The organism is Arthrobacter gyeryongensis (genome assembly GCF_039543785.1).
GTDB lineage: Bacteria > Actinomycetota > Actinomycetes > Actinomycetales > Micrococcaceae > Arthrobacter > Arthrobacter gyeryongensis.
The window spans coordinates 115,344-222,701 of sequence record NZ_BAABKK010000012.1 but is presented as its reverse complement, the minus strand read 5'-3'; the positions used below and the strand labels follow the sequence as shown (position 1 = coordinate 222,701).

Below are 107,358 nucleotides of genomic sequence, written 5' to 3'. Positions count from 1 at the left end.
TGCAGTAGCGAGCAATCAATGCAGTGTAAAGACGGCGCTCCGCAGCTCGCTGTTCGGTTGGGCTTTGAACAATAACATCGCAGCGAGCCATTGGGGTGCCGATAGGCCGTTTATTAAGGATCTAGCTAACCCGCGGATTGATCATTGGCGAGTTGTTGAAGCAAGAGACTGGCTTGAGTAGCTCCTTCATCCCGGGAAGCCCGTCGTCTCTGCCGGTCAGCAGGGCTTTCCACCTTCCGGCGACACTTAGAGGCCGACGACGAATCCTGGTGGCCTGTGGCCCGTCCGATTCTACGTGTCTAGGACGGTGAGGGGACCGTGCCGGGCTACTGAGTACTCTGTGAGTCCGGGAGGCTTCTGGGAACTATGGATTGGAAAAAGCTCCAAGGCTCGGGGAAAAGCTACCGGACATTGGAGAACGAGCTGAGTTGTTGCATCTTCAAGACTTGCAATTGTTCTGTGGTTTCCTCATAACTAAGGATGTAATGACTGAGCAGAGCCGCCATGAGATTCTTGATGAGCGTCAGCAGCGCCTGTTCGATGCGATTGCTGAGCGCAACCCCGCTCTGGCCGGCACATACAGGGTAGCGATTCGTGGGCTGAAGACACCTGCGGAACCTGGTGATGAGCGCGCACGCCTGGCGCTTATCGCGCATGCGATGCGGGAGGTGATGAACGCGCTTCCGTCGGTCATGGGGGAAAGCACGGGACGCCGAAAGGGTAAGTCTGCCTCTGACCTTACGCGCGAGCTTCCTGACTTCCTTGCCCAGTTCTCGGACCTCGATCTACAACAAGACCTCGACTACATCCCTGTACCGCGGGAGGTCACTGTCGCTATTGATCGGGTCGTTCGTACGGCGGCGCTCGAAACCAGAAAGGTCCGGGACGACGTCGCCGCGCTCCTGGCCGAGGGGAGCAGCAGCGATCACCCCGCTGTTCTGCAGTGGATTGACGCGCGTGCGTTCTTTGTTCGGTGCGCTCACCTTGAGCAACCACCGCGGGATAACAGCGCGGTGAAAAGTGACGAAGAGATCGAGGCGAACATCCGCGTGGTAGAGGACCTTATTGACGTGCGGACGGCTGGCTTCTTCGATACGCGTCATGGCCTCGAAGACTTGCTCGCAGAGATCAATCAAGTGAATGAGGGGAAGGAGGTACCGAGATGAACGGCTTCAAGACGCCAACGTCAGAGGAAGTCCGGCAGGCGCTACGCCGGATTCCGACCCTTCAGCTTCGTAGGGTCTTCTTCGAGGGCAACAACAACCCCATGTGGGTACGCCCACTTGCCGCTGCAGGCGCCTTCAATAGTCCCCCCGAACCTGTAGCGGGGGATGATGGCTACATTCGCGAGTCATACTGGCCAGAGATCGATTACCTAACGCGCATGGCCGAAATCGTTCCCGAGGACGTCGTTGAGGTGCTGCGGAGCCTTAGTGCGAGCGGCAACTCGTGGGTGCGACGAGCGATGTTTGAGATTGGGGCCAAGATTCCTGCTGTGCATGCGGCACTTCTAGTTCCGATGATCATCGAATGGGGGGCCGGCAGGCTTGGCTGGAGGACAGACCCGCGTTCGCAGGTCTCCATGGTCAAGAACTTGCTTGACGACGAGCAGGCAAAGGCCGGGGTTCGGCTGGCAAACCTCCTGTTTCGTCCGCGCCAGGGTGGTGAACATAAGGAGGTTGCCGTCGGACTGGAGGAGTACTGGTACACGGAGGAACTTCCGCGAGTTGTTGATTCTCTGGGTGCCGCAGCGCTCCGCACGGTCATGCCATGGCTTGTAGAGTATGAACAGCTGCGTGGAAGCGTAACCGATGAGTTTGACGCGAGCGGCCTGAGTAGAAGCGCCATTGGGACTCGAGACCATTCTTACCCGAGCATCGAGCACGCGCTCATAGACGCCGTCCGCGATGCTGCCATAGACGGGATAGCGGCCACTCCTGAGGCCTCCATCACACTCATTTCACGTCCGTCAATCCTGCTGCTACGTCGGATTACGTTGTTCGCCGCGGCCGAAGCCCTCAGTCGGATGTCTCAGGAAGGCCGCGAAACGGCCCCGATCGTTTCGCCAGCGAAGGCACTCCTCTTTGAACCGCTCTCTAGTGACGATTCGTGTCGTGTTGAGTTCGCTCAGCTGGTCAAAGCCATCGCCAGTGTTGCGCCAGACGAGCTAAAGGATTTGCCTGCGATCATTCGCGCGGGCCCGTTCGGTTCGTCCACGGCATTGCGTGAGCGTCTACGGCGCCAAGAGGACGACGAAGATTCGCTCGATGAACGTGTAAGAGAGCGAACGGCGACGTGGCAGCATCGACTCCTTGCCGCGATTGGATCTGAGTCGCTACCTCCTGAGCTTCAGCAGAAGCTGTCAGAGCTAGACAGCGAATTCGGTGTCATCGAATTGCCACTTGCGCCCGATATTGGCTCCTCGTCGTGGAGCGGACCGACGAGCCCGAGCACTCAGGACGAGCTGTCGGCGATGAACTCTGAAGAGCTCGCCGCACATCTCGAGTCTTGGCGGGCCGGTGATGGATGGCGGGGTCCAACTCATGAAGGTCAGGGACGGGAACTTACGACCCTTATCTCGACGAAGCCTCTTGCTCTTCGTGGGATTGCAAACCTAATTGACCGTCTGCGACCTACCTACCTTCGCGCGCTACTTTCCGGGTGGGAAGCAGCCATCAAGGCGGGCATTACACCCGACTGGGATCAACTCGTGATCGTTACCCTTGCTGTGCTTGAACGCACCGAACCATCACCGTTCCCCCCGGAAGGGAATGACTTTGATGATGATCGCGACTATCGCCATGCGAAACACGCAGGGATAGGCCTTCTGGAGGAAGCAGCGAAGAAGCGCGAGGACTTCGTCGTCCCAGAAAGGGTTATGGAACAGCTAGCAGAAATATTGATCAGTGCCACCGAAAACGATGAAGCATGGCGCGAGTACAGCGAGGCTGATTCCGGAAGCGGCATGGATCCACTGACGACATCGCTGAATTGGCGGTGGTCGATCTCTGTTCGGGGCTTGGCGAACCTGCTGACTCATGGTTCTGGATCCCCCTGGTACAGCGAAGCGTTAAGTGCGCTCGAGCGCGAACTCAAACGCCCGGATCAACGTGGCGCATCCCGTGCCGTTATGGGCGAAAGCCTCGCAAAACTCTACAACAATGCCCTCGAGTGGCTGAAGGCTAATCTCACGAAACTATTTGGTGGCAACGAGGGTATCTCCGTCGGTCAGCAGGTGGCACTGACTACGGCGCTCGCCACGCATCGATATCACAAGGACGTCTTTGAGCTCCTTCGCGAACCGCTGTCTGCAGCGCTCCGGCTCGATGAGCCGATCGCGGTTGGGTGGAAAGGCCAGTTCAAGCCGAATGATCAGATTGGCCAGTGGATCGTGGGTGCATTCCTCTCGGGCGACGTTGACCTCAATGACTCGTTGGTGCAGGACTTTTTCGCGCTGGTGTCACCTGAAACACGAGGTAAGACCCTCGGGCATATCGCCTGGCAGTTCATGCACATGAAGTCAGCAGATACGGACATCACGCAGCGCCTCGGCGAGCTATGGGATCATCGCGTGGCGCATGTTCGTGAACACCCCGAGGACACAGCCGAACTCGGCGACTTCTATTGGTTCGTGAAGTCTGGCAAGTACGCACCCGCTTGGTGGCTGCCGCGACTCATAGAAGCTGCCGAGCTTCATGGCGACTTGAACAGTCACGGAATGGTAGGCGAGATCCTTGCCGATGCGGCGCCTGCATATCCGCGAGAATCGCTCGACGCGCTCCAGCTCTTGTTGCGACAAGAGTACGACCCGGACGGAAGGAGGTATGACCTCACCGAACATGCTGCACCTGCTGTAATCGCGGCCGGCTTTTCATCCAAAGACGAGCAACTCAAGAAGGACGCTCGCGGCTTCATGAATGCTCTCGGTGCCAGAGGCTACCTAGAACTCGAGCAACGAGTACAGGCCATGCTCGAGCCGCCACGGAAGTCGGACGCTTGACGATCCGAGCGAAACACTTCACAGTGTCTACTGTGAAGCAGGTGCCCATACGAACTTCGCATCCTCGCCCCCACCTCGATCAACCGTGACCGCCGGTATGTACAGTCATCCTCATGCGCTTACAAATGGTCGCCAGTGAGTCGCCTTGTTCGTAGCGCCTGACTGCTTCCTCGCTCTGTGGTTTAGCCAGACTTGCCTCACCCTGCGGCCGGAGCTCAGCGCCGGACCGACTCACGCGCGGGCCTTCCTATGCGATCAAGGTGCCGGTGAGGTCGGCACAGAGCTGTTGCCGAACCGCTGGTCCAGCAGTCTGCGCCGGTGCAGCTGGTGGTCTGATGTAAGGACCGGGAGTCGGGTGGAGGAACCGCCCCGACTGAGGTTCCTAGTCGTTAGCGCCTGGATCGCCGCCCGATGCCAGTTGCTGACGCAGCTACTTGATGTAGTCGGTGCGGAGCACGTGCCGGGCACGCGGGCGCTTCCCGCTATCGATGTCCCGGACGTACTGCGCAAGCCGCTCCGGGTTCTTGCCGGCCACCCCTGAGCAAAGGGCCCAGCCCTGCATCGTGTCGGCGTCCATCGGGATCCTGGCGTCGCGCAGCGCCAGGAGTACGCCGACGACCTGATACTTCTCAAAATGGGCCGAAATCGTGTTGTTGTGGTTCACCGTAAGCGTCAGGCCCCTTAGAGGCTCTATGACGATTGGTTCGAGATCGGGGGAGAGGGTCTTCCAGTCCGAGCCGTCGCCAAGAACGTCCGGTTTCATCGCTGTGACCCACGGGCGAATCCGGTCGGCGTTCTACGTCGGGCGAGTCCCCAAATAACGACCCGACCGGCCTGTAGGGTCGGTCGTATGCTCGCTCTGGCAGCCGATGTCCACCCCGATTGGTTCGACTGGCTCACCCTGGTTGTCACGGTCCTGGCCGCCCTCGTGCCTGCACTGCTGGCGATTTCCCTTTGGCGGTCGGACCGGAAGGCCTCGGTCCAGGCGCGCCGCGAATCCGCCACACGCGAGTTCACACAGCTGCTCGCCACCGGCGATCGCGTTCTCGTCCGGTTCCGCGACTTCGGCCACTTCGCAGATGCCATGGGACCGGGCGCGGCCGCACTTCTGGCGCTGGTCAACCAGTTCATGGAGTGGGACCACGAGGATGAACTTCGCCTGGGAGGCGCCAGCGGCGTGCTGCCGGGACCCCGGCACGATCTCTCGGTCGATGTGAACGACGTGGTGGCCCGATGGAACGCAGACCCCGGATACCGCGCGGACCTGACCGAGGTCCTGCTCGCCAACGAATGCGTGTTCCCGGTACCGGAGGACAACCGGATCATCTCGCCGACCACGCGGCGCTCCGCGGAAGACAGGATCCTGGACGACCCGCGGAGGTACCGCGAATGGCTCGCATGCACCCGGCTTGCTCCGCGCCGCATCCGGTGGCGACGCCTGTCGGACTGGCTGCGCGTCCGACGGAGGTCGCTCGCCGAGCCGCTGAACCCGCTGGCGATGAGGAGCTATCTCGAGGAGGAGGATCTGGCCGGGGACGCATGGCTGCGCGCCCGGACGACTGCGCCGGTCAGCGTGGATGACGACGAATAAGTCTCACGGGTGCGCAATCCACGGCCGGGATCAGCCGGTGGCGCGCATGACGCGCAGAAGAGCGAGTGCGGCGTCCTGAACGCGATCGCCTAGCCTCCCTCGCCTGTTCACCCACGCACCACTACCATCGTCTTCGGAGCCATCAACACCGGTCTGTGACCAAGGCAAGTGTGATTGACCAATTCGGGCCGCCACGAGCCAGGCAGAGGATCGGAGACGTGGCGCTAGAGTTACCTGAGGTTTGACGCGACTAGGGGGAGCATGCCACTTCATCACTATCTGCCTGCGGCCTACGTCGGCGGCTTCTCGACTGAAGTCGATTGGCCACGCCGGCAGCGAGGGATCTGGTGCCTGCGCCGGGGGTCCGCTGAACCGTTCAGGACCACGCCAGCGAAAATCGGTGCGAAGAACGACCTCTATACACTCTTCGGAGATGTCTGGACGCCGCAGGCCATAGACGAGATCTGGACGTACTACGAGACGACGCTCCCCTCGGCGATCCAAGAGCTCACCGACGCAGAGCGGCCACTCGATGCAAATACCTGGGTCCGTACGCTCGTTCCTTTCGTGACATCCTTGTTCGTGAGAGGTCGGGAGTTCGAACAGAGGTACGGGGCGCGGGTTCCGCGAATGACAGCGGCCTTCAAAGAACGGAGCCCAGATCGCGTGAATTTTGCACGAGCGTTCGAATTCCAACGCCTGCTCGCGCAGGTTGCCACAGCCCATTGGGGAGTTGCTACCGCTCGGGACAGAAACTCCGAATTTGTCACCAATGACCTTGGCATCAGTGTGGCCGGGGCCCGCCAGTTCAAGGGAGGCCACGGCTGGCTCATCCCACTGGACAGAAGCAGCATACTGACCGTCACCCCGACTAAGGCCAGGGCAGTTGCCTTTCATTCTGGACTGGGAGGGAAGGCTCTCATAGCGCGGACATCGGTTACGCAAGCAGAAGTTGACAAGATCAACTACACCACGGCCTATACCGCTCAGGAGTTCGTCGTCAGCAACAGCCGGCAATGGCTTACGGAGCTACCGAAGCGTTGGTTGGACCCGCCTGATCCTGTTTGGTTAAGTGGCGGATGGGGCTGTGATCACAAGGAAAGAGTGGCGCATGAGTTCGATTGGCATCGGCTCGCCAGCGTCGCAGGGTCAACAAGCTCCACTCCGAGCACGCAGAGCCTACAGCGGATCAGCCCATGGATATACGGCCAGCCCTGGTGCCCGCCGCCGATCCTGCCGTCCAACCTGCCCGAATTCCGCACTGGACTGCATCTGAAGGGAAACAAACTTTGGATCGAGCTTGGTCCGAGGAAGGGATTTCCTGGTGATCCGGAATATCCAGCAACGCTGAAGGGGACACGGCCTCCCAAGTCTTAGATTATGTACCTAGCTCGGCCATGCTTGACGACGAACGCGCGCTGAGCAGCGAATGCGGGACATTCAATCCGGCTCTGGGGCAGGGACTCGATGGCGACGGAGCGCCCACCGGTGCTAGCGAAAATAGAAAAGCACCCCGCGATTCCCCGTCGCTCGGAGTGCCGACGGGGAACGACCACCGGCACTCGCCCGCGGCCAATTGATGGCCGAGAAGGTCTCAGTACAGCACTCTGTACGGGTTGTGTCAGTGGTGTCTTCTTGGCAGAAAGGGTTTCCGCCCGCTAAGCGGGCTCGGGCGACTGCTCGTCTCGATGTCTGTGATGGTGATCCAAACGCGGGGCTGGGTTGAGGCGCTTTCTGGAGGGCTGGTCTGGGAGATTATTCGATGGGTTCGAGGGTGGCGGCTGCGTCGAGGGCGTCGTCGACGACGATGAGGTAGTTGTCCCGGCCTGCGGCGAGGGGGATGGAGTGGTCGCCGTATTTGTTGTAGGCGAGGTCGACGGCGTCGTTGGCGTTGGTGATGTTGAGCTTGCGGAGGAGCCGGGCGATGTCGAGGGTGTCTTTGTCGCGTTCGGCGGCGATTTTCATGGCCAGGAGCGTTTCGGTGTCCGCGGCCTGGATGGTGAGTCCGTCGAGTTGTTCCAGGTTTACCCAGGTGGCGTTGTCCGGGACGAACGCTGCTGCGTTGGAGTTCAGCCAATCAGGCGCAAGATCGTAGTCTTCGGCCATCTCGGTGACCTGGCGTCGATGTCGGCGGTGGGGCGGTTGCCGATTCCCTGCAGTATGAGCGCGGCACCTCCGACGAGTTTGACGTCGCCGTGGACACCTCGGGCGTGCAGGCGCCGGCCGAGTTCGTGGAGCAGGGCGCGGATTTGATCAGTGGTGAGCTCTCCGCCGCTCATGCGGTGGCCAGGCTGCGTTCGCGGATGAAGACGTTCAGGGCGGCGAGTTCGGCGGGTGTTTCGGACATGGTGAGTTGTTTCATGGGTTCCCGGACGTGTCGGTAGGACTCGGCCGGCATCCACGCCTCGTTGAGGGGCTTGATGCGTCTGGTCCAGGACGGTGCGGGTTGCCCGAGCCGGTGTGCGGTGTAGTTGGTGATGCCGGCCAGGGCCGCCGCCCAGTGCGGATCCTTGAGCCGGGGGCTGCGCTGGAGCAGCGGCCTCCCGGCTTTGAGGGAGGCTGTGGCGTAGTCGGCGAGCATCTTGATGGCGAACTCGAAGTCGCGCGAGCCGATCAGCTGGGCGAAGGTTTCGGCGTAGTCCCGCCGTGCCGGGTCGTAGTCGCTGCCGCGGGGCATAGGGTCGGAGGCGGTCAGCGAGAGCCCGAGGGTGTGGAGGACGGCCATTGTTTTGCCGAGTTCGGCGCGTTCGTGGCCGGCTTCGAGGTCAACGATGAACTTCCGTGAAACACCACTCGCCTTTGCGAGCGACTGTTGTGAAAGCCCTCGTTCCTGGCGCCGGGCGCGGATGATCGAACCGGCCGCCGCGGGTGTGTCGATGCTGGTCATGTTCGTCAAACGTCCTCCTTCATCATTCCATTATGTCACCGAATGGTGTCAGCAATGGCCGATTGAACTTGTCCGTCAACGAACTGTGTTGTTTGATGCGTTGGTACTATCGGGCATGGATATGAACCGGCCTCTTCCAGAAGACAGCGTCCGTGGGGCGGGTCAGTCGGCGGACCAGGCGCACGCCCCCACACCGGACGGTGTCCGTCAAGGGCCCGAGTTGGACCCTCGTCACGGCCGCGGTCCCGATGTCAGTGCTGGCTTGGACTTCGTGCTGCGACACGATGCGGGGTTGTCGAAGCGCCTTGAGGGCGCCTGAGCTCGCGGCTCGGGCCCGACTCCGGTACGGGATACAGAAAGGAGGCATCGTGGTGGCGGAATCAGTAGAGGAACTCTTGACCAAGCGGCATGTTGACATTGTTGCTGTCGGCGCCCATAAGAAGCACCTGCTCGATGAGGTCCGGGCGTACCGGCTTCGGGAGCTCCGTGAGGCATCCGACCTGACGCAGGTCGAGTTGGCTGCGCGTCTGCACGTCAGTCAGAACAGGGTGTCCCGGATCGAGCACGGCGACATTGACCGCGCCCAGGACGACACGCTGCGGAAGTATGTTGAAGCGGTCGGTGGCCGGCTTCGTATCGAGGTTGAACTCGGCGACGAACGGATCCAGATCGCCTGAGGCGGCAACCCGTACCCGTATGTTTGAGTAACTCGATCGTGGCCGGGAAGCGGGTCCAAAGCCGGAAAATCGCGTGTGCATTATGTGCGCACTCTTGCCGTCGGACTCGGCTAGGTCGGTGCCGGTTCGGACCGTACTCAGAATATTTTCCGGACTTCTCAGTCTTTTTCGCGGGTTGGAAGCCGGGCTGGGTGGGCTATTTCCCACATGGCCGACACTCCGAATACATTCACGGATTTGGGTAAGTGGTGCCGGTGCAGGATTCGTCAGGTCCGGGGGAAGGAATGGAAGAAACTGTGCACCCGCGTGGCCAAGCTGCGCTTTGAGGCAAACATCCTGATCGCAGGCCCCGACTTCGGAACTGGTTCTTCCCGGGAACACGCCGTGTGGGCGCTCATGGACTACGGGTTCCGAGCGGTCATCTCACTACGCTTCGCCGACATCTTCCGAGGCAACGCAGCGAAGTCGGGTCTTTTGGCGGTTCAAGTGGACCCGCAACAGATTGAGCAGCTCTGGCAACGGGTGGAGTCCCACCCGGAGGTTCCACTGAGCATCGACCTAGACGCTCAAACAATAAACGCTAATCACTTTGAGAGAACCAGACCCGCCTGGCTACCAACCACCATCTCCAAGTAGGCGGACCAGGAAAGCCGCGCGGGCTCCCACAGATCCCGCGGTGTGTATAGCCCCACACCCTTGGGCCGGGAGGCGTGCAATCGGTCGCAACACGAAACCTGAAAGTCAGGCGCCGCCTCCCGGGCCAAATCACCTTCCAAGGACAGGTTGCAGGTCCACATGTCACTCGAGAAGGACTCATTGCTGGCGATCACGATGGAGTTCTTTTCCTCCTCTCGGTGAGGACCGGGAACGGCAGGTTCGGCGCCGCGGCGGTAGTGACTGCAGGGCAGCGGCAAGGCGTTCAAACCCACGCGCGCCAGGGGACTCTCTATTTCAGGCGCGTCCCCTGGCAGGCAAGCTGGGTCGCAGTCGTCCACCCGTTGCGTTGATTGGGTGGGTCTGAAACCATCCGGCGGTTGGGTAGCCATGGTCAGGCGAGGGTGGTGAGCCTGAGCGAAGTGACCTTTGCGGTTCCTCCGGTGGTGTACAGCGACACGCCGGTGCTGGAGGGGTCTGGGAAGATCAGTTCGGTGAGGGTGACTTCTCCGTCTTGGGCGAAGATCTCCACAGAGCAGTGATCAACGAAAATGCGCATGCTATACGCTCCATCCACGGCACGCAGGGGCGCGGTGTCGATCGATGAAAAGGCGCTGTGGAACGCGGTGTTGCCCGAGACCGTTCGATCCACGAGCAGTCTGCCGTCACCCGGACGGATGCCGATCCTTGTACCTTCGTTGCCGTTGCCGCGGATCACGAGGCCAAATTCATCTGCGGAACCGGGCACAAAGGTTACCTCGATGAGTTGCACGGCGCCCCCGCCTGCCACGGAACGGATGCCATCGACGTCGAGCTCTGTGTAGGCAACTGTGCGGGTAAGCGCTGTGGGGTCAATCACTGCCTGCTGGGTGAGGTGCGGTGTCCCTTCAGAGGTGACCAGCGAGACCTCGCGTACAAGCGACATGGGGCTTCGCCACGGGGAGGTTGGAATGTCGTTGCCGTACTGCCAGTTGTTCTTCCAGGCCATCATGAGCCGGCAGCCGTCCGGAACGTTGCTGAAGGAAACGGCAGCGTAGTAGTCCCGGCCCCAGTCGAGCCAGTGATACTCGGTCAGGCGCGCCGGATCCTGGTCGCCTTCAGTGACCGTGGTTTCGGACCTGAACGTCACGCCGTCGAAGTCGCCAACGAAGTACTGTCCCGCAGATCCTCCGTTCGGCCCGCCGGGATTGAGGTTAACGGTCAGCACCCATCTGATCAGGTCCTCGTTCCCGTCAAGTGGCAGAGGAAACAGGTCAGGACATTCCCAGACTCCGCCAGTGGCGTTGGCGGGCCCGAAACTGCTGAGGTAGTCCCAGCTCTTGAGGTCATCGGAGCGGTACATCACGACCGTGAAATCCAGTGCCTCGACAGCGACCATTACCCAATAGGCGCCAGCCGGGCCGTTGTAGCGGAACACCTTCGGGTCGCGGAAGTTCGCGGAATTGCGGTTCAGGACCGGGTTTCCGTGGTACTTGGACCAGGTGTAGCCGCCGTCCGTGCTCCACGCGAGTGACTGGGCCTGGATCCCGGCGTGCTGTGAGTTCTCCTTGTAGGCACTTGTGTAGATGGCGACCAGGGGTGCAGCAGTTCCGTCGCCGAGTCCGCTGGTGTTGTGCTGGTCGTAAACGACGCTGCCGGAGAAGATGTCCTCGTATTCGTCGCAGGCAATAGCGACGGGTTGCTCTGTCCACGTGATGAGGTTCGTGGAGGTGGCGTGCCCCCAGGACATGTTTCCCCAGACATTCCCAAAGGGGTTGTTCTGGTAGTAGAGGTGGTAATTGCCCTCGTAGTAGATGAGGCCGTTGGGGTCATTGAGCCAGGTGTCCTTGCTGGCGTAATGCATCGCCGGCCGGAAAGCCTCACGTGTGGGCGCGGTTACCGCGGTCATGAATCAAAGTCTCATTTCATTTCGTCTTCCTGAGGAAGGGTGGGTGCGGCCATCCAGCCGGCGAACGGCGCGGGGCGCTGTTCGGCGGCTGGACGGATGCTGGTGTTAGCAGTTGCTCGTGTATAGGTCGTGCGTCCGCTTCGCGGCGGGATGCCCCGGCCATGAGCTGGATGTCTTAGCTGATAGAGCGATGGGGAAATGACTCCAAAGGCGGGAGCGGTCGGATCCTGAGTTAGGGGAAGAGGTTCCGAGCTCCTCCAAAGATCTCAGCCATGGTCCAGGCATCGAAGGAGAGCAGCCTCACGGTACCCTCGGCGGTCAGGCTCACGTGCTGGCCGGCCAGGGTCGGGTAAACGCGGGCGGTGAGCGGCTTACCGTTGGCGAAAATTTCGACGGCGGATCGGTCCACCAGGACGCGCAGGTGCACCCGGCCGTCGGGCATCGGGAGCGGTCCGGACTTGTCGTCGACATCAACGGTTGGATCGAGGCTGCTCTGAGTCCGGTCGAGGCGGAGTGTGCCTTGGCCGTTGCCTTCAGTGCTCCGGCACAGCTCGATCACTGTTTCCTCCTTGGATTTACCGGAGACGCCACCGTCAGCCGATCCCAGCAAGCCCAGTCGCAGCACAGCACCAGGCTCGAGCTGCACATCCAGTTCGAGGTCCAGTTGGTTGCCGGACACACCGGTAGCCACAGGTGCCCCGGTACCCAGCAGCTCCTGTCCGGGCAGGCCCACATGGTCCCGGCGCAGCTTCTCGATTTCAGGCACGGGCGCGAACACCAGGGTTCCGTCGTCGGCCACGGTTGTGACGCGCGGCAAACTCATGACGCCCGACCACCCGGCCTCGATCATCGCGGCGTCGCTGCGGCCCTCCTGAAGCCAACCAAACATGATGCGTCGGCCGGACTGATCCTGGAATGACTGTGGCGCATAGAAGAACCGTCCGCCGTAGTCGAGCCGATGCAGCCCGGTGGGCTCGAAGGAGTTTTCCGAATAGCGGCCGGTCCAGTACAGCGGGTGGCGGGTGTCGCCGTTGTCCCATGCGGAAAAGACCAGCACGTCGGGCGCGTCGCCAGAAGTAGGAACCGTACCCAACGATCCCTCGCGTGCCCGGAACAGGTCCACGCATTCCCACATGGTCCCGGTCCAATCGGAATCGGCAGGATCGCCCTGTGAGGCGTCGCCGATGAACAGGGGCCCGACGTATTCCCAGGAGCGCAGATCGCGGGACTCGTACAGGAACGCCGTGCCGCCGCGCCCACGGATGCCCGATCCCACCAACTGCCGCCAGATGGACCCCTCGCGCCATACGCAGTGATCGCGATACGCCGTGATGTCCACTCCGGCCGGTGGAGCTGCGATGACCGGGTTCTGAGGAATTTTGCTCCAGCTCAGCAGGTCTGCGGATCCGACGGCAACGCAGGGCAACTCCTGCTCGCCCAGCCGTCCCGAGTACACCAAGGTGGGTGTGCCGCCATCGTTCACCAACACCCCCGACCAGCAGCCGTCGGCGTCCGGACCTGCGGAAGGTTCCAGCGCCACCGGCTGGTCCGTCCAGTGGACGAGGTCGGTGCTGGTCGCGTGGCCCCACTGGATGCGGTGGTGGAAGGCGCCTTCGGGGTTGTACTGGTAGAAGAGGTGATAGGTGCCGTTCCACTGGCTCACGCCGTTGGGGTCGTTCAGCCAACCGGCCGGGGACACGAAATGGAAGCGCGGCCGAAGGGGGTCCGCATCGGCGCGGGCAATCAGTTCGTCCTGGGGAACGGTGCCGAGCGGGTGCGTCGATTCAGTCATGCGGAGGGCTTGCTGTCCGTAGGTTCAGTTGCCAGCGCGTGGCCGCCGGCTCCAGCCTGCGGGCGGTAGAGGTGGCAGCGCACCCAGTGGCGGTTTTCGGGGTCGCCCACACCGTGGCGAACGGGTTCCTCGGCCGAGCAGGCCTGGTTTGGGTCGCCGTCGAAAGCGCAGCTGGTCGAAGCCATCACAGCCTGTCGCAGCTCGGCCCGGCGGACGGGATCGTAGGAGCCCGCCCGGGCCGGATCCGGGACGGCTGAGACCAGCAGTTGCGTATACGGGTGGGCCGGGTTGGCCAGGAGGTCCAAGGACTCGCCCTCTTCAACGAGCTCACCGGCGAACATGACGGCCGTCCGGTCCGCGAGGTATCGGGCCGAAGCGAGGTCGTGTGTGATGTAGAGCATGGAGATTCCCTGCTCATCGCGGAGTTTGCGCATCAGGTTCAGTACGCCGATCCGGACCGAAACATCCAGCATGGAGGTGGGTTCGTCGGCGAGGATGACCTGTGGTTCCACGGCAAGGGCCCGGGCGATCGCGACTCGCTGGCGCTGGCCGCCGGAGAGCTCGTGCGGGTAGGAGTTCAGCATGTCGGCCTGCAGGCCCACGGTGGTCATAAGCTCCTCGAGTCGCTGCTGTGTCTCTGTCTCGGAGTTGCCGCCCTTCCGGTGGATCGCTAGCGACCTCCGCAGGAAGTGCTCCACTCTGTGGGCAGGATTCAGCGAGCCGAAGGGATCCTGGAAGACCATCTGCAGTTGGGAGCGGAACGCTCTCGATGCCTGGAAGCGGTCGCGCTTGAGGACGTCGACGCCGTCAAGCAGGATCTCCCCGGCGCTCGGCTTCTCGAGCCGGGCAACGCAGCGGGCCAGGGTGCTCTTACCCGACCCGGACTCTCCCACGAGGGCCACGATTTCTCCGCGGCCAATGGTCAGGTCTACGCCGTGCAGGGCCCGGACGGACTCCCGGGAGAACAAACCACCTATAGGGAAAGACTTTCCTAGTCCGCGGACCTCGAGGGCCGTAGCTTCTGTGTCGGCGGAGGGGCGCTGGGATGACAGCACAGCGTGGCTCATCGTGCGGCTCCTTCCATGATGGCGGTGTCATCAGCCGCTGAAGCGTCGGCACCAAACGGAGCCACGAAATGGCCGGGTGCTGCTTCGGTGAGGTCGGGGATGTTCCGGAACTTCACGCCGTCGGGCAGTCCGGTCAGCGGAACCCGCGGACCGGTCAGCGGCGGGAACGCACCCATCAGCGCCTGCGTGTAGGGGTGGCGAGGGTTGGCGTAGACGTCCTGGGCTTTCGCGGTCTCCACGATCCGGCCTCCGTACATCACGGCCATGCGGTGCGACAGCTCCACCATGAGGGACATGTCGTGGGTGATGAAGAGGACGGAGAATCCCAGTTCGCGTTGGAGTTCCTTGATTTGGGCCATGATTTCCTGCTGCACCACCACGTCCAGGGCGGTGGTGGGTTCGTCGAGGATCAAGAGGGACGGCTTGAGCGCCACGGCCATCGCGATCACGGCGCGCTGGCGCATGCCGCCCGAAAGCTGGTGCGGGTAGGACTTGAGGCGAGCGGGGTCGATCCTGACAAGTTCCAGCAGCTGGCCCGCGCGTCGGAGGGATTCCTTGCGGGAGTAGCCGGCGTGTGTGGTGAAGATGTCCACGATCTGCTCGCCGATGGTGAGCACCGGATTCAGCGAGTTCATGGCCGATTGGAAGACCATAGCCACATCCTGCCAGCGGAAACGCCGCAGTTCCTCAGGGCTCATGGCCAGGACGTCCTTGCCGCCGAAGGAGATGCTGCCGGCGGCGATTTTTGCGGGGTCCTTGAGCAGCCGCATGATCGAGTTGGCGATGGTCGACTTGCCGCAGCCGGACTCGCCCGCCAGCCCGAAGACCTCACCGGTGCCGATGCTGAAGGAAACACGGTCGACGGCGGTGGTGGAGCGGGTGTCGCCGATGTACTTGACGGTGAGGTTCTTGACGTCGAGAACGGGCTCGTGGGAGCCGAAGGAAACTTGGGAGACTGTCACTTGGCGGCGCTCCTTTCGGTATTCTTTGGGGTTTTGATCTTCCGCAGCCGCGGATTAGTGACCTCGTCCACGGCGTAGTTGATGAGCGCCAGTGCGAACGCGACCAGCGCGATGCAGACACCCGAGGGAACAAAGACCCACCAGCTGCCGGTCAGTAGGGCGCCCTCGTTGCCGGCCCAGAAGAGGTTGTTGCCCCAGGAAACGGTGCTCACGTCACCCAGGCCAAGGAACTCCAGGCCTGCCTGGGCGCCGATGCCGTAAATCACGCAGGCAAGTAGCGTGCTCATCACGTTCGATGCCATGTTGGGCAGGATTTCGCGGAACATGATCCGGCCGGCCCGTTCGCCGGACACCACGGCCGCGGCCACAAAATCTTTTGAACGGATGGACAACGCCTGGGATCGCAATACACGTGCCGACCCAGCCCAGCCGGTGACCACGAGCACCAGGATCACGGTTCCCAAACCCGGCGGCAGGAAAGCTGCCAGGATGACAAGGAGCGGGAGTCCGGGCAGGAGCAGGAAGACGTTGGTCACCAGGGACAGTGCTTCGTCAATGAACTTGCCAAAGTACGCCGATGCCAGGCCCACCAAAATGCCGATGAAGGTGGATGCGAAGCCCACAGTCAACCCGACGAACAGGGAACTGCGGGAACCATGGACAGTCAGGGCAAGCACGTCCTGACCTTTGGCTGTGGTGCCGAGCCAGTGCTCGGGAGACGGTTCCAGCGAGGCCATCGCGGTGATCCGCGACGGCTCTCCGGGGAACAGAACGGGGGCCAGTAACGCAAGCGCGATGAACACGAGCATCACGATCATGCCCACCAGGGCCTTCTTGTTGGTGATAAGTCCGTGGACGAAACTGCGGTTGGGCTTGCGGGCAGCTGTGGGCTCAGTGGGCTGCTTGAGAATTGTGGTTGTCATGATGGGTCCCTCAGTTGCTGCGCACACGCGGGTCGAGGCGGACGTAGAGGATGTCCACCAGGAAGTTCGCCAGCAGCACGGCGGCGGTGATGGTCAGGAACAGGCCCTGCATAAGCGGGTAGTCGAGGCCTTGGACGGCGTTGAGGAGTTGGTAGCCGACGCCGGGATACGCGAACACCACCTCGGTGAGCATTGCACCACCCACCACGAAGCCCAGGCTCATGCCGAAGCTCGTGACCGAAGGGAGCATGGCGTTCCTTGCCGCGTAGCGGAGCATGATGCGGCCCGGCCGGAGACCCTTGGCCTCGGCCATGGTGATGTAGTCCTCGGCGTTCGTGGCGATCATGGTGTTCCGCATGCCCAACATCCAGCCGCCGATGGACACCAGGACGATCGTCAACGCCGGGAGCACAAGGTGAGCACCGACGTCTCCGATGAACTCCCAGGTGAACGCGGGCTCCAAGCCGTCCGTGAAAGCGTGGCGGATCGGGAACCAGCCCAACACCACGCCGAACAGGTACAGGGCTCCCATGGCCAGCCAGAAGTACGGGAAGGATCCAATGAAGATCAGGAGCGGCGGCAGGGCGGAGTCGATCGCGCCGCCGCGTCGCCAGGCGGCCAGGATGCCGAGTAGATTGCCGATGATGGCGGCGAACACCAGGGCGGTTCCGCCCAGCAAAAGGGTCCAGCCGATCTGGCTGGCGATGACTTCGGTGACCGGGGTGGGGAAACGCGAGATGGAGACACCCATCTGGCCGGTCAGGATGTTGTGCATGTAGTCGACGTACTGTTCCCAGAGCGGCCGCGTATCCACGCCGAGCATCTTGCGCAGGGCTTCGATCTGTTCGGGCTGCATCTTGCCCTGGGTACGGGCGAACATGCGTGAGACGGGGTCTCCCGGCATGAAACGCGGGAGCAGGAAGTTCAGGGTGATGGAGGCCCAGAAGGCGATCAGGTAAAAACCCAGGCGGCGCAGGATGAAGCGCACGGTTGCTCCGTTCGGGAAAGGCGGGGTCCGGGACGACAGTGGTCCCGGGCGGGAAAGATGAAAAGGTTCTCGGCCGGTGGGAACCGGAATACGGCAACTGCAGCCACCGGCCGAGAAGTGGCGCCGGCTACTTGCGCGGTTCCAGAGTGGTCAGGACAAGGACCGTGGTGGGGGAGCGGTCAGAGAGCGTTGCGTAGGGGTTGTCCTGAGTGGGCCATCCCGTGAAGTGAACGTCCGTGTAGTCGCCCCATTCGGGGCCGGAGAACAGCGGAACCGTCGGGGCCACCGCGTTGTATTCTGCCTGAAGCTGGTTCGCGATCTGCTTCTGTGCGGCTTCGTCGCCAGCAGCAGCGAACTGCTGCAGGAGATCATCGGCCTTTGGATCGCCGAAACGGTGGTAGTTCTCGGTGGCCTTGGCGCCCACCGGCTTGACGGTGGATGTGCCCATGGTGGAGCTGAAGTACTTGAACGGGCTGGGCTCGTTCGCGCTCCAGACGATGCCGGTGTCGAACGTTCCCTGCTCGTAGCCGGAGACGACGGAGGCCCAGTCAGGGGAGTCCACCTTGGCGGTCACGCCGATGGCCTGGAGGTTCTGGGAGATCACGTTGGCCACGGAGAGCCAGTCGGAGGAGCTGGCGCCCACGGAGATCTTGAACTCGAAAGGCTTGCCGTCCTTGAGGGTGCGCTTGCCGTCCGCGCCCTTGGGGTAACCGGCGCCGTCGAGCATCTTGTTCGCTTCGTCGACATTCAGCTTGGTCCAAGTGCAGTTGTTCGCCACATCGGCGTTCTTCCAGCTCGCGTAGTTGCCGGAGAGGCCTGTGCAGTCGGCCGGAGTGGCGTACCCGCTCATGCCGATCTTGGTGACCTGGTCACGGTCAACCGCCATGCTCAGGGCCTTGCGCACCGTCGCGTCATTGAACGGCGCCTTGCTGGTGTTCAACTGCCAGTTGATCATGGCGCCGGTCGGCGGGAACCAGAAGTGGCGGTGGTCCTTGTCCTTGGCGATGAAGGTCTTCTCGATGTTCGGGATGAACTGGGTGGACCAGTCCACATCGCCGTTGACGCTGGCCAGGTTGGCGGCATCGTTTCCGGACATCGCCAGCATCTTGATGCCGGCGATCTTCTGCTTGTCAGGCTGCCAGTAGTTCGGGTTCTTCTTCAGCACGAAGGACTGGGACTGGAAGCTGTCCACCTGGGTGTAGGGGCCGGTTCCCACGGGGTTGGCGTTGGTGTCCTTCGCCGGATCGGCGATGGATGACCAGATGTGCTTGGGGAGGATGGGGAGCTGCCCGATCTCATAGAGCGCGGGGGACCAGGGCTTGTTGAAGGTGAATGTCACCTTGTCGGTGCCCGCCGGAGTGACGGAATCCAGGTACTCGAAGCCGCCCTTGAGCTTCTTCTGCAGCTGGAAGGTGTAGGCCACGTCATCGGCGACGAAAGGCTGCCCGTCGGACCACTTCACGCCGTCACGCAGGGTGACGGTGACGGACTTGCCGTCCTTGGCAGCGTCCCAGGAGGCGCCCAGCCAGGGGACGGTGTTGCCTTTGGCCGGGTTGAAGACCAGTAGGGGTTCGTAGATGGCCTGCTGGACCATGGGGTTCACAGTGGGGGCGAAGGGGTTGAAGTTACGGTCGAAGGTGCTCATGTCCTCACGCGGGATGGTCAGGAAGGCGTTCGCGTTGGCTCCGGCGTCGGTGCCGGCGGACTTGTTGACGGTGGCAGCGCAGCCGGTCAGCAGCATTGCGCCCACAGCCAGTCCGGCCGCTGCAATGCGGGCAGACCTCAAGAGTCGGGGTTGTGTCATGATGGGTATCTCTTTCCTATCTTCATCAGCAAGGTGAAGGGGTGGGTAAGGGTTTGCTCTTCGAAACTTGATTTCGCGGTCAGACCGAAGAGCGTTCTAGCAGCGGACAGTCGACCAATTGCTGGTCGGCAGTGATCGGCTGTCCTGCTGTGAGAGCTGCGAGCGTCTGGACTCCCAGTGCGCCCATTTTTTCGAAGGGCAACGCAACCGTGGTCAGTTTTGGCCTGAGGTAGGCCGCAATCAGTTCCTGGTTGTCGAAGCCGATCACGGCGATGTCCCCGGGGATGGTCAGTCCCCGTTCCTTGATGGCGTCATAAGCGCCCATCGCCATGCGGTCATTGAGGCAGAACAGTGCGGTCGGCCTGTCCTGCTGGGGGTAACGATCCAGGATTTGGCACGCCGCCTCGTAGCCTCCATCCGCCGTCGCATGCCCGGACACCACCAGCTCCGGATCCAGTTCGAGCCCGGCGCCGGCGAGTGCTTCGCGGGCACCCTCCAAACGCCCGACGGCCGCGGGAATGTGCGGGTCCAGGTTGATGACTCCGATCCTGCTGTGGCCGGCCCGGAGCAAACGATCGACGGCAACCCTGCCGCCCCCGCGCTCGTCCGGGACGATCGAGGGCAGCTTCCCGTCCGCGTCGAAACAATTGATCAGGACAGTGGGAACCTCGTGGGCGCTTTCCGGAACATGTACCCCGCGGTGGTATGTTGCCGCGTACAAAAGTCCTTCCACTCGTTGTTCCAGCAGCTTTTCCGTTGCTGCATCTTCCAGGCCTTGGTTGGGTCCTACGGCATCGGCCTGGTCGGAAGGCGCGATGAGCAGGAACCGGTGGTCAAGCCAGGCTTGATCCTGGGCGCCCTTGATGATGTCCACCGCAAACGGGGCCGTCACGATCTCGGTGACGAGTCCGTACCAATCACTGCGTTGGGAAGCCAGTGCGCGCGCTCCGGCATTCGGGCGGTAACCCAATGCCTGAACGGCGTCGTTGATGCGGATGCGCGTTTCCTCGGAAATGCTGGCGTTTTCGCGGTTGTTCAGCACGAACGAGACCGCCGTCCGGGAGACACCGGCGTGCTGGGCGACATCACTCATGGTGACACCCCGCTGCCGCACAGCCGCGGCTTTCTGGGGGGTGGTGGTTTTCGCCATTGAATGCTCCGTGTCTTCGTTGATCCTGCGCGCAGTACCAAGGGTTCGGTCTGAGGTCGTATCGCAATCGTTGGCAAGTAACGCGGGTTACCTTCAGCGGTGTGATTGAGGTTACACGCGTTACCTCGTAGCTGTCAACGGCTTCCACCGGCATGCGGGCAGTTGGTTCACGACCACTTGAGCCAGGCCGGGCGTCGGAGGATTTGACTGTTGACTTGTCCGGTGGACAAGCCGTAGGTTCCCTTTTTGACAACGTTGTCTTCGTTCGGTGGATCTGACGCAAGTGCAGCATTTGAGTCGATCAATGCCCCCACACAACTAGCCGAGCGACAACCGGCATTACCTGCCTGTCACTGTCGACACGAAAGGTGAATACGTGCGCCGCACACATTCCGGTCCCGGTCTGACACCCGGACCAAAATCAAAAAAACGCCTCAACGCCCTGATGCTCGCCGCCGCTATGACCGCTGGCAGCGCCCTTCCGCTGTCCGCCCCGGCCCTGGCCGCGGACACCTCCGGGGCGGCCGCGACGGCTTCCGGCGCGGTCGGAACTTCCGCGCCCTACTCCGAGACATACCGGCCCCAGTTCCACCTCAGCCCGGCAACGAACTGGATGAACGACCCGAACGGCCTGGTCTACTACCAAGGCGAATACCACATGTTCTTCCAGTACAACCCCTCGGGGGACACCTGGGGCAACATGTCCTGGGGCCACGCCGTCAGCACGGACCTGGTGCACTGGACGCAACTCCCGCTCGCCATTCCGCAGGACGACAAAAACATGATCTTCTCGGGCAGTGCTGTCATCGATAAAGACAACACGACGGGCTTTGGCCAGCCGGGCAAGCCCGCCATGGTGGCAATCTATACCGCCGCCGACAAGGCTACCGGGAAGCAGTCCCAAGCACTCGCGTACAGCACGGACAAAGGCCGGACGTTCACCAAATACAATTCCGGGAACCCGGTGCTGGACATCGGGTCAAACAATTTCAGGGACCCGAAAGTCTTCTGGTACGAGGCCGGACACGAGTGGCTGATGTCAGCCGTGTTGTCCGACCAGCAAAAGGTGACTTTTTACAGTTCTCCAGACCTGAAAACCTGGATGCATCTGAGCGATTTCGGGCCTGCAGGCGCCACAGGCGGCGCCTGGGAATGTCCTGACCTGTTCCCCCTGCCGGATCCCGCCAACCCCGGCAAACAGAAGTGGGTACTGACGGTCAACCTCAACCCGGGAGGGATCGCAGGAGGTTCGGGCGTCCAATATTTCACGGGAAGTTTCGACGGCACCAAGTTCACCTCGGATGACAAACCCTATGTCCCCCCGGCCGGGACATCTTTGGGAAACTTCGAAAACGGTACTTACGATGGCTGGCAAACCACCGGGACAGCCTTCGGCACTGCCCCGGCCACAGGAAGCCTGCCGGGCCAGTCCAGCGTTACAGGCTTTGAAGGAACCGGCTTCGTCAACAGCTTCAACGGCGGTGACGGCCCCACCGGAACACTCAGTTCCCAGACCTTCACCGTCAACAAATCCCACCTGAACTTCCTCGTCGGCGGCGGCAACCACCCTTACGCCGCCGACACCGTCCCGCTCGGCACCCTGCCGGCCGGGACCGTGTTCAACGACTTCTCCGGGGCCACCTACGGCGCCGGCTGGACCGCCACCGGTTCCTTCGCCAGCTCCGGGCCCTCGACCGAGAGCCTGCCCAACCAGCTCGGCCCGAAGGTGCTGGACACCTACGCGCCCCAAGGCGAGACCGGCACCGGCACCATCACCTCCCCGACGTTCACGGTCAACAGCCCGTATATCGACCTGCAGGTCGCTGGCGGCAACCACCCCTGGGGCCAATCGAACCCGACCGCGGTCAACCTGATCGTCGGCGGCAAGGTCGTCGCCACCACCACGGGCCCCAACAGCCCTGACCTGACGTGGACGAACTGGGACGTGAGCAAGTACCAGGGCCAGCAGGCCCAGATCCAGGTCGTGGACCAGAACGACGGATCCACCGGCTGGGGCCATCTCATGGTGGGCGACATAGTCTTCGCCAACGCCCCGGCCAAGCCCTGGGACACGCAGACCTCCGTCAATCTCGTCGTCGACGGCAAGGTGGCGCGCTCCGCCACGGGCGCAAACAGCGAGAACCTGGACTGGGCGTCGTGGGACCTGAGCGACCTGATGGGCAAGCAGGCGCAGATCCAGGTCGTCGACCACAACACCGGCGGCTGGGGACACATCCTGGCCGACGACTTCACGCTCTCAGACACGGCGGCACAATCCGCAGTCCAACGCGCTCACTGGGTCGACTACGGCAAGGACAACTACGCCGGTGTCACCTTCAATGACGCCCCTGGCGGCAAGCGGATCATGATCGGCTGGATGAACAACTGGGACTATGGAGGATCCATTCCCACCTCACCGTGGCGCAGCGCCATGACCGTCCCGCGGGAGCTGTCCCTTCAAACCGTCGACGGCGCACCCCGCTTGGTGCAGACACCGGTTAATCAGCTCAACCAGCTCACTACGGGGCCGTCAGTCCACAAGGAGAACACGTCCGTCCCTGCCGGAAGCACCGTCTTGCCGGCCACAGGGAAGGCGCTCGACATCTCGGCGTCCTTCACTGCAGGTACTGCAAGCTCCTACGGACTGAAAGTCCGCACGGGGTCCGGCCAGGAAACACTCATCGGCTATGACAACAAGTCCGGACAGGTCTACATCGACCGAACCAAGTCCGGCGCCGTGGGATTCAACCCCAGCTTCCCCGGAGTCCAGACCGCGCCGCTCACGACAAGCGGAGGAACGGTCAAACTCCGGATCCTGGTTGACTGGTCCTCGGTCGAAGTCTTCGCCGACGACGGGAAAATCGTCCTGACAGACCAGATCTTCCCGGACCCGTCCAGCCAAGGCATCGAAGCTTTCGCCAACGGAGGAAACGCTGCTCTCACTTCTCTGGACGTCAAGCAGATGAAGTCGGCCTGGCAATAACCGGACGCCCCATCGCATTGATCAGACCGCGGCGCCCGCAACTTCACCGTTGCGGGCGCCGTACCTGTCCGACCCGGAATCATGCACGTACCGGGGCAATCATGCTGGGCCAGGAGAGCAGCCAGCTGACCGTCATCCTGCAACCGGAGCGGGCTACGAAAAAAGCCACGGATCGGCCCTGCATAAGGAAACAGGCGTCCACGAGTCCTCCTAAGGACGATGGCACAGGACGAATGGCAGATCCAGCCAGTGCCCCTGGCTTCTATGACGGAGTGGATTGCCTGCCCGGTAGTGCCAGATTTCCAGGCGCATCATCCACTCTTGAGTATCCTTCTGCACCCGCCCGGTGGCGTCCTTTGCTGGAGCGCCTGTGCTTCCTGGCTTCAGTTGAATTGTGTATTAAATGCAATGGTCGTTGCTGCTCCCGAAGCACTCCGGGAGCAGCAACGACCGCTGGGGTGCAGGCTCTGTTCGTTCCTGCCTGTGCGCGCTTTTCGGCCTTGGCCAGGCCCTAAACCATTGGATGAAGCCAGGTCAGGACGGAGCCGTCTTCTTCGATGTGCGCGGCGAGTTCGGCGTTGAATTTCCGGCCGTATTCCGCTCCGATGTGTTCCTCGAAGGCTGCCTGGTCACGGTAGACCTCGAACACGAAGTATTCCCGCGGGTTGGTTTCGCGGGTGTAGGGCAGGAACATGACGTTCCCGGGCTCCCGGCGGACGTGGACGGTGAGCTCGGCCATCATTTCGGCCACCCTGGCTTCGCTGCCTGGCCTGACGGTGAATTCCGCATACAGTGTTTTGGTCATGTCGGGTCCTTTGCTTGGTTGGTGTCGGGTTGTTCCGAAGTCTTGGCTGCTAGCTCAGCGGCAGGATCTCGCCGGATCCCCTGGGGATCAGTTCCGACGGGACGATGTAGGTTTTCGGGGCGCCGTCGTCACCATCGATTCTGGCAAGGATCCGCTCCGCGGCGGTCTTGCCGATGCGCTCGGGGTGCTGGGCAATGACGGTGATCCCGGGTTCCATCATGTCGGCCAGGGTGAAGTCGTCAAATCCGATCAGGGCAACGCTGTGGTGCAACCCGAGGGACTTCAGCGCGCGCATGGCACCGAAGGTGACCAGGTTCTGGCTCGAGAAGATCGCCGTGGGAGGGTTCTCCGAGGTGAGCAGCTCGAGCGCTGCCCGGAGGGCGGTCTCCTCGTCGTGAAGTCCGTTGCGCACCGGGATGGTCGAGGTTGCAATGCCGGCCCTGCCGATTTCCTCCAGGAACCCTGTGCGGCGTTTCGTTGCGGTCTGGATGTCGGTGCGGTCTCCGAGGTAGGCCAGTCTGGTGTGGCCGTGGCGGATGAGGTGTGCGGCCGCCTTCGCGGCGCCCACCTCGTTGTCCGTGACGACCGCGTCAGCTTCGATGCCTACCGGCTCGCGGTCGATGAACACCATGGGCAGGTTCCGTGAGTGCTCCGGGATGACGTAGGCCTGGCTTCTGGCGATCGGGGTCAGCACTAGTCCGTCCACCCGACGGCCCAGGAAAGCGGAAATCAGCTTTTTCTCCCGCTCCGGATCATCATCCAGGCTTGAGGCGAAAACGGCGATTCCCCGTTCAGCCAGTGCGTCTTCCAGTGCCCTGTGGATCTCGCCGCTGAAGGGGTTGGACACACTGGGCAGCAACAACCCGATGGACTGCGTTTTGCGTCCGGACCGTTTCAGGCTGCCCGCGGTGATATCCAGGTGATACTGCAGCTGTTCCGAAGCCCTCAGGACCCGCTGGCGTGTTTCCTCCGAAACCCCGGGTTCGTTGTTCACGACTCTCGAGACCGTCTTGATGCCAACTCCAGCGAGATCCGCGACGTTTTTCATCGTCGGGGGCCTTCGTCCGGAATCGGATTGGTAACGATTAGACACCGTTGTCAACGAACTGCTCCTCATCATCGATTAACACTTGACTCCACAGTGTGAGCTTGGTTACATGATACATGACATCGTTGTCTGGCGCCGGAAGGGCGCCACAAACACAGGAGTTTCAATGTTGAGTTCCAAAGCCCCGAGGTCGGCCGCGACCCGCCTTCTTGCCGCCGGCGCAGTCCTGACCCTCGGCGCACTTAGCTTGACCGCCTGCGGAGGCAGTTCCTCCAGCTCGTCGTCCAGCGGAGGCGCCGCAGGAAAGATCGGTGTTTCGCTGATCGTGAAGACCACATCCAACCCGTACTTCGTGGCGATGGAAGACGGTGCAAAGAAGGCCGCTGAAGGCGGAAACATCGACCTGAAGCTCGCGGCCGGCAAGTCCGACGGCGACGAGGACACCCAGATCCAGGCCATCGAAAACGCCATCTCCAAGGGCGACAAGGGCATCCTGATCACCCCGAACGGTCCGGCCGTCGTCGACGCGATCAAGAAGGCCCGTGACGCAGGGTTGTATGTGATCGCTCTGGACACCCCGCCGGACCCGGCCAGTGCCGTGGACATCACTTTCGCCACGGACAACTTCGCCGCGGGCAAGCAGATCGGGCAGTGGACTGCGGCGCAGCTCGACGGCAAGAAAGCCACCATCGCCTTGGTCGACCTGTTCAGCGACAAGGTCGTCTCGGTTGACTACAACCGCGACCAGGGGTTCCTGACCGGCCTGGGTATCGACACCGCGGACAAGACGAAGAACGGCGATGAGGCCAAGACCGGCAAGTACACCGGCGGCAAGGGCGGAGACTACGAGATCGTAGGCAACCAGGCATCCCAGGGCGCCGAGGACGGCGGCCGCACGGCGATGGAAACCCTGCTGTCGAAGAACCCCAACGTCAACGTCGTCTACACGATCAATGAACCGGCCGCAGCAGGAGCCTATGAGGCGTTGAAGGCCGCTGGCAAGGACAAGGGCGTGCTGGTCGTCTCCATCGACGGCGGCTGCACCGGCGTGAACAACGTCAAGGCCGGCATCATCGGTGCCACCGCGCAGCAGTACCCCGTGAAGATGGCCCAGCTCGGTGTCCAGGCCATCCAGGACCTGGCCACCTCAGGCAAGAAGCCCACGGTCTCCGCGGGCCTGGACTTCTTCAACACCGGTTCCGCACTCGTCACGGACAAGGCAGTTTCGGGACTGCAGAGCATCGATACCACGGCTGCTTCCCAGATCTGCTGGGGCAAGTAAAGCCTCCCCTCTGCGGGGAGCCGTGGCAAAGGCGTCTCCCCGCAGCACACCAGCACGACAACAGTTATAGAACATTGAAGTTCAGGAGCTATTCAAGTGACCCAGCAACAGACCGCCGGCCCCCCGAGCGCAGGGCATGCTGACCTGGCCGAGGAATTCCTCGACCGCCAGACCCCTCTCAGCAGAATCCGCAACATTCTCCACCGCTACCCGGCCCTCAGCCCCGCCATTGTCCTGCTGATCGCGGTGGTGGTCTTCGGGATCCTCAATGAGCGCTTCCTGCGGGTGGAGAACCTGTCGCTCATCACGCAGCAGGTCGCGGTGGTGGGCACCCTGGCGATCGCCCAGACCCTGATCATCCTGACCGCCGGCATTGACCTCTCGGTCGGGGCGGTCATGATCCTGTCCTCGATGGTGATCGCCCAGCTTGCAGTCAGCAACGGCATCCCCGGGCCGCTCGCCCTCATTGCAGGTCTCGCCGTAGGTCTGGCTGCCGGGGCTCTCAACGGCTTCCTGGTGACCAGATTCCGGCTCCCGCCGTTCATCGTCACCCTCGGAACGCTGAACATTTTCGTCGCCCTGACGCTCCTTTACTCCGGCGGCAGCACCGTGCGCGGATCCGCGATGCCGCCGGTGCTCACCTGGCTGGGAAGCACGTTCCCGATCGGACCCGTCCGCATCTCCACCGGAGTCGTGATGATGATCCTGCTCTACGTCGTCGTTGCCTTCATTCTGGGCAAGACCGCCTGGGGACGGCACGTCTACGCGGTCGGCGATGACAAGGAAGCGGCCCGTCTTGCCGGTATTCCCGTCAGCCGGGTCCTCATGAGCGTCTACCTTGCCGCGGGCGCAGTTCTTGCCGTGGGCGCCTGGATCCAGATCGGCCGCACCAATGCCGCCAGCCCCAACGCCGGGGTCGATCTGAACCTGGACTCCATCACCGCCGTCGTGATCGGTGGAACCAGCCTCTTCGGCGGACGTGGCTCCATCTGGGGTTCACTGCTTGGCGCATTGATCGTCGGCATCTTCCGCAACGGCCTCTCACTCGCAGGCCTGGACGTCCTCTACCAGACTCTCGCCGTCGGCATCCTGATCATCGTTGCCGTGTCTATCGACCAGTGGATCCGAAAGGTCAAGTCATGACCATGACAGAATTTTCAGCCTCCCACACCGCCACCCGCGAACCCATCCTCAAAGCCAGGAACCTCGTCAAGACCTTCGGCCGCGTCGTTGGACTCGACGGTGTCAGCCTGGACCTGTACCCGGGCGAAGTCCTGGCCGTCATCGGCGACAACGGCGCCGGCAAGTCCACGCTCATCAAATGCCTGACTGGCGCCGAAATCCCCGACACCGGGGAACTCTATGTCTCCGGACAGCAGGTGCACTTCAAACGCCCGCAGGACGCCCGGGTCCACGGCATCGAAACCGTCTACCAGAACCTGGCTGTCTCCCCGGCACTTGATGTCGCCTCGAACCTGTTCCTCGGCCGTGAAGAGCGCCTCCCCGGCCTACTGGGAAGCGTGTTCCGGATGCTCGATACCAAAGGCATGCGCAGGAAAGCCAAGGAAGAACTGACACGCCTGGGCATCTCCACCCTGCAAGACGTCACAGTGCCGGTCGAGAACCTCTCCGGCGGCCAGCGCCAGGCCGTCGCCGTTGCCCGCGCGGCTGCCTTCGGCTCCAAGGTCGTCGTCCTTGACGAACCGACCGCCGCCCTGGGCGTCCGCGAATCAAACCAGGTCCTCCAGCTCGTCCGCGACCTGCGCGACCGCGGCCTTCCGGTCATCCTGATCAGCCACAACATGCCACACGTGTTCGATGTGGCAGACCGGATCCACATCCAGCGCCTGGGCAAGTGCGCGGCCACCATCACCCCGCAGTCCCACAGCATGACCGACGCCGTCGCGATCATGACCGGCGCCGCCAAGGCCTGACAGGGCCGATCGGCGCTTCCCGCTCCCTCGGGGCCCCTTCTCCGTCCGCGGGCCTGCCAACAGGTCCGCGGACGGATCCATCCCGGGGCTCCCCACCAACGGCAATCCGAAGAAAGAACCACGATGCACAAGCTCCAAGCGGCCGCTACTCACGACCAGATGGACGTCATTGTCATCGGCGAAGCCCTCATCGACATCGTCAACGGCCCCGGAGGGTCCATCAGCTATCCAGGCGGGTCCCCGGCGAATGTCGCCTACGGCCTTGGCCGGCTCGGCATCCCGACCGGGCTGCTCACAGCGATCGGCGACGACGAACACGGCACCGCCATCACCAACCACCTCCAAAGCGCGGGCGTCCGGCTTCTTCCCGGATCCACTTCCCTTGAACGGACAGCAACCGCCACCGCCACCTTGGCCGCAGATGGGTCGGCCAGCTACGAGTTCGACATCGCATGGCAGCTGCCGCACGTGGCGCCTGCCGTGATCCCGAAAGTTCTCCACACGGGCTCCATCGCCACGTTCCTCGCACCAGGAGCCGCCACAGTCCGCACCCTCCTCGAGCAATGCCACCAATCATGCCTGGTCACCTACGACCCCAACATCCGCCCCGCTCTCCTCGGCAGCCACTCGGAGGCACAGTCAGTCTTCGAGGACCTGCTCCCGCTCACGGACGTCGTGAAACTCAGCGACGAAGATGCACACTGGCTGTACCCCGCATCCTCCCCGGACGACGTCCTCTCCCATCTGCTGGAACAGGGCGCGCGCCTGGCCGTCATCACCAAGGGCGCAGAGGGCGCCCTGCTGGCCACACCCGGTGCCCGGTTCAGCATCCCATCCGTGAAGACCGAGGTGGCCGACACGATCGGGGCCGGCGACGCCTACATGGCCGCGCTCATCTTTGAACTGCGGACCCGGGGCGACGAGGCGTTCACGCCGCCCGGGCTCGAAGCCATCGGGCAGACCGCGTCGATGGCCGCCTCAATCACAGTGAGCCGCCCAGGCGCCAACCCGCCAACCGCCGAAGAGTTGCAGACGCGCCTGGCAGGCCCTCGAAGAAGCTTGCACGCAGTCGAAAGGTCGGCGGTTCTGTAACCACGCGCCCCGAGTCCCACCTCGGGCACAGCATTCCCCCTCGTCAGAGGGGTTTTTGCTTTAACGTGTGTACAAAGCTTGTGGTGGTGGCGCCCCTCTGACGCTAGGGGCGCGGGCTGGTGCCTGGCCGCCGCGGTGGCCCGTTCAGGTGTGTGGGTGGCGGGTTCAGGGTCCTGGCTGGTGGGCCCTCCGCCTGCTCTAGGTGGGGTTATGCGGTTCCTGCTCGTTCCGGTTCTGTCTGGTTGGTCGTGGGTGTCCAACACCGGTTCATGGTTCAGGGTCCGGGGTGCAACATGATGAATCCTCTTTGGCGCCGAAGTTTCTTCGGAAAGCTATTTCCGGCCGCAAGCGGGAGCTGTCCCTGTTCGTTTGTCCTGCCAAAGGGGTGTGGACAGTGTCCACACTTACGTCTGCTTTATGGAAGTGCCCATGGCGGTCCGCCCTTGAGTCTTCGACGAAAACGCTCTCAATGCACGTGCGGGCTCGGAACTACGGAGCTACGGAGCTACGGAGCTACGGAGCTACGGGGGGACTGTCCCCGGGTTTTATTGACTGTTTGACCTAGCGAGCGGATGCTCGTGAAAGGATTCTGAGAGGCCGATGGCTTAGCTGAGCAGTCCGCCGACGACGCCACGCTGCGCGGGGACGCCTCCGACGGGCCGCCGGGGCGTGGCCCCGGACCTGCAGACGTTCCAGCACGAAATGTTCGCGGATCAGGGTGTCAGTCTTTCCGAGAGAGGGGTGGATCCTCGGGTGCGCGGTGTCGGGTTGCATGCGGCTCGGTGACTGATTCGGGCCGGCTAGAGCAGGCCGGGGCCCGGCCCGGGGTGTCCAGGGCCGGTGGGGTTGGCTGCGTCTGTGTTGGCTGTGCCGGCGTTGTGGCTGGCTTTGTGGATTGTCTTGGCGAAGTCCAGGAGGGTGGTGCTGAGGGCGGGGAGTTCGCTGGGTTGCAGGCCGTATTTCGTGAATTCGGAGGTGGGGAGTGTCCGGTGTCTGGCGAGGGCGGCGGCGAACGTTGGCAGGTCCAGTGTCGGGTCGCGGCGTTGGCAGAGGGTGATCAGTTGTTGGTGGGTGAAGCGGCGGCTGGTGATGATGGAGTAGGCGGCGAGGTAGTCGCGGGCGTAGCCGCGTGAGTGTCGTCCGAGAGGCGTTCGGTGATGCCGTGTTCAATCAGGGCCTGGCCGCCGGCGAGGAGGAAGCCGTCGTCGGCCAGGACGTCGAGGGCGATCTTGGCTGCTAGACGCTGAGAGTGGTCCATGATGGGTGTTCCTTCGCTTCGCGGGTGGCGGGGAGCTGGGGGAAGCTGGTTTCCCAGAGCTGCCTGCACCGTGGAGGCAGGATCATGGTGGGCCACAGGGCGGTCAGCCGTCCTGGGTGGACGATGCGGCAGATTTCGCCGACGGACCCGGAATTCTGAAGGGTGAGTTGGTACAGCACTGAGCAGCTTCCGTCATCGTCCACGTTGTAGCTTTTTTCCGGTCCCCAGTCCAGGTGCAGGGGGAGTTCCACGGTTCCGGTGGCTGGGCCGTGCAGGTCGTCCAACGCGTTCGGGACCAGGTACACGAGGGAGTCGCCGATGGTGTGCCGGTGCTCGACCGGGGCCGCGACGTAGTCACGGAGCCGGGTGCGGATGAGTTCAGACACGGAGGTGCCTTCCCGCAGGGCTTTGCTGTGGGCTTCGTTCCACAGTTCGTCACTGACGCGGATCGTATGCCGTGGTGTCCCTGCCGACATAGTGCGCTCCTGCCTTTGAGAGGGTGTTGGCTTCACGGTCAGTCTACGCGGTGTCATGACACCCCGAAAGAGGGCGCCATGACCAGGCGAGAGACGGGTGTTGGCCGTTGACAGGAAGGCTCTGTACCCGTCCCGGTGACGCCCCTCGAGTCTCCGCCGCGGCACTTGATCGCCTCGGGCTGACACTGCCTGACTGGCTCGTACGGGCTACGTTTTCGGGAGTCCCGCGGCTGAGCTTCAACCGATGAAAACACCCCGGCTTCCCACACATGGGGCAGTCGGGGCTGTTTGATGTGGAGGACGGGCGTTAGGTCGCGAGCTGGTCCGCAAGGCGCGCCTTGATCCGCTCGCTGGCATCAAGGAGGGAGGCTTCGTTCACGGCCGCTGCCGCCGGGGGATTGTTGTTGCGGGCCGCTGTGATCAGGTCCTGCTGGTAACGCCACAACGAATCGTCGTCGCTCGCATCCAGCGAACCTTGTGCGCCGACAATCTTGTACGCCCGGCACTTCTGCCAGAGCGCCCGGATCATCTGCGCCAGCACGGGGTTGCCGGCAGCGTTGTACAGGATGGAGAGCAGGGCCTCGTCATGGTCCAGCAGGGCGATGACCCGTCGTTCGGCGATAGCTTGGCGCATCAGGTCGTACTCGGTCTGCATCTTGTCGCAGTCTTCGGAAGTCACCCGTTCGCTGCCCAGGCGTGCGGCCTCGGTCTCCAACAGCCGGCGCACGTCATAGACGTGGATCAGTTCCTCCAGCGTCAGGTTCTTGACCACGGCACCTTTGTGAGGTTCGCGCTCGGCCAGGCCCGCTTCCTCCAGCCGCCGGATGGCTTCCCGGACCGGCATGACACTGGTGCCCACCTGCTCGGCAAGGTCCCTGACCCTGAGCCGCGAGCCCGCGGGCAGGTCTCCGCTGAGGATCGCCGCATGGATCATGTCAAAGACCTGATCGGTCAGCAGGGTGGGTTCGACGCGCTTGGATATGACCACAGATCAAATATAGACCCGAGTCCCCAAAGTGCCCGCACCTTCGCCTTTTCGAAACGAGGAAAAATCTTTACTCGATCACTTGTGTGATTTGTGATCACATCATAAGGTGGTTTATGTCACACCGGCTCCACGGCCCGCGAACCTGAAGCGGGAGGGGCCCCAGAAGCTCAACAAGAACCGGCTTCGCTGCCAACGCCGACTGCCTCTCAGGCCGGACCAATAGAACAGATTCTCCATCGGGCGCCGTTATCTGCGGACGCTGCTGTGAAAGGAAAACCAATGTCCCACGTTGTAGATGACGCGCCGCTGTCGTCCTTCCACAAAAGGCTGGCACTGTTTTCGTCCGGCGGCCCGTTCCTTGACGGGTACATCCTGAGCATCATCGGCGTCGCGATGGTTCAAATCACTCCGCAGTTCAACCTTTCCGCCTCCACGCAGGGCATGGTGGGCGCCGCAGCGCTGGCCGGCATCTTCTTCGGCGCCTTCCTGGGCGGTTGGCTGACGGACAAGTTCGGACGGCACCTTCTCTTCACCGTCGACCTTATCGCCCTGGTGGTCTGCTCGGTGCTTCAGGCCTTTGTGAACGACGCCGTGTGGCTCATCATCCTGCGCCTGATGATCGGTTTCGCCGTCGGGGCCGACTACCCGATCGCGACCTCACTTCTGGCAGAATTCACCCCGAGCCGCTGGCGGGGGCCCCTCCTGGGCGCCTTCGTCACGATGTGGTTCGTCGGCGCGGCGGTGGCCTATGTCGTGGGCCAGTTCCTGCTGGGGCTCGACGGCGGATGGCGTTGGATGCTGGCCAGCGCAGCTGTTCCGGGGCTGATCATCGTCCTTTTGCGCATTGGCACGCCCGAATCGCCCCGCTGGCTTGTGAAGAAGGGCCGCTACGAAGAAGCCAACGAGGTGCTCGCCAAGGTCTATGGCCCCCACGTAACCCTGGCTGACCTGCCTGAGGAAAGCGGCTCAAACGTCAGTGTGGGTGAGCTGATCAGATCCGGCTACGGCAAGCGGATGGCCTTCATCACCATCTTCTGGACTTGCTCGATCGTCCCGCTGTTCGCGGTCTACGCGTTCGGCCCCGCCATCCTTGGAGCCCTCAACCTCGGCGGGGAACTGGCCAACATCGGCTCCGCTGCCATCACCATCATGTTCCTGGTCGGCTGCCTCATCGCCGTGGCCCTGGTCAACAGGATGGGACGGCGTCCGCTGATCATCCACAGCTTCCTCTGGGGCGGTCTGGCCCTCCTGGCCCTGGGAATCTTCCCCACTGCGGACAGCTGGGTCATCCTGGCCCTGTTCGCTGCCTACGCAGTGCTCATCGGCGGCACCCAGATCATGCAATGGGTTTACCCCAACGAGCTGTTCCCCACGGAAGTCCGCGGCTCCGCGGTAGGCCTGGCTTCATCACTGAGCCGTATCGGTGCCGCAGTTGGCACTTACCTCGTGCCTCTCGCGCTCAGCACCCTGGGTATCGGAACCACCATGATCATCGCCGGCGTCATAACCCTCCTGGGCCTGGTGGTGTCCGTCGCCTGGGCGCCGGAAACCCGCGGCAAGACCCTTGGCGAAGCAGCAAGGCTCGACGGCGTCCCTGCCAAGGCAGCGCGCCCGTTCAGGAATCACGCGCTCAGCTAAGCCAACGAACTTCCGGGGGAGTCGCTGCCACTGGCCGCTCTTCCGGCACCAATACAAGGAACAACAGCAAGGAATGGGAAAGATGAAAGACGTAGTAATCGTTGGAGGCGGACTTGCTGGGCTCTCTGCAGCCTGGCGGCTGAGGCACTGGGACACGGTGGTTCTGGAGTCCGCGAACCGGGTTGGTGGGCGTATCCGGTCCGAACGCCGGGGGGACTACTGGTTGAACTGGGGCGGGCATGTCTTTGCTGGTGCCGGGTCTTCCACGGATGCCCTGCTCACTGAGGTGGGCGTGATGGCGGTCCAGATCCCTGGTTCTCTCCAGGCGTTGTCCATGAACGGCAAGTTCATCAAGAAGGGGCACATCGCCACCTATCCGTTCCGTATTCCGATGTCCCTGGCTTCCCGGGTCGATACTCTGCGGGCCGGTTTGAAGGTGGTCAGCGGGGTGGCCAAGTACACCGGTGTTGTCCGGAAGCGTGCCGGTGAGTCGGGCGCTATGCGGCAGCAGCGGATCTATGATTTCGAGAATGACGCTTCGTTCCTGGATTTCATCGGGAACTTGTCCGAAGACGCAGCCGCACTGTTCAAAACCACTGTCACGCGCTCGGCGGGTGACATGGGCCAGATTTCCGCCGGTGCCGGCATCGGCTATTTCAGCCTGGTGCTGGGGATCGGCCAGGGGCTCAGTCAGGGAATCGTGGGTGGCCCGTCCACGCTGACTGAGTCCATTGCGGCTGCGCTGGGGGACCGCATCGAGCTTGGCGCTGTAGTCAGCGAGGTAGTCCACAGAAAGGACTCGGTCGTCGTCCGGTACCGCCAGGGCGGCATCGACCAGGAAGTGGAGGCCCGCACTGTGGTCCTGGCCACGACCGCAGATGTTTCGCACAAGATCGGCGTGGACCTGCCGGAGGACCTGCGCGGCGCACTGGACCAGATCAAATACGGGCCGCACGTCAGCACCGCTTTCCTGACGAATGAGACCTCAGCCCGCCCGTGGGATGACATCTATGCCATTGCCGCGCCGAAGCGTTCGTTTGCCATTGCCCTGAACCAGGCGAGCATCGTCCGCGGGACCGAGTCCGTGCGCAAGCCCGGCGGCAGTTTCATGACCTTCTCGCCGGCCAGCCTTGGCCGCGCCCTGCTGGAGAAGAGCAATGAGGAAGTCATCAACACCCACCTGCGCGACCTTGACCAGGTGCTGGGCCACGGTTTCGCGGACAGCGTGGTTGAAGCCAAGACCGACCGCTGGAAGGTTGCTTCCCCCTACTGCTTCCCTGGCCGGGCCAAGATCCAGTCCACGCTCATGCGTGGAACGGACCGGGTCTTCCTGGCCGGCGATTATCTGGGCACGCTCTACACCGAAAGTTCCATTACCACTGGGTTCTCCGCAGCGCAGGAGGCCGCGAGCGTGCTGGCCACCCACCGTCAGGCACCGCCGCACACTGGCCTGTCGGTCGTCGCGTGACCTCCACTGCGGGAACATCAGCCCCGTGACCAGCAGCACTACCCACGAACTCAAGAAGGAATCACTCATGTCCCACAACCTCCGCGGTGTCCTCACCGCCCTGTCTACTCCGTTCAACCAGGATGAGACCATCGACGTCGACACCCTGCGGCGCATTGTCGACCGCTCCATCGACGCCGGTGTTGACGGCGTCGTGGCAGCGGGCTCAACCGGCGAGGTGGGTGCCCTGTCCTCGGAAGAACGGCTGCTTCCCATCGAGACCGTCATCAAGCAGGCAAACGGCCGCGTGCCGGTCATCGCGAACACTGGCGCCACCTCCACCGCCGAGGCTATTCGCCTTTCCCAGGCAGCCGAGAAGCTCGGTGCGGACGTGCTCATGCTGGTCACTCCGTACTATGAGCCGCTGTCCCTGGAAGAGACCGTCACCTACATCAAGGACGTCGCCAACTCCGTCAAGATTCCGGTCATGCTTTACAACATCCCGGCAGTCACCGGAGTGAACCTGGACCCAACCACCGTCCGGGCCCTGGCCGAGGAAGTGGACAACATCCGCTACATCAAGGACTCCAGCGCCAACTGGGAACAGGCGCTGCAGCTGATCCACCACCACTCGGATGTCATCGGCACCTTCATCGGCTGGGACGTCTACCTCTATAGCGCCTTGGTGGAAGGCGCCGCCGGGGTCATGGCCGGCACGGCCAACGTGGTCCCGAATGAGATCGTGGCCGTCAGCCGCGCCATAGCGGAAGGCGACCTCGCCGGCGCCCTGGAACAGTGGCGGCGCGTCTACCCGGTGATTGACGCGCTCCTGTCGGTGCCGTTCATTCCCGCGATCAAGACCGGTCTGACCCTGCAGGGCCTTCGGGCAGGATCGCCGCGGCGCCCCACGGCAGACCTCAGCGCCGAGGACCAGGCCCGGGTCCAGCAGGCCCTGTCTGCCCTCTACCAGACGGTGGCATAGCGATGACCACGACAAAAGCAGCACCGTTTGCCGTTCGCCGGGCGGACAGCACGCGCGCCCCGTCCCTCCCGCCCTTCGGACAGTTCATCGGCGGCACGTTCATTCCTTCCACCTCGGACGCCACGGTAGACGTCGTCAACCCTGCTACGGAAGAGGTCCTCACCCAAGTGCCTGCCGGGACCGTCGAGGATGTCGACGCCGCGGTGGCCGCCGCCGTCGCGGCCAAAGCGGAATGGGCAGCGAAGACGCCAAAGGACCGTGCCGCTGTCCTGCTACGGGTCGCGGACATCATCGAGTCGAACCGGGAACTGTTCGAAACTCTGGAAGCTGCCAACACCGGCAAGCCGGAGGCAGTCGCCGAAGACGACATTTCCAGCGCGATCGACACCTTCCGGTTCTCTGCTGGTGCAGCCCGGGCTTTCAGCACGGTCGGTGCTGACGACTACGCGGAAAACCACACGTCCGTGATTTTCCGCGAGCCGGTGGGCGTTGTCGGCGTCATCACGCCCTGGAACTACCCGCTGCTGATGGCCGCATGGAAGATCGCGCCGGTCCTGGGCGCAGGCAATACCTTGGTGCTCAAGCCGTCGGAACAGACACCGCTGACCACACTCAAGCTCGCGGAACTCATCGCCGACGAGGTTCCCGCCGGCGTCGTGAACATCGTCACCGGCCCCGGACGGGTGGTGGGAAACAGGTTGTCCGAACACCCGGACGTGGACCTCGTGGCAATCACCGGAAGCGTAGGAAGTGGCCAGAAGGTGGCCGCGAGCGCGGCGTCCTCGGTTAAGCGCGTGCACCTGGAACTGGGCGGCAAGGCCCCCGTAGTGGTCTTCGCCGACGCCGATCTCGAAGCCGCCGCCCAGGGCGTGCGTTCCGCGGGGTTCTGGAACGGTGGCCAGGAATGCGGCGCGGCGTGCCGCGTCCTGGTGCACGAATCGGTGGCCGAAAAGTTCACCGAACTCCTGGTCCGGGAAGTCAGTGACATCTCCGTCGGCACCCCAGGTGCCGGGGCCGACGTCGAAATCGGGTCCATGATCTCGGGTGCCCACTATGAGAGGGTCCTGGCCGCACTCGAGGACGTCCGCAAGGACGGCCTGACCATCGCCGTGGGCGGCAACGCCATCGACGGACCCGGCTACTTCATCGAGCCAACCGTGGTCACCAACGTGCCCGCAGGTGCCGCGATCGCCAGCACCGAAATCTTCGGTCCGGTGGTGTCCGTGGAGACCTTCAGCACCGACGAAGAAGCCGTGGCCCGCGCCAACGAAACCATCTACGGGTTGGCGGCGTCCGTGTGGACCATGGACAGCGCACGCTCGCTCACCGTGCCCCGGCAGCTCGACTTCGGCACCGTCTGGGTCAATTCGCACTTGGTGATTGCTACTGAAATGCCCTGGGGCGGCTTCAAGGGATCCGGCTATGGCCGCGATCTTTCCAGCTACGCCCTGGAGGACTTCTCCCGCACCAAGCACGTCATGTACAACCGCAGCCAGGGTTAGTCACATCCCTGGACGGGGCCGCTCAACACACCGGACCTGACCGTCCGGACCGATGGTTCCGGGACACCCTTGCACCTGGGGGTCCCGGAACCACTTCCTTAACGCTTCGCGTTACACCGGTAGTACTGGGCATCATCGGCCTGTGGGCGGGCGGGCCGGCCATTGTCGCGCTGATCCTATTCCTGGTCTTCTCATTTTTCAAAGCCGGATACAACACCCTGACGAACGTCAATCCGGGCGAAGTCCTTCCCTGGGCAAAACCCTTACCCAGGCGGCAGCGGGTTACTCGCACTGATGAATTGCCCGCAGGTGAAGGGCTTACCCTGCTGTGCACAAAACCCCGGACAGTCGTCCAACGCTGACTGCGCAAGTTCAGAGTTTTATCCAGCAACGAAATAGTTCCGCCGATTACAGCGACAACACGTGAAAGGGCCTGATGGGACCGCTTTGGGAAATTGCCGGGTGGGTAGGTGCCGCTGCCATACTCAGTGCATACCTTGCTGTCTCCATGAACTGGTTAAAAACGGGCAGCGTCTTCCAGATCGCAAATCTTGTTGGTGCGTGTGCCTTTATCGTCAATGGGGCATTCCACCAAGCCTGGCCATCGGTTGCCACCAATGTTGCCTGGTTCCTCATTTCCGCCATAGCGCTTCTTCGCATGCGTTTCGCCGGACCAGTATCACTCCCAACAGTTGATCCTCCCCACACTCAATTCCCCGGCGTCCCTGACTCAGCCGGTGAGCTCCGGGTTATTGAGGTCTTTAACGTTCCCGAAGAACGGGACTAAGACGGTATTCAGCCATCGCCTTCACCAGATAACATCGAACACCTCCGAAGGGAACCCGTGATGCCGTCTACCTACTCCGCGAGCTACGAACCAGCAAAAGAGGTACCTTCCGTCATTGAACTACCCAGTGTTGCTGTTTTAGGTGCGGGAGCGATCGGCAAATCATTGTTGAAAGGATTGACGAAGCCGGGAGTTGCTGTCAACGGATCCATCTATGCCACCTGTTCTTCAGCCAGCCGAGCAGCTGAACTAGCATCCCTTTCGCAAGTCACTGTAACGGCGGTCGAAGATCATCCTTCCGTTAACAAGGATGCTGTCTTCGAGTCGGATCTGGTGGTCCTCGCCGTTAATCCGGAGGGAGTTCCGGCGCTCATCGCCGATGTATCCACGTCCTTCAGGCCGGGGGCGCTGGTGGTAAGCGTCGCTGCCGGCGTCACGCTGGCACGCTTGAAGAAGATGCTGCCGGACTCCGTCACCGTGGTTCGAGCGCTTCCCAATATGGGCGGGGAAGTTGGCTGCGGCGTCACGGGAGTGGCGACAAACGATTCATGCACGCAGGAAGACCTTAAGATCGCTTCAGATCTCTTCGGTACAGTTGGCACAGTCGTGGTTGTAGGGGATGACCAGCTTGATGAGGTGAGCAGTATCTCGGGATCCGGCCCGGGGTATTTCTATTTCTTCGTTGAACAGCTCACGGCCACAGGCATCGAACTTGGCTTCTCACCAGGACAGGCGCGGGTCCTCGCCGAACAGACGTTCCTGGGCTCGGCGGCGCTCATGCAATCATCCGGACAGAAACCAGAGGAACTGCTCCGATACTTCACCAGCCCGCAGGGGACCAGTATCAAGGCCATCGAGCAGCTGTCCGCCGCGGACTTCAAAAAGGTCCTCCTCAAAGCAACGGCTGCATCCATTGCACGGGCACGGGAAATTGCCGCGGAAACAGGGGAGTAGATTTTGCTCCCCACGCCGTCGACGCATCCCATGGCGTCGACACTGGATTCCGAGTTTTACGTGTACCGGTAACGGCTAGCCGGAGTCGTAGGTATCGGCGATGTAGACGTCGCAGGGCGCGTTCTGGGCCACGCTGTTGGATACGCTGCCCAGGACACGTCCAATGCCCTGCACCCTGCGGCTGCCCACCACGATAAGTCGGGCCTCCTTACGAATGGCTTCCCTGATGAGGGCATCCGCCGGCCTGCCGGCCGATGCAGAGTGCGTGATCTTGATGCCTCCGCCGAGGGTGTCGGCCACGGTCCTGGCAAACGTGTTCGGCCTTGTCAGCGTCCGACACGAGCCATCTGAATCTGCCGCTGGCGAACAGCTCTGCCCGGTCAGCATCGAATGCTGACACCACGTGGAGGGTGGCCCCAAGTGCCGTGGCAAGGTCCCTCGCGGCCTCCGCTGCCTTCCGCGCCGTCTCGCTGCCGTCAACTCCGAAAACAATTACTCTGCTCATGTGAATGCTTCCCTCCTTGCCGAAAATGCGTGGGTCCCTCCGGAGTAGCCTGCGCCAGCGAATGTCGAACGTCGAACGATTGGCCGCATTCATCTGGGCAATGGTGACGCCTGAAACGAATTTGGGCGCCCTCCTGCGGCCCTTTACCACTACCGGTGGCGGCGCCGGATGGGAGATCCGACGCCGCCCGATGCGGGGTGACGCTTTGGCTAGAGCTCGCTGGGTGCGCCCGGCTCGCCGACTGTCGGGTCGATCCCGTACTTCTGGAGGATCGTCTTGATGGTGCCGTTTTGGCGAAGCTTAGTAATGTCCTCGTCCAGTGCCTTGCCAAGCGTTGCGTTGTCGAGGCTGGAAGGCAGCATGACCTGGCCTACCCCAGCGAACTGTGGGACATGCGGATTCGGCATGACGTTGACCACCTTGACGCCCTCGATGGGGGCGCTTTTGAATCGGTAGTTGGCGGACGCGGAGGATGCCACGAGGGCATCGATGCGGCCCGCTTTGAGGTCTGCGTAGATGGACTCGTCGTCCTGGTAGATCTTGAACTTGTCTCCAAGCCACTTCTGCAAACTGTCGTTCCAGAGGTTGCCCGCGACCGAGCCGACCACTTTGCCTTCAAGGTCGTTGCTGGTAAGGCCCTTTGTCGAGACGATCGCCTGCGGATCGCTCCACAGGGGCGTGCTCAGGTAGACGATTTTCGTCCGCTCCTTTGTGCGCAGCCAGTTGCCCGAGCCGATGTCGACCCGCTTTGACTGCACGGACGGGATGACCGCTCCGGCGCCACCCGAAGTGCTCACTGTGACCTTCAGGCATTCGAGTTTGGCGATCTCGGCGATCAGGTCGCCCTCCATACCTGAGACGTTGTCGCCGTTCAGGATCGTGGCGGGCGCATAGTCGTAGCTTGCGACCGTGAGCTCCCCGGGAGTTATGGTCGTGAGCTTATGCGCGGCGGTGCAGCCGGATGTGCTGCCTGCGGTGTCGCTGCCGCCGCAGGCGGTGAGGGAGATGGCGAGCAATCCGACGGCGGTGCTAGCGGAAAGGGCGCGCGCGAGTGTACGGGGAGTCCGTGACATGTGTTTCTCTCTTTGCTGGGGTTGGTGGGCGGATTGCCCGGATGATGGAGCGGGTTTAGTTGCGTTGCAGGTGGCGGCCGAGGCGCCGTTCCAGCAACTGGACAAGGCCGAGGAAGACGAGAGTGATGGATCCGTAGATCACGGCAGTGAGCAGGTAGACGCTGAGGTATTGGAAGGTGATGGAGGCGATCTCGAAGCCTTTGGACATCAGTTCCGGCACCGCGATCACGAATGCGAGTGCGCTGCCCTGGAATACAAGGACGGCGAGTCCAGCCAGTGGCGGGGTGGAGATCCGAAGGGCCTGCGGCAGGATGATAATCCGGAATCCTGTCCAGCCGCGGAGCCCGGAAGTGATTGCCGCTTCTTTCTGTCCCCGTGGCACGGAGGCGATTCCGGCGCGGAAGTACTCCGACGCGTAGGCTCCGGTGTTCCAACTCAACGCGATGATCGCTGTGGTCAGCGAGGTCAGGGTGATCCCCGCGTCAGGGAGGCTGAAGTACAGCAGGTACAACAGCACTAGAGCCGGAAGTCCCCGCCCGATCTCCACGAACAGGAACGAGATCCACTGCAGAGGTGCGAGTTTCGCAGCTGCCATCACGGCGAACAGCAGGCCGAGCGGGAACCCAAAGAGCAAAGCGAGTCCGGTCAGCTGGAGGCTGACGAGCAGCCCCGGAGCGAGGTTCGGCAACCATCCAAGCCACTGGGTAAGCATGTCCATCACGCCACTCCGATCTTCTTGCGCAGCCTGAGGTCGACCTGCCGGGAGACGAGGGCAACGACGAGGCTGATCATGATGTAGAGCGCCCCGGCAATGATGAACGAAAGCAGACCCTGATGCGTCTGCTTCGCGCTCTGTTGGGCGTAGTAGGTGATCTCACGCACCCCGATCGTGGACGCGAGGGCAGAGTCCTTCAAAAGCCCGATGCCGTACGTGGCGATCGCGGGCAGCGCGACACGGAACGCTTGCGGGGTAATGATGTGTCCGACGGTAGTGACGGTGCTCAGCCCGAGGGCGTGGGCGGCCTCACGTTGGCCCTCGGGGATGCTCAGCAGACCAGAGCGATAGATTTCGGCCATGAACGCCGAGGCGATGATGGAGAAGCCTATGATCGCAGCCTGGATCGTGGACAGCCGGAGCGCGTATTGGGGTAGGCCGAAGTAGATCAGGAACAGCCACGTGATCGGCGGGATGACCCGGACCACGTTGATGTAAAACGTGGCGACACCCCGCACGATCGCGAACGGTGAGCGCGCAGCAGCGACGAGAAGCAAGCCGATGATGCCACCGAACAGGAGCGACGCGCCCGTTACGTAGAGTGTGAGGCCGACGCCCTGGGCAATCGCGGGCAAGAGTTGGGTAGTCATCGCAGTCTCACCTGTCCAGGACGGCTTTGAGGAACTGCCGGGTGCGTGCGTTTTGCGGCTCCGACATGACCTGCTCGCTCGGGCCGATCTCCAGCACGCCGCCGTTGCCCATCACCATAATGCGATTCGAGACGTCGCGGGCGAAGTGCATCTCGTGGGTGACTACGAGCATGGTCATGCCCTCATCAGCGAGATCACGCATGACGGCGAGAACCTCAAGGCCGATCTCCGGGTCGAGGGCGGACGTCGGCTCGTCGAAGAGCATGACTTTCGGCGACAGGGCGAGAGCGCGAGCGATGGCGATCCGCTGCTGCTGTCCTCCCGAGAGGCGGGCAGGATACGCCTTGGCCTTTTCGGGGAGGCCGACCCGCTTGAGCAGCATTTCTGTGACCGCCTGCGCCTGCTCCTTGCTCGCACCCAACACCTTTCGCTGCGGCAGGGTGATGTTCTCCATGACGGTGAGGTGAGGGAACAGGTTGAAGCTTTGGAAGACCATTCCGGTGACGCGGCGGAGGTGGTCGAGGCTGGCCTTGTCCGGCAGCTTCCCACCGGCAACAACCTGGGCTCCACCGATCGCGATTGTGCCCTCGGTTGGCGTCTCCAAGTAGTTCAAGCATCGCAGAAACGTGCTCTTTCCCGCCCCCGACGGCCCGATGATCGAGACCACTTCGCCTTCGTTCATCACCAGGTTCACATCCGACAACACACGGCTAGCGCCATAACTCTTGCCGAGCCCGGAGACCACGACCTCCCCGGAGAGCGCAACCGGGGGAGTTTTCGTGCCAAAACTTAAGCCCATTATTCGTTTCCTTCGGGTAGTGGGCGCCTGCAACCCTGAGATGGGTCCCCGCGCGGTGCCGTGCTCTGCACGCCCGGACGGTTTGCTCAGTGCGTGGACAAGTTGTCGCATTCCTCACAACAACTTGTGCTCTACATCACTTTATCCAGAGGATACGAGCTTGTCTAGATCTGTGATCACATCTTAGGTGGTGGTCTATGTCACACGCGTAAAAGGCCGTGTTTAGCTGACTTGGAGAGGCATTCGCCTTGGGGCCTGTCCGATATGGCCGGACCCCGGGGTGTTCCGGTGGTTTAGTCCGGCGTGACTACCGAGGTTCGAATAAGTGATGCTACTCGCGCTGCTTCCGTGTAGGCCCCGTGCGTGCCGGCAGTCTCAGAGGTGTAGTCGCCGGCAAAATGGAGCAAGCCCACAGATTCCTGCAGCTCGGGAAGCGCTGCAGCGCGCTCCGGATCCAGCAGCGCGAAGCAGTGTTCCCAGGTTTGGGCATGTACGCCGATAATCCTGCCCCTGAGTTCCGGGGCAACAGTAAGTACGGCCTCAACCCATTCGGCAATCCGCGCTTCGTCCTGTTCAAAGCCGGGTTGGAAACCGGCCGAGTTCCCGTAACAGGTCAGTTGGAGGATCTTGGCCTTTGAAGTGAATTCGGTGCCGCCCGGGACCGGATTGATGATTGCATCAAACGGCATTCCAACCGTAGTGATGAACGACCAGTTTTGATACTGGGGAAGACCCTCGATATCGGCCGCGATGTTGAGCGTGGTGCTGCCGGGCGTCCCCACCCTGTCCAGTGCTTCCATTTTCCATGCAGGCAAGCTCTTGGCCAGCCTGGGCACTGCCGGGGCTGGAACGGCAAGAACGACCTGCCGCGCCCAGAGTGTTTCCTCACCCGCGGGACCCAGGACGGACACTCTGTATGCGTCTTCTATGGGGATGAACGCTACGTCCGTGACATACGTGTTTAAGTGGACAACGTCCTGTGGAAGATGCTCCAGGATGGCACGGGGGATGGCCTGCATCCCCTCCAAAGCAAACAGTCGGTTGTTCTTTTCCCGGGCAAGGTAGCTCGCAAAGTAGCGTAAGGCATACTTGGCTGATAGCCGCATGGGGTCACCTACCGCGCCGCCGCGAATCGCAGTGGCCACGATGTCGCGGACGGCCGGCTGCAGACTGTGCAGGCGGTCCGCCACCGTTTCATCGGCAAGTTGCTTCAGGTCGTTCCGGAGAGCGCCGTTGCTGGTACTTTCCGCGTACTCCTTGAGCGAGCCATCAATGAACTCCTTGAGCTCGGCCTTCTCGGATTCGCTCAGGTTCAGCCTGGCAATCAGGTCCTCGTTGGTATCTGCGACGACAGTGCGTCCGTTGACGTGGATGCCGTAGGTATTGGGGCGGAACGGCACCGTCTCCAGCCCTAATTCGGCGGCGATTTCTTCTGTTTTCGTATCCCTGTAGATGAACATCGCACCGGAGTTGGCGGAGGTGCCCGCCAGGGAAACGGTGCGCGACCGACCGCCAACATCGGGGCCCGCTTCGAGCACGCGGATATCCAGCTTGAGGTCGCGGAGGTAATAGGCCGTTCCCAGCCCTGCCGCGCCCGCGCCGACTATTAGTACATCGAGCATTGCTTAACCTTTTCTTCCTACTGAAACCATTGGTTCGAAGCACCGGGCCCGTTTCATCTTGGCCAAGTCCGCCGTGAGGTCCGCTCCCTTAAGCGCTTTCTGCAGCGTGGTCTTCCGGGTGCGATTCATGTCACAAGGTACCCATATGTGATCATGTCCACAGGCTGTCGTCAATAGATATATCAGACTCGTTTGAAATCAACGCTTACGTATGCGCTCAAGCCGCAGCTCACACCGACGGGATCGCCCATGATCGAAAGCGGTATTGCTTCCGCGCCGCGACGGAGCAGATCCGGGGTCGCCGCGGTCGGTGCTTTGGCCTCGGTTTCGATTCGCCCTGGATCCTTCGGCCCAACCTGCCAAAGCTTCCTGCGGGAGCTCCTATAGACTGACGTCTCCGAACTGAATAGGCCACTGACCCTATATCTTCTGAAGAAGGCTGCAAATGACTGGTGACCGCATGGGGACCATGAGGCTCCAGACCACGGGCACCTTGGGACAAATTGCCTACGGGGAACTCCGCGAAAAGTTAATCACTCTCGAGATCCCGCCTGGCCACCCGTTGAACGAGGTCCAGCTTGCTGCTTCGCTCGGCGTCGGTCGGACAGCTATTCGTGAAGCGCTGACCCGGCTTGAGTGCGATCATCTCGTCGCTTCCTATCCCCGCAAGGGGACCTTCGCCACCATGGTGGACCTCGCCGAACTGGCCGAAGTTTCAGAAGTCCGGATGGTCCTTGAGCCCCTTGCCGCCGGACGGGCGGCAAGAACGGCCAACCCGGACCTCCGGAACGAACTCTCGCAGCGTGCCGCATTCTTGGAACAGCTGGATCCGGCATTGGATCAACGCTCTCTGATGCAGCACGATATGGCCGTGCATCGTTTGATCTACCGAGCAGCGGGAAGTTCCCGACTAGAAGAAATACTCGTCCGCTACGACAATCTGGCTACGCGCATTTGGTGTTTCCTTCTCGACAAGCTCCCCCCTGTATATGAGGAAATCAAAGAAATCGCTATCCTGCTCCGGGCAATAGCGAGTGGCGATGATGAACGGGCTTCCTCGCTTGCCCTTGAAAGCATTGCTGCGTTTGATGCAACAGTCCGCAAGGTTATCTAAGCGGTTGGGCGCACGGAACCTTTGACCTTCGAACAGGCGGGGAAGCTTCGTCGTTCGGCTACCTGGTTCCTCCGTTAGCGGGCCTTGGCGGCACGTCCCGGCTTACTGCGTTTGGCTGAGGTTGGAGATCTCGGCAAGTCGCATCAGAGGACCGGAAGTTGGTATGGCACTCTCGGCGCCTTCGGTTGTAGAAGGCGACCGGCCAAGACTGAATTCGACATAACTATTTCGTACGCGGCGGCCGTGTGAATATCCTCAGGGTCTGGGTTGCCTGGGATTGGATCAGGGTCGAAGGTGCCGGGCTCTCCCGAAGAAACTCCCTCCCCCGGATGTTGCTGTCTCAGGGCAAAAAGAGGGTGTGTACAACATACACACTTTGGGCTTCGGACTGGGTCGTACATCGGCCGGACTGGCTCGTATTCGCTATGTTTTCGGGAGTTCCCTGTGTTTCCGGGGCCTGGAATGCGGTTCGAGTCCCACCTCGGGCACAGCATGACCCCTCGTCAGAGGGGTTTTTGCTTTAACGTGTGTACAAAGCTTGTGGCGTCCCTCTGACGCTAGGTTCGCGGGCTTTGGCCTGGCCGCTGCGGTGGCCTATGAAGGTGTGCGGGTGGCGGATTCAGTCGCCGTTGACAGCCGTGGCTAGTGGGCCCTCCGCCCTCTGTGTAGCTGTTGAATGGTTCCTCGTTCCGGTTCTGTCTGGTTGGTCGTGGATGGCCAACACCAGTTCATCGTCCAAGGTTCCGGGTACAACATGATGAAACCGACTTTGCGCGGAAGCTTCTTGGAAAGCCGCTCCCGGTCGTATGGGGGAGCGCAGTGCCTGTTCGCTTCTCCTGCCAAAGGGGGTGTGGACATTGTCCACACTTATCCCTCCATCCGGACGCACTCCCGGCCGGAGACCTGGCCGAGTGGAAACTTGACCCAATCGGCACCGCAGACCGTCTCTTCCCCGGGGCGCGGTCCGTAGTCCAGCGGTTCGGCCTGGACATCTCAGCAGCCCCCGTGAAGCCAAGCAAACTCGGCTGGACCGAGATACGCTACGCGCCGAGCCGTGACTTCGGGGCGTGGATCAATCAGGTCATCGGACTCAGCGACGATCAGGTGAAAGCGCGAGCCAGCGACTACTGAACGTCATCGAGTCGAGGGTGGTGCACCGACACGCTGGCCTTGCAGGGCCAGGCAGCCATCCTTCGGCAGCCTGCGTGACTTTCGGCACCCCGACATGATTCCCCGGCACGCAGGGTTTAGCAGAGCTTTGCGTGAGCGGCTAGGAAGGCTTCCTTCTTCGCGTTCGGATCGATCAACTTTTGCTCCCTCGATGAGGCCCTCGGATCCCTGGGCCCTCTCCTGATAACCACCGAGCAGGTGTACGTCGCCCAAAGGCGCCGATATTCCTGAAGGGGCTTCGTCGACCAGTGCTGCTGATTTCGGACGATTCGTGTGCCAAGGTGCTATGGCCAAAGGCCAGTGGTTGTCTCCTCGACCGCAAACGTAGCGCCTGGCCGACCTCGAGGCCGGTTCGATGACCTCCGAGCTTGCTCAACCCGTGACAACCCACTGTCGTACAGGCTGGATACGCGTCGACGAGGAGATAGCCGAGCTGCGCCGTCACTTCCAGGCAGCCACGACCCCGCAGGATCTGGCCGGTAAGCCAAATGGCAGGCGGGCGGCGGCCACGGCACACCTGTATCCTGACAATGCAGGTTGAATGGTTCCAGCGGCCATCAACCAAGCTCGGTTCGCGGCCGGATGACGGTCCGGAATCTTGGGCCGTAGCCATCCATGTTGTCGAATCACCGCCGCAATCGTCAGTCTCCGATCGGCCTTCGGACTCTTGGAATGGATCTTTATCACTACCGACACGCCAGCTCCCGTGGGAATCCCGACGCCGGCCCTCAAACCCGAGCGCAGAGCTATGGTGGTTGAGCGTGCCCTTGTGACATGGGCCGAGGCTGGTGAGAGCATGACCGCGCGATGGCGTTCGGCGAACGGCAGACCGGCGCCGACGCGCGTCGAAGTGGTCTCCGACTCTCTCACGGCCGATGATGCGAGCCGGATGGCGTCACAGGGGATCGCGATGCTCTGGCACGGTGACTTCCAGAACGCACGGCAGATCCTCAACGCCATGGACCGACGGATAGGCGCCGGAAAGAAAGAGATCACAGCAACTCCGGCCGATAAGTTCTATCGGCACCGCCAGTCCCGCTCGCACCGTGCACGCATTCTCGGCCTGCTGCTGGTTCCTCTTTATCCGGGCCCGGTGGTTCCGCTGCGCCGCGCACCGGACATCGGGCAGGCCGCCGCTGAAGCGTACGGTGATATCGGCGAATCTTCCATTGTGTCCCTGCATGAGCTTGTCGGGGCCATTGGCGCCCACGAGTGGCGGCGTAATGGCGTCTACGTCGATGCCCTGCAGGGCCGCATCCACCCGCACTATGGCACGTTCTTCCCCACCCGCAGTGAGTATGTGGATCTCGTGGCCGCCGCTGCGCTGCCCTCTGACACGCTGGCGTTCGACGTCGGAACCGGCACGGGTGTACTCGCTGCCGTCCTCGCGCGCCGTGGCGTCCACCGCGTGGTGGCGACGGACAATGAACCGCGTGCAATCGCCTGCGCCGCTGAGAATTTCCGGAACTTCGGTGTCCAGGACCGTGCTGAGGCCGTCCTGACCGACTTGTTCCCGCCGGGGCGGGCACCCCTCATCGTGTGCAACCCGCCCTGGATTCCGGCCACGCCGCACTCCACCCTGGACAACGCCGTCTACGACCCCGGGAGCAGGATGCTGTTCCGCTTCCTGGACGGACTCTCCGACCATCTGGAGCCGGGCGGTGAGGCCTGGCTTGTCCTCTCCGACCTGGCCGAGCACCTTGGCCTACGGACGCGTGACGATCTGCTGACCGCCATCACGGCGGCTGGGCTGAAGGTGGTGGAACGGCTAGATACCAAGCCAACGCATCCGAAGGCATCGGACCGCGACGATCCCCTGTTCGAGGCGCGCACGGCCGAGGTCACGTCGCTGTGGCGGCTTGTTCGCCGATAGTCCGGTGCGATAGGCGGGTCACCTGGCCAGCGGCCGCCGTCGGGGAGTACGACGGCGGCGCGTGGGCTGGGTGCCACCCAGCCCAACGGCTCCGCAAACTACCCCGCCTTCGCGGCCTGCGAGGCCGCCATCCACTCGCTCATCCACGGGGCCCGGACGCTCGACGTGATCCGGCAGTAGGCCACGAATGTTCCCCTGGCGCCGGCGTCGATCCCGTCCGTGAGCGCGGAAAGGTCCGCCAATGAGCGGATGATCGCGGACTCGGCGCCAAGCGCGCGGGCGATGCCGCTGAAGTCCACCTCGGGGATCAGCATTGGCTTTTCGGTCAGGCCCTGGGAACCGTACTGGTGGATTTCGGCTCCGTAGGCGGCGTCGTCGTAGATCACGACGACGGCGCTGCTGGCCGCCCCAATGAGCGATTCGTGGTCGGACAGGCCCATCAGGAAACCGCCGTCGCCGGAGGCCAGCACCAGGGTGCGAAGGTCACGCGTTCAAGAAAAATAGCCAGCCTGGGTTCTGCCCGCTTCATCCGCGTCCGCAAGAGCCACCGCTCGGCGTACTCGACCGGCCGGATTGCTCAGGATAGAAACCTTAAGGCCGAACCGGGAATGTCTGGGTGCTGGTCTAGTTAGCGCCACGCCTTATGACGCGTTCGGTCAAATGTTGGCCAAGCGGCCTGTTGACCGGGTTGCTGTGGACGCCCACAAGATGCACCTGCTCGACGAGGTCAGGGCCTACCAGTCGGTGGCGGGGGACTGCCTCGGCGAAGCCCGGCGGTTCAACCAAAGCACTGTTCTAGTCGATGGGGCCGAACGCAAGCTGGACGAGTTCGCCCTCGCCGGGAACTACCACCACGACGGCGACGAAAGAGATGACAACGCTGAGTGGGTTGTACCTGTTGAATGGGCCCGAGCCGTTCCGCGTGAGCAAACCGTGCGGAAAACCGGCCTGTTCGCCATTCAGAACACGGCTGCAAGGATGCGAAATCAGTTCACGATCGAGCACGGCACCGCTGCTTTCGGACTTGATGGCGAAGCACCAGCGGATGGTCAATCGTTGAGAATCTCCATCGAGGTATCCATGTACAAGTACCCGTGCATGAAATGCACGCAACCGTTTTGGTGGGTTATGTGGATGAGGGCGGTTTCGCCTCAACCGGCTGATTGGCAGAACGCGTGGCCTGGAGGTCCGGAGGCCTTTCTTGAATCCGGCAGAGACTTCAGAATGCCGGTGATGATCGACCAGCCCTCAGCTGCATCATGTGCCCGGTATCTATTACGCCATCTGGATCTACGAGGACGAGCGCGCCATCTTGTGGACCGGCGACTAGGCTTGCCCGGGGCGTCTTACAACGCCAACCGTTGCCCGGCGTGTTTCCACATTGCTTATTGGTACTACTACGAACAAGTCGTCATTGCTGCCAGCCAAGACCAACGGCGATTGTTCGTCGCGGTACCGACAGAATTGGCTACCGCTGAGTGGGCGAAACTTATCGACGATCAAAATTCTGTCTGGGTGTTCTGACTTCTGGCACTGCACTGTTTTCAAAGAGTCACAACGTCGCACAGGCCAATTCCATCACTACTGTCGGTGCTCTGTGAGCGGAGTCGATGTCTAGGCTGTGTACCGTTTTGGTACCATCTAGCTATGGCAATGAACCTTCGAGTCCCGGAAGACCTTGACCGCCGGCTGGAGAAGCTCGCGGCCGAGGAACACACGTCCAAGTCTGCGCTACTGCTGCAGGGCGCCGAACTGGTTTTGCAGCGGCATGCCCGCCGCCGGGAAATCAGTGAAGGGTTGGACTTCGTGATGAGCCACGACGCTGAACTGCTCACCCGGCTAGAAGACGCGTGACCGCGTACCTGGACATCGAGGATGCCCTGCAGGTTGTTGACCGGTACGGCTTTCACATCCGGGATGTAGGCCTGCTTGCTTCGGCGTTGGCCAGGCCTGCGACAACCGTCATGGGTGCTGAGGCCTATCCCGAACTAGCGCTGAAGGCGGCCGCCTTGCTTGAGTCGGTGGCCCGCTTTCATCCGCTCATCGACGGCAATAAGCGCACGGCCTGGACCCTGATGGTGCTGCTGTTATGGATCAACGGATACCGCCATGACTTCACGACCGATGAGGGTTTCGAGCTAGTCGTGGGAGTGGCTGCTGGCAACATCGAGGTGCGGGACGCTGCTGCGGAAATTTCGAAGCACTTGGTGGGCCGCTAAGCCTTGCCGATCTTCTTGGGAGACCGGGTGTGGACACTGTCCACACCTTGCCCGTCGGACTGGCCCGGATTCCGCATGTTTCGAAGACTTCCCACTGTTCGCAAGGGCTGGAACCCGGTTCGAGTCCCACCTTGGGCACGTGTTTTCCCACTTCAAGGGCCTGTTGGCCGCTGAGTGTGGGCGCCCCGCGACACAATGGGTGCCCAAAGTCAGTACGTGGGCGCGGCGGCGATCGTGAAGTACCGTTCGAGGGTGGACACGCCCCAAGCGTGAATCTGGCGCGCCGCGTCTGGGCCGATGTACCTCAAGTGCCATGGCTCATACGTATATCCCGTGACGTCCTGGTATCCGTCCGGATACCGGACAATGAAGCCGTAGCGCCACGCGTTGTTTGCCGCGAAGGCCCCGGCCGGCGTGGTCTGGAAGCAAGCTTGGAGGGCGCACGACCCGTCCGGGTTGCCGATGTCCATCGCGAGCCCGGACTGATGCTCGCTGTAGCCGGGCCGGGCGGAGATGATGTCGGCATAAGTCTGTCCGTATTGCGCAACGTACGAGTTGTAGACCGACGCCTGCTGGTCGTATGAGCGGTAGCCGCTTATCGTCGCTATGGTGACACCAGCCGCCGCGGCATCGTTGATCATCCGCTGCAACGCATTGGCCGCATCAGATCGCATCTGCTGGCTTCCGACACCTACCAGCGCGGACGGGACGGACGACGGCGGGCTGAGCGGCAGCCGCTTGTTGATCGCCGCGAGCGGATTCCAGTCCCAGAGCGTGTACGACATGGGAGCAGAGGGATTCCAGGTAATGCGTCCACCCCAGAAGTCCTGAGAGCAGCTGCCCGAACAGGCCTCCCCTGACGTCGGGTATCCGAACGGCCCGTTCTCCCACCCATAAGTCGCCCAGTAGGAGCCGATGCCGCCCCAGACGGGGTTTGTGCCGAACGCTGGCGACCAATAGATCTTCCCGGCTTGGAAATCCTGATAACAGCCACCGCCCCGCAGCCCACAGTGCTCCCCACCGACCGCATACCCGAGCGGCCCAGTCTCCCAGCCCAACGAGGCATACCGCTGAAGAATCGCCCCCCAGACCGGATTCGCACCCACCGCAGGCGACCAATAGATCTTCCCGGCTTGGAAATCCTGATAACAGCCACCGCCCCGCAGCCCACAGTGCTCCCCACCGACCGCATACCCGAGCGGCCCAGTCTCCCAGCCCAACGAGGCATACCGCTGAAGAATCGCCCCCCAGACCGGATTCGCACCCACCGCAGGCGACCAATAGATCTTCCCGCCTTGGAAATCCTGATAACAGCCGCCCCCCAGCCCACAGTGCTCCTCGTCGAGCGGGTACTCCAACTGACTCCCTTCCCACCCCAGCTGCGCCCAACGGTTCTCGATCCCGCCCCAGGTCGCGTGGGCGCCGGATGCCGACGACCAGTGGATGCTGCCTGCTTGGTAGTGCCGCACGCAGCCGTTGTCACGCGATCCACACCAGCCGACGTCAAGGGGTTGGCCGAGTCTCCCTGTGCTCCCGCCGAGCCGCTGGTAGGCAGCATCGATAGCTCCGCCGTCGTCGAGGGCCAGCGCGGCTGGTGCAATCGTCGCCAGACCCAGGAGAGCGGCGAAGACTCCGGCGATCCGTCGGACCAATGGCTTCATGCGTCCCCCTATGTGTTCCAGACCGGCCGCTCGGCCTTGTTTCGATTCGTCATGCTAGATCCGCGCACCCGCGGCTGACAAGGATCCGAGTTGCCTCATGGAAAACCTCCACATAGCGGCGTGTTTAGCGGGAGGGGGCGACTGGCGGCCATGCCCGTTTCCACGGAGCTGACAGTGAATGGGCTCTGCGGCCCGGTTTCGCCCTCGAGGGCTTCCGCCAGTACGGCGGGGATACGCGTTGTCATGGGCCAATCCTCACCCAGCGCAGGGACATTTCCCGACACACCGGGCATGTCGTTGGCGAAAAAATCAGCGAACCCACCTTTTCGGCCCAAACGGGCCGTGACCGTCCCGGTGAGGGATCCCTCTGCAAGCAGAAGCCTGGGTTACGAGTCCAACGGCGAGGGTCGTCTGGAGAACTCGCTGGGCGTCGTCGAGCGGGAGGTGCGGTTCCGGTTGACTGAGGACGGTTTCCATCGCCCGGAGTGGCAGCTCACGCTTGAAAGGCACGAAAGGAGTGGATTTTTCTGCTCGGCATCCTTGCGGGCGCGATTCCCTGGCTTGCGGACAAGGGCTACGCGGTCGCGAGTGCCCTTCTGAACCGGAGGCCTTACCAGGCTGGTCAAGGGACCAAGGCCTACGAGGAGATGGGACTCGCCACCCTCCAGTCCCCGCCGGCGGAAGGCAGCAAGGACACCAGGATCGGCACGATGCCCGCGAAATGGAGCCCCGTCGACGAGGCCGCCCGGCCGTCTCCGAGGGGACGCCGCCTTCCCTTTGCCATCGCCAGAAGACATCGACAAGGAACGGGAAAGCGGCTCCCCGCCTGGCGTGAACGCGACCGAGTGCGACGGCGACGTGCTCCATAGTTCGCTCAGGCAAGATTCCCCGACATCGCACAAGTCAGGCGGTTCGCCGCCGACTACCGGCGCGAGGTCGTCGGGCGGCAGCGGGCCCCGAGGATTGTCAAGCTCCAAGCCGTCGCAGCTGCGATGTCGGAGGCGTTCGGCATCTGCCTGACCAACTACGAGCACAACGGCACCCGGTATCGAGGGCGGGAAGGCGAGTTCAGGCAGCCCGCGAGCCTCGACCGGGCTGTCGAGGCAGCCGTCGGCCTCGACAGCGGGCCGAACGTGCGCCGTACCTCATGGCACCGGACGGACCTGCCTCGGGCGCGAACTCATGGGCAAGAAGCTCGTATACAGGGGAAACCGATTGACTTTGTGCTCGTCACCTCCAGCTTCGGCATGTTCTCCGGTGGGGGAGTCGGACAGCGGGGCGCATATTGTCGGTGCACGGTAACGGGGACAATTGGTCGTTGTTCTGCCAGCAATATCTGGACGCGTCCCGCTGGTGCTCCTATAATCCGATCAGCGGCTGGGGGAGGCGGCGAGGAGGGGCCATGCCCTCGGAATCGGAAATCCTCGAACTCCGCGTACACGGGGTCCTCAACAGCCCACCGTACGAGATGCTCTGTGTCGAGCCCGACGAAGTTGTTCCCGCCCGGAGCGGCGGCATCAAACTCGCTGACGACCGTGCCGGTTTCTACCGGGCCAAGACGCGTCCCCGGAATGCCCCGACGACCCTCGAAGCGTACAGCTGGGGCAAGCTGGACCGCTTCGGGCTACCCGGGTTCCTGGGGAAGGCCGGACGGACCTTTTACAACCTTGGCTGGTTCCTCATCGCCCCGTTTGGTTTCGCGAACGTCGCTTACTGGAGCCGGGTTGTCAAAGCCAACGACCGCCGTGAAGACGGGGTCGACCCCGGAACGGGTGCGTCCCTGGTGCGACTCTTCGGTCTGCTGCTGACTCTTCTCCTGGCCGCCGCTATCGCCACGGCCGTCATGGATCTGGTCGCAGTCCAGTGTTTCCGGATCCAAGACACGACGCAACAGATGTGTAACAACCTGCCGCACTGGTTCGACGGCCTCCGTGCACTTACCCGGGGGCAGCGGCTGGCCGCGGTATCTCCCTTCCCGATCCTCGCGGTAGTTTTGCTGGCGGTCGTCGGATGGCTGGGTGATGTCCGCTTCCGCACGCGGATCAACGGCGAGCGCCGGGTCTCCGTGCCGCCGGCCGGCGGAAGCCAGCTGGTGGATTCGGTCGTGCTTGCGGCACCGCACTTGTGGATCCGCAGGGCCAATTCTCCGACCGGTGTGTTGCATATCGCCGCGACCGTGCAGTTCACCGCATTCCTGCTCGCCGCGGATGCCTCCTCCCGATCGACCGGTGACAACGCGACCGCGGCTTCGACCGTGTTTGCCGTGTCCTGCGCTCTGCTGTCTGTCACGGCGGTGGCGGTCCTGATCTGGGCGAAGAGTATCCGGGCCCCGCGCCGGGACACGAGTCCGCGAATGAGGTTCGCCGTCGTCACGTTCCTTCTGAGCGCTTTTGTGTACGCGGGGGCCATCACAGTGGCAGTCAGGACTCCGGCCGCGAATGAGACGGCACCTTTCACGGCGGCACAGCTTGCACCGACCGTTCTGGTGGCCCTTTTGACGATCCTCGCTGTCTCGGGATGCTTCATGCGGCTCAACCAACGGTCCGCCGTGATTTGGGGTCTCGCGCTCCTGCTTGTCGGCGTAGCAGGGCTGATGGTTACCGCCACGATGTGGGACTCGGCTCCGGCACCCGTGCTCGCGGGGTTCGAGCTGTGCGACGCCGCCGTGGTGCTGGTCGCCGGAACCCTATTGGCCCAGGGCCGACGCGCCACTGAACGGCCGTTCGGAAGGAAAGCCGAAGCCTGGCACGGAATGACCCCGGCCGTAACCATGTTCGTCAGCATCCTGTTCCAGGCGTTCTACGCCAGCGCCATCGTTGTCGGCACCGGGAACTGGCTGCGCGGAGGCAGCCTCCTGTGGACGCAGGACACCGGCGAGCCGCTCTTCCGCGACGTGACCGCTCAGGGAACCGTGGACATCTCGGTGCCGTTCATCTACCGGGCGTTCGGGGGCGCAGTGTTGGCGGTGCTCGCGGCCGAGGCATTGCTGATTGTGGCATTGCTGCCCAAGCTCCGCGGAAGCGTCAATATCGGAAACCCGCCGGTTGACCAGGCCGAAGAACACTTTGTGGCCGACATCATGGCCGTCCGCCGCAGAAGCGCCCTGTTACAGCGCGGCGAGCCGCTCCTCGGGGTCGCCTCAGCTGCCACTGCGTTCGGTGTCGCAGCATCGCTGGCGTTGACGATCCTCCACGGGAACGGCGACGGCCATCAGTGGTTACAGAGCCGCTGGGGCTGGCATTTTGTCTCTGTTGCGGGCGCGTGGGTAACAACAAGCGCCTTGGCTGCCGGGGGACTCGTCATCGTCGGCATCGCCGTGTCGAGCGCAGCGCGCGGAACCAACAGACCGATCGGGCTGCTCTGGGACCTGGTGGCATGGTTGCCGAGGGCAGCCCACCCCTTCGGTCCGGCCTGCTACTTCGAACGCGCCGTACCCGAGCTGGCCGGCCGGATGATTCAATGGCTCACCGATGAGTCAGACAAAGATGACCCGGCAGAACCGAAGCCCGCGTTGCCCGACCGCCGCGTCCTCCTGGCAACGCACAGCCTCGGCGCAGTCCTGGGAATAGCAGCCCTCTACCACCTTGCAGCCATCGGTCGGAACGATCTGCTGCCCAACATCCGCCTGCTCACTTTCGGTGTGCAGTTGCGCCCCTACTTCGGGCGGTTCTTTCCCGAACTATGCGGACCAAACGTCCTCGGAACACACGGGCTAAGACACCCCAGAACTTTCGCGACCGACCCATGGTGGGACCGGGACCTTCCGCGGCCGCCGAGGCCCGGACAAGCCGCTCAACCGGCCGTCAGGCCGCGGGTACACCTCCGACTCGATGATCTCCTCGATAACCGCGGCGGGAATGCCACGGCGTGGCAGAATATCTGGCGACGCACGGACCCCCTTGGCTTCCCCGTCAGTTCCTACCCCGGGCAGAACGCGCTGGACCTGCCTGCTCTCGAGATCGAGCCGGACTCCTACCAAGCCGTGGTTGCCGAACACGGAAACTACTTCCGGACAACCATGTACACCCAGGCCAGGGAAAGGCTTCTCGAAAACTGGGAAAACGTCGTGGCAGCGGATCACGGCAGGCCCGCCGCCCGCATCATTACAGCTTTCCTGGCACTGCTGCCGCGCCAAGGTTCACTTCGAAAATTCCCGGCGGTTCGAAGCTGACGCCCGCTTCTCCGGGGATATCCTTCGGCAATTCGCAGGGCGCAGCCCTGCTGACATTCTCATACCAAGCCGGAGCTCCTCTTCGGATCCTGCCCGCGCCGGGCAGCCTGTACTGCGCCAGGATTACGGGAGAATACCTTCCTGGTCGGACGCTCCCGACTCGCCGGAATGCCATTCTTGGAATCCACGACGGTCGTCAAGCAAGGGGCCTGTGTTGAAACGTCCCTCAAGCGCGAAGGCGTGCTGCCCGGCGGGCTGAAGGTCCGCCGTCGGGCCCCGGACTGGCACGAGCGTCTCCTGAAGGAAACCAAAGACCAGGACCCTGACTACCGGGATCCGAAGTACTGGCAGGAATGGGTGAACCTGATCGCGCTGGCCGTGAACGAGGAAAACGCTTCGGGCGGGCGCGTGGTCACCGCGCCGACGAACGGTGCCGCCGGGATCATCCCCGCCGTGCTGTACTACGCCCTGCACTTCGCCCCCGGCATGGACAAGGCCACGCAACAGGACCGCGACGACGTCGTGGTGAAGTTCCTGCTCGCCGCGGGTGCCGTCGGGGTGCTCTACAAGGAGCAGGCCTCGATCTCCGGCGCCGAAGTGGGCTGCCAGGGCGAGGTCGGGTCAGCTTCCTCGATGGCCGCCGCCGGCCTGGCCGAAGTCATGGGCGGCTCGCCGGGACAGGTGGAGAACGCGGCGGAGATCGCGATGGAACACAACCTGGGCCTGACCTGCGATCCGATCGGCGGGCCCGCGCGCCCGGCAGCGGCAGGTCAGGCTCCGGCTGGAGACATGGGCAGTGTCGCTCACTGGTCTCGGGGTCCTCGCCGGCATTATCTACGCCACGGTGCGGTACGGGCATGGTAGCCGCCCTCCCGCAGCCTGGCGCCCGCGGCTTAACCCTGGGGCCGGCCGTGTCCGGACGCCGCAGGGGGTTGTGTCTGCATTGCTTCGTGGATCTGCAGGGCGAACCACAGCTGGGCCAGGGTGGACGTTTCGGTCATGTCCAGGCCGGTCAGTTCGCTGATCTTCCGCATACGGTAAATGATTGTCTGCCGGTGGGCGAACAGGGCGGCCGCGGTTTTCTGCCAGGACCGTTGTGTGTCCAGGAAGGTTTTCAGGGTGAGGATCAAGTCCCCGTGCTCTCCCTGCTCGTACTCGAAAATCGGGCCCAGGAACCTCTGCACGAGAGCGTTGCCTTCCTCGAAGCTGGTGAGCCCCATCCACGAGGGTCCGTCGGCGTAGCGGACCACACTCTCGCCAGCGCTGGCTGCCGTCCCGAGGGCCCACAGCGATTCCTGCAGGGCACGCTGGATTCCGGCGGCCGTTGACCTTGTGCTGATCCCGACTCTGACATCCGGCCCTGTGGAATGCATCAGCAGATCATCGGTCAGCTCGGAAGAGATAGCCAGATGAAGGGTGTTGAACCGGCGGAAGCAGGCGGTGGGATAGCCGTGACGCCACAGATCGACATGGATGGTTGCCAGCCTTTCCTCGTCGTCCGCGGACATCGAGACAATCAGGAATTCACCAGACGGAACATCAAAATCGGCGAGGCGACTTTCGATATCGGCGATCCCGAGGCGTCCGTCGATGGCCTGCAGCAGGAATTCCGCCCCCAGCCGGCGTTGGTTTTCCAACGACAAAACCGTGCGGGAGAGTTCCAGCCCCAGGACTGTGGCCGCGTGGAGCAGGACGACCGGATCGGGATGGGGTTCGGAGTTCGGCAGCGCCACCAGCAGGGCGTTGGGGTGTGTCGGGATGTCCATCATCAGGACGTGCCTGTCTCGGAGGTGATGCCATTGGAACTTCTTGTTCCCAATGGGAGTCTGGCCAGTCAGCTGTGTCAGGTCCTCGTCGAGCGACCCGGGCAGCACCTGGCCGCCCGGGTACCACGGATGGAGGCACCGCCGGTCCAGAACGAACAGGTTCGAGTTGAGCTCGCTTGCAAGTCCCTGAAGGAGGCTCTGCCAATGGTCCTCGGAGGTGCCGGCCGTGCGCAGCAGGTCGTAGATGCGGGCCGTCTGGCGCAGCCGACGGGATTCCTCGAGCAGCGATGCCTCAGCGACAGAGCGGGCAATCGCAATGAACGGCAGCGGATAGGGGACATTGATCACGGGCAGCGGCAGCTTGTCGCAGGCCTCAAGAAATGCCGGCAAAAGCTCGGGGGCGTGCATCTTCTCTCCGATGGCCAGCGCACTGGCACCCGCCTTGATGAGCGCCTCAGCGAGCTCCACCTGCCCCTTGGCGTCGGCCGGGATGGACAGACCGTTTGTCATCATGAGTTCGCCGCCGGTGACCCATTCCCACAGCCGCGGCAGGTCAGAGGTGTGGGCCCATGTGACGCGGTTGGCCACGCCGCCCGCACCCGCCAGAAGGGTCAACCCGAGCTGCGGTTCGGCCAGCAGTTCGGCCACGGTGATCGCCATTCGGGGATTGTCCTGTTCTTGAATCGGAATGGCTCCCCGCAGCCGCTTATACACATGTATAGGCCATCCTTCTATTTGTAGTCAATCCGAGCATGTACGCCGTGACGCCGATCACCAAGAATTAAGTCAATGAAACTTCCCCGCTCAAAGACGAGCATTCACGAGAGAGGGTTTGCAATGAGCGCAACAACCAGCAATCTCATTGATGACGCCCCGCTGACCAAATTCCATAAAAAGCTGACGTTCTTCGCTTCCGGCGGCCCGTTCATCGACGGCTACGCGCTGTCAATCATTGGGATCGCGCTGATCACGATGGCTCCAGGACTACACATGAACCCGGCCGAAATCGGCATGGTGGGTGCCGCCAGTCTGGTAGGCATCTTCTTCGGTGGCGCGATCTTCGGATGGCTCACCGACAAGATCGGCCGGCACAAGATGTACATTGCCGACCTCCTGGCCCTGGCGGTGTTCTCTGCCCTCAACGGTTTCGCCACCGAGATCTGGCAGGTCGTCCTCTGCCGGTTCTTCCTCGGCATGGCCATCGGCGCCGACTACCCCATCGCCACTTCGCTCCTGGCCGAGTTCCTGCCCAAGAAGCACCGCGGCCGTCTCCTCGGCGCCACCTTCGTGGTCTGGGCGATCGGAGCAGCCGTTGCGTACGCCGTCGGATTCCTGCTCCGCGACGCCGGACCCGATGCCTGGCGCATCATGGTTGCCAGCCCGGCCCTCTTCGCCATCATCACGCTCTTGTTTCGCCTCGGAACCCCGGAATCCCCGCGCTGGCTGCTCTCCCGCGGCCGCCGCGATGAGGCGGACGCGGTCATCAAGAAGGTTTACGGCCGCCAATACGGCCTTAAGGACATTGCCTCGGACAGCGAAGGCCCCGCCAAACAGGGCCGGTTCCTGGACATTTTCCGGAATGGCTTCTGGAAGCGCACCCTGTTCGTCTCCATCTTCTGGACCGCCCAGGTCATCCCGCTCTTCGCCGTTTACACCTTCGCCCCGGACCTCCTCGGATCGATGGGCATGACAGGCGATGCCAACCTCTACGGCGGCTCGTTCCTGATCTCCATGCTGTTCGTCGTCGGCGGTGTCCCGGGATTGTGGCTCGTCGAGAAGATCGGACGCCGCAAGCTGCTCCTGTGGAGCTTCGGCATCATCGTGGTGGCATTGGCCATCCCGGCCTTTATCCCGAACGTCCAGGCCGCACCCCTCTTCATCGCCCTGGCCATCTTCGCCCTCGCCTCGGGCGCTTCCAGCTTCCTCGAGGTGGTCTACCCAAACGAACTCTTCCCCACAGAGGTCCGCGCCACGGCAGTGGGCTTCGGCACCGCTATCAGCCGGGTCGGCTCCGCTGCCAGCACCTACCTAATGCCGGTAGCCATCCTCAGTTTCGGCGCCGCAGGCTCTCTGCTCATCGGCGCGGTCATCTCGCTGGTCGGCCTGGTGGCCACCTTCCTGCTCGCGCCGGAAACCGCCAACAGGTCCCTCTCTGAGCTCACCACAGAAAACAAGCCGGTTACCCCGGCGTACAGCAAAGCAACTGAAGGATCCCTCTCATGACCACGCACAAGCCCATTGGCCCCGTCGACGCAACGAAGGTCCCCCGTTACGCGGGTCTGGGCACCTTCGCCCGGCTTCCCCAAATCGACCGGGTCCCGGACTACGACATTGCCATCGTGGGTGTGCCATTCGACGGCGGTACCTCTTACCGCCCGGGGGCCCGTTTCGGTCCGGCCGCTGTCCGTGAGGCCTCCCGCCTCCTGCGCCCGGGCTACCACCCGGAACTCGACGTCGAACCCGTCTACGAAGTCCAGGTCGTGGACGCCGGCGACATCGCCTGCACGCCCTATGACATCACCCGCGCAGTTCGCGAAATCGAAGAACAGGCGCTCCCGCTCCTCGGCGACGCAGACTCCGGCAAGAAGCTCATCTCCATCGGCGGTGACCACACGATCGCGCTGCCGATGCTGCGGGCCTTGAACAAGGTCCACGGCCCGGTCGCGTTGCTGCACTTCGACGCACACCTGGACACTTGGGACACCTACTTCGATCAGCCCATCACTCACGGCACCATCTTCCGGCGAGCATTCGAAGAAGGCCTGCTCATCGAAGACAAGTCGATGCATGTCGGCATCCGCGGGCCGGTCTACGACCGTAACGATTTCCTCCGCGACCACGAGTTCGGATTCCAGATCATCCGCTGCTCCGACCTGGACGTCATCGGTGTCCCGGCCGCCATCCAGCAGGTCAAGGACCGACTCGGCGACACCCCTGTGTACGTCTCGATCGACATCGACGTCCTGGATCCCTCCTACGCGCCGGGCACGGGCACCCCGGAAATGGGCGGCCTGCACTCGCGCGAACTGCTGGCGCTGCTCCGCGGCCTGAACGGCATCAACATCGTGGGCGCCGACGTCGTCGAGGTAGCTCCGGCCTACGACCACGCCGACATCACCACCGTGGCCGCTGCAACCCTGGTCTTTGACCTCCTGGGCCTGATGGTCAACCACAGCAAGGGCGCCACCATCTCCGGTTCTGAAGATCTGGAGTCCGCGGCCGTCTGAGCGGTTCCGTCCCGCCGCTCGCTGGTTCGCGGCGGGACCCTGCACGCTAGCGAACCATTGCGGGCCCGGCGGACCATCGCCGGGCCCGCAGCCGTACCCGGAACCCGCTCAGGAGTCCGATCCTCGCACCGCGTCGGGGCGCTGCCGGTTGTTGTAACAGGGTCCCGGAACAGTGTGGCGGCCAGGGGGCCGTTTCAGTTTGTCCCAAGCCACGTGCCCGGCGAAGAACGCCGAGTTTCGGCGCCCGGCGTATTGCGCCACCCTGTCGCGACGATGGCGATGTGTATTTCCTCTGCCGAGCGTTGGTCATGAAGTCTAGTTTTGGGATGTTCTCGGGCTGCGAACGAGCCGCACGAGCTCCGCCTCCGGGCCTGATAGTTGACGGGGGCCGTTCCACACCGCACGCAGCGCCCGGTGGAGGACAAGATCTTGGACCGGGATGATCTTTAGTTCTCCGGTCTTTACTTGGTCTGCCACTGCGAGGGTGCTCATCACTGAAGGACCCATGCCGGCCAAAACGCTTGTACGGATTGCGGCCGCGCTGCCAAGTTCGAGCAAGGGGGCCGCACGCTGGTACTCGGCCAATGCAAGGTCAAGCGTGATCCGGGTGCCTGACCCCGGTTCGCGGACCAGCAATGATGTTGATGCTAGCTCGGCAATGGAGATGGGTTGCCGTCGCCGGGTCCAGGGGTGTTTAGGATGAACGACGACGACGAGTTCGTCGCGGGCCACGGTGAGGTTATGCAGGGTGCGGGGGATGGTTGGGGATTCCACGAAACCTATATCGCAGGCTCCGCTGGTCACATCCTCAAATACCTGCGCGGAATTATGGACAAGCAGGTGTATTCGCACTTCGGGGTGCAGCTTTCCGAAGGTGCCAAGCCAACTGGGTACCAGGTGCTCGGCGACAGTCATGCTTGCGGCTACCGTCAGTGCGGTCCGCCGCTCAGCGCGCAGGGAATCGGTGGCCTGCAACATCTGCCGTGTTTCTGCGAGGATTCTTCGCGCCCAGTGGGCCACGACTGTGCCTTGGGGGGTGAGCGTGGAGCCTGTTGGACTGCGCTGCAGTAGGGTCATGCCCAGCTGGCGCTCCAACACTCTGATCGATCGGCTCGCGTTGGGTTGAGCCAGGCCCGCCTGTCGGCTGGCGGCGCTGAGGCTTCCGTAATCGTCCACTCCGACCACTAGTTCCAGTACGGCCAGATCCGGCCACTTTGCCATGCGCCAAGCATATAGCAATGCGATAGGTGTTGCGATTTTGATATACCCCTATGTAAAGAAGGCGGCTATCTCGGGACCATGTCTCCACCGAGAATTGGGAGATGAGTAGCCAGAAGGTCCAGCCAGGGCCTGGCGCACGCCGGCTCCGGGAGGATCGCAGACAAGCATGAGACAAGACATAGCCGCACCCCTCAGGGATGGACAACAGGGTGCGCTGCTTCCGCGGAACTCGCGGACCAAGCGCTTGCCCGGACTAACGGTGGTAGCGGCCGCCGTCGCGATCGCCTGGCTGATCCATTCGCTCGCACCGGTGATGCCCTTCCTGACAGCGTCGGTCATGCTGGGAATTCTTTCTGCGAATCTCCCCGGGATAAGTACGGCCGTGGAAGGAGTCCTGAAGCCTGGGCTGGTGCTTTCCGCCAAGCGGTTCATGCGGCTGGGAATCGCATTGCTGGGTCTCAAGCTCAGCCTGATCGATGTGGCTGCGCTCGGCTGGAAGACGCTGGCGATCGTGGTTGGCATCGTGCTGCTGACCTTTGTGGGAACGCTGGTCTTGGGCAAGGCGCTGAAACTTCCGGGCGATCAGCCCCTGCTTCTTGCCACAGGATTTTCCATCTGCGGTGCTTCCGCCATCGGAGCCATGAGCGGGGTCACTAAAACGGATCACCGCGACACCGTCGTTCCAATCGCCCTTGTGACGCTGTGCGGGACGCTGGCGATTGCGGTCCTTCCCGCGCTCAAGGGTCCCCTTGGCCTGGATACTGTTCAGTTCGGATATTGGGTCGGAGCCAGCGTCCACGATGTGGGGCAGGTTGTGGCAACGGCGCAGACGGCGGGCGCGGCTTCCCTTGCCGTTGCGCTCGTCATCAAGCTCACCCGTGTGCTGATGCTTGCTCCGATGGTCACCGGAGCAGCACTGGTGGGACGCCTCCGCCGCCGTCGGACGACAAAGGGCACTGACGATGCCGGTATTAAGCTTCCTCCGCTGATCCCGCTCTTCGTGGCCGGGTTCATGGCGATGATCGTTCTGCGGACGCTGGGGATCCTGCCACCCGTTGTCCTCGACGTTGCCGGCACGGTCCAGGACCTGCTGCTCGCCGCAGCCCTGTACGGGCTTGGGGCATCAGTGCAGGTCCGGTCCCTGCTCCAGACCAGTGGCAGGGCCATCATCACAGCGATGCTCTCCTGGGGTCTGATCGCGGCGCTGGCATTTGTGGGCGTGCACTTCATCTAGTCCTGCACCACCAACTGCTCGGGCGAAGCCCCGGCATCTGAGCCGTCCCGCGTTGCTCAATGATGCCGCGGCGCCATCCGTCGACGAACCCCCGTTGCGGCCGGAACTCGGGGAAGCGGGTGCGGCGCTGCGCGGGTCGTGCCTGGCCATGCGCCCGGCGGACTGCCCGGCAGTGCCCTCCACGTTGGTGAAGGGACTGGCCCCGGCGGGTTCTCTCCGCTCCAGTAGCGTGTGGAAAACGCAGGCGGTCCCCCTCGACATGATGCAGAGGGGAACCGCCTGTGGTAGTGGTGTTCCGGCGCGAAAGTGCCGTATTTGGTGGGTCCTGCCTAGCGTGCGACTTCGAAGAGGCCCGCGGCCCCCATGCCACCGCCGACACACATTGAAACCACGACGAATTGTTGGTCGCGGCGTCGCGCCTCAAGCAGGGCGCTGCCCACAGCACGCGACCCCGTCATCCCGTACGGGTGGCCCAGGGCGATCGCGCCGCCGTTGACATTCAGCCTCTCCGGGTCGATCCCCAGGAAGTCCCGGCAGTAAACCGCCTGCGAAGCGAAGGCCTCGTTCAGCTCCCACAGCCCGATGTCCTCAACGCCCAGCCCGTGGAGCTTCAGGAGCTTCGGGATGGCGGTGACCGGCCCGATCCCCATCTCGTCTGGCTCGCACCCGCTGATGGCGATGCCGCAGTAGTAGCCCAGTGGCTCCATGCCCAATGACGCCGCATAGTTGCTGTTCATCAGGACGTTGGCGGAGGCTCCGTCGGACAGCTGCGAGGCATTGCCGGCGCTCACAGTCGGATGCTCGGTGAATTCCCCGGGCCGCAGGACCGTGCGAAGCCCTGCCAGGGTAACGGCGGTGGTGCCGGGGCGCACGCCCTCATCTCGGGAGACGAGTTGTTCGAATTCCGTGACTTCACCGCTTTCCTTGTCGGTCCGCAACGTGGTCACCCGGATCGGCGCGATTTCGTCGTCAAATAGCCCGTTCGCCTGGGCGCGCGCCGCCCGTTGCTGGGACAGCGCGCCCATGTGGTCCTGAGCCTCGCGGCTGATGCCGTAGCGCTCGGCCACGAGTTCAGCCGTCCGTAACATCGGCATGTAGGTGCCGGGGTGGTTTGCCTCAAGCCACGGATCTCTGGTGCGGTAGCTGTTGAGGTGTTCATTCTGCACGAGCGAAATGGACTCGACTCCGCCGCCCACGGTCACCGCCATGGAGTCGACGAGGATCTGCTTGGCCGCGGTCGCGATTGCCATCAGGCCGGAGGAACATTGCCTGTCGATGGTCTGCCCGGGAACCGTCACCGGCAGCCCTGCGCGCAGCGCGCCCTGGCGGGCGACGTTGAAGCTTTGCGTCCCCTGTTGCGCGGCGGCACCCATGACGACGTCCTCGACCAGTGTCGGGTCGAGTCCAGTCTTGGCCAGTGCCGCAGCAATCGCGTGCCCGGCCAGCTCGGGAGCCGAAGTATTGTTGAAGGCCCCGCGGTGCGCCTTGCCAATGGGGGTACGGGCGGTGGCAACGATGGCTGCTCTGGTCATGGGTGCTCCTTGATATAAGCGGGACTTTTGACGTATGGAGGGCAGCGGGAGTGGGCACCGTGCCCCGGATTCAGGCGGCCGGGGCCTCGTAGAGCCGGGAGACGACTTCGGCGACGCAGCCTGGCTTCTTCGGCTCTCCGTTGAGCTCCTGTTCGACGGTGACCTGGACAGTTGAATGTGCCCAGTTGTCCTCGCGGTCAAGCGCCATCAGTTTGATCCGGCCGCGCACGCGCGAGCCGACCAGGACTGGCGCCGGGTAACGGACCTTGTTCGATCCGTAATTCACGCCCATGGATAGCCTGTCGATGCGGTACGTTTCGAAAAGGAACCCGGAGACCAGCGAGAGGGTCAGGTAACCGTGCACCAGCGTGGTGCCAAACGGGCCCGATGCCGCACGCTCGGTGTCGACGTGGATCCACTGGTGGTCGTTGGTCACCTTGGCGAAGGCATTGATGTCTTCCTGGGTGATGGTGCGCCATTCCGTGACGCCGATTTCCTCACCCACATGCTGCGCGAAGTCGTCGATGCCGTTGAAGATCCTCATGCCTTCGGGCCACCTGCCACGTACAGCACTTGGCCGGAAACGAACCCGGCATTCTCTGAGGCGAAGAAGGACACGGCGTTGGCGATGTCCGCGGGCTTTCCGGTACGGCGCACCGGAATCGCCGCGGCTGCCTTGGCAGTGAAGTCCTCGAAGGTGATGCCCATCCGCTCGGCGGTGGAGGCGGTCATCTCGGTTTCGATGAAGCCGGGGGCGATCGCATTGGCGGTCACGCCGAAGGGGCCCAGTTCCAGGGCAAGGGTTTTGGTGAAGCCCTGCAGCCCGGCCTTGGCCGCCGAGTAGTTGGCCTGGCCGCGGTTGCCCAGGGCCGAGGTGCTGGAGAGGTTGACGATGCGGCCCCACTTGGCTTCGACCATGTGCTTCTGGGCGGCGCGGGCGACGAGGAAGGATCCGCGCAGGTGCACGTCCATGACCAGGTCCCAGTCGGAGACTGTCATCTTGAAGAGCAGGTTGTCTCGGATGATGCCGGCGTTATTGACCACCACGACCGGAGGGCCCAACTCGTCTGCTGTGCGCGCGACGGCGGCCTCGACGGCGGTCTCGTCCGAGATGTCCGCGACGATGCCGATGGCTTTGTGGCCGTCTGCGGTCAGCTCGGCGGTGAGGGCCTCAAGCCCGGCCTTGTCGACGTCGATCGCTGCAATGTTGAATCCGTCGGACGCCAGGCGCCGGGCAATTTCGGCGCCGATGCCGCGTCCTGCTCCGGTGACCAGCACCGTGCGTTGTTGTTCAGTCATGATGAAACCTGTTTCCTTACTCTTGGGTGAAGTCGATGCCTGTCCCTGGCCGCCTAGCGGTACGTGACCCAGGCGCGCGGAAGATGGCCATGGTCGTTGAATGTCACCATCGTTTTCCCGGATGAACCGGTGACGATTTTTGTGACACCGGAATTTACGGTGACCCGGTTGAGTGCGAGCCATTGTGGAAAGCCGCCGTTGACAAGCCGGGCCGCTGCCCAGGCAATTGCGCCTGAGCTCGAGACGACCACTGCGTCCCGACCCGGCCCGAGCCCTTCGACCGCGTCGTCGAGGGCGGTATCAATCCGCTGTGTGAACGCGGAGAACGACTCCAGATAGTCGGCGTCGTGGTTGTTGGAGGCCCAGCGGGCAGAGGCTTTCTCGAGCAGCCGCTGGAAGGCTCGCGAGTCGGTTTTGGCGCTGGGGTCCTCTTCCGGATAGGCGTTCAGCAGGTCAGTCGCGTCGAATTCGTCCCAGCCTGGATCGACGACGGCGGTCGTGTCCCAGCCGGCAGCCTCGATGAGTCGCTGTGCCGTCTGGCGCTGGCGTTTCATGTTGCCGCTGACGACGCGGGTCGGAGTTGTGCCAGCCGCCAGCAAGTGTGCGCCGAGGGCTTGACTCTGGTCTTTGCCGCGTGTTGACAGCCGGTCGTAGTCCACGGTGCCGAAGGATGCTTGTCCATGCCGGACCAAATAGAGAACACTCACAGTCCCGACCGTAGCCAACGTGGCGGTTGGGAACCATCCCTCGTTGGCTATCGGGGTGCCAGCAGGATGCTTGCCCTACTCGTTGAGCGCGCCGGGATCCGCGTTGTGTTGAGGCCCATCGGTTCAGCTAGAACAGTCCGGATGGCCGGAGCGTCGTCGCAGGTCAACATCCTGCGAGGACTCGGTGAGCCGCGCGAACGTCACCTGGCGGTCTGCCCGCCCACGTGTACTTCTTCTCTGGATTGATCGGGAACAGCTAGCCTGCGCAGGCCAAGCGGTGCCAGGATCATCATCACGCTTACGGCCAGCAGGCTTACCCAACTGGCGGAATACCCCGTGTGGTCGGCCAGAATTCCGAAAAGCACCGGACCTGCGGCGAAGCCGGCGAACAACCCCATGGAGATCCGTCCCGTCGCTGCGCCGGCCCGGGAACCGGGGACCAGGCGCATGACAACAGTGAGCAGGATGACCATGGCGGCGGTTCCGGACAAACCATAGAGCGCGGTCCCGGTCCACATGAGGACTTGTGCTCCCCATAGCGACGAACCGGCTACCAGGCCTACGGCCACGGCGCTGAAGACGGCAATCAAGGCCAGCGGCACCCCGGGGGCCTTGAACCGCTCCGTCAGCCGGCCCCAGACCAACCGTGACACCAGGCCGCTCACCCCCAACACCACGCCGCACAGGGCGGCGATTTCGGCCCGCAGGTGTAGACCCTCGAAGGCGAAGAGGGGCAGGTAAGTGGCCAAGGTCTGGTACTGGACGCCGGAGAGGAATGCGTAGGCCACGAGCCACGCGAGTCCTACCGCCTTGACGCGGCGCGGTCGGTTCCGGAATGCACGTGTTGGAGCGGCGCATTGGGGACGGCCGTGGAGGTAGTGCAGGGCCACCCAGAGCGATATAGGCCAGGCTCGTGAACACCTGGATGAGCTGGACACCCGTTTGTTTCACGCCCACCAACATGCCGCGGCGGCCCGGCTCCACCCACAACGCCACCATGCCGTTGGTCAGCGGGTTGGCCAGGCCAAGGGCTTGCCCCGCCGAAGACAGCACTGACCCACAAACCGGCCATGGACTGGGACAAGGCTGCCGCGGCCATGGCGCACAGCCCGAAGCCATGGAGCATCAGGATGCCGGTGCGTTGTGACAACCGGTCGGCAGCCCAGCCGAGCGGCGTGGACAGGAGCGCCGCAGAAAGGCAGGCTACAACGGCGAAGGAGCCGAACTCAACGCGCGTCAGGTTCAAGTCCCGGGACAGCAAAGGGCCCAGGGCACTCACACCCGTAGTGAGCAGCGGACCGATCCCCGTGGCCAGGTCAGCACCGCGCCGAGGCTCATCAGGCCCGGGGTGGCCGATCTTGCGGGAACGGTGGTCACGGTCGGGTTCTCCTCAGTATGTGGCAGGACAGGTAGGCCGGTTTTGCCTTAGCAGGGGGTCCAGCGCCGAGCCACGGTGACTTGGCCTGATCAGGCAGTCGTAAGCTGTGCCATCACTCGCGCCGAGTCACGGTCGGGATTCACCAGGATCATGGCCAAAATGGCGCCGACGATCGCAGCAATGCCGAATATCTGGAAGGATTGTGCGTATCCGACAGCGGGTGAAACTGCCCGATCCACGATCATTCCAGTCAATGGCGGAGCAATAATGCCACCAATGGCCATCATGGCAAGGAACATGCCCAGCGAACCAGCTACTTGATTTCTGGGAGAGATCTGTGAAATGGCTGCGTTCATGATCGGAGCGAGGATGCAGCCGATTCCGTAGCCGATTGAGACGACTGCTACGACCACGATCGGCGTGCCGATATACGGCAGCACTGCCATCGAAACGCCGCACACAAGGAGTCCCGTTGCGGGGACAATTCCCCTCATGATCCTCGAGCTCACGCCACGGCTCATGAACTTGTCACTGAGGTACGTGCTTGAGAACATTGCAAGTATGGCCGCGATGCTGGGGAATCCGAACATGGCGCCGGCCTGGAACCGGGTGAAACCCAGTCCGACTTCGAAGTACGACGGCAACCACGTGAGGACAACGGTCAGCAGCGCGTACATGGGGATAACGGCTGCAAGTGCGCCCAGGAAGGTCCGCGTGCGGAAGATCGACATCCACGGAACAGCGGGAGCTGGAGTAGTGGCCGAACCCTTGACGCCCGGAATCCGGACTTCGCCGTAGGGTCCCGGCCGCCAGGTGAAGTACCACAGCACGCACCAGCCCAGGCCGACGAGCAGCATGGCAACGAAGGCCGAATGCCAGCCGAATTGAACGATGAGGAAGGCCAACGCCGGTGCAGCGGCGATCTTTGCCAACGAACTTGAGGACGCGATGAACGCTCCGGGCATGGACCGCTTTTCCATGGGGTGCCATGAATACACAGCCGTATGGATGAGCGCACCCGATGGGCCTTCTGTCAGGCCGAGCAGGAATCGGCTGGCCAGGAGAACCGCGAAACTGCCTGCGACGATTATGGGGACCATGCAGGCCGCCCAAATGACGGCCAATGCCATCAGGGACCATTTAAGAGTGGCCCACCTGTTGATGAGTCCGGCAAAGAACCCCCCGGCGGAGAACGCGAAGAAGAACGCGCTCGCGGTCAATCCGATTTGAGCTGATGTGAGCCCGAATTCGTCTTTGAGGGGCTGGGCGACAAGTCCAAGCAGGATCTTGTCGCTGTAGTTGATGGTGTAGAGCAAAACCAATACGGACGTCAGGCCCCACGCCTTTGCGCGTGACTCTTGACCCGATGGCGTCATTATTCCCGGCACTGCCTGCCGTGTGGTGACTTTGGACATGTCATGACCCTTCTAGTGTTGCGCACCTTCGCCCAACAACACGGACCGCTGATGCCTCGTGCTTGGCTGGCCGTGTTCGGACTAGCAATATGCGGGTATCCACTCGCCAGACGTCGAGTCCGTCGTTGACGTGAATCATGATGCGGCCTCTTCCTGTTGTCAGGTGAATCCACATGACGGTGCCATCAGGGCTGACATCATCGACCCAGCCAGAGTCTATTTCCCGCCCCTCCCGGCGCAGCTCGACGAACTCCCCACACCACAGGTACTTCCACCGCGTCATCAGGTAGGGTTCATTCCGCCTCAACGTTTGCATGAATCGAGTTCCTTCGCGTGCGGTCCCGGTAACTTCACTGTTTCTCAAGGGACCTTATTGTTGGATCGAGGGCTGCCGTTCCCGGCTTAGCGGAAGGCGGAGACGCCGGTGAGGCGCTGGCCCAAGATGAGGGTGTGGATTTCGTCGGTACCCTCGTAGGTCCGGACGGATTCGAGGTTGTTGGCGTGGCGCAGTGGTGAGTAGTCCAGGGTGATGCCGTTGCCGCCGAGGATGGTACGGGCCTCACGTGCGATCTTGATGGCTTCGCGGCAGTTGTTGAGTTTGCCCGCAGAGATCTGGTCCGGCTGCAGGCGGCCGGCATCCTTGAGTCGGCCCAGGTGCAGGGCGAGGAGGAACCCCTTATTGATTTCGAGGGCCATGTCCACCAGCTTCTGCTGCGTCAGCTGGTAGCCGGCCAACGGTTTGTCGAATTGCATACGCCCCTTGGAGTAGTCCAGGGCGACCTCAAACGAGTCGCGGGCCGCGCCCATTGCACCCCAGATAATCCCGTAGCGAGCCTCGTTCAGGCAGGAGAACGGGCCCTTGAGCCCGACGACGTTCGGCAGCACCGCGGATTCGGGCAGCCGCACGTCGGTGAGTTCGATGTCGCACTGGATGGAGGAGCGCATGGACAGTTTCGGTCCGATCGGGGTGGCAGTGAATCCCGGGGTTGATGTGGGCGCCAGGAAGCCCCGCACGCCGTCTTCGGTCTGGGCCCAGATGATGGCGACCTGGGCCACGGACGCCAGCCCAATCCAGCGTTTGGTGCCGGTGAGAACCCAGTCACTGCCGTCGCGGCGGGCGAAGGTGGTCATGCTGCCAGGATCGGACCCTGCGGTGGGTTCGGTAAGGCCAAAGCAGCCGATCGCCTCGCCTTTGGCCATCGCCGGCAGCCACTCCTGTTTTTGTTCCTCGGAGCCGTGCTTGTAGATGGCGCTCATGGCCAGGGAGCCCTGCACGGAAACAAGGGTCCGCGTCCCGGAGTCGCCGGCTTCCAGCTCCGCACCTGCCAGGCCGTACTCAACGGCGGAGCGTCCGGCGCAGCCGTAGCCTTTCAGGTGCATGCCCAGCAGTCCGAGCTTGGCCAGTTCCGGGACGATCTCCACCGGGAAGTGGCCCTTTTCATACCAGCCTGAAATGTTCGGCTTGATCTCGCTGTCCACAAAGGACCGGACCAAATCGCGCAGCGCAAGCTCTTCCGGGGTGAGCAAGGAGTCAAAGTCAATCAGGTCACTGATGTCAGACATGGGGGGCCTTTCGCCGTGGTCGAGTGGTAGGGGAGCGAAGGGGCGCCGAGGCCCCGCCGCGGCATCAGCTCCAGTTGTAGAAGCCCTTGCCGGTCTTGCGTCCGAGGTGCCCGGCAGCAACCAGGTCGCGCAGGATTTGCGGCGGTGAGAAGCGGTCACCCAAGGTTGAGTGAAGGTACTCGGCGATGCGGAGGCGCACATCAAGCCCCACAATGTCCGTTGTCTTCAGGGGGCCGGTGGGGTGTTTGTAGCCCAAAACCATGGCGTTGTCGATGTCCTCGGCAGATGCGACGCCTTCCTCGAGCATGCGCATCGCCTCCAGTGCGATGACGACGCCCAGGCGGGAGGAGGCGAAGCCGGGTGCGTCCTTGACCACGACGGCGGTCTTGCCGAGTCCGGACACCCAGCGCCTCGCGGCAGCGACCGTCTCTTCGGTGGTCTTTTCACCAACGACCACCTCGATGAGCGTCGAGGCGGGGACGGGGTTGAAGAAGTGCAGGCCCAGGAACGACTCAGGCCTGGGCAGCGCCTCGGCGAGCCTGCTGACCGACAGGGACGACGTATTGGTTGCCAGATAGGCGTGCGGGGAAACGTGTTCCGCTACGGCGCTGAGTGCGGTCGCTTTCAGCTTTGCGTCCTCGGGAACTGCCTCGACGACGAGGTCGCAGGAGGCGAAGGCGGCGTAGTCGGTACTCGTTTCGAACCTCTTCAGGACCTCATTGCGGTCCCCTGATGCGACGCCGCGGTCAAACGACGCGGCGACCGAAGCGGCGACGCGCTTCTGGGCGCCGCGGGCGGAGTCGTCGTCGCGCTCGACGACGGTCACTTTCGAACCGTTGAGAAGGAAGGCATGGGCGATGCCGGCACCCATGCGGCCTCCGCCCAGTACCCCGACTGTGGCGGGCAGGAGCCCGGAAGGCGTGTCGAAGGGCGCTTCGATGGTGTTGGTCATGACTGCTTCTTCCTGTCCAAGAACTGCTGCATGCGGTCGAATTTGGCCGCGGATTCGAAGAGGATCCCTTGTGCCAGGTTGTCGATGAGTGGATGGACCTCCCGCGGCGAGTGAAAGACGGTTTTTGTCAGGCGCACGGCGAGGGTGTCCTGCCGAGCAACGCGGTCGGCCAGGGCGTGGGCGGCATCCAGAAGGTGCCCGGGTTCAACGAGTTCCGTGATCAGACCGGCGCTGAGGCATTCCTGGCCCGTCAGGGTGCGCCCCCCGAGGAGGATTTCCTTGGCCAAGGGTTCCCCGACGAGCTCACGCAGTCGCCATGTTGCCCCGGCGGCGGCCATGATGCCCAGTCCGGTTTCCGGGTTGCCCATCCGCAGGCCCGGCGTGCCGATGCGGAAATCGGCCGCGTAGGCCAGTTCCGCTCCGCCACCGAGCGCGAAGCCGTCCAGTGCCGCGATAACGGGCATGGGAAGCTTCGCGATCCGGTCAAAGACGCCGGAGTTGATCCCGGCCAAGGCGTCATCCTGACGACGTCCGCGCAACTGGGCGATGTCCGCACCGGAGGCAAAAATGGCCTTTGTTCCCGAGGCTGGCTCACCGGGAGTGCCGGAGAGAATCAAGACTTTGGGTGTCCGTTCAAGGTGCGCACAGACTGCATGCAGCTCGTCGACAATGGCTTGATCAATTGCATTACGCACCTCCGGCCTGTGCAGCCGGACCGCCAAACGGTCCCCGCGTTCCTCAATCAGCAGCGCCGTGAAGGACGATGCGTCCAGCGACGTCCCGGCGTCGTTCACCACCGCCGTCATCAGACACCCTCGATGAGCAGGGCTGTTCCCTGGCCGACGCCGACGCACATGGTCGCGAGGCCGAGCTTGCGGGCGTTGCGCGTGAGTTCGCGTTCCATGCGCCCGAGCAGGGTGACGACGAGCCGGGACCCGGAAGACCCGAGCGGATGGCCGAGGGCGATAGCGCCGCCGTCGGAATTCACGATGTCCTCTTCCAGCTTGAGTTCGCGCATGACGGCGAGCGATTGGGAAGCGAAGGCCTCGTTGAGTTCGACGGCGCCCAGGTCACTGACCGAGAGCCCGGCGCGATCCAGCACCTTGCGGGTAGCGGGGACGGGACCTATGCCCATCACTTCAGGCGCCACTCCCGCGGAGCTGCCCTCGAGGATCCTCGCCCGCGGCGTCAACCCGTATTTCCGCACAGCGGCCTCGGAGGCGACGATGATGGCGGACGATCCGTCGTTGAGGGTTGAGGCATTGCCGGCAGTGACCACGGAGCCGCCTCTGACCACGGGCCTGAGTCCGGCGAGGACGTCCATTGTGGTTTCGGGGCGGGGTCCCTCGTCGGTGTCCACGAGAGTGATGGCGCCCATGCGTCCGGTGATGCTCACGGGCACGATCTCGTCGGCGAACCGGCCGGCGGTGATGGCCGCCAGCGCCCGTTCATGGGAACGGACGGCAAAGGCGTCACAGTCGTCACGCGACGTGCCGTAAACCCGCGCCACTTCTTCTGCGGTCTCCGGCATGGAGAACGCGGCCTTGCCGTCGCGGGAGTGCTGCCCGGAGAGGAACGCCGGGTTGGTGAAGCGCCAGCCGATGGACGTGTCGAAGACGGCTCCGGGCTTGGCAAAGGCCTTGTCAGGTTTTTCCATGACCCAGGGGGCGCGGCTCATCGACTCCACACCGCCCGCCACCACGATGTCCGCGGCGCCGGCCTTGACCATGTGGGAGGCCATGATGATGGCGGACAGACCGGAGGCGCAGAGGCGGTTGACGGTGATGCCCGGGACGCTGTCCGGGTAGCCGTTCAGGAGCCAGGCCATGCGGGCCACGTTGCGGTTCTCCTCACCGGCGCCGTTGGCGTTGCCGAGGATCACCTCATCCACAACGGCCGGGTCAATACCGGCGCGTTCGACGGCGGCGCGCACGGTGAGTGCCGCAAGGTCGTCAGGGCGCATCGACGAGAGGGAGCCGCCGTAGCGGCCCACGGGCGTGCGGGCGCCACCAATCAGGAAGGCCTCAGCCATATCTTTTTCATTCCTTAAGTTCGTGTCCGTGTAGGTCTGTCGATCCGCGGTAAGGGAGCGGGAAGCTCAGTTGAAGGCGGAGATGCCGGTTATGTCGCGGCCCACGATGAGCGCCTGCATGGAGTCGGTTCCCTCATAGGTGGAGACGACTTCCATGTCGGTCATGTGGCGGATGACGTGGTTCTCCAGGAGCAGGCCGTTGCCGCCCAGCAGGTCGCGTGCCTCGTTGCAGATCCACTTGCCTTTTTGGGCGGTGGCCATTTTGACCATGGACGCCTGGGCATTGGTGAGCTGGCCGCGGTCGGCGAGTTCGACCATCCGCGTGCACAGCAGCTGCATGGTGGTCAGCTCGCTGAGCATGTTCGCCAGCCGGGATTGAACCAGTTGGTAGGACCCGATCGGCTTGCCGAACTGGTGGCGGGTCTGGGCATACTCGGCGGCAATCTCGAAAACTGCCATGGCATGGCCGACGGCTTCCCAGGCAGCCCCGCCACGGGTCGCCTGCAGGACCCGGGACACGTCGCGGAAGGAGTGGCAACCTTCCAGCCTGGTGGCCGCGGGCAGGCGCATTTCCTCGATGACGATGTCGGCCTGCAGGATGGCCCGCTTGCCCACCTTGCCGGTGATCACGGTGGGGGAGTAGCCCGCCGGGTAGCGGCCGTCGTCGTTCTTTTCGACAACGAACGCGTTGACGTTCCCGTCCTCGGTGTTGCGAGCGAATAGGACAATAACGTCCGCGACATGTCCGTTGCCGATCCACCGCTTGTGCCCGTTGATCACCCACTGGTCCCCGTCGCGGCGGGCATGGGTTTCCAGCGCGACGGAGTCCGAGCCGTGGTCCGGTTCGGTCAACGCGAAGGCTCCTGTTTTTTCAATCCGTGCCAGGGCAGGAAGCCAGCGTTCCTTTTGCTGTTCGCTGCCGAGGATATTCAGTGCTCCCATGCAGAGATTGGAGTGCACACCAAGGAAAGTGTTCAGGCTGCCGTCCGCGCGGGCCATCTCACGGGCCACCATGCCGGCGGCTTTGCGGCTCATGCCCGGGCAGCCATAGCCCTGGATGATAGTGCCGGTGATGCCCAACTTAGCCAGCGGAGGCAGCAGCATGGCGGGGAACTCTGCCTTCTCCCAGTACTCGTTGATGACAGGCAGAACTTGATCCTCGGCGAACGCCCGGACCTTGTCCCGGATGCCGATCTCCTCCGGGCTGAGGTCATCATCCAGTTGGAAGTAGTCGGAGGTTGCTGTTTGACGGTCGGCCGTTGTGCTCATCTGTGAACCTTTCAAATGCAGTACTGAGCCGGTCTGCGCCGGTGCCGGTCGGGCTGTGGTGTGGACCTTGGAGGTCAGCGGCGGATCGAGCCGCCGTCGACCACCAGCGTTTGCCCGGTCACGAACCCGGCGCCCGGGGAGAGGAAGAAACGGGTAGGGCCAACATAGTCCTCGACCACTGACGCCCGTTTGATGGCCCTAGTCTCGATGTTCTTGGCCTCGCCACCGGCAAGTTGGGTGGCCAGCGGCGTCATGACCAGTCCTGGGGCGATTACGTTGACCGTGATGTTGTGGGCACCCATCTCCGCGGCGAGGCTGCGCGAGAAACCGATGATACCGGCCTTGGACGCAGCGTAGGCTGCCGCGCCGGCGGGCGCCTTGAACACGGTTCCGGAGGAGAACAGCACGATCCGGCCGCCATCCTCCACCAAGTCGGCGACACCCTGGATGAAGTTCAGCGTTCCGTGCAGATTAAGGATGAGCGCACGTTCCCACTCGGCCTTGGGCATGTCCATGAACGGGCCGAAGACACCGACGCCTGCGCAGTGGACCAGCGAGTGGATGCTCGTGCGGCCCTGCGCCGCGAGGGACTCGCGCACGGCGGCCGGGGCGTCACCGGCAACATCGCCGGCCACGTAGTTCACCCCGTCAAGCGGGTTGCTGGGCAGGGACCGGGAGACAGATGTGACCTCCCAGTCGTTCCTCAGATCTTTGGCTAAGGCTTCGCCGATGCCGGATGAGCCTCCGCTGAGGACCAAAGCCGGGCGATTGCTGTTGTCCGTCATCACTTGCCGCCTTCAATAGTGGACTCAAGGAATCCGATAATCAGGTTCCAGGTCTCCTGTGGGTGGGTGATATTCGGGCAATGTTTGTACGGCAACAACTCGGCTCGGGCGTTGGAAAGCACAACCTGAAGGTTTTTGGACCAGCCGCTTTCCAGCAGCGTGTCCCCGGTGCACTCCACGAGGAAAACTGGGGTTGCCACGCCCTGAAGGGGTACGGGGTACGGGTCGGCCGGCCGCTCAACCTTGAGAGCCTCCGGTACCGGCATGTGTGGTGCCCGCATCGCAGTGAAGTGCCCGGGCGCCGTTGCCCAGTGCATGCGGGCCTCGAGCTGGTCTACCGTGCCGGCGGATTCGTCGCACAGGATGTCCACGATCTCTTCGAGACGGGCCCTGGTGCCATCGAAGTCGCCGATTCTGGCCATGCCCGGTGCTTTCCACGGGCCGCCGGTGCCGTTGATGGTGGTGACCGAGGCGATCCGCCCGCGATATGCCTCATCTGCAAGTGCCCGCAGGGCAACCGAACCGCCAAAGGAGTTTCCGACGAGGTGCACGGGCCCGGTGATGCCGAGCTGGTCCAATAGGGCGAAGATGTGGCGGATGCGGAAGGCGAACGGTGAGACGTCCACCCGGATCGACTTGGCCGATCCACCGTAACCGAGGAAGTCGGGGGCGATGACGCGGAATTTCGCCGCGGCCAGGGGAAGGATGTGGCTCCAGGTCACGTCCGAGCTGCCGCCCCAGGCGCCGTCGTGCAGGAATACAACGGGAACGCCGTCCTCGGGGCCTCCGGAGAAGTACCGGGTTTCCAGATTGGCGACGATCGTCGTCGTCTCAGTGATCAATGATGTCTCGGTGAGCAAGGGAGTCTCCGGGGATGTGGTTTGGGATGGTATGTAAGCAGGGAGCTGGTCAGTCGAGGTCGTAGTCTTCCGTACGCACATGGCTGGTGCGTTCAAAGTATTCGCGGGCCGGCAGCGGCCACATGATGGTGGAGCGGCCCTCGGCGTTCATGTACCAGCTGTGGGTCTTGGACCAGCCCCAGGTGCGCTTGGCGCTGGCTTCGGTGATCTCTTTGTCGTATTTGGCAAACACGTCAGCGCGCACGGACATGGCACGGTGGCCGCCGACTGCCAGCGTCTTCACGGCATCGATCATGTAGTTGGCCTGGCATTCGAGGAAGAACACCAGGTTCCCGTGAACAACCGTGTTGGTGTTGGGCCCGTACATGCAGAAGAAGTTCGGGTAGCCAGGCAGCGTCACGCCCAGGTAGGCGCTCGCGTCGATGCCCCAGGTCTCGTGCAAGTCCTTGCCCCCGACGCCTGCCACGGACATGGGCAACAGGAAGTCGGACGCCTTGAAGCCGGTGCCGAGCAAAATGATGTCGGCCGGGATGTGCTCGTCGCCAAGCCACACGCCGTCGGAGTCGATGCGGTTCACTCCCTGGCTGATCAATCGGACGTTGTCCCGCTTGAGCGTCTTCACCCACGTGCCGTCGTCGCAGATGACCCGCTTGGCGGCCGGCGGGTAGTCGGGGGTAATCTGCTTGCGCAGTTCCTCGTCGTCCCCTGCCTGCGCTTCCAAGTATGCGGTCAGCTCTTGGCGCAGTGCCTCGTTGGCGGCGGAGACCGAGACCTCGGTAGGCGGGAAGTCTGGGTCAACGGTAGCGGCCGGCAGGTTGCCGATGAGCCGGGGCAAGAAGATGGAGAAGCGGTAGTACGCGCGGTACTGGTTCAGGTTGCTCAGAAGCCAGCGTTCACCGTATTCGATCTCCTGGCGCAGCATCGGGGTGGGACGTAGCCACGGGGCGCTGCGCTGGAAAATGGTGACCTTCTCGGCGACTTTCGCCACGGCGGGTGCGAATTGCAGGGCGCTGGCGCCCGTGCCAATGACGACGACGCGCTTGCCGCTGAAGTCGACACCGTGGTCCCACTGGGCCGAGTGAACTACGGGGCCTTTGAAGGCATCCAGGCCCGGAAGGTTGGGGATCGAGGGCCGATTGAGCTGACCCACGGCGCTGACGACAATGTTGGATTCGATGGGTTCCACGACGCCTGCAGCGGTCTTGGTTTCAAGGGTCCAGGTTCCCGTTTCCTCGTCCCAGCGGGTGGCCGTGACCTCGGTGCCGAAGACAACATGCTCAAGCAGGCCGTTATCGGCTGCGAACTGGTGCAAGTAGCCGTGGATCTTGTCCTGGCGGCCATAGTGGGTTTCCCAGTCGTGCTGGACAAAGGAATAGGTGTAGATGTGGCTCCGGACATCGGTGCGGCAGTCGGGGTACGTGTTTTCCCACCAGGTGCCGCCGACGTCCAGGCTCTTCTCAATGATCTTGAACGGAACACCCGCCTGCTTCAGCCGCAGGCCGGCCAATAGGCCGGAGAACCCTGCACCGATCACCACGGCGTTGAGTTGAGTGTCCGGGGCGATGTCCTGGAGCATCCACGTGGGCTGGCGCGGGTCCACGTTGTTGGGGGTGAATGCGACCGGAGCCATGGCCTGGGCATCTTCGTTTTCGCCGCCCATCAACCACGTGGAAAGCGTTCGCCGCAGCGACTGGTCAGGGACAGCTGCCCATTCGTCCTGGGTGGCGAGGAAGGGAGCGAGCAGTTCGAAGCAACAAGCGCGGGCTTCCGCCTCGGTTGCCGGATCCAGGCCGCTGAGCGGAAGCGTCTTCAGGTTCGGCCGCCATTCATCGCGCAACACCGAGCTGTCGCCAGTGACGTGGGCCGTGAGCATGACCAAGGCCGGCACCTGGGCAGACTCGAGGTGGGCGGCGAGTTCTTCTTCGGTGACCTGCGTCGAATTGCGATCCAGGGTCTTGTTCATTTCTTCTCCGTAAGGCAGTTATATAAGGGAGCAGCGGGCTCGTCGGCCGTCAGCGTGTCCAGCAATCAAGGCTGTCAAGGAATGGCCGCACCGTTGCGGCGACCTCCTGCGGGTTTTCGAAGGCCACGAGGTGTCCGCCTTTCGCAAAGCGGAGTTCGGCACCTGCGATCGAAGCAGCGAGTTGTTCGATGGCCGCACGGGGGGTGCTCCGGTCGTTCTTGCCGCCGACGACGAGGGTTGGTGGCGGTGAGTCCGTATGAAAGGCGCCTACCTGGGTCATGGCCTCGAAATATTCGGCGATGGTGCTGCCGCCTGCCCTGAGGAACTGCGCGCGGGCCTGCCGGACCAGGGGGTCGGCCGCGTTTTGCGACTTGTCGCCGAACCAGCGGTGCATCGTCATTTCCTCGGCCCGTTCGAGCCCGTTCGGGGACCGGACCTCGGCTGCTCGTGCCAGGGTTCCGCGGGTCGCTGCGTCGTCGTACGCTCCCCGGGTTGCCATCAGGATCTGTGCGTCCACGCGGTCCGGAAAACTGCCAGTGACGGCCTGGGCAACCATGCCGCCCAGCGAGATGCCCAGGATGACCGAGCTCTCGACGTTTTCGGCGTCCCACATCGCGGCGATGTCCTGGGCAACGAGTCCTAGGGTGGGGGCGTAATCTCCGTGCGTGCTGCTGCCATGTCCGCGGAAGTCCAGAGCGAGCAGTCGGTACTCTTTGCCGAGCGCCTCAGCCAAGGGTGCGTACCAGGACCCGTCCAGCGCCAACGAGTGCAGGCAGGTGATCAGGCGCGGACCTTCGCCGTACTGGCGATAGGCCAGAGTGGTTCCATCGGTGCCGGCAAGCTTTTGCAGGGCCTCAGCCAATCTGGTTCTCCTCCCTGATACGCTGTTCGGCGAGTTCGACTTCGCTCCGAAGGCGGTCGGACATGTCGTGGAAATAGGATTTGAACAGATCAGAGTCCCTACGCATCTCCTGGCGTCGCGGCCGCTCGAGCTCGATCTTCATATCCACCACCATGCGGCCGGGCCGGCTGGCCATCAGGATAACGCGGTCGCTGAGCAGGATTGCTTCTTCGAGGTCGTGGGTTACAAATATGACCGTGGGCCGTTCCGCTTCCCAGAGCTGGGTGAACTCCTCCTGCTGGATCGCGCGGGTCTGTGCGTCAAGGGCCGCGAACGGCTCATCCATCAACAGGACCTTCGGGTTCTGCACCAGGGTACGTGCGATGGCAACGCGCTGGCGCATGCCTTGCGAGAGGTGCAGAACATCGGAGTCGGCAAACTCGTGCAGACGGACGCGGCGGAGCCAGGCCTCGGCACGTTCGCGCCGATCTTCCTTGGGCACTCCGCGGATTTCCATCCCGAGCTCGACGTTGCTGCGGACCCGGCGCCAGGGAAGAAGAGCGTCACGGGCGAACAGGAAGGCCGCGTCGTTGCTTCCGGGTCGCACCTCGTGGCCGTCGATGCGGACTTTCCCGCTGCGAGGCTTCAAGAGGCTGCCCACCATGCCGAGGGCCGTCGTCTTGCCGCAGCCGGACGGGCCCACAATGCTGACGAACTCGGAAGGTTCGATTCGCAGGTTGAAGTTGTCCAAGACCCGCACCGGCCGGTTGCCGTGGAGGAAGCTGTGGTTCACGTTCTCGAACTCGACGGAAACACCTTTAGCTGTGGTGGGCTGCGCTGCCGTTTCAGTCACGACAGTCTCACCATCGCCGTTCGAGCGGAGGGTGGTATTGGGCATTATCGCTCCAGTCATTATGTGGGGGCCGACCCGGTTGGCAGTCTTCCTTGGCTGACGTTGCTGAGCCGGCACCAAGGATGATCACGCCGGAACAGCAAGAACATGAGGAAACCGGAAGGCTGATCCTGTGGTGCACGTCACCCACTGGTCCATGAATCGTTGAACACCTCGGCAAAAGAGTCAAGGAAAAGGCGGCCCATCCGGGGCTATCGCCTCGATAGCGATTAGGACATTGCTCCCGGTCGCGAATGGACGGAAGCTGTCTCAAACGCACCATTGCCACGAGGGCCCGCCGTGCGTGGGAACAGCCGCACACACAGGGCGCGCATCAATCAGGAGGACGTCGGATGACGAGCACAGTCACCACCACCCGCAAAAAGTCGGGCCAGACCACATTCGATTTCACGGGCCAGGTCGTCATCGTGACAGGTGCTTCCGGAGGCATCGGTTCGGCCCTTGCCGACAAGTTCGCCCAGGCCGGCGCTGATCTGGTGCTGCACGGACGCAAGGCCGAGGCGCTGGAAGCGAAGGCCGCCCAAATCCGCGAACTCGGACGCAAAGCGGTCGTGGTTACCGGCAACATCAAGGAACCCGAGACCGCCGATGCGCTGGTCCGCGCCGCCCTGGAGGAATTCGGCCGCATCGACGTCCTCATCAACAACGCTGGCGGCAACTTCGCAGCACGCCTCGAAGACCTGTCCGCCAACGCCTGGAACGCGACGATCGGCACCAACCTCACCGGCGCCTTCCACGCCTCGGTCGCTTGCCTCCCGGTCTTCGAGAAGCAGGGTGGCGGCAACATCATCAACGTCGGCTCGGGTTCGGCGAACTACGCCCACCCGATGCGTGGCGCATATGCAGCTGCCAAAGCAGGGCTTGCCTCGTTGACCAAGACGATGTCCTGGGAATGGGCAGACCGCGGCGTGCGCGCCAACTGCGTCGAGCCTGGCGCCACCTTGACCCCATCTTCGCGCTTTGCCTCGCCGGACGTAGAGAAGTCCTTCGGTGAGTTCCTGGCCCTGGGCCGTGTGGGCCTGCCGGAGGAAGTTGCCGACGCTTGCCTGTACCTGTGCTCCGACGCTTCGAGCTTCATCACCGGAACGGTCCTGCAGGTCACCGGAGGACCGCACACCTCGTCGCCTTTGGACTCAAAGCTCGTCCGGGCGCCGCGCAATGCGTAACTCATCCAGCATTACCCAAGACAGCAAGGGAAGGGTTTGACATGGGAACGATCGCCAAGGCGGAAACTCTGCCCGCCTCCGCAGACTCGCCGGCCTACAACGACAGCACGATCCTCGCCGAGCGCCGCCGATCAAAGATCAAGCGGGAGCTGACCGTTTGGGCGCTGCGGATCGGCGCGCTCGTCGTCTTCGTCTTCGGCTGGGCCTTCGCGACCGGCCAGCGGATCGTGGATCCTACGCTGGTTTCGACCCCCGGTGAAGTCGGAACGTCCTTTGTCAAGCAACTGGGGGATGGAACCTTCTGGGTTGATGTGACCGCGACCTTCAGCGGGGCCATGGCCGGCTTGGTCGCCGGTGCGGCCCTGGGTATCCTGGCTGGCGTCATCTTCGCCCGCGTTGAGGTTCTGCATGTTGCGGCCAGGCCTTTTCTGACCTTGATGAACAGCCTTCCGCGCCCGGCATTGGCGCCGATCTTCATCCTCTGGTTCGGTCTGGGGTTCGGCCCGAAGGCCCTTGTCGCCTTCAGCGTTGTGTTCTTCGTGCTGATGACCAGCACGATGGGTGCCTTGCAGGGCATTGACCACGACATCAAGCAACTGACTCAGTCGCTGGGTATGACGCGGAAGCAGCGCTTCTTCAAGATCGAACTGCCTTCGGCGCTGCCGTCCATCGTTGGCGGCCTGCGCCTTGGCGCGGTGTACTCGGTGCTCGGTGCAGTGGTCTCGGAAATGGTCGGCGCGTACACCGGCCTGGGCCAGCGGCTAGTCGTGGTGACAAACAACTTCCAGGTTTCGGAGACCTTTGCCATCCTGCTCGCGATGGGCTTCTTGTCGATGATCCTTGACCTTTCCATCTCGGTCCTGCAGAAGCTTGTGACCAAGTGGACGCGATAGCCAGGCATCGGCCCGGCAACCATCCATATTAGGGCGACACCGGCAGGGGCGACGCTGCCCTGGCCGGCGTCTGTATAACAAAAGGACGCCATGCACATCGTCGACTCCGGCCAAGCAATTCCCGCCCACCGGGTGGACCACTCTCAGCTGTTCAGCCTGGCTGGCAGCTCCTATGTGGTTCTTGGGGCCGGCGGCGGGATCGGTGAGCACGTCTGCAGGACGATCGTTGGGATTGGCGGCCGCGTCCTATGCGTGGATATCAACGAGGAACCGGTGGCCGCGGTTGCAGCTTCACTGCGGATGCCCTTCCTCGCGTCGTCGGCAAGCACGGCGGGCTGACCGCTCCCGGCTATGGGCCCGCCAAAGCGGCCTTGCAGGTGTGGGTCAAGCAGATGGCTGCCGAACACGGACCCCGCGGCGTCCGCGTCAATGCCGTGGCGCCCGGGCTCTTCCTTTCACCCAGATACCTGGCCAGGGAACGAAGCAGCAGCGATGCGCAGGCACTGGCTGCCCGCCCCATGCTCAGGCGGCTCGGCCAACCATTCGAAATAGCCGCAACCATCGCGTTCCTGTTGTCTCCGGCAGCCGGATACATCACGGGTACAACCATCCCGGTCGAGGGCGGTTCCTTGTCGAGGGACTCTACGGGGCTTGATGCCTTACCGGGGTGATTCCAGGCGGGATTGTCGTCTGAAGCGCTTTGTGACCGACGAGGGATTCCCCCGCCGGGAGTGTGGGCGGAGTAACGTGGCCATCATTGGCCTGTGGCCGTGTCAGACAAGGAAAGGGCACCATGAGATTTGCGCAGCTGCGCTACCTGGAGGCAGCGCTTCGGACCGGTTCGTTCCGGCAAGCCGCCAAGGAACTTGATATCTCCCAGCCGACCATCACCAACCAGGTGCAGCGGCTCGAAGAGGATTTGGGCGTTATCTTGGTGACTCGCGGCGCCAAAGGCGTACGGCCGACCTACGCGGCCGATAGGATCATGCCCCACGTCGTCGCCGCAGTCCAGGCGGAGAAGATGCTGCGCGCCGAAGCCAGTGCGATTGGTGGGCTGAAACTGGGGACAGTCCGGCTCGGCACGGTGCCGGCCGCGTCCCAGACGATCCTTCCCCGGACGGTCAAACGCCTGCTGACCGAATTCCCCAACGTGCGTTTCGAGGTCGACGAGGGCCCGTCGAAGCACGTTGTCCGTGGCGTCCTCAGTGGCCAAATCGACGTGGGCCTGGTGACGCGCCTGCCCGGCATCGAATTGACCCCGGCCGAGGACGCCTTGTTGCACCATATCGACCTGATCCAAGGCAGACTGGTGCTGGCGGTACCTGAGGGACATCGGCTCGCCGAGAAGGACGACTTCCAACCGTCCGACCTGGAGGGTGAGCCGCTGATCTTCCCCGCGGAATCAAGCATCCTGCGTGTGGCGTGGGAACGGTTGCTCGAGGGCATCGAGGCGAGAATTGTCTACACCACGCCCAACGCGGAGGCATCGCAAGCCATGGTGCGCGCCGGCGTCGGCATCTGCATGGCAAACACGCTTCTCGATTCGACCGTAAGCGGAAACGGTGTTTCGCTCGTTCCGCTGCCCTTCGAGTGGGCGCATGCATGCACCTCTGCCATCGTCAGGAAGGACGAGGCCAGGTCCTCGGCCGTCCAAGCGTTCCTGCGCCTCCTACGGGAAGCCGCCAAGACCTTCTAGCTGCCGGGCCACCCCCAGAGGGTGGCCTCGCCGGGTTGGTGATGCCGCCGTCGTGCGGGCCATTTGCGCGCCCCCACGACGGCGGCAGACACCTGCCCCCTTCCGCTGATCCCGCTTTTGTACGGCCCTGTTTGCGTGCCGTCGCTGTGCCGTGTCCGCGGGTCTTCCGATAGCGCAGTGGTATCACCCTGCCACGGCTGGCGAGCTTCCCAGGGCCGGGTTCGCTCACGAGACTGAAATCACACCGGGCGTGACCACTATCCGCCCGGATCCGACGTTCAGTGAGGTGCCCCCAGTTGTTAGTTGACACAGCCCAGACGAGTAGCCCCGACACCATCGTCGAGTTCATCGCCCAGGCCAAAAACAGAGAATCGGCCATGTTCACCGAAGCCGAAGGAAAATCCCTGCTTTCATCCTTCGGAATCGATACCCCCCAGGGTGTTGAGATGAAAGTGGGCCAGGAACTTCCCGGCCATCTCCGAGAGCCCCTGGTCGTCAAGGCAATCTCGACGACGCTCGTGCACAAATCCGACGCCGGCGGGGTGCGTGTGGGGGTATCCCGCGCGGAGCTCAACGACGTTGCGCTGCAGATGCGCGGTAGCCTGGCCGAATTCGGGCACCAACTCGATGGCGTGCTTGTCGAAGAGATGGTGCCGGCCGGCCACGAAATCATTGTCGGGGCGGTCCGTGAGCCTGGACTCGGCTGGACTGTCATGGTCGGCCTCGGCGGTGTCCTCGTGGAAGTCTTCGAGGACGTGGCCTTCGGCCTGGCCCCATTGTCCGAAACCCAGATCCTGGACATGTTGCAGGAACTCCGCGGCATGAAGGTGCTCGACGGCGCACGCGGCGGCGTGAAGGCCGACATTCCCGCACTGGTCACGCTGATCTCCCGCGTCGCCGGCCCCGAGGGGTTGCTGGCCGCATTGCCGGCGGGCGTCGTCGAAATCGACCTGAACCCGGTGATCGTCTCCGGCACCCGCGCTGTGGCGGTCGACGCGCGCTTCGTCGTCGGCGCCCAGGACGCCACCGGAGCGGAAGCCTCCGCGGCCGGGAACGCCCAGGTCACCGATTTCTCCCCGCTCTTCAACCCACGCCGCATTGCGGTCCTCGGGGCCAGCGGCAAGCGTCCGAACCTTGCCAACCGGTTCATCCGCAACCTCCGCGCCGGCGGCTTCGAGGGCACCATCGTCCCCGTCCACCCGGCCGCCGACGAGATCGAAGGCCTGCCCGCCGTCGCCTCGCTCGCCGACGTGAATGAAACCCTTGACTACGCCTTCGTGGCCCTGCCCGGAGCACGCGTCGCAGAGGCCCTAGGCCAGGGCACCGGCAAGGTGCGTTTCGCCCAGGTCGTTTCCAGCGGTTTCGGCGAGGTCGAATCGGGCAAGGACCTAGAAGCCGCGCTCGTTGCAACGGTGCGCAAGGCGGGCATCCGCCTGATCGGTCCGAACTGCCTCGGCACCCACGCCTCGGCAGGAAAACTGTCCTTCGTCCCGGAGGCCCCGCTGACGCCGGGAACCACGGCCGTGGTCTCCCAGAGCGGCGGGCTGAGCGTTGACATTCTGCGGGTCGGCGCCGCCAGCGGCATCGATTTCCACTCCGTGGTCAGCATCGGCAACAGCGCCGATGTCAGCGCCGCCGAACTCGTCTCATCCCACCTGGGCAACGACGAGGTCCACGTCATCGGCCTGTACCTGGAGTCCCTCGGCGTTGCCCGCGAGGTACTGGATGTGCTCAGCGCTGCCGAAACCCGCAAGCCGGTGGTGCTGCTCGCGGGCGGTCGCACCAGCGGCGGATCGCGCGCCGCCACTAGCCACACCGGTGCCCTGGCAGGCAACCACCGGCTGTGGCCGGCCATCGCCCGGCAGGCCGGAATTACCCTCGTTGATTCGCTCGCCGACTTCGCAACCGCGCTTCATGCCCTCTCGACCGTTGACCTCAGCGTCAAGCCGAACGGTAACGAAGCCGTCCTGTTCGGCAACGGCGGCGGAGCCAGCGTGCTCGGCGCCGACGCACTTGACCGCCAGGGCATCTCCACCCGGCCGCTTCCGGAATCGGTCATCGCCGAACTGGAATCCCTTGCGGTTCCGCCGGGCAATGGGTTCCACAACCCGATCGATGTGCCGGCCGGAACGCTGGCCGTCAAGAGCGGCGGCGTTGCCGCGGACATTCTCAAGGTCGTCCTGGCAGGCAGCGAACCCGCGGTGCTGATCACCCACCTGAACGTCGGCATCATTCAGCGCAACCTCGGGGCCACCCACGGCGACGTGACAGGAACCATTATCGACTCGATCGCCGCGGCCCGCGACGAATCACAGTCAAACACCCACCAGCTCTTGGTACTGAAATCCGACGGCAGCGACGGAACCGGCGACATGGTCAAGGCCTACGCCCGGCGCGCACGCCGGATCGGCATCCCGGTCTTCGGAGCCTTCGAAGACGCGGCGCTGGCTTCACGGGCAGTGCTCGAACAGAGCAAGCAGATCCACCAGGCGTCGCTCGGCGCAGACGGAAGGCAGTAGAGATGACAACCGAAGCAGTCAAGACCGACGTGGTCGACATCGGGGAGGCCAAGCTCACCCGCGAGCAGGAGCACGAGAAGAAGCGTGCAGCAGCATTGGCCATGGGTGGCGCCAGGAAGCTTGAAGACCGCGCAGCCAAGGGCGAGCTGAACGCACGCGAGCGCATCGCGCTGCTGCTGGACCCGGGAACCTTCCGCGAGAGCGGTTTGTTCGTGACCTCAGCCGTTCCCGCGGACCGCGACAAGACCCCTGCCGACGGCAAGATCACCGGTACCGGCGAGGTTGACGGCCGGCGCGCGAGCGTTGTTGCCTACGACTTCACTGTCAAGGGATCATCGTCTTCCCCGATCAGCAACAAGAAGATGGCCCACTTCAAGGAACTGGTCGTCAAGACCGGCCAGCCGCTGGTCTACCTCTCCGAATCCACGGGCGTTCGCATGCCCGACGCCATGGGCGGCACCGGCATGGGCAGCGCCAACGGCAAGACCCGGTTCCTGCGCCAGCGCGAAAGCCCGTGGGTGTCGGCGGCCTTTGGCTACTGCTTCGGGTCGGCCGCGTGGCACACCGTAGCTGCCGACTTCGCGGTCTTTCGCAAAGGCAGCGTGCTGGCTGTCTCCAGCCCCGGCCTCGTCAGCCGCGCCACAGGCCAGCAGGTCGACGCCCAGGAGCTCGGTGGCTGGAAGGTTCACGCCGAGGTCACGGGTTACGCCGACGCGGTGGCCGACACCGACCAGGAAGCCATTGAACTGGTCCGCCGATTCCTCTCCTATCTGCCCTCGCACAATGGCGAGACCCCGCCGCTCGCGCCGATTCCACAGGGATCCGGCGAGCGTGCGGAAGAGATCAAGTCGATCGTCCCGGAATCCCGCACCCAGACCTACGACGTGCGCAAGGTCGTCGACATCGTCGCCGACACCGGCTCCGTGTTCCCCATCAAGGCCCGCTACGGCAAGTCCCTGGTGACTTCCCTGGCTCGCATCGGCGGCCAGTCCGTCGGCATCATCGCCAACAACCCGATGTTCAAGGGCGGCGCGCTGGACGGTGCCGCCTGCGACAAGGCGACCAGTTTCCTGGTCCTCTGCGACTCCTACAACATCCCTGTGGTCATGCTCGTCGACCAGCCGGGCTTCCTGATCGGCCTCGAGGCCGAGCGGAGCAAGGTTGCCGGCAAGATCATCAACTGGATGAACGCTCTTTCGCTGGTCACCGTGCCGAAGATCGCGGTCACTATGCGCAAGAACTACGGCCAGGCCCTGATCAACATGGGTGGCGGCGGCACCGCTGACGCCACGGCCGGCTGGTGGTCTTCCGAGGTCAGCTTCATGGATCCGACCTCCGCTGTCTCCGTGGTCCACGGCATCACGCCCGAAAGCGACCCCGAGATGTACGAGTTGCGCCTCGCGGAGATGAACAAGGGCACCACCGCCTATGACGTCGCCCAGGTTTTCGGCTTCGAGCAGGTCATCGATCCGTCCGAAACGCGCGAGTTCATCCTCGGCGCCCTGAAGGACCACTACCGGGCCCGGAGCAACGGCGTGGGCGAACACCTGTTGCGCACCTGGCCGACGAGCTTCTAAGGAGAGATCACCGTGAATTCATTTCCGGAAAGCCTGCTCATCGCCAACCGCGGCGAAATCGCCCGACGCATCATCAAGACGGCAAACCGCCTCGGCGTCCGTACGGTAGCGGTCTACCACAAGGTCGATGCCGGCCTGCCATACGTTTCGGAGGCCTCCGTGGCCATCGAGCTCAAGGGAGACGTTCCTGTGCAGTCCTACCTTGACCGCGGGCAGATCATCGCGATCGCCAGGGAAGCAGGTGCCACCGCCATCCACCCCGGCTACGGGTTCCTGGCAGAAAACGCCGGGTTCGCACGCGAGGTCGCCGACGCCGGCCTGACCTGGGTGGGCCCCTCGGCCGACGTCATAGTGGTCATGGGTGACAAGGTCGAGTCCCGCCGGGCCGTCGCGGCTGCAGGCGTGCCGATCAGCGGCGACGCCGGTGCGGCCCTGAAGACCGGCGAGGAGGCCGTCGAGGAAGCAGGACGCGTCGGCTACCCGGTAATGGTCAAGGCCTCCGCCGGCGGCGGCGGCATCGGCATGGCCGTGGCCCACGACGCTGACGAACTGCGCAAGGCTTTCGAGAACACCAAATCGATGTCCGAGCGCAGCTTCGGCTCCGACCGCGTCTTCGTCGAGCGCTTCGTCGAGTCCGCACGCCACGTCGAGATCCAGGTCCTGGGCCTGAACGACGGCACCATCGTTGCCTTGGGGGAGCGCGATTGCTCCACGCAGCGCCGCCACCAGAAGCTGATCGAGGAATCCCCGGCGCCGCACCTGGCTCCGGAAACCCGCGCACGGCTCATCGAATCGGCCATCGCGGCCGCATCCTCGGTTGGCTACCGCAACGCTGGCACCGTCGAGTTCCTGCTCGACACCCGCACGGGCGAATTCGTCTTCCTCGAGATGAACACGCGCATCCAGGTCGAGCACCCGATCACCGAGCTCACCCACGGCGTCGACTTGATCGAGCAGCAGCTGAGCATCGCGGCTACGGGCACTACCACGGCGGACTTCAACCCGGTGTTCCGCGGACATGCGATCGAGCTGCGCATCTGCGCCGAGGACCCCAAGAAGTTCTTCCCGCGCACGGGTCCGATCGACGGCTGGATTGAACCAAGCGGTGAAGGAATCCGCGTGGATTCCGGCTACGCGGCCGGCACCGAGGTCACCGCACACTTCGACTCGTTGATCGCCAAGGTCTGCGCGTACGGGGAATCCCGGGAGGACGCACTGGCCCGGGCCATCAAGGCCTGCCAAGACTTCGAGATCGAGGGACTGGTCACCAACCAGCCCTTCCTTGAGGAGATCCTCTCCGATGAGGAATTCGCTGATGGGCGCTACGACACCGGCCTGGTGGAACGTATCCAGCAACGACTCAAAGAACGGGCCAAGCTGGCCAGAAGGAGTGCATGAAGATGGCCGAGACAATTCAGGCAGAAATGGGGGCCAGCGTATGGAAGGTTCTCGTGGCGCCGGGGGATCGCGTGGAAGAAGATGACGTCTTCATGATTCTTGAAGCCATGAAGATGGAGATCCCGGTAACGGCAGAGGACTCAGGCACTGTCCTGGCCGTCCACGTGTCCGTGGGCGACGTGGTCGCTCCTGGGCAGGCCCTGATCAATTTCGAGGCGGAGTAAGACATGTCGATTCCCAGCGCCCTGAAAGCGTGGTCCGTCATGGAACTCGGTGAACCGGTCGATGCCCTTCAGCTTGTCGAACGCCCGGTGCCAGACCCGGGCGCCGGGCAAATGCTCGTGCGCGTCCTTGCCTCCGCCGCCAACTTCCCGGATGTGCTGATGTGCCGCGGGGTGTACCAGGTCAAGCCGGAGCTGCCCTTCACCCCCGGTCGCGAAGTCTGCGCCGAGGTTGTCGCCGCCGGGCCGGGTGTTACCCGTGCGGCGGTGGGCGACCGGGTGTTGGGCCTAACCACCCTTCCGTACGGCGGATTCGCCGAGTACGCGCTCATGGATCAGGACAAGGTGCACCAGGCCCCCGCCTCGCTCGATGACGCGCAGGCTTCCTGCCTGTTCATCGGCTACCAGACCGGCTGGTTCGGGCTGCACCGGTTGGCCAGGATCCAGCCCGGCGAGACGCTGCTGGTCCACGCCGCCGCAGGCGGGGTGGGCAGTGCCGCGATCCAGCTCGGCAAGGCAGCCGGCGCAACGGTCATCGGCGTCGTCGGCGGCGAGGCCAAGGCCGAATACGCAAGGAAGCTCGGCGCCGACCTGGTTATCGACCGCCGTACGCAGGACTTCGTCGAGCAGGTCAAGGTGTTCACCGGCGGCAAGGGCGCAGATGTCATCTACGATCCCGTCGGCGGCGATACCTACCATCGCTCGACCAAGTGCATCGCCTTCGAAGGCCGGATTATTGTGGTCGGTTTCGCCGGCGGGGAGATCCAGTCCGCCGCCTTGAACCACGCACTGGTGAAGAACTATTCGATCATCGGGATCCACTGGGGCCTTTACAACACCAAGAACCCTGCGGCTGTCGATGAATGCCACCGTGAATTGACCAGACTGGCGGACGCAGGTGCCATCGACCCCTTCGTCAGCGAGAGATTCACTTTGGACAGCGTGCCTGCGGCACTTCAGCGGCTCGCAGACGGAAAGACCGTTGGCCGGGTCGTCATGGAACACGCCGGGACCGAGCAGTAGGAATCCGCATCAACGAGGCACCTGGCACAGCCACGTCCGCCAGGCATGAATCCACTACAAAGGAGTAGCAATGTTTGAGTCACAGAAAGACGGATCGCCCTTCGGGGATCTGCTGGCGTTGGATGGCGGAGTCTCACGACGGGCGCTGTTGCAGTATTTCGGCCTCGGCGCGGCAGCGATTGGCTCGGCCTCATTTCTGACGGGGTGTGGGGGCGGCGGAAGTTCGGCTTCCGCCGCCGAGCCCCAGAAATTCGCAATCGCTTCGTTCCCGGGCGACGCGTACTTGCTTGATGCAATTAATCTTGCGAACAAGGATTACGCAAGGCACCAGCTCGATGTCCCCAAGCATCTGAGCCCACAAAGCGGCGTCCAGGCATACCAGTTGCTGGTTGCCGGCGCCGTGGACGCGTATGCTTCGGACACGCTGCTGCTGATGGCAACCCACGCGAACAGCTCGAAAGGCAAGCGCCCGCTGCTCGTAGGGTTCCGGACCCTCGAAACGACTTATGGGATCGTCGGCAGCAAGGAGCTCAGCTGGCCCGGGTCCAGGGCGCGCTTCGAAGACAAGATTGGTTCCCTGAAGGGCAAGCGCATCGGCGTCTCAAGCGTCGGTTCCGGCGGCGACCTGCAATTGAAGCTCGCCCTCGAGTTGGCAGGCATGAAGTACAACGACGTCACGGTGCTTGCTGTTGGCCCCACTGCGCAGGCGATTCCAAACCTGAATGGCGGACGCATCGATGCATACGTCACGGTCCAATGGACTGCCACGCGATTCGTCGCCCAGGAGACCGGCGGGAAGATCCTGATCGACTTCGCCGAAGCGGACGTGCCCGAGCTAATGCGCAACCAGGCCGTGGTCGCGATGGGTGTACGCGAGGAAATGGTGCAACAGCATCCGGATGTCGTCAAGAACTGGTTGGCTGCCCAGGATGATGCCAGCAAATGGATCATCGGGAACAAGGCGGCGGCGGCCGACGTGCTCAACACCACCGGGCTTGGCGGCAAGGCACCAGACATCGCTGCGGCCTATGTCGAGCACTATGCGAGCGACGTGGCGCCCAAGCTCAAACCGACTTTCAAAGCAACGAAGGAGACCGTCGACCACATGGCTCAACTTGCGTTGCGTTTTGGAAGCGTCAAGGAAGGCGACATTACCTACGAGGCCCTCGTTCCGGAGTTCGCCCGGGCATGAGTGACGCGATGCAGACAGCAAACGACAGCGGAGTGACAACCCGCCATGAATCTCCCACCGGTCTCGACCTTGACCGGCTGAGGGATTGGCTGGTGGTGGAGCGCCCCGGGCTTGTCCTAGGGGAGCTCTCGGCCAGTCTGATCCAAGGTGGAAAATCGAACCTGACGTATGAGCTAACCGACGGGGTTCATCAGTGGATTGTGCGCCGGCCCCCGCTGGGTAAGATCATGGCCACCGCCCACGACATGCGCCGAGAGTACCAGGCAGCCGATGCGCTTCGACACACGGATGTTCCGGTGGCCAGGATGATTGCCTACTGCGACGACAAGGACGTCCTGGGTACCGATTTCTACTTAATGGAGCGGATCGCCGGCGTGCCGTACAGGTACGCCGACGAGATCAAGCCGCTCGGCGAGGAACGCACACGGGCCATCGGGACCGAGTTAGTGCGTACCCTGGCGAAGCTGCACCGGGTGGATCCCGCCGACGTCGGCCTGAATCACTTCGGTAGGCCCGAGGGGTTCCTCGGCCGGCAGGTGAAGCGCTGGAAGCAGCAGCTTGATGCATCCTTCACCCGCGAACTTTCGGGCGCGGACAAGCTTTACGAAAAGCTCGCCGCCGCGGTGCCCTCCGAGTCCGCCTCGGGCATCGTCCACGGGGACTTCCGTCTGGACAACGTGTTGATGGGCGCCAACGACCTGCCGGCAGCAGTCATCGACTGGGAGATGGCCACGCTCGGGGACCCGCTGTTGGACTTGGCGCTGATGCTGATCTATCAGCGGCGCGCACGGATCGTGGCAGCCCGGGCGTGGACGGACCCGGCCACCTACGAGGTGACCATGGCACCCGGCTACCCCTGCGAGGAAGAGATCATGGCACTCTACGAGGCCGAGAGCGGCCGCTCTCTTGAAGGATTCGGATTCTACCTGGGACTGGCCTGCTTCAAGCTGGCAGGCATTTCCGAAGGCGTCCGCTACAGACACATCAACAGGCAAACCGTCGGCGAGGGCTTTGAAGACAGCGGCAGCACCGTGCCCTTGCTGCTGGGACTCGGGCTCGAATCACTCAAGGAGTACAAGTAGATGGAATTCTCAACAGACGAGCGGACAGAGCTTCTGAAGAAGGAGCTTGTCGACTTCATGTACGCGCACATTTACCCGGCCGAAGCGGCATACCAGGAAGAGCTGGAAAACCTCGAGAACCCGTATGCGTGGTCGGAGTCGCCTATCCTGCAGAAGTTGCGGGCCGAGGCACGCCGCCGCGGCCTGTGGAACCTGTTCCTACCCGGCGAGGAGGGGGCAGGGCTGACCAACGTACAGTACGCCCCGCTTGCCGAAATCACCGGTCGCAGCCGGATGCTTGCCCCGGCGGCCCTGAACTGCTCGGCCCCGGACACCGGCAACATGGAATTGTTGGCGGAGTTCGGGACCAAAGAGCAGAAGGAGAAGTGGCTCAAGCCGTTGCTCGAAGGGCAGATTCGTTCGGCCTTTGCCATGACGGAGCCAGCCGTCGCCTCCTCCGACGCGACCAACGTAGAGACAAGCATCGTGCGTGACGGCGACGACTATGTGATCAATGGCCGCAAATGGTTTATCACCGGGGCGATGAATCCCAATGCCAAGATTTTCATCGTGATGGGCAAGACGGATCCCGTCGCCGAGCGCCACCGCCAGCAGAGCCAGATTTTGGTGCCGCGGGACACTCCGGGAGTCGAAGTCAAGCGCGCAATGAAGATCTTCGGGTACGAGGATCATTACAACGGTGGCCACGCCGAGATTGTGTTCACCAATGTGAGGGTCCCGGCAGGGAACCTCATCGGCGGCGAGGGCGATGGTTTTGCGATTGCCCAGGCGCGTCTGGGCCCTGGCCGCATCCATCACTGCATGCGTGCGATTGGCATGGCCGAGCGGGCCATCAAGATGATGTGCGAACGTGCCGACGAGCGCGTGGCCTTCGGCAAGCCGCTGAGCGAACAGGGCGTGATCCGTGATTGGATTGCCGAGTCCCGCGTCCGGGTCGAGCAGTTGCGCCTGATGGTCCTCAAGACCGCCTGGCTCATGGACACTGTGGGCAACAAGGGCGCCCACACCGAAATCCAGGCCATCAAGATTGCCACCCCGTCGACCGTTGAATGGATCCTTGACAAGGCCATACAGGTACACGGTGCCGGCGGACTCTCGCAGGACTTCTTCCTGGCTTCGGCCTTCGCCTACGCGCGCACCCTCAGGTTCGCCGACGGCCCGGACGAAGTGCATAAGAACGCCTTGGCCCGCAATGAGCTGAAGCGCCAGCGCGCGCGACGCATGGCATAACGACGCAACTCCTAAGCCGGTTCGACGTCCTCTTCACCACCGCCCGTGGTGAGGGGGACGTCGGCGTGTCCGGAGAATTCATGGGAAAACGTTGTCAAGTGCCAAGCCGTCACTATGCGGCTATCGCCTCGATAGGCCGCGCGAGATTGCTTGTGTATGGGCCCGTTGCGCATGATCTTGATATGACTACTACTTCCGATTCGCTCAGCGTCGACGAATCCTCGACCTCCAGGCCCGCTGCCGGTCATCCTGGAATCCAGTCCCTCCGGGTCGCGCGGAAGGAAGTCATCGCGGACGGTGTGGTGCGGTTGCGACTCGAGGAACCGCGCAACGGCCGCGTCCCCGACTGGGCGCCGGGTTCACACATCGAACTGGTACTCCCGACCGCGGACGCAGGATACCTCTCGCGCCATTACTCCCTGTGCGGCGACCGCTGGGACCCACACGCGTACGAGGTCGCCGTCCTGAACGAACCGAATTCAAAAGGCGGTTCGCGCTACATCCATGACCAGCTCGCCGTCGGAGACATGCTCACCGTTGGTACTCCACGGAACAACTTCCACCTGACCCAGGCGACCCGTTACGAATTCATTGCCGGCGGCATCGGGATCACGCCGATCATGACCATGATCGTCGCCGCGGAGCAGCTCGGCATCGACTGGCACCTGCACTACGGCGGGCGCACCCGTGCCTCCATGGCGTTCCTGGGCGAGCTGGCCGAGTACGGCGACAAGGTCACCATTTGGCCGCAGGACGAGAACGGCCACCTGAACCTCGCCTTCCTCAATGAACCGCTCGACGGCGGAAGGGTTTACTGCTGTGGACCGGAGCCGTTGCTGAACGCAGTGGCCGGCGCCGCTGCCGCCTGGCCGTCTTGGGCCGTGCGTTTCGAGCGCTTCGTGCCCGCGACCCTCCCGGCTCCGGTGCGGACCGAGCCGTTCGAACTTGAACTGGCCCTCTCCAAGAGGCGCATCACCGTCGGGACCGAGGAGACGGTTCTTTCGGCGTTGAGCGATGCCGGAGTCCGGGTGCTCTCATCGTGCAACGAAGGCGTGTGCGGCACCTGTGAGGTTGGCGTCCTGCGAGGCACCCCGGAGCACCGTGACTCGCTGCTCAATGAGGGGGAACGCGCCAAGAACGACCGAATGTTTGTATGTGTCTCACGCGCGATCACCGATCGCCTCGTGCTGGATCTTTAGGAGATACCCCCATGTCGACAACGACGAAGTGCCCCGTCAACCACGGAACGATTCCGGTCCTCGACGATGACCCGTTCTCGCCGGAAATCCTGGAAAACCCCCTACCATTTCAAGAGCGCTTGCGCGAGGCCGGCCCCGTGGCGTACCTGTCCAAGTACAACGCCTATGCGATCGGACGATATGCGGACCTCTCGGCCGCCGTCGCGAACTGGCAGGAGCTGACCTCGGGATCCGGAGTGGGGCTCAACGAGCCTTGGCGCGCCCGTGGCCTGCTGCAGATGGATCCGCCGCAGCACGATGCGCCACGCGAGGTGTTGCAGGAAATCCTTTCCTCGCGGGTCCTGCGTTCGATGAAAGACGCCTGTTTGGAGGTCGCCGGAGGGCTGGTTGAAGACCTGTTGGCGGGCACGGCCCCTGGCGGGCAAGTCAAGGTCGATGGCCACGGCGATATCGGTTCCAAGCTCCCCGTGAACTTCTTCCCCGAGGCGTCGGGCATCGACGAGAAGGACCGCGAAAACCTGGTCCCTTATGCCGACCACATCTTCAACGCGTTGGGCCCCGACAACAAGCTGGTGGAGCAGGGCAAGTGCAAGGCCGCTGAATACACCGAGTGGGCTACCGCCAAGTGCCAGCGCGACGCCTTGAAGCCTGAGGGTTTCGGTGCGGACATTTGGGCCGCCGCCGACCGCGGCGACATCTTGCACGAACAGGCCCCGCTGCTGACCCGCTCGCTGCTCTCGGCTGGGGTGGACACCACCGTCTACGGGATTTCGGGCATGCTCTATGCTTTTGCCTCCAACCCGGAACAGTGGGAAGCGCTGCGCAAGAACCCCAACCTGTCGCGCATTGCTTTCGATGAATCGCTGCGCTGGGAATCGCCGGTCCAGCAGATCTTTCGCAAGACCTCAACCGACGTCACCATTGGTGGAAGCACCATTCCCGAAGGTAGCAGGGTCATGCTGTGCTTTGCCGCGGCAAACCGCGATCCACGGCGCTGGGAAAACCCGGACAAGTTCGACCTCTCCCGCGACCCCTCCGGGCATCTGTCCTTCGGCATGGGCATCCATCAGTGCGTCGGCCAGCATGCAGCCCGCCTTCAGGCTGCGTCGTTGCTCGAAAGACTGGTGCCCCGGATCAAGAGCATCGAGCTCGCTTCGTCGATCGCGCGCCACCACAACAACACCCTGCGCGGTTGGGACTCGGTTCCGCTGCGGCTGACGCTCGCCTAGACCAGGTGAAAGAGACGCATTCCCGCGTCGGGGTCAGAACGCTCCCGACGTCGGCGTGCGGTTTATTGACGTGCCTGCAGCCCGCCCTGGACTTTCGAATACGAAGGAGCTGAACAATGACCGCTGCCGATGAAACTGCCCGGCTCCACCAACTGACGCTGGCGCAAGCCGGGGAGCTCATCGGATCAGGCCAGCTGTCCCCGGTGGAGTACGTTGAGGCGTTGATCGGGCGAGCCGATGCCGTCGACAGCCAGGTGCAGGCATACGTCACCCGGACCTTTGAGACCGCACGCAGCGGGGCGCGCGAGGCGGCCGCAGAGATTGCGGCCGGCAGGTATCGCGGTGTTCTTCATGGTATTCCTTTCGCGCTGAAGGATTGCGTCAACACCGCGGGCATCCTGACCACTGGGCACTCCCGGGTACTGCAAGATAATGTGCCGGTCGGGGACGCTGCTGTGACCGCGCGGTTGAGGGAGGCCGGCGCACTGCTCATGGGCAAGCTGGCGCTCCACGAGTTCGCCCATGGCGGGCCGTCGTTTGACGCGCCCTGGCCGCCACCGCGGAACCCCTGGAACCTGACCCGGGTCACCGGAGGGTCTTCGAGTGGTTCTGCGGCCGCGATCGCGGCGGGGATGGTCCCGGCAAGCATCGGCACCGATACCGGCGGTTCCATCCGTGTGCCCGCCTCCCGCTGCGGCATTACCGGCCTGATGCCCACCACAGGGCTGGTGGGCCGCTCGGGGGTGATTCCCCACTCCCATACCTTCGACCGCATCGGTCCCATGGCGAGGACCGCCGAGGACTGTGCGATTCTGCTCCAGGCCATAGCCGGCCATGACCCGGCCGACCCGTCCAGCGTGGCCCGCGACGTTCCGGACTACCGGGGTGCCCTGACCGGGGACCTGCGTGGACTGCGGATCGGCGTGTTGCGGCACAACTGGGAGGAAGAAGTCCGGACCGGGGCCGACGAGCGCCGGGCTATGGAGGAGGCCCTTGGTGTTCTTGCGGACCTGGGTGCCACGCTGGAGGACTGCCAGATCCGGCTAATGCGGAGCTACGGCGACATCAAGACGATCATTGCCGAAACCGAGGTGTTCAATGTGCACCAGCATGAGCTGATCACCCGGCCCGTTGATTTCGGCTCGGATATCCTGGCCCGCATGCTGCCGGCCGTGCTGTTCACGGCCAACGACCTCATTCGAGCGGGCAGGGAACACCAACGGGCCATCACGGAGATGGCACCACTGTACGCGCGCTTCGATGCCTTTATCACCATCTGCGCGGGCGAGGCTCCGGCCTTCTCTGCGCATGACCCACTGGGCTTTTGGAAACAGGCCAACCACTACACCGCGGCCAATGTCACCGGCCAGCCGGTCCTCGCGCTGCCGAACGGCTTCGGTCCCGGCGGGTTGCCGCTAGGCATGCAGATCCTCGGCCGGCCCTTCGGTGAAGCGACGGTTCTGCGCATCGGCCACGCATACCAGCTGGCTACAGGATGGCACCGGCAACACCCCCAATTGGCCGACAACGCCGTTGCACCGTCGGTGGAGGAGCCGGGCTTGACGCCGGTTACCCCCGCGGAAGCCAACGCAGTGCTGCGCAAGGCGTGCCGTGCGGCGGCCGGCCGTGCCGGACTCGTTCTAGGCGAGCGGATGTTCGAACAGCTGGTGGAAGGCGCGCCGTACGCCTTGGCGATGGCCGAACGGATGCCACGTGACCACCTGTACGCCGAGGCGCCGGCCAACGTGTTCTCTCTCCGCTCACGGTAAAACTTGCCCCGTCCTCACCATGCCGCCGCCCGGTGGCCGTCGAAAGGTAAGCACTTGAAGGAAACCACCGAATACCTGTGGCTCGTCCAGCTCGATATCCCTGAGGAATTCGAAGATGAATTCAATCGCATCTACAACACCGAGCACGTGCCGTTCATCGCCAAAGTCCCCGGTGTGCTGGGCGTCCAGCGGTACGTCCTGGAGGGGTCGAACGCGGGCATCCAGCGGTACGCCACGCTCTACCGTGTGGACTCCCCGGACCTTCCGCAAACGGAGGCATGGAAAGCCGCCTCGGCGCAAGGCGATTGGGCGTCAAAGATCAGGCCGCACACGGCCAACGCCTCGTTGTCGATGTTCCGGGCAATTCCCTAGGCGCGCCGGCTCCGTGGCTGCGTCAGCGATTCCCGAGACCCCACTCCGAAACAACCCGAAAGACAGGCCATGACACTCACTCTCGCCCAGGCAAATCTCGTCATCGCAAACGCCATCGAAAAGGCCCAGGAACTGGACATCAGGATCAGCGTCTCGGTCTGCGACGCCGGAGGCCGGCTGCTCGCCTTCGGGCGGATGGACGGCGGGCACTGGGGCGCAGGCTACGGTTCCTTGGGGAAGGCCGTCGCCTCCGCCGGGTTTGCCAAGCCCAGCGGCCTGCTCGCAGAACGGGCGGCCGCGCCGATCATGCAGGGCATCGCCCAGGCCGAGGGAGGCCACATCTTCTATGCCAAAGGCGCGGTCCCGATCTTCAGTGGCGGCGTCCTCGTCGGTGCCTGCGGCGTGGGCGGCGGGACGGGCGAACAGGACGAGGAATGCGCCGGCGCCGGTGCCGCCGCACTAAAAGGCTGAACCTTCCGGTCCCGGCCCCACGGGATCGAAAATCGGCGCACGGAAACCGCACAAGAATTTGCCCAGCAAACGCGAGAAGGATGTGTCAATGATCCACGAAATCCGTACTTACCAGGTGGATTCGGAGAATGTGCCGGAGTTCGAGCGGCGATTCGGCGCCGGCTATGTTGACCGTGCTGCGTTCTCGTCTCTGGCGGGCTTCTGGCGCACCACGGACCAGCCGGTGAGCGAAGTGGTCCACGTGTGGCCCTATGAGGACCAGGCCGAGCGCACCGAGGTGCGGGCCCGCGCCGCACAGCACCCGAACTGGCCTCCGGCAACGGGTGGATTCGTCAACCGGATGATGGTGGAGCTAGTCATCCCGTTCGACTTTGTTGAAGAGCGCGCACCCGGCGCCATCGGGCCCATTTTTGAAATCCGGTACGACTACTTCATCGTCTCCGAACTTCGCGCTGCCGGCGAGGCATGGTTCAATGCGATTAAGGAGCGCAGCCAGCATGACTCGCTCGTTCTGGCCGGGCGGTTGGAATTCGGGCAGACCAACGGGATCGTCCAGATCTGGGCGCACTCCGCCGAGAAGAAGCGTACGAGTGGAGCCATTGGGGCCGAAGCAATGCCGCCGGTTGATGGTCCGGTGCCGACATCCACGATGGTGAAGCGCCTGGCGCCGTCGGTCTTTTCGCCGTTGCAGTAGCGGAGTCGGGGCTCCGAACGATGAGTGGCCGCCGGCGAGATCGATTTGCAGCGCAGCGCCATCCTGGTCCCAAAGCTGACGGCTCGGAGTTCTTTGACGTGCGGTTGGAGTCTGCAGGGCGAGATTTGGGGTGTGTACTACATACACACTTTCGGCTTCGGACTGGGCCGTACTGCCGCCGGTTTGGCCCGTACTCGGTATATTTTCTGGACTTCCCTGTGTTTTCGAGGGTTGGAATGCGGTTCGAGTCCCACCTCGGGCACCCCCTTCCCGTACACGGTGATCTTGAGCGAATCCGCGGCCGAGAAGACGGGGCCGGCTGCAGTGGCCACGATCCCCGCCGGGATCGGCATCACGTGCTGCGCGAAGGCGACGTCGGGCCGCGGCACCTTGGCGACGAGTCCGTCGTCGAGCATTGCTTGGGATCCGGCCCCGATCTCTTCGCCGGGCTGGAACAGCGCGAGGTACGTCCCGGTCCAGGCCCCACGCTCGTCGGACATGAGCTTGGCCGCGCCGAGCAGGGCTGCGACGTGGAGGTCGTGCCCGCACGCGTGCATGATCCCGTCCACGGCAGACGCATAAGGCAGCCCCGTGGCCTCGGTGACGGGCAGCGCGTCCGTGTCTGCGCGGGCAAGCACCGTTGGGCCGTCCCCGTTTGCGAGGATCCCGACGACGCCGGTGCCCCGGGGCGTGTTACGGCATAGCCGAACGCGGTGAGTTTCCCCTCGACGAGCTTCGAAGTCTCCTGCTCCTCGAGGCTCAGCTCTGGGTGCCTATGCAGATCGATGTACGTATCCCGGATCCAGCCGAGCTCCGCTTCAAGGCCTGCCAAGACTGCTTCGGAACCGCTCATGGACCTTCGCTCTCAGTAGGAGTTCGGAGCGCCTGGGCGAGCCGGCGCAACCGGGAAACCCAGCATAGACCCGGAAACCCAAGCGGGGGAGTGCTGTTCAGTCTCGTCAGTTTCCTCCGAGTGCGCCGCGCACCGGACCGTGGCGGCCTGCGGGGCGCCGTCGTCGGTCCGAAGACCTTTGGCCTACGCCATCTGCACATGCTCACTAACCGCACCCTATTCTCGCCGTGGATAACCCGAAATGACTGACACCCACCTGGGGACAGCTGGGGTGGTGGGCCCGGGAGTGTTCCCCTGTGGGGAAGACCCCGAGTGAACCGGGGGAACGAGGGGCGCCCCCTTGGTTGGAGGGGCGCGCGGGTGCTGCCGGTTTCGCGTTAGACGGCCGTATAGCCGCCGTCGATCGGTATGGTCGCGCCGGTGATGAACTTAGCCTTCTCGCTCGCGAGGAAGGTGATGAGGTCGGCGACTTCCTGCGCCTCGCCGACGCGACCGGCCGGGTGCAGTTTTGCATACTGCTCGAGAGTCGGCTCGTCGATGAGCGGAGTGCGGATGACGCCCGGGGCTACCGCGTTCACGCGGATGCCCTCCTTCGCGTACATCGTCCCGGCGGCGCGGGTCATGTTCACGACGCCGCCTTTCGAGGCGGAGTAAGCAATGTTGTTCGAGACGGCCACGAGGCCGAACATCGAAGCGATGTTAACAACGACGCCGCCCTCGCCCTGTTTGAGGAGCTGCTCGATGACGTACTTGTTGGTGTAAAAGACGCCTGAGTAGTCGATGCCGTTGGTGCGTTCCCAGTTTTCGACGGTCGAGGTGACGACGTCGCCCTCGCCGCCGACACCTGCGGAGGCGACGGCAATATTAAGGCTGCCGAATTCCTCGACGGTCTTCGCGACGGCGGCCTCAACGCTCTCGGCCTTCGAGACGTCGCCCTGTACGAACTTTGCGCCGATTTCGTCAGCGACTTCCTGCGACTTGGGGTTGAAGTCAAAGATCATGACTTTCGCACCTTCGGCGATGAAGGTCTTCGCGGTGGCGAGACCGAGCCCCGATCCGCCGCCGGTGATGAATGCGACCTTGTTCTCGAGCTGCATGAGTCAGTCCAATCTGTAAGCGATTTTCCGGTCACTGTCGTGCCGGTGTTTCCGCGATACGCGGTTATATATGCGTATGCATTCAGTTTGGCACCAATACTTGAAAAGTCAACCAATGTGTGGTGCTTCACGGACCCTTCTTGACCTCGAAGTCAAGGGGGTTGGCGTCGGATCTCTCTTTTTGATTTGCCTCGGCGAGCTGGCTCTCGAGGCCGGGCCTGGTGCCGGGGCGATTCGAGATACCGACCCGTCCTGCTGATCGCGCTGCTCGTCGCCCACGGCAGGAGCATCCCCTGCATCCCGGGCCGAAGTGCGATCCATGGTGGCTGCAGCCGGGTCAGGCGTCGTACCTGCCCAAGGATACGTCCAAGCAAGGGAATGTCCGTATGGGGCTCGGATCAGACAGTGCGACCCTCTCCCTGAGCTAATAATTCGCGGGCGTCCTCAATACGAGTCGAGGGTCATATAGTTGAAGCTGCAAGTAATCGGTGTATTCTTTGAAGCAGTTGACTGCCGCTGCCGTGCATGTGGCTGGCGACGGCCGTTGGTTCCATACCTCCTCCGATCTGCGGGCTGCACGACCCCCACGCCGGACCCCGTCTTTCCCCGACTCAAGGAGTGACCCTTCGAATGAACACCCCATTGCGCGACGTGCGTTCCCAAAACTGGAGCACCGACGCGGTTCCCTATGCGGTCGCACTTTTCCTGCATGGCTTCGGTTCCAACGAGCACGACCTTGGCTCGCTGGCGCCGGCGCTTGGGTTGAACCTGCCCTGGGCATCGCTGCGGGCACCGGTTGAGCTCGGCAACGGCGGAGCGGCCTGGTTCTCGATCATCACACCCGGAAACCCCGAGGCCGGGGCTGTGGAGAAAGCAACCGAGTCCATCTGGGCCTGGGTCGATGCAAACGTCGAACCCGGGACCCTCATCGTTCCCATCGGGTTCTCGCAGGGAGGGCTCATGGCCAGCCAGCTGCTGAGGACCCGCCCCGAACGGGTGCTGGCCCCCGTGGTGCTGGGCGGATTCGTGCTCGGCGCACCGCAGCCGGGCGACCAGACACTGCGCGCCGGTCGGCCGACCCTTTTCTGGGGGCGGGGCTCGGACGACCGTGTCATCGCGCCCATGGCGATTACCCGCAGCAGTGAATACCTGCCGCAACACACTTCGCTGATTGAGCGGGTATATCCAGGACTGGCACACGGCATCAACGCACCCATGCTTGACGACGTACGCGATTTCCTCGCCACCGAGGTCGGTTCCCCGGCGGTGGCCAGCGCATGAGCGCGACCACCCCGTTCGAGATCGGCATATTCACTTTCGGCGAGCTCACCCGGAACGCTGCGGGGAAGCCGATGGATGCCGGTGCGCGCACACGCGACATCCTTGAATGGGCGCGGGTCGCCGACGAGGCGGGGTTGGATGTCTTCGGCGTTGGAGAGCACCACCGGGAGGACTTCGCTGTGTCCTCGCCCGCGGTGCTGCTGGCCGCAGCGGCCGCGCAGACCAAGAGAATTCGCCTGACCAGCACTGTCACGGTCCTCTCGAGCGCCGATCCGGTCCGCGTTTTCGAGGACTTCGCAACGCTGGATCTCATCAGTGGAGGGCGCGCCGAAATCACCGCTGGACGTGGCGCCTACCTGGAGTCCTTCCCGCTCTTCGGTCAGCCGCTGGATCGCTACGACGAGTACTTCGAGGACCGGCTCGAGCTACTGCTGCGCATCCGCGCCGAAAACCCTGTCACTTGGAACGGAACGACCCGGCCCCCGCTGACCGATGCGGGAATCTGGCCGCGCCCGGCCCAGACCGCACTGCCGATCTGGGCTGCGGTCGGCGGGACGCGTTCCTCGGCGGTGCGGGCCGGAAGGCTTGGGTTGCCGTTGTACCTGGCGATCCTTGGGCACCCGGAGGGGTTCGGGCCCCTGGCCGAACTTTATCGACGCTCGGCGGCACAGGCAGGCCAGATGCCGGGGCGGATCGGCGTGACCTCGCATTTCTACGTCGAGGAGACTTCCCAGCGGGCGAAGGACACGTTCTTCCCGCATTATTCCTCATACATCCACCAGAACATGCCGCGCACCGGGAGGCTCGATCGCGCAGGTTTCGAGGCCTGGGCGGCCCCGCGCGGCGCGCTCTTCGCTGGCAGCCCGGCCGAAATCGTCGACAAAATCCTTTGGGAGCACGAGATCCTAGGCCATACCCGCTTTCTCGCCCAAGTGGGTCTGGGCGGCTTGTCACAGGCCGCGACCCTGCGCTCCATCGAACTGCTGGCGACAGAGGTGCTGCCTGCTGTCCGGGCGGCACTGAAGCAATAGGGACTCGTCGCCCTGATGTAAAGTTGCCTTCTCTAACTCGCTGGGTCCAATGGCGGGTGTTGCTGAAAGCGCTGAGCTGGCGGGCCATGGGAATGGGTCTGACCTGGGTGGCGGCGGTCCAGTTCGATCTTGCCACTTACTGGGTCCCGTCGGTCTCGAGCAGGTCGGCTTCCTTCAGGACGGCCAGGACGTTGCCGGCAGGGACGGCGACCTATTCTGCGTATCCCCCCGATGCCAGTAGTGCCATGACTTGGTCGCTAGGCGCGAAGCTGCCGACACCGGAGCCCATTTCTGCAATGGTTCCGAAAACTTCCAATCCAAACATGGCCGAAGCCCCGCTCCCGTCGATTGCCGGAACCGCCCAGGCGGTTCCGGTGGGTGCCGGGCAGCCGGCCTCCGACGCAGCAGTGGCACGCAGGGCGATCGATATCGCTCGGCGAGGAACGGTCCCCTCCGTCAGGGGTCAACGGTTCAGACGACGCCGACACCGGCAAAGACGTCGTCTGCCCGGGCCGCCGCCGCTGCGACGTCATCTACGCCATGCTCAAACACGGCACTCTCTATAAAGAAGCGTCTTCCCCCAGCCCTGCAACGAGGAGTACCTCAATGCCTGGCTGGTCGAAGATTTCCGCAGCGTGCTGTTCGTAAGTCGTGAGCATGGCCAAACGCTCGCCGTTCGACCTGACCTGCTGCAGATGACGGGGGTCCGGATCCAGCCTTCGGCCTCCTTGCCGTATCCGACTGCTTCCGTAGTGGGCCGGAACCTCGGAGGACGTGCTTCCTCAGGACTGTTGCTCATGGCCATGATTTAGTTCATCGAACAGTGTTCAACGCGAAGGGCGGGCGGACCAGCCCAGGGGTGAGACCCTCCGCGGGGTCGTTGCCGAGCTGGAGGATCCTGTTGTGCTTGTCCACGTGCACCACCTTGGGGTTGTAGGCCCTGGCTTCTTCTGTGGTCATGTTCGCGTAGGTGATGAGAATGACTGTGTCGTTTTCATGGATCAGGTGTGCGGCGGGGCCGTTGATGCCGATAACACCGGAACCACGTTCGCCGGCGATGGTGTAGGTCTCCAAGCGGGCGCCGTTGGTGACGTCGACGATTGCAACGAGCTCGCCCGGGAGGATATCGGCCGCTTCCAACAGGTCGAGGTCTACGGTGACGGATCCGACATAGTGCAGGTCCGCGTGTGTGACGGTGGCGCGGTGGATTTTGGACTTGAACATTGTGCGAGTCATAAGGTGCATGTCCCCTTGAGGTTCGTGGACGCGGGCGGCGT

At 63.3% G+C, this 107,358-nt stretch carries 94 protein-coding genes and 2 pseudogenes; 50 read left to right on the top strand and 46 right to left on the bottom strand.

What is annotated here, in order from left to right:
* The 3 genes from ABEA18_RS11235 to ABEA18_RS11225 form a co-directional block, all read left to right on the top strand.
* A partial coding sequence (locus ABEA18_RS11235) for a hypothetical protein (protein ID WP_345449483.1) occupies positions 1-181 on the top strand: 181 nt, incomplete at its 5' end.
* A gap of 304 nt (positions 182-485) precedes the next feature.
* Positions 486-1,166: a hypothetical protein gene (locus ABEA18_RS11230; protein ID WP_345449482.1), complete on the top strand. Its 681-nt coding sequence runs from the start codon at positions 486-488 to the stop codon at positions 1,164-1,166.
* Positions 1,163-4,000: a hypothetical protein gene (locus ABEA18_RS11225; protein WP_345449480.1), complete on the top strand. Its 2,838-nt coding sequence runs from the start codon at positions 1,163-1,165 to the stop codon at positions 3,998-4,000. Before ABEA18_RS11230 ends, ABEA18_RS11225 begins: the two co-directional genes overlap by 4 nt.
* 430 nt (positions 4,001-4,430) lie before the next feature.
* On the opposite strand, the gene ABEA18_RS11220 is transcribed toward ABEA18_RS11225, so the two are convergent.
* The gene (locus ABEA18_RS11220; protein WP_345449479.1) at positions 4,431-4,763 is read right to left on the bottom strand and encodes a hypothetical protein; all 333 of its coding nucleotides are present in this window, start codon (positions 4,761-4,763) and stop codon (positions 4,431-4,433) included.
* Between the two features lie 87 nt (positions 4,764-4,850).
* On the opposite strand from ABEA18_RS11220, the gene ABEA18_RS11215 reads away from it, so the two are divergent.
* The gene (locus ABEA18_RS11215) at positions 4,851-5,591 is read left to right on the top strand and encodes a hypothetical protein (protein ID WP_345449478.1); all 741 of its coding nucleotides are present in this window, start codon (positions 4,851-4,853) and stop codon (positions 5,589-5,591) included.
* Positions 5,592-5,852: 261 nt separating this feature from the next.
* A complete protein-coding gene (locus tag ABEA18_RS11210; RefSeq protein ID WP_345449477.1) occupies positions 5,853-6,968 on the top strand; it encodes a DUF4238 domain-containing protein in 1,116 nt (371 codons plus the stop codon).
* A 378-nt stretch (positions 6,969-7,346) separates the two neighbouring features.
* Here ABEA18_RS11210 and ABEA18_RS11205 read toward each other — a convergent pair whose 3' ends face one another.
* Genes ABEA18_RS11205 through ABEA18_RS11195 form a run of 3 tightly spaced genes read right to left on the bottom strand, consistent with a single transcriptional unit; the run spans position 7,347 to position 8,478 of the window.
* Positions 7,347-7,697 (bottom strand): hypothetical protein, encoded by a 351-nt coding sequence (locus ABEA18_RS11205; protein ID WP_345449476.1) that lies wholly within the window; start codon positions 7,695-7,697, stop codon positions 7,347-7,349.
* Positions 7,661-7,870 carry a hypothetical protein gene (locus ABEA18_RS11200; protein ID WP_345449475.1) on the bottom strand — a complete coding sequence of 70 codons (210 nt, stop codon included), beginning with the start codon at positions 7,868-7,870 and terminating at the stop codon, positions 7,661-7,663. Before ABEA18_RS11200 ends, ABEA18_RS11205 begins: the two co-directional genes overlap by 37 nt.
* Complete coding sequence (locus ABEA18_RS11195; protein ID WP_345449474.1) at positions 7,867-8,478, bottom strand: helix-turn-helix transcriptional regulator; 612 nt, start codon at positions 8,476-8,478, stop codon at positions 7,867-7,869. Before ABEA18_RS11195 ends, ABEA18_RS11200 begins: the two co-directional genes overlap by 4 nt.
* A 371-nt stretch (positions 8,479-8,849) precedes the next feature.
* On the opposite strand from ABEA18_RS11195, the gene ABEA18_RS11190 reads away from it, so the two are divergent.
* Together ABEA18_RS11190 and ABEA18_RS11185 are read left to right on the top strand one after the other, a co-directional pair.
* Positions 8,850-9,155, top strand: a complete 306-nt coding sequence (locus ABEA18_RS11190) for a helix-turn-helix domain-containing protein (protein ID WP_345449473.1) — start codon at positions 8,850-8,852, stop codon at positions 9,153-9,155.
* 306 nt (positions 9,156-9,461) lie between these two features.
* Complete coding sequence (locus tag ABEA18_RS11185; protein WP_345449472.1) at positions 9,462-9,791, top strand: 3-isopropylmalate dehydratase small subunit; 330 nt, start codon at positions 9,462-9,464, stop codon at positions 9,789-9,791.
* Positions 9,792-10,203: 412 nt separating this feature from the next.
* Here the strand turns inward: ABEA18_RS11185 and ABEA18_RS11180 are convergent, their stop codons facing one another.
* From ABEA18_RS11180 to ABEA18_RS11145, 8 genes are all read right to left on the bottom strand, one after another.
* Positions 10,204-11,697: a glycoside hydrolase family 32 protein gene (locus tag ABEA18_RS11180; RefSeq protein WP_345449471.1), complete on the bottom strand. Its 1,494-nt coding sequence runs from the start codon at positions 11,695-11,697 to the stop codon at positions 10,204-10,206.
* A 232-nt stretch (positions 11,698-11,929) separates the two neighbouring features.
* Positions 11,930-13,489, bottom strand: a complete 1,560-nt coding sequence (locus ABEA18_RS11175) for a glycoside hydrolase family 32 protein (RefSeq protein WP_345449470.1) — start codon at positions 13,487-13,489, stop codon at positions 11,930-11,932.
* Complete coding sequence (locus ABEA18_RS11170) at positions 13,486-14,556, bottom strand: ATP-binding cassette domain-containing protein (protein ID WP_345449469.1); 1,071 nt, start codon at positions 14,554-14,556, stop codon at positions 13,486-13,488. Before ABEA18_RS11170 ends, ABEA18_RS11175 begins: the two co-directional genes overlap by 4 nt.
* On the bottom strand, positions 14,553-15,518 hold the full coding sequence (locus ABEA18_RS11165; RefSeq protein ID WP_345449468.1) for an ABC transporter ATP-binding protein: 966 nt from the start codon (positions 15,516-15,518) through the stop codon (positions 14,553-14,555). Before ABEA18_RS11165 ends, ABEA18_RS11170 begins: the two co-directional genes overlap by 4 nt.
* Complete coding sequence (locus ABEA18_RS11160) at positions 15,515-16,441, bottom strand: ABC transporter permease (RefSeq protein ID WP_345449467.1); 927 nt, start codon at positions 16,439-16,441, stop codon at positions 15,515-15,517. Before ABEA18_RS11160 ends, ABEA18_RS11165 begins: the two co-directional genes overlap by 4 nt.
* Before the next feature lie 10 nt (positions 16,442-16,451).
* A complete protein-coding gene (locus tag ABEA18_RS11155) occupies positions 16,452-17,429 on the bottom strand; it encodes an ABC transporter permease (protein ID WP_241708015.1) in 978 nt (325 codons plus the stop codon).
* Positions 17,430-17,556: 127 nt separating this feature from the next.
* Complete coding sequence (locus ABEA18_RS11150; protein WP_345449462.1) at positions 17,557-19,233, bottom strand: ABC transporter substrate-binding protein; 1,677 nt, start codon at positions 19,231-19,233, stop codon at positions 17,557-17,559.
* A 79-nt stretch (positions 19,234-19,312) separates the two neighbouring features.
* Positions 19,313-20,383, bottom strand: a complete 1,071-nt coding sequence (locus tag ABEA18_RS11145) for a LacI family DNA-binding transcriptional regulator (RefSeq protein ID WP_059389026.1) — start codon at positions 20,381-20,383, stop codon at positions 19,313-19,315.
* A gap of 376 nt (positions 20,384-20,759) precedes the next feature.
* On the opposite strand from ABEA18_RS11145, the gene ABEA18_RS11140 reads away from it, so the two are divergent.
* Positions 20,760-23,366, top strand: coding sequence for a GH32 C-terminal domain-containing protein (locus tag ABEA18_RS11140; protein ID WP_345449458.1), 2,607 nt, complete (start codon positions 20,760-20,762; stop codon positions 23,364-23,366).
* Positions 23,367-23,877: 511 nt separating this feature from the next.
* On the opposite strand, the gene ABEA18_RS11135 is transcribed toward ABEA18_RS11140, so the two are convergent.
* Both ABEA18_RS11135 and ABEA18_RS11130 read right to left on the bottom strand, forming a co-directional pair.
* On the bottom strand, positions 23,878-24,171 hold the full coding sequence (locus tag ABEA18_RS11135; RefSeq protein WP_345449456.1) for a putative quinol monooxygenase: 294 nt from the start codon (positions 24,169-24,171) through the stop codon (positions 23,878-23,880).
* 49 nt (positions 24,172-24,220) lie between these two features.
* A complete protein-coding gene (locus ABEA18_RS11130) occupies positions 24,221-25,219 on the bottom strand; it encodes a LacI family DNA-binding transcriptional regulator (protein ID WP_345449454.1) in 999 nt (332 codons plus the stop codon).
* A gap of 166 nt (positions 25,220-25,385) precedes the next feature.
* Between ABEA18_RS11130 and ABEA18_RS11125 the strand changes: the two genes are divergently transcribed.
* The 4 genes from ABEA18_RS11125 to ABEA18_RS11110 all read left to right on the top strand — a co-directional run bounded on the left by ABEA18_RS11125 (position 25,386) and on the right by ABEA18_RS11110 (position 29,527).
* Positions 25,386-26,501: a substrate-binding domain-containing protein gene (locus tag ABEA18_RS11125; protein ID WP_345449452.1), complete on the top strand. Its 1,116-nt coding sequence runs from the start codon at positions 25,386-25,388 to the stop codon at positions 26,499-26,501.
* Between the two features lie 96 nt (positions 26,502-26,597).
* Positions 26,598-27,644, top strand: a complete 1,047-nt coding sequence (locus tag ABEA18_RS11120; protein ID WP_234750546.1) for an ABC transporter permease — start codon at positions 26,598-26,600, stop codon at positions 27,642-27,644.
* Positions 27,641-28,435 (top strand): ATP-binding cassette domain-containing protein, encoded by a 795-nt coding sequence (locus ABEA18_RS11115; protein WP_284984946.1) that lies wholly within the window; start codon positions 27,641-27,643, stop codon positions 28,433-28,435. The genes ABEA18_RS11120 and ABEA18_RS11115 overlap by 4 nt, the downstream gene beginning before the upstream one ends.
* Before the next feature lie 123 nt (positions 28,436-28,558).
* Positions 28,559-29,527 carry a carbohydrate kinase family protein gene (locus tag ABEA18_RS11110; protein WP_345449446.1) on the top strand — a complete coding sequence of 323 codons (969 nt, stop codon included), beginning with the start codon at positions 28,559-28,561 and terminating at the stop codon, positions 29,525-29,527.
* A 1,057-nt stretch (positions 29,528-30,584) separates the two neighbouring features.
* Here the strand turns inward: ABEA18_RS11110 and ABEA18_RS11105 are convergent.
* The 3 genes from ABEA18_RS11105 to ABEA18_RS11095 form a co-directional block, all read right to left on the bottom strand.
* Complete coding sequence (locus tag ABEA18_RS11105; RefSeq protein WP_345449445.1) at positions 30,585-30,785, bottom strand: hypothetical protein; 201 nt, start codon at positions 30,783-30,785, stop codon at positions 30,585-30,587.
* The gene (locus ABEA18_RS11100; RefSeq protein WP_345449444.1) at positions 30,764-31,261 is read right to left on the bottom strand and encodes a hypothetical protein; all 498 of its coding nucleotides are present in this window, start codon (positions 31,259-31,261) and stop codon (positions 30,764-30,766) included. The genes ABEA18_RS11105 and ABEA18_RS11100 overlap by 22 nt, the downstream gene beginning before the upstream one ends.
* Positions 31,262-31,568: 307 nt before the next feature.
* Positions 31,569-32,249 (bottom strand): GntR family transcriptional regulator, encoded by a 681-nt coding sequence (locus tag ABEA18_RS11095; RefSeq protein WP_345449443.1) that lies wholly within the window; start codon positions 32,247-32,249, stop codon positions 31,569-31,571.
* A gap of 279 nt (positions 32,250-32,528) precedes the next feature.
* On the opposite strand from ABEA18_RS11095, the gene ABEA18_RS11090 reads away from it, so the two are divergent.
* The 6 genes from ABEA18_RS11090 (at position 32,529) to proC (ending at position 39,559) form a co-directional block, all read left to right on the top strand.
* The gene (locus ABEA18_RS11090) at positions 32,529-33,887 is read left to right on the top strand and encodes an MFS transporter (RefSeq protein ID WP_345449442.1); all 1,359 of its coding nucleotides are present in this window, start codon (positions 32,529-32,531) and stop codon (positions 33,885-33,887) included.
* A gap of 82 nt (positions 33,888-33,969) precedes the next feature.
* Complete coding sequence (locus ABEA18_RS11085) at positions 33,970-35,355, top strand: protoporphyrinogen/coproporphyrinogen oxidase (RefSeq protein WP_345449441.1); 1,386 nt, start codon at positions 33,970-33,972, stop codon at positions 35,353-35,355.
* A gap of 25 nt (positions 35,356-35,380) precedes the next feature.
* Complete coding sequence (dapA, locus tag ABEA18_RS11080) at positions 35,381-36,316, top strand: 4-hydroxy-tetrahydrodipicolinate synthase (protein WP_345449440.1); 936 nt, start codon at positions 35,381-35,383, stop codon at positions 36,314-36,316.
* Between the two features lie 2 nt (positions 36,317-36,318).
* Positions 36,319-37,818 carry an aldehyde dehydrogenase family protein gene (locus ABEA18_RS11075; RefSeq protein ID WP_345449439.1) on the top strand — a complete coding sequence of 500 codons (1,500 nt, stop codon included), beginning with the start codon at positions 36,319-36,321 and terminating at the stop codon, positions 37,816-37,818.
* 436 nt (positions 37,819-38,254) lie between these two features.
* Positions 38,255-38,605 (top strand): CBU_0592 family membrane protein, encoded by a 351-nt coding sequence (locus ABEA18_RS11070; RefSeq protein ID WP_345449438.1) that lies wholly within the window; start codon positions 38,255-38,257, stop codon positions 38,603-38,605.
* Between the two features lie 60 nt (positions 38,606-38,665).
* Entirely contained in the window at positions 38,666-39,559 is an 894-nt protein-coding gene (gene proC / locus ABEA18_RS11065) for a pyrroline-5-carboxylate reductase (protein WP_345449437.1), read from the top strand.
* Positions 39,560-39,634: 75 nt separating this feature from the next.
* Here proC and ABEA18_RS11060 read toward each other — a convergent pair.
* The 6 genes and pseudogenes from ABEA18_RS11060 to ABEA18_RS11035 form a co-directional block, all read right to left on the bottom strand.
* A pseudogene (locus tag ABEA18_RS11060) lies at positions 39,635-40,064 on the bottom strand (universal stress protein).
* Between the two features lie 209 nt (positions 40,065-40,273).
* On the bottom strand, positions 40,274-41,137 hold the full coding sequence (locus tag ABEA18_RS11055; RefSeq protein WP_345449436.1) for a substrate-binding periplasmic protein: 864 nt from the start codon (positions 41,135-41,137) through the stop codon (positions 40,274-40,276).
* A gap of 55 nt (positions 41,138-41,192) precedes the next feature.
* On the bottom strand, positions 41,193-41,855 hold the full coding sequence (locus ABEA18_RS11050) for an amino acid ABC transporter permease (protein ID WP_345449435.1): 663 nt from the start codon (positions 41,853-41,855) through the stop codon (positions 41,193-41,195).
* A complete protein-coding gene (locus tag ABEA18_RS11045; protein WP_345449434.1) occupies positions 41,855-42,502 on the bottom strand; it encodes an amino acid ABC transporter permease in 648 nt (215 codons plus the stop codon). Before ABEA18_RS11045 ends, ABEA18_RS11050 begins: the two co-directional genes overlap by 1 nt.
* Positions 42,503-42,509: 7 nt before the next feature.
* Positions 42,510-43,301, bottom strand: coding sequence for an amino acid ABC transporter ATP-binding protein (locus tag ABEA18_RS11040; RefSeq protein WP_345449433.1), 792 nt, complete (start codon positions 43,299-43,301; stop codon positions 42,510-42,512).
* Between the two features lie 293 nt (positions 43,302-43,594).
* Positions 43,595-44,923 carry a flavin monoamine oxidase family protein gene (locus ABEA18_RS11035; RefSeq protein ID WP_345449432.1) on the bottom strand — a complete coding sequence of 443 codons (1,329 nt, stop codon included), beginning with the start codon at positions 44,921-44,923 and terminating at the stop codon, positions 43,595-43,597.
* A gap of 445 nt (positions 44,924-45,368) precedes the next feature.
* On the opposite strand from ABEA18_RS11035, the gene ABEA18_RS11030 reads away from it, so the two are divergent.
* The 3 genes from ABEA18_RS11030 (at position 45,369) to ABEA18_RS11020 (ending at position 49,080) form a co-directional block, all read left to right on the top strand.
* Positions 45,369-46,037 (top strand): GntR family transcriptional regulator, encoded by a 669-nt coding sequence (locus ABEA18_RS11030; protein WP_345449431.1) that lies wholly within the window; start codon positions 45,369-45,371, stop codon positions 46,035-46,037.
* A gap of 1,005 nt (positions 46,038-47,042) precedes the next feature.
* Positions 47,043-47,168 carry a hypothetical protein gene (locus tag ABEA18_RS11025; protein ID WP_345449430.1) on the top strand — a complete coding sequence of 42 codons (126 nt, stop codon included), beginning with the start codon at positions 47,043-47,045 and terminating at the stop codon, positions 47,166-47,168.
* A gap of 835 nt (positions 47,169-48,003) precedes the next feature.
* Positions 48,004-49,080, top strand: coding sequence for a methyltransferase (locus tag ABEA18_RS11020; RefSeq protein WP_345449429.1), 1,077 nt, complete (start codon positions 48,004-48,006; stop codon positions 49,078-49,080).
* A gap of 98 nt (positions 49,081-49,178) precedes the next feature.
* On the opposite strand, the gene ABEA18_RS11015 is transcribed toward ABEA18_RS11020, so the two are convergent.
* Positions 49,179-49,550, bottom strand: a complete 372-nt coding sequence (locus ABEA18_RS11015; RefSeq protein ID WP_345449428.1) for a thiamine pyrophosphate-dependent enzyme — start codon at positions 49,548-49,550, stop codon at positions 49,179-49,181.
* A gap of 238 nt (positions 49,551-49,788) precedes the next feature.
* Between ABEA18_RS11015 and ABEA18_RS11010 the strand changes: the two genes are divergently transcribed.
* The 3 genes from ABEA18_RS11010 (at position 49,789) to ABEA18_RS11000 (ending at position 51,299) form a co-directional block, all read left to right on the top strand.
* Positions 49,789-50,604 carry a hypothetical protein gene (locus tag ABEA18_RS11010; RefSeq protein WP_345449427.1) on the top strand — a complete coding sequence of 272 codons (816 nt, stop codon included), beginning with the start codon at positions 49,789-49,791 and terminating at the stop codon, positions 50,602-50,604.
* 123 nt (positions 50,605-50,727) lie between these two features.
* Positions 50,728-50,934, top strand: a complete 207-nt coding sequence (locus ABEA18_RS11005) for a ribbon-helix-helix protein, CopG family (protein WP_223941739.1) — start codon at positions 50,728-50,730, stop codon at positions 50,932-50,934.
* Complete coding sequence (locus ABEA18_RS11000) at positions 50,931-51,299, top strand: type II toxin-antitoxin system death-on-curing family toxin (protein WP_345449424.1); 369 nt, start codon at positions 50,931-50,933, stop codon at positions 51,297-51,299. The genes ABEA18_RS11005 and ABEA18_RS11000 overlap by 4 nt, the downstream gene beginning before the upstream one ends.
* Positions 51,300-51,508: 209 nt before the next feature.
* Here the strand turns inward: ABEA18_RS11000 and ABEA18_RS10995 are convergent, their stop codons facing one another.
* Positions 51,509-52,960, bottom strand: a complete 1,452-nt coding sequence (locus ABEA18_RS10995) for a D-alanyl-D-alanine carboxypeptidase family protein (RefSeq protein ID WP_345449423.1) — start codon at positions 52,958-52,960, stop codon at positions 51,509-51,511.
* 1,402 nt (positions 52,961-54,362) lie between these two features.
* Here ABEA18_RS10995 and ABEA18_RS10990 point away from each other — a divergent pair.
* Together ABEA18_RS10990 and ABEA18_RS10985 are read left to right on the top strand one after the other, a co-directional pair.
* Positions 54,363-57,131 carry a hypothetical protein gene (locus ABEA18_RS10990; RefSeq protein ID WP_345449421.1) on the top strand — a complete coding sequence of 923 codons (2,769 nt, stop codon included), beginning with the start codon at positions 54,363-54,365 and terminating at the stop codon, positions 57,129-57,131.
* 225 nt (positions 57,132-57,356) lie between these two features.
* Positions 57,357-57,878: pseudogene (locus ABEA18_RS10985) on the top strand (L-serine ammonia-lyase, iron-sulfur-dependent, subunit alpha); the annotation flags it as partial.
* Positions 57,879-58,024: 146 nt separating this feature from the next.
* On the opposite strand, the gene ABEA18_RS10980 reads toward ABEA18_RS10985, so the two are convergent.
* On the bottom strand, positions 58,025-59,557 hold the full coding sequence (locus ABEA18_RS10980) for a PucR family transcriptional regulator (RefSeq protein WP_345449420.1): 1,533 nt from the start codon (positions 59,555-59,557) through the stop codon (positions 58,025-58,027).
* A 177-nt stretch (positions 59,558-59,734) separates the two neighbouring features.
* Here ABEA18_RS10980 and ABEA18_RS10975 point away from each other — a divergent pair, with 177 nt between their 5' ends.
* The gene (locus ABEA18_RS10975; RefSeq protein WP_345449418.1) at positions 59,735-61,120 is read left to right on the top strand and encodes an MFS transporter; all 1,386 of its coding nucleotides are present in this window, start codon (positions 59,735-59,737) and stop codon (positions 61,118-61,120) included.
* Positions 61,117-62,124: an agmatinase gene (gene speB, locus ABEA18_RS10970; RefSeq protein WP_345449417.1), complete on the top strand. Its 1,008-nt coding sequence runs from the start codon at positions 61,117-61,119 to the stop codon at positions 62,122-62,124. Before ABEA18_RS10975 ends, speB begins: the two co-directional genes overlap by 4 nt.
* A gap of 315 nt (positions 62,125-62,439) precedes the next feature.
* Here speB and ABEA18_RS10965 read toward each other — a convergent pair whose 3' ends face one another.
* Complete coding sequence (locus ABEA18_RS10965) at positions 62,440-63,345, bottom strand: LysR family transcriptional regulator (protein WP_345449415.1); 906 nt, start codon at positions 63,343-63,345, stop codon at positions 62,440-62,442.
* Positions 63,346-63,511: 166 nt separating this feature from the next.
* Between ABEA18_RS10965 and ABEA18_RS10960 the strand changes: the two genes are divergently transcribed.
* Positions 63,512-64,579: a YeiH family protein gene (locus ABEA18_RS10960; RefSeq protein WP_345449414.1), complete on the top strand. Its 1,068-nt coding sequence runs from the start codon at positions 63,512-63,514 to the stop codon at positions 64,577-64,579.
* A 329-nt stretch (positions 64,580-64,908) separates the two neighbouring features.
* Here ABEA18_RS10960 and ABEA18_RS10955 read toward each other — a convergent pair whose 3' ends face one another.
* The 16 genes from ABEA18_RS10955 to ABEA18_RS10880 form a co-directional block, all read right to left on the bottom strand.
* Positions 64,909-66,111 carry an acetyl-CoA C-acyltransferase gene (locus tag ABEA18_RS10955; protein WP_345449413.1) on the bottom strand — a complete coding sequence of 401 codons (1,203 nt, stop codon included), beginning with the start codon at positions 66,109-66,111 and terminating at the stop codon, positions 64,909-64,911.
* A gap of 70 nt (positions 66,112-66,181) precedes the next feature.
* Positions 66,182-66,655 carry a MaoC family dehydratase gene (locus ABEA18_RS10950; protein ID WP_345449412.1) on the bottom strand — a complete coding sequence of 158 codons (474 nt, stop codon included), beginning with the start codon at positions 66,653-66,655 and terminating at the stop codon, positions 66,182-66,184.
* Entirely contained in the window at positions 66,652-67,410 is a 759-nt protein-coding gene (locus ABEA18_RS10945; protein WP_345449411.1) for an SDR family oxidoreductase, read from the bottom strand. The genes ABEA18_RS10950 and ABEA18_RS10945 overlap by 4 nt, the downstream gene beginning before the upstream one ends.
* Positions 67,411-67,463: 53 nt before the next feature.
* Entirely contained in the window at positions 67,464-68,117 is a 654-nt protein-coding gene (locus ABEA18_RS10940; RefSeq protein ID WP_345449410.1) for a histidine phosphatase family protein, read from the bottom strand.
* Positions 68,118-68,317: 200 nt separating this feature from the next.
* The gene (locus ABEA18_RS10935) at positions 68,318-69,007 is read right to left on the bottom strand and encodes an MFS transporter (protein WP_345449409.1); all 690 of its coding nucleotides are present in this window, start codon (positions 69,005-69,007) and stop codon (positions 68,318-68,320) included.
* A gap of 577 nt (positions 69,008-69,584) precedes the next feature.
* Positions 69,585-70,910, bottom strand: a complete 1,326-nt coding sequence (locus tag ABEA18_RS10930) for an MFS transporter (protein WP_345449408.1) — start codon at positions 70,908-70,910, stop codon at positions 69,585-69,587.
* 402 nt (positions 70,911-71,312) lie between these two features.
* Positions 71,313-72,473 carry an acyl-CoA dehydrogenase family protein gene (locus ABEA18_RS10925; protein ID WP_345449407.1) on the bottom strand — a complete coding sequence of 387 codons (1,161 nt, stop codon included), beginning with the start codon at positions 72,471-72,473 and terminating at the stop codon, positions 71,313-71,315.
* 64 nt (positions 72,474-72,537) lie between these two features.
* The gene (locus ABEA18_RS10920) at positions 72,538-73,425 is read right to left on the bottom strand and encodes a 3-hydroxyacyl-CoA dehydrogenase family protein (RefSeq protein ID WP_345449406.1); all 888 of its coding nucleotides are present in this window, start codon (positions 73,423-73,425) and stop codon (positions 72,538-72,540) included.
* Positions 73,422-74,231, bottom strand: coding sequence for an enoyl-CoA hydratase/isomerase family protein (locus ABEA18_RS10915; protein ID WP_345449405.1), 810 nt, complete (start codon positions 74,229-74,231; stop codon positions 73,422-73,424). Before ABEA18_RS10915 ends, ABEA18_RS10920 begins: the two co-directional genes overlap by 4 nt.
* The gene (locus tag ABEA18_RS10910) at positions 74,231-75,457 is read right to left on the bottom strand and encodes an acetyl-CoA C-acyltransferase (RefSeq protein ID WP_345449404.1); all 1,227 of its coding nucleotides are present in this window, start codon (positions 75,455-75,457) and stop codon (positions 74,231-74,233) included. Before ABEA18_RS10910 ends, ABEA18_RS10915 begins: the two co-directional genes overlap by 1 nt.
* 66 nt (positions 75,458-75,523) lie before the next feature.
* Positions 75,524-76,726, bottom strand: coding sequence for an acyl-CoA dehydrogenase family protein (locus ABEA18_RS10905; RefSeq protein WP_345449402.1), 1,203 nt, complete (start codon positions 76,724-76,726; stop codon positions 75,524-75,526).
* A gap of 74 nt (positions 76,727-76,800) precedes the next feature.
* Positions 76,801-77,511 (bottom strand): SDR family NAD(P)-dependent oxidoreductase, encoded by a 711-nt coding sequence (locus tag ABEA18_RS10900; RefSeq protein ID WP_345449401.1) that lies wholly within the window; start codon positions 77,509-77,511, stop codon positions 76,801-76,803.
* A complete protein-coding gene (locus ABEA18_RS10895; protein WP_345449400.1) occupies positions 77,511-78,371 on the bottom strand; it encodes an alpha/beta fold hydrolase in 861 nt (286 codons plus the stop codon). Before ABEA18_RS10895 ends, ABEA18_RS10900 begins: the two co-directional genes overlap by 1 nt.
* A gap of 49 nt (positions 78,372-78,420) precedes the next feature.
* Positions 78,421-80,334 carry a flavin-containing monooxygenase gene (locus tag ABEA18_RS10890; RefSeq protein WP_345449399.1) on the bottom strand — a complete coding sequence of 638 codons (1,914 nt, stop codon included), beginning with the start codon at positions 80,332-80,334 and terminating at the stop codon, positions 78,421-78,423.
* Positions 80,335-80,383: 49 nt separating this feature from the next.
* On the bottom strand, positions 80,384-81,196 hold the full coding sequence (locus ABEA18_RS10885; RefSeq protein ID WP_345449398.1) for an alpha/beta fold hydrolase: 813 nt from the start codon (positions 81,194-81,196) through the stop codon (positions 80,384-80,386).
* Entirely contained in the window at positions 81,189-82,073 is an 885-nt protein-coding gene (locus ABEA18_RS10880; RefSeq protein WP_345449397.1) for an ABC transporter ATP-binding protein, read from the bottom strand. Before ABEA18_RS10880 ends, ABEA18_RS10885 begins: the two co-directional genes overlap by 8 nt.
* Positions 82,074-82,420: 347 nt before the next feature.
* Here ABEA18_RS10880 and ABEA18_RS10875 point away from each other — a divergent pair, with 347 nt between their 5' ends.
* From ABEA18_RS10875 to ABEA18_RS10785, 19 genes are all read left to right on the top strand, one after another.
* Positions 82,421-83,254 carry an SDR family NAD(P)-dependent oxidoreductase gene (locus ABEA18_RS10875; protein WP_345449396.1) on the top strand — a complete coding sequence of 278 codons (834 nt, stop codon included), beginning with the start codon at positions 82,421-82,423 and terminating at the stop codon, positions 83,252-83,254.
* A gap of 41 nt (positions 83,255-83,295) precedes the next feature.
* Positions 83,296-84,147, top strand: a complete 852-nt coding sequence (locus tag ABEA18_RS10870; RefSeq protein ID WP_345449395.1) for an ABC transporter permease — start codon at positions 83,296-83,298, stop codon at positions 84,145-84,147.
* Between the two features lie 90 nt (positions 84,148-84,237).
* Entirely contained in the window at positions 84,238-84,486 is a 249-nt protein-coding gene (locus ABEA18_RS10865) for an SDR family NAD(P)-dependent oxidoreductase (RefSeq protein ID WP_345449394.1), read from the top strand.
* Positions 84,396-84,818 carry an SDR family NAD(P)-dependent oxidoreductase gene (locus ABEA18_RS10860; RefSeq protein WP_345449393.1) on the top strand — a complete coding sequence of 141 codons (423 nt, stop codon included), beginning with the start codon at positions 84,396-84,398 and terminating at the stop codon, positions 84,816-84,818. Before ABEA18_RS10865 ends, ABEA18_RS10860 begins: the two co-directional genes overlap by 91 nt.
* A gap of 122 nt (positions 84,819-84,940) precedes the next feature.
* Positions 84,941-85,843, top strand: coding sequence for a LysR family transcriptional regulator (locus ABEA18_RS10855; RefSeq protein ID WP_345449392.1), 903 nt, complete (start codon positions 84,941-84,943; stop codon positions 85,841-85,843).
* Between the two features lie 296 nt (positions 85,844-86,139).
* A complete protein-coding gene (locus ABEA18_RS10850; RefSeq protein ID WP_345449390.1) occupies positions 86,140-88,362 on the top strand; it encodes an acetate--CoA ligase family protein in 2,223 nt (740 codons plus the stop codon).
* Between the two features lie 2 nt (positions 88,363-88,364).
* The gene (locus ABEA18_RS10845) at positions 88,365-89,939 is read left to right on the top strand and encodes an acyl-CoA carboxylase subunit beta (RefSeq protein WP_345449389.1); all 1,575 of its coding nucleotides are present in this window, start codon (positions 88,365-88,367) and stop codon (positions 89,937-89,939) included.
* Positions 89,940-89,951: 12 nt separating this feature from the next.
* Complete coding sequence (locus ABEA18_RS10840) at positions 89,952-91,337, top strand: acetyl-CoA carboxylase biotin carboxylase subunit (RefSeq protein ID WP_345449388.1); 1,386 nt, start codon at positions 89,952-89,954, stop codon at positions 91,335-91,337.
* 2 nt (positions 91,338-91,339) lie between these two features.
* The gene (locus ABEA18_RS10835; RefSeq protein ID WP_345449386.1) at positions 91,340-91,561 is read left to right on the top strand and encodes a biotin/lipoyl-binding carrier protein; all 222 of its coding nucleotides are present in this window, start codon (positions 91,340-91,342) and stop codon (positions 91,559-91,561) included.
* Between the two features lie 3 nt (positions 91,562-91,564).
* Positions 91,565-92,581, top strand: coding sequence for an NADPH:quinone oxidoreductase family protein (locus ABEA18_RS10830; RefSeq protein WP_345449385.1), 1,017 nt, complete (start codon positions 91,565-91,567; stop codon positions 92,579-92,581).
* 70 nt (positions 92,582-92,651) lie between these two features.
* Positions 92,652-93,773, top strand: a complete 1,122-nt coding sequence (locus ABEA18_RS10825; RefSeq protein ID WP_345449384.1) for an ABC transporter substrate-binding protein — start codon at positions 92,652-92,654, stop codon at positions 93,771-93,773.
* Positions 93,774-93,781: 8 nt separating this feature from the next.
* A complete protein-coding gene (locus ABEA18_RS10820; protein WP_345449383.1) occupies positions 93,782-94,855 on the top strand; it encodes a phosphotransferase family protein in 1,074 nt (357 codons plus the stop codon).
* Positions 94,856-96,085, top strand: a complete 1,230-nt coding sequence (locus ABEA18_RS10815; RefSeq protein ID WP_345449382.1) for an acyl-CoA dehydrogenase family protein — start codon at positions 94,856-94,858, stop codon at positions 96,083-96,085.
* A gap of 182 nt (positions 96,086-96,267) precedes the next feature.
* Positions 96,268-97,284 (top strand): PDR/VanB family oxidoreductase, encoded by a 1,017-nt coding sequence (locus tag ABEA18_RS10810; protein ID WP_345449381.1) that lies wholly within the window; start codon positions 96,268-96,270, stop codon positions 97,282-97,284.
* 11 nt (positions 97,285-97,295) lie between these two features.
* Positions 97,296-98,513 carry a cytochrome P450 gene (locus ABEA18_RS10805; protein ID WP_345449380.1) on the top strand — a complete coding sequence of 406 codons (1,218 nt, stop codon included), beginning with the start codon at positions 97,296-97,298 and terminating at the stop codon, positions 98,511-98,513.
* 116 nt (positions 98,514-98,629) lie between these two features.
* Complete coding sequence (locus tag ABEA18_RS10800) at positions 98,630-100,282, top strand: amidase (protein WP_345449378.1); 1,653 nt, start codon at positions 98,630-98,632, stop codon at positions 100,280-100,282.
* Between the two features lie 54 nt (positions 100,283-100,336).
* A complete protein-coding gene (locus ABEA18_RS10795) occupies positions 100,337-100,654 on the top strand; it encodes a hypothetical protein (protein ID WP_345449377.1) in 318 nt (105 codons plus the stop codon).
* A gap of 69 nt (positions 100,655-100,723) precedes the next feature.
* Positions 100,724-101,125, top strand: a complete 402-nt coding sequence (locus tag ABEA18_RS10790) for a GlcG/HbpS family heme-binding protein (RefSeq protein WP_345449376.1) — start codon at positions 100,724-100,726, stop codon at positions 101,123-101,125.
* An 88-nt stretch (positions 101,126-101,213) separates the two neighbouring features.
* Complete coding sequence (locus ABEA18_RS10785) at positions 101,214-101,819, top strand: NIPSNAP family protein (protein WP_345449375.1); 606 nt, start codon at positions 101,214-101,216, stop codon at positions 101,817-101,819.
* 137 nt (positions 101,820-101,956) lie between these two features.
* Here ABEA18_RS10785 and ABEA18_RS10780 read toward each other — a convergent pair whose 3' ends face one another.
* Complete coding sequence (locus ABEA18_RS10780; protein WP_345449374.1) at positions 101,957-102,457, bottom strand: M20/M25/M40 family metallo-hydrolase; 501 nt, start codon at positions 102,455-102,457, stop codon at positions 101,957-101,959.
* 592 nt (positions 102,458-103,049) lie between these two features.
* Positions 103,050-103,769 (bottom strand): SDR family NAD(P)-dependent oxidoreductase, encoded by a 720-nt coding sequence (locus ABEA18_RS10775; RefSeq protein ID WP_345449373.1) that lies wholly within the window; start codon positions 103,767-103,769, stop codon positions 103,050-103,052.
* 630 nt (positions 103,770-104,399) lie between these two features.
* Here ABEA18_RS10775 and ABEA18_RS10770 point away from each other — a divergent pair.
* Positions 104,400-105,050, top strand: a complete 651-nt coding sequence (locus tag ABEA18_RS10770) for an alpha/beta hydrolase (protein WP_345449372.1) — start codon at positions 104,400-104,402, stop codon at positions 105,048-105,050.
* Positions 105,047-106,081, top strand: a complete 1,035-nt coding sequence (locus ABEA18_RS10765) for an LLM class flavin-dependent oxidoreductase (RefSeq protein WP_345449371.1) — start codon at positions 105,047-105,049, stop codon at positions 106,079-106,081. The genes ABEA18_RS10770 and ABEA18_RS10765 overlap by 4 nt, the downstream gene beginning before the upstream one ends.
* A gap of 813 nt (positions 106,082-106,894) precedes the next feature.
* On the opposite strand, the gene panD is transcribed toward ABEA18_RS10765, so the two are convergent.
* Complete coding sequence (gene panD, locus ABEA18_RS10755; RefSeq protein WP_345449370.1) at positions 106,895-107,317, bottom strand: aspartate 1-decarboxylase; 423 nt, start codon at positions 107,315-107,317, stop codon at positions 106,895-106,897.
* Positions 107,318-107,358 lie beyond the last annotated feature (41 nt).

Excerpts from the sequence above, each read along its gene's own strand:
- ABEA18_RS10950 (WP_345449412.1), bottom strand. The coding sequence starts at position 66,655 with ATGAGGATCTTCAACGGCATCGACGACTTCGCGCAGCATGTGGGTGAG.
- panD (WP_345449370.1), bottom strand. The coding sequence starts at position 107,317 with ATGACTCGCACAATGTTCAAGTCCAAAATCCACCGCGCCACCGTCACA.
- ABEA18_RS10865 (WP_345449394.1), top strand. The coding sequence starts at position 84,238 with ATGCACATCGTCGACTCCGGCCAAGCAATTCCCGCCCACCGGGTGGAC.
- ABEA18_RS11225 (WP_345449480.1), top strand. The coding sequence starts at position 1,163 with ATGAACGGCTTCAAGACGCCAACGTCAGAGGAAGTCCGGCAGGCGCTA.
- proC (WP_345449437.1), top strand. The coding sequence starts at position 38,666 with ATGCCGTCTACCTACTCCGCGAGCTACGAACCAGCAAAAGAGGTACCT.
- ABEA18_RS10805 (WP_345449380.1), top strand. The coding sequence starts at position 97,296 with ATGTCGACAACGACGAAGTGCCCCGTCAACCACGGAACGATTCCGGTC.
- ABEA18_RS10920 (WP_345449406.1), bottom strand. The coding sequence starts at position 73,425 with ATGACCAACACCATCGAAGCGCCCTTCGACACGCCTTCCGGGCTCCTG.
- ABEA18_RS11125 (WP_345449452.1), top strand. The coding sequence starts at position 25,386 with ATGTTGAGTTCCAAAGCCCCGAGGTCGGCCGCGACCCGCCTTCTTGCC.
- ABEA18_RS11115 (WP_284984946.1), top strand. The coding sequence starts at position 27,641 with ATGACCATGACAGAATTTTCAGCCTCCCACACCGCCACCCGCGAACCC.
- ABEA18_RS11090 (WP_345449442.1), top strand. The coding sequence starts at position 32,529 with ATGTCCCACGTTGTAGATGACGCGCCGCTGTCGTCCTTCCACAAAAGG.
- ABEA18_RS11195 (WP_345449474.1), bottom strand. The coding sequence starts at position 8,478 with ATGACCAGCATCGACACACCCGCGGCGGCCGGTTCGATCATCCGCGCC.
- ABEA18_RS10930 (WP_345449408.1), bottom strand. The coding sequence starts at position 70,910 with ATGTCCAAAGTCACCACACGGCAGGCAGTGCCGGGAATAATGACGCCA.
- ABEA18_RS11205 (WP_345449476.1), bottom strand. The coding sequence starts at position 7,697 with ATGGCCGAAGACTACGATCTTGCGCCTGATTGGCTGAACTCCAACGCA.
- ABEA18_RS11085 (WP_345449441.1), top strand. The coding sequence starts at position 33,970 with ATGAAAGACGTAGTAATCGTTGGAGGCGGACTTGCTGGGCTCTCTGCA.
- ABEA18_RS11150 (WP_345449462.1), bottom strand. The coding sequence starts at position 19,233 with ATGACACAACCCCGACTCTTGAGGTCTGCCCGCATTGCAGCGGCCGGA.
- ABEA18_RS11045 (WP_345449434.1), bottom strand. The coding sequence starts at position 42,502 with ATGACTACCCAACTCTTGCCCGCGATTGCCCAGGGCGTCGGCCTCACA.
- ABEA18_RS11075 (WP_345449439.1), top strand. The coding sequence starts at position 36,319 with ATGACCACGACAAAAGCAGCACCGTTTGCCGTTCGCCGGGCGGACAGC.
- ABEA18_RS10975 (WP_345449418.1), top strand. The coding sequence starts at position 59,735 with ATGAGCGCAACAACCAGCAATCTCATTGATGACGCCCCGCTGACCAAA.
- ABEA18_RS10770 (WP_345449372.1), top strand. The coding sequence starts at position 104,400 with ATGAACACCCCATTGCGCGACGTGCGTTCCCAAAACTGGAGCACCGAC.
- ABEA18_RS11200 (WP_345449475.1), bottom strand. The coding sequence starts at position 7,870 with ATGAGCGGCGGAGAGCTCACCACTGATCAAATCCGCGCCCTGCTCCAC.
- ABEA18_RS10820 (WP_345449383.1), top strand. The coding sequence starts at position 93,782 with ATGCAGACAGCAAACGACAGCGGAGTGACAACCCGCCATGAATCTCCC.
- ABEA18_RS11170 (WP_345449469.1), bottom strand. The coding sequence starts at position 14,556 with ATGAGCCACGCTGTGCTGTCATCCCAGCGCCCCTCCGCCGACACAGAA.
- ABEA18_RS11180 (WP_345449471.1), bottom strand. The coding sequence starts at position 11,697 with ATGACCGCGGTAACCGCGCCCACACGTGAGGCTTTCCGGCCGGCGATG.
- ABEA18_RS10855 (WP_345449392.1), top strand. The coding sequence starts at position 84,941 with ATGAGATTTGCGCAGCTGCGCTACCTGGAGGCAGCGCTTCGGACCGGT.
- ABEA18_RS10890 (WP_345449399.1), bottom strand. The coding sequence starts at position 80,334 with ATGAACAAGACCCTGGATCGCAATTCGACGCAGGTCACCGAAGAAGAA.
- ABEA18_RS10860 (WP_345449393.1), top strand. The coding sequence starts at position 84,396 with ATGCGTGGATATCAACGAGGAACCGGTGGCCGCGGTTGCAGCTTCACT.
- ABEA18_RS10955 (WP_345449413.1), bottom strand. The coding sequence starts at position 66,111 with ATGACCAGAGCAGCCATCGTTGCCACCGCCCGTACCCCCATTGGCAAG.
- ABEA18_RS10815 (WP_345449382.1), top strand. The coding sequence starts at position 94,856 with ATGGAATTCTCAACAGACGAGCGGACAGAGCTTCTGAAGAAGGAGCTT.
- ABEA18_RS10800 (WP_345449378.1), top strand. The coding sequence starts at position 98,630 with ATGACCGCTGCCGATGAAACTGCCCGGCTCCACCAACTGACGCTGGCG.
- ABEA18_RS10785 (WP_345449375.1), top strand. The coding sequence starts at position 101,214 with ATGATCCACGAAATCCGTACTTACCAGGTGGATTCGGAGAATGTGCCG.
- ABEA18_RS10790 (WP_345449376.1), top strand. The coding sequence starts at position 100,724 with ATGACACTCACTCTCGCCCAGGCAAATCTCGTCATCGCAAACGCCATC.
- ABEA18_RS11220 (WP_345449479.1), bottom strand. The coding sequence starts at position 4,763 with ATGAAACCGGACGTTCTTGGCGACGGCTCGGACTGGAAGACCCTCTCC.
- ABEA18_RS10980 (WP_345449420.1), bottom strand. The coding sequence starts at position 59,557 with ATGGCGATCACCGTGGCCGAACTGCTGGCCGAACCGCAGCTCGGGTTG.
- ABEA18_RS10945 (WP_345449411.1), bottom strand. The coding sequence starts at position 67,410 with ATGACTGAACAACAACGCACGGTGCTGGTCACCGGAGCAGGACGCGGC.
- ABEA18_RS11055 (WP_345449436.1), bottom strand. The coding sequence starts at position 41,137 with ATGTCACGGACTCCCCGTACACTCGCGCGCGCCCTTTCCGCTAGCACC.
- ABEA18_RS10810 (WP_345449381.1), top strand. The coding sequence starts at position 96,268 with ATGACTACTACTTCCGATTCGCTCAGCGTCGACGAATCCTCGACCTCC.
- ABEA18_RS10960 (WP_345449414.1), top strand. The coding sequence starts at position 63,512 with ATGAGACAAGACATAGCCGCACCCCTCAGGGATGGACAACAGGGTGCG.
- ABEA18_RS11020 (WP_345449429.1), top strand. The coding sequence starts at position 48,004 with ATGACCGCGCGATGGCGTTCGGCGAACGGCAGACCGGCGCCGACGCGC.
- ABEA18_RS10765 (WP_345449371.1), top strand. The coding sequence starts at position 105,047 with ATGAGCGCGACCACCCCGTTCGAGATCGGCATATTCACTTTCGGCGAG.
- ABEA18_RS10995 (WP_345449423.1), bottom strand. The coding sequence starts at position 52,960 with ATGAAGCCATTGGTCCGACGGATCGCCGGAGTCTTCGCCGCTCTCCTG.
- ABEA18_RS10900 (WP_345449401.1), bottom strand. The coding sequence starts at position 77,511 with ATGACGGACAACAGCAATCGCCCGGCTTTGGTCCTCAGCGGAGGCTCA.
- ABEA18_RS11230 (WP_345449482.1), top strand. The coding sequence starts at position 486 with ATGACTGAGCAGAGCCGCCATGAGATTCTTGATGAGCGTCAGCAGCGC.
- ABEA18_RS11010 (WP_345449427.1), top strand. The coding sequence starts at position 49,789 with ATGCACCTGCTCGACGAGGTCAGGGCCTACCAGTCGGTGGCGGGGGAC.
- ABEA18_RS11100 (WP_345449444.1), bottom strand. The coding sequence starts at position 31,261 with ATGTCGGCAGGGACACCACGGCATACGATCCGCGTCAGTGACGAACTG.
- ABEA18_RS11135 (WP_345449456.1), bottom strand. The coding sequence starts at position 24,171 with ATGACCAAAACACTGTATGCGGAATTCACCGTCAGGCCAGGCAGCGAA.
- ABEA18_RS10965 (WP_345449415.1), bottom strand. The coding sequence starts at position 63,345 with ATGGCAAAGTGGCCGGATCTGGCCGTACTGGAACTAGTGGTCGGAGTG.
- ABEA18_RS11035 (WP_345449432.1), bottom strand. The coding sequence starts at position 44,923 with ATGCTCGATGTACTAATAGTCGGCGCGGGCGCGGCAGGGCTGGGAACG.
- ABEA18_RS11175 (WP_345449470.1), bottom strand. The coding sequence starts at position 13,489 with ATGACTGAATCGACGCACCCGCTCGGCACCGTTCCCCAGGACGAACTG.
- ABEA18_RS10870 (WP_345449395.1), top strand. The coding sequence starts at position 83,296 with ATGGGAACGATCGCCAAGGCGGAAACTCTGCCCGCCTCCGCAGACTCG.
- speB (WP_345449417.1), top strand. The coding sequence starts at position 61,117 with ATGACCACGCACAAGCCCATTGGCCCCGTCGACGCAACGAAGGTCCCC.
- ABEA18_RS11145 (WP_059389026.1), bottom strand. The coding sequence starts at position 20,383 with ATGGCGAAAACCACCACCCCCCAGAAAGCCGCGGCTGTGCGGCAGCGG.
- ABEA18_RS10825 (WP_345449384.1), top strand. The coding sequence starts at position 92,652 with ATGTTTGAGTCACAGAAAGACGGATCGCCCTTCGGGGATCTGCTGGCG.
- ABEA18_RS11215 (WP_345449478.1), top strand. The coding sequence starts at position 4,851 with ATGCTCGCTCTGGCAGCCGATGTCCACCCCGATTGGTTCGACTGGCTC.
- ABEA18_RS10915 (WP_345449405.1), bottom strand. The coding sequence starts at position 74,231 with ATGACGGCGGTGGTGAACGACGCCGGGACGTCGCTGGACGCATCGTCC.
- ABEA18_RS10880 (WP_345449397.1), bottom strand. The coding sequence starts at position 82,073 with ATGCCCAATACCACCCTCCGCTCGAACGGCGATGGTGAGACTGTCGTG.
- ABEA18_RS11070 (WP_345449438.1), top strand. The coding sequence starts at position 38,255 with ATGGGACCGCTTTGGGAAATTGCCGGGTGGGTAGGTGCCGCTGCCATA.
- ABEA18_RS11210 (WP_345449477.1), top strand. The coding sequence starts at position 5,853 with ATGCCACTTCATCACTATCTGCCTGCGGCCTACGTCGGCGGCTTCTCG.
- ABEA18_RS10775 (WP_345449373.1), bottom strand. The coding sequence starts at position 103,769 with ATGCAGCTCGAGAACAAGGTCGCATTCATCACCGGCGGCGGATCGGGG.
- ABEA18_RS10910 (WP_345449404.1), bottom strand. The coding sequence starts at position 75,457 with ATGGCTGAGGCCTTCCTGATTGGTGGCGCCCGCACGCCCGTGGGCCGC.
- ABEA18_RS11050 (WP_345449435.1), bottom strand. The coding sequence starts at position 41,855 with ATGGACATGCTTACCCAGTGGCTTGGATGGTTGCCGAACCTCGCTCCG.
- ABEA18_RS11005 (WP_223941739.1), top strand. The coding sequence starts at position 50,728 with ATGGCAATGAACCTTCGAGTCCCGGAAGACCTTGACCGCCGGCTGGAG.
- ABEA18_RS10830 (WP_345449385.1), top strand. The coding sequence starts at position 91,565 with ATGTCGATTCCCAGCGCCCTGAAAGCGTGGTCCGTCATGGAACTCGGT.
- ABEA18_RS10875 (WP_345449396.1), top strand. The coding sequence starts at position 82,421 with ATGACGAGCACAGTCACCACCACCCGCAAAAAGTCGGGCCAGACCACA.
- ABEA18_RS10835 (WP_345449386.1), top strand. The coding sequence starts at position 91,340 with ATGGCCGAGACAATTCAGGCAGAAATGGGGGCCAGCGTATGGAAGGTT.
- ABEA18_RS10845 (WP_345449389.1), top strand. The coding sequence starts at position 88,365 with ATGACAACCGAAGCAGTCAAGACCGACGTGGTCGACATCGGGGAGGCC.
- ABEA18_RS11040 (WP_345449433.1), bottom strand. The coding sequence starts at position 43,301 with ATGGGCTTAAGTTTTGGCACGAAAACTCCCCCGGTTGCGCTCTCCGGG.
- ABEA18_RS10905 (WP_345449402.1), bottom strand. The coding sequence starts at position 76,726 with ATGAGCACAACGGCCGACCGTCAAACAGCAACCTCCGACTACTTCCAA.
- ABEA18_RS11105 (WP_345449445.1), bottom strand. The coding sequence starts at position 30,785 with ATGGACCACTCTCAGCGTCTAGCAGCCAAGATCGCCCTCGACGTCCTG.
- ABEA18_RS11030 (WP_345449431.1), top strand. The coding sequence starts at position 45,369 with ATGACTGGTGACCGCATGGGGACCATGAGGCTCCAGACCACGGGCACC.
- ABEA18_RS10990 (WP_345449421.1), top strand. The coding sequence starts at position 54,363 with ATGCCCTCGGAATCGGAAATCCTCGAACTCCGCGTACACGGGGTCCTC.
- ABEA18_RS11130 (WP_345449454.1), bottom strand. The coding sequence starts at position 25,219 with ATGAAAAACGTCGCGGATCTCGCTGGAGTTGGCATCAAGACGGTCTCG.
- ABEA18_RS10925 (WP_345449407.1), bottom strand. The coding sequence starts at position 72,473 with ATGTCTGACATCAGTGACCTGATTGACTTTGACTCCTTGCTCACCCCG.
- ABEA18_RS11160 (WP_345449467.1), bottom strand. The coding sequence starts at position 16,441 with ATGACAACCACAATTCTCAAGCAGCCCACTGAGCCCACAGCTGCCCGC.
- ABEA18_RS11110 (WP_345449446.1), top strand. The coding sequence starts at position 28,559 with ATGCACAAGCTCCAAGCGGCCGCTACTCACGACCAGATGGACGTCATT.